At 38.3% G+C, this 114,049-nt stretch carries 149 protein-coding genes, 1 pseudogene and 2 other annotated features (1 of these 152 cut by a window edge); of the genes and pseudogenes, 6 read left to right on the forward strand and 144 right to left on the reverse strand.

All coding sequences use genetic code 11. The annotated features are described in order from the left end of the window. Positions 1-281: 281 nt before the first annotated feature. A complete protein-coding gene (locus ACIP9W_RS16195; RefSeq protein ID WP_400791439.1) occupies positions 282-941 on the forward strand; it encodes a polysaccharide deacetylase family protein in 660 nt (219 codons plus the stop codon). Positions 942-1,001: 60 nt separating this feature from the next. Here the strand turns inward: ACIP9W_RS16195 and ACIP9W_RS16200 are convergent, their stop codons facing one another. Continuing rightward, the gene (locus ACIP9W_RS16200; protein ID WP_400791442.1) at positions 1,002-1,679 is read right to left on the reverse strand and encodes a KinB-signaling pathway activation protein; all 678 of its coding nucleotides are present in this window, start codon (positions 1,677-1,679) and stop codon (positions 1,002-1,004) included. A gap of 136 nt (positions 1,680-1,815) precedes the next feature. On the opposite strand from ACIP9W_RS16200, the gene gerD reads away from it, so the two are divergent. Further along, a complete protein-coding gene (gene gerD, locus ACIP9W_RS16205) occupies positions 1,816-2,415 on the forward strand; it encodes a spore germination lipoprotein GerD (RefSeq protein WP_400791444.1) in 600 nt (199 codons plus the stop codon). A 30-nt stretch (positions 2,416-2,445) separates the two neighbouring features. Here gerD and ACIP9W_RS16210 read toward each other — a convergent pair whose 3' ends face one another. The 6 genes and pseudogenes from ACIP9W_RS16210 to rpsI (ACIP9W_RS16235) all read right to left on the reverse strand — a co-directional run. Then, positions 2,446-3,498 carry an Mrp/NBP35 family ATP-binding protein gene (locus ACIP9W_RS16210; protein WP_400791447.1) on the reverse strand — a complete coding sequence of 351 codons (1,053 nt, stop codon included), beginning with the start codon at positions 3,496-3,498 and terminating at the stop codon, positions 2,446-2,448. Between the two features lie 77 nt (positions 3,499-3,575). Then, entirely contained in the window at positions 3,576-4,289 is a 714-nt protein-coding gene (locus tag ACIP9W_RS16215) for an N-acetylmuramoyl-L-alanine amidase (protein WP_282241696.1), read from the reverse strand. A 64-nt stretch (positions 4,290-4,353) separates the two neighbouring features. Further along, positions 4,354-5,064: a GNAT family N-acetyltransferase gene (locus tag ACIP9W_RS16220; protein WP_400791449.1), complete on the reverse strand. Its 711-nt coding sequence runs from the start codon at positions 5,062-5,064 to the stop codon at positions 4,354-4,356. Further along, on the reverse strand, positions 5,042-6,253 hold the full coding sequence (locus ACIP9W_RS16225) for an MFS transporter (protein ID WP_400791452.1): 1,212 nt from the start codon (positions 6,251-6,253) through the stop codon (positions 5,042-5,044). The genes ACIP9W_RS16220 and ACIP9W_RS16225 overlap by 23 nt, the downstream gene beginning before the upstream one ends. Before the next feature lie 26 nt (positions 6,254-6,279). Continuing rightward, complete coding sequence (locus tag ACIP9W_RS16230) at positions 6,280-6,783, reverse strand: GNAT family N-acetyltransferase (protein ID WP_400791454.1); 504 nt, start codon at positions 6,781-6,783, stop codon at positions 6,280-6,282. Positions 6,784-7,401: 618 nt separating this feature from the next. Continuing rightward, positions 7,402-7,467: pseudogene (rpsI, locus tag ACIP9W_RS16235) on the reverse strand (30S ribosomal protein S9); the annotation flags it as partial. 276 nt (positions 7,468-7,743) lie between these two features. On the opposite strand from rpsI (ACIP9W_RS16235), the gene ACIP9W_RS16240 reads away from it, so the two are divergent. After that, positions 7,744-8,091, forward strand: coding sequence for a hypothetical protein (locus tag ACIP9W_RS16240; protein WP_400791457.1), 348 nt, complete (start codon positions 7,744-7,746; stop codon positions 8,089-8,091). A 51-nt stretch (positions 8,092-8,142) separates the two neighbouring features. Here ACIP9W_RS16240 and ACIP9W_RS16245 read toward each other — a convergent pair whose 3' ends face one another. The 55 genes from ACIP9W_RS16245 to ACIP9W_RS16515 form a co-directional block, all read right to left on the reverse strand. Then, positions 8,143-8,523 carry a YolD-like family protein gene (locus ACIP9W_RS16245; protein WP_400791460.1) on the reverse strand — a complete coding sequence of 127 codons (381 nt, stop codon included), beginning with the start codon at positions 8,521-8,523 and terminating at the stop codon, positions 8,143-8,145. After that, complete coding sequence (locus ACIP9W_RS16250) at positions 8,520-8,741, reverse strand: transcriptional regulator (protein WP_400791462.1); 222 nt, start codon at positions 8,739-8,741, stop codon at positions 8,520-8,522. Before ACIP9W_RS16250 ends, ACIP9W_RS16245 begins: the two co-directional genes overlap by 4 nt. A 149-nt stretch (positions 8,742-8,890) precedes the next feature. Next, entirely contained in the window at positions 8,891-9,571 is a 681-nt protein-coding gene (locus tag ACIP9W_RS16255) for a M15 family metallopeptidase (protein WP_400791465.1), read from the reverse strand. Beyond that, the gene (locus tag ACIP9W_RS16260) at positions 9,571-10,014 is read right to left on the reverse strand and encodes a phage holin family protein (protein ID WP_400791467.1); all 444 of its coding nucleotides are present in this window, start codon (positions 10,012-10,014) and stop codon (positions 9,571-9,573) included. The genes ACIP9W_RS16255 and ACIP9W_RS16260 overlap by 1 nt, the downstream gene beginning before the upstream one ends. Positions 10,015-10,099: 85 nt before the next feature. Then, positions 10,100-10,492: a gas vesicle accessory protein GvpU gene (gvpU, locus tag ACIP9W_RS16265; protein WP_400791470.1), complete on the reverse strand. Its 393-nt coding sequence runs from the start codon at positions 10,490-10,492 to the stop codon at positions 10,100-10,102. A gap of 111 nt (positions 10,493-10,603) precedes the next feature. Beyond that, a complete protein-coding gene (locus tag ACIP9W_RS16270; RefSeq protein WP_400791472.1) occupies positions 10,604-10,879 on the reverse strand; it encodes a hypothetical protein in 276 nt (91 codons plus the stop codon). A gap of 79 nt (positions 10,880-10,958) precedes the next feature. Continuing rightward, positions 10,959-11,114, reverse strand: a complete 156-nt coding sequence (locus ACIP9W_RS16275; protein WP_400791475.1) for a hypothetical protein — start codon at positions 11,112-11,114, stop codon at positions 10,959-10,961. Positions 11,115-11,136: 22 nt separating this feature from the next. After that, positions 11,137-11,334, reverse strand: coding sequence for a hypothetical protein (locus ACIP9W_RS16280; protein WP_400791477.1), 198 nt, complete (start codon positions 11,332-11,334; stop codon positions 11,137-11,139). Further along, positions 11,331-12,380, reverse strand: coding sequence for a tail fiber protein (locus tag ACIP9W_RS16285; RefSeq protein ID WP_400791480.1), 1,050 nt, complete (start codon positions 12,378-12,380; stop codon positions 11,331-11,333). Before ACIP9W_RS16285 ends, ACIP9W_RS16280 begins: the two co-directional genes overlap by 4 nt. Beyond that, positions 12,380-13,192, reverse strand: coding sequence for a putative phage tail protein (locus ACIP9W_RS16290; RefSeq protein ID WP_400791483.1), 813 nt, complete (start codon positions 13,190-13,192; stop codon positions 12,380-12,382). Before ACIP9W_RS16290 ends, ACIP9W_RS16285 begins: the two co-directional genes overlap by 1 nt. 9 nt (positions 13,193-13,201) lie before the next feature. Continuing rightward, positions 13,202-13,540 (reverse strand): phage tail fiber protein, encoded by a 339-nt coding sequence (locus tag ACIP9W_RS16295; RefSeq protein ID WP_483880177.1) that lies wholly within the window; start codon positions 13,538-13,540, stop codon positions 13,202-13,204. A 12-nt stretch (positions 13,541-13,552) separates the two neighbouring features. After that, entirely contained in the window at positions 13,553-13,816 is a 264-nt protein-coding gene (locus tag ACIP9W_RS16300) for a hyaluronate lyase N-terminal domain-containing protein (protein WP_400791488.1), read from the reverse strand. An 11-nt stretch (positions 13,817-13,827) separates the two neighbouring features. Further along, complete coding sequence (locus ACIP9W_RS16305) at positions 13,828-14,832, reverse strand: DUF2793 domain-containing protein (protein WP_400791491.1); 1,005 nt, start codon at positions 14,830-14,832, stop codon at positions 13,828-13,830. Positions 14,833-14,847: 15 nt separating this feature from the next. Beyond that, positions 14,848-15,264, reverse strand: a complete 417-nt coding sequence (locus ACIP9W_RS16310) for a hypothetical protein (RefSeq protein ID WP_400791493.1) — start codon at positions 15,262-15,264, stop codon at positions 14,848-14,850. Positions 15,265-15,278: 14 nt separating this feature from the next. Beyond that, positions 15,279-16,319 carry a baseplate J/gp47 family protein gene (locus tag ACIP9W_RS16315; protein ID WP_400791495.1) on the reverse strand — a complete coding sequence of 347 codons (1,041 nt, stop codon included), beginning with the start codon at positions 16,317-16,319 and terminating at the stop codon, positions 15,279-15,281. After that, positions 16,320-16,751: a DUF2634 domain-containing protein gene (locus tag ACIP9W_RS16320; RefSeq protein ID WP_400791497.1), complete on the reverse strand. Its 432-nt coding sequence runs from the start codon at positions 16,749-16,751 to the stop codon at positions 16,320-16,322. Beyond that, the gene (locus ACIP9W_RS16325; protein ID WP_400791500.1) at positions 16,751-17,161 is read right to left on the reverse strand and encodes a DUF2577 family protein; all 411 of its coding nucleotides are present in this window, start codon (positions 17,159-17,161) and stop codon (positions 16,751-16,753) included. The genes ACIP9W_RS16320 and ACIP9W_RS16325 overlap by 1 nt, the downstream gene beginning before the upstream one ends. After that, the gene (locus ACIP9W_RS16330) at positions 17,162-18,136 is read right to left on the reverse strand and encodes an XkdQ/YqbQ family protein (RefSeq protein WP_400791502.1); all 975 of its coding nucleotides are present in this window, start codon (positions 18,134-18,136) and stop codon (positions 17,162-17,164) included. A gap of 3 nt (positions 18,137-18,139) precedes the next feature. After that, positions 18,140-18,559, reverse strand: a complete 420-nt coding sequence (locus ACIP9W_RS16335; protein WP_400791504.1) for a hypothetical protein — start codon at positions 18,557-18,559, stop codon at positions 18,140-18,142. Positions 18,560-18,571: 12 nt separating this feature from the next. Then, on the reverse strand, positions 18,572-20,605 hold the full coding sequence (locus ACIP9W_RS16340; RefSeq protein WP_400791506.1) for a phage tail tape measure protein: 2,034 nt from the start codon (positions 20,603-20,605) through the stop codon (positions 18,572-18,574). A gap of 190 nt (positions 20,606-20,795) precedes the next feature. After that, the gene (locus tag ACIP9W_RS16345) at positions 20,796-21,191 is read right to left on the reverse strand and encodes a phage tail assembly chaperone (protein ID WP_400791509.1); all 396 of its coding nucleotides are present in this window, start codon (positions 21,189-21,191) and stop codon (positions 20,796-20,798) included. A 17-nt stretch (positions 21,192-21,208) separates the two neighbouring features. Continuing rightward, positions 21,209-21,643: a phage tail tube protein gene (locus ACIP9W_RS16350; RefSeq protein ID WP_400791511.1), complete on the reverse strand. Its 435-nt coding sequence runs from the start codon at positions 21,641-21,643 to the stop codon at positions 21,209-21,211. Positions 21,644-21,656: 13 nt separating this feature from the next. Continuing rightward, entirely contained in the window at positions 21,657-22,715 is a 1,059-nt protein-coding gene (locus tag ACIP9W_RS16355; protein ID WP_400791514.1) for a phage tail sheath subtilisin-like domain-containing protein, read from the reverse strand. 5 nt (positions 22,716-22,720) lie between these two features. Beyond that, the gene (locus tag ACIP9W_RS16360) at positions 22,721-23,227 is read right to left on the reverse strand and encodes a phage tail terminator family protein (RefSeq protein ID WP_400791517.1); all 507 of its coding nucleotides are present in this window, start codon (positions 23,225-23,227) and stop codon (positions 22,721-22,723) included. Continuing rightward, on the reverse strand, positions 23,224-23,649 hold the full coding sequence (locus ACIP9W_RS16365) for an HK97 gp10 family phage protein (protein ID WP_400791520.1): 426 nt from the start codon (positions 23,647-23,649) through the stop codon (positions 23,224-23,226). Before ACIP9W_RS16365 ends, ACIP9W_RS16360 begins: the two co-directional genes overlap by 4 nt. Next, the gene (locus tag ACIP9W_RS16370; RefSeq protein ID WP_400791522.1) at positions 23,649-23,987 is read right to left on the reverse strand and encodes a phage head closure protein; all 339 of its coding nucleotides are present in this window, start codon (positions 23,985-23,987) and stop codon (positions 23,649-23,651) included. The genes ACIP9W_RS16365 and ACIP9W_RS16370 overlap by 1 nt, the downstream gene beginning before the upstream one ends. Beyond that, positions 23,980-24,228, reverse strand: coding sequence for a head-tail connector protein (locus ACIP9W_RS16375; protein WP_400791524.1), 249 nt, complete (start codon positions 24,226-24,228; stop codon positions 23,980-23,982). Before ACIP9W_RS16375 ends, ACIP9W_RS16370 begins: the two co-directional genes overlap by 8 nt. 3 nt (positions 24,229-24,231) lie before the next feature. Further along, a complete protein-coding gene (locus ACIP9W_RS16380; protein ID WP_400791527.1) occupies positions 24,232-25,590 on the reverse strand; it encodes a phage major capsid protein in 1,359 nt (452 codons plus the stop codon). Then, on the reverse strand, positions 25,583-26,161 hold the full coding sequence (locus ACIP9W_RS16385) for an HK97 family phage prohead protease (protein WP_400791530.1): 579 nt from the start codon (positions 26,159-26,161) through the stop codon (positions 25,583-25,585). Before ACIP9W_RS16385 ends, ACIP9W_RS16380 begins: the two co-directional genes overlap by 8 nt. Beyond that, positions 26,130-27,335 (reverse strand): phage portal protein, encoded by a 1,206-nt coding sequence (locus ACIP9W_RS16390; RefSeq protein WP_400791533.1) that lies wholly within the window; start codon positions 27,333-27,335, stop codon positions 26,130-26,132. Before ACIP9W_RS16390 ends, ACIP9W_RS16385 begins: the two co-directional genes overlap by 32 nt. 18 nt (positions 27,336-27,353) lie before the next feature. Next, positions 27,354-28,988, reverse strand: a complete 1,635-nt coding sequence (locus ACIP9W_RS16395; protein WP_400791767.1) for a terminase large subunit — start codon at positions 28,986-28,988, stop codon at positions 27,354-27,356. A 103-nt stretch (positions 28,989-29,091) separates the two neighbouring features. Continuing rightward, positions 29,092-29,523 carry a P27 family phage terminase small subunit gene (locus ACIP9W_RS16400; protein ID WP_400791536.1) on the reverse strand — a complete coding sequence of 144 codons (432 nt, stop codon included), beginning with the start codon at positions 29,521-29,523 and terminating at the stop codon, positions 29,092-29,094. Positions 29,524-29,630: 107 nt separating this feature from the next. Further along, positions 29,631-29,999: an HNH endonuclease gene (locus tag ACIP9W_RS16405; RefSeq protein WP_400791539.1), complete on the reverse strand. Its 369-nt coding sequence runs from the start codon at positions 29,997-29,999 to the stop codon at positions 29,631-29,633. Further along, positions 29,996-30,319 carry a hypothetical protein gene (locus ACIP9W_RS16410; RefSeq protein WP_400791542.1) on the reverse strand — a complete coding sequence of 108 codons (324 nt, stop codon included), beginning with the start codon at positions 30,317-30,319 and terminating at the stop codon, positions 29,996-29,998. Before ACIP9W_RS16410 ends, ACIP9W_RS16405 begins: the two co-directional genes overlap by 4 nt. Positions 30,320-30,730: 411 nt before the next feature. Further along, on the reverse strand, positions 30,731-31,291 hold the full coding sequence (locus ACIP9W_RS16415) for a tyrosine-type recombinase/integrase (protein WP_400791545.1): 561 nt from the start codon (positions 31,289-31,291) through the stop codon (positions 30,731-30,733). Then, the gene (locus ACIP9W_RS16420; protein WP_400791548.1) at positions 31,288-31,827 is read right to left on the reverse strand and encodes a hypothetical protein; all 540 of its coding nucleotides are present in this window, start codon (positions 31,825-31,827) and stop codon (positions 31,288-31,290) included. Before ACIP9W_RS16420 ends, ACIP9W_RS16415 begins: the two co-directional genes overlap by 4 nt. 22 nt (positions 31,828-31,849) lie before the next feature. Then, entirely contained in the window at positions 31,850-32,029 is a 180-nt protein-coding gene (locus ACIP9W_RS16425) for a hypothetical protein (RefSeq protein WP_400791551.1), read from the reverse strand. Between the two features lie 92 nt (positions 32,030-32,121). Then, positions 32,122-32,319, reverse strand: a complete 198-nt coding sequence (locus tag ACIP9W_RS16430) for a hypothetical protein (protein ID WP_400791553.1) — start codon at positions 32,317-32,319, stop codon at positions 32,122-32,124. 71 nt (positions 32,320-32,390) lie between these two features. Next, on the reverse strand, positions 32,391-32,540 hold the full coding sequence (locus ACIP9W_RS16435; RefSeq protein WP_400791555.1) for a hypothetical protein: 150 nt from the start codon (positions 32,538-32,540) through the stop codon (positions 32,391-32,393). A gap of 31 nt (positions 32,541-32,571) precedes the next feature. Then, positions 32,572-32,961, reverse strand: a complete 390-nt coding sequence (locus ACIP9W_RS16440) for a hypothetical protein (RefSeq protein ID WP_400791558.1) — start codon at positions 32,959-32,961, stop codon at positions 32,572-32,574. A 52-nt stretch (positions 32,962-33,013) separates the two neighbouring features. Continuing rightward, on the reverse strand, positions 33,014-33,217 hold the full coding sequence (locus tag ACIP9W_RS16445) for a hypothetical protein (RefSeq protein ID WP_400791560.1): 204 nt from the start codon (positions 33,215-33,217) through the stop codon (positions 33,014-33,016). 24 nt (positions 33,218-33,241) lie between these two features. Next, positions 33,242-33,379, reverse strand: coding sequence for a hypothetical protein (locus tag ACIP9W_RS16450; protein WP_400791563.1), 138 nt, complete (start codon positions 33,377-33,379; stop codon positions 33,242-33,244). 28 nt (positions 33,380-33,407) lie between these two features. Further along, positions 33,408-33,977 (reverse strand): hypothetical protein, encoded by a 570-nt coding sequence (locus ACIP9W_RS16455; RefSeq protein ID WP_400791565.1) that lies wholly within the window; start codon positions 33,975-33,977, stop codon positions 33,408-33,410. A 398-nt stretch (positions 33,978-34,375) separates the two neighbouring features. Further along, a complete protein-coding gene (locus ACIP9W_RS16460; protein ID WP_400791568.1) occupies positions 34,376-34,510 on the reverse strand; it encodes a hypothetical protein in 135 nt (44 codons plus the stop codon). Further along, positions 34,511-34,993, reverse strand: coding sequence for a hypothetical protein (locus ACIP9W_RS16465; RefSeq protein ID WP_400791571.1), 483 nt, complete (start codon positions 34,991-34,993; stop codon positions 34,511-34,513). Further along, positions 34,990-36,279 carry a replicative DNA helicase gene (locus ACIP9W_RS16470; protein ID WP_400791573.1) on the reverse strand — a complete coding sequence of 430 codons (1,290 nt, stop codon included), beginning with the start codon at positions 36,277-36,279 and terminating at the stop codon, positions 34,990-34,992. Before ACIP9W_RS16470 ends, ACIP9W_RS16465 begins: the two co-directional genes overlap by 4 nt. Continuing rightward, positions 36,276-37,079, reverse strand: a complete 804-nt coding sequence (locus ACIP9W_RS16475) for a conserved phage C-terminal domain-containing protein (protein WP_400791576.1) — start codon at positions 37,077-37,079, stop codon at positions 36,276-36,278. Before ACIP9W_RS16475 ends, ACIP9W_RS16470 begins: the two co-directional genes overlap by 4 nt. A 50-nt stretch (positions 37,080-37,129) precedes the next feature. Next, a complete protein-coding gene (locus tag ACIP9W_RS16480; RefSeq protein WP_400791579.1) occupies positions 37,130-37,279 on the reverse strand; it encodes a hypothetical protein in 150 nt (49 codons plus the stop codon). Then, a complete protein-coding gene (locus ACIP9W_RS16485) occupies positions 37,269-37,520 on the reverse strand; it encodes a hypothetical protein (RefSeq protein ID WP_400791581.1) in 252 nt (83 codons plus the stop codon). The genes ACIP9W_RS16480 and ACIP9W_RS16485 overlap by 11 nt, the downstream gene beginning before the upstream one ends. Then, positions 37,520-38,182, reverse strand: coding sequence for an ORF6N domain-containing protein (locus ACIP9W_RS16490; RefSeq protein ID WP_400791583.1), 663 nt, complete (start codon positions 38,180-38,182; stop codon positions 37,520-37,522). Before ACIP9W_RS16490 ends, ACIP9W_RS16485 begins: the two co-directional genes overlap by 1 nt. A gap of 27 nt (positions 38,183-38,209) precedes the next feature. Continuing rightward, positions 38,210-38,431 (reverse strand): hypothetical protein, encoded by a 222-nt coding sequence (locus ACIP9W_RS16495; RefSeq protein ID WP_400791585.1) that lies wholly within the window; start codon positions 38,429-38,431, stop codon positions 38,210-38,212. Between the two features lie 112 nt (positions 38,432-38,543). Then, a complete protein-coding gene (locus ACIP9W_RS16500; protein ID WP_400791587.1) occupies positions 38,544-38,765 on the reverse strand; it encodes a hypothetical protein in 222 nt (73 codons plus the stop codon). Positions 38,766-38,863: 98 nt separating this feature from the next. Continuing rightward, on the reverse strand, positions 38,864-39,415 hold the full coding sequence (locus tag ACIP9W_RS16505) for an XRE family transcriptional regulator (protein WP_400791588.1): 552 nt from the start codon (positions 39,413-39,415) through the stop codon (positions 38,864-38,866). 60 nt (positions 39,416-39,475) lie between these two features. Continuing rightward, complete coding sequence (locus tag ACIP9W_RS16510) at positions 39,476-39,775, reverse strand: helix-turn-helix transcriptional regulator (RefSeq protein WP_400791591.1); 300 nt, start codon at positions 39,773-39,775, stop codon at positions 39,476-39,478. Positions 39,776-39,833: 58 nt separating this feature from the next. Then, complete coding sequence (locus ACIP9W_RS16515) at positions 39,834-40,058, reverse strand: helix-turn-helix transcriptional regulator (RefSeq protein WP_400791594.1); 225 nt, start codon at positions 40,056-40,058, stop codon at positions 39,834-39,836. Between the two features lie 157 nt (positions 40,059-40,215). Between ACIP9W_RS16515 and ACIP9W_RS16520 the strand changes: the two genes are divergently transcribed. Genes ACIP9W_RS16520 through ACIP9W_RS16530 form a run of 3 tightly spaced genes read left to right on the forward strand, consistent with a single transcriptional unit; the run spans position 40,216 to position 42,334 of the window. Further along, a complete protein-coding gene (locus ACIP9W_RS16520; protein WP_400791596.1) occupies positions 40,216-40,635 on the forward strand; it encodes a helix-turn-helix domain-containing protein in 420 nt (139 codons plus the stop codon). A gap of 19 nt (positions 40,636-40,654) precedes the next feature. Next, positions 40,655-41,092 carry an ImmA/IrrE family metallo-endopeptidase gene (locus tag ACIP9W_RS16525; RefSeq protein WP_400791599.1) on the forward strand — a complete coding sequence of 146 codons (438 nt, stop codon included), beginning with the start codon at positions 40,655-40,657 and terminating at the stop codon, positions 41,090-41,092. A 48-nt stretch (positions 41,093-41,140) separates the two neighbouring features. Beyond that, positions 41,141-42,334, forward strand: a complete 1,194-nt coding sequence (locus ACIP9W_RS16530; protein WP_400791602.1) for a tyrosine-type recombinase/integrase — start codon at positions 41,141-41,143, stop codon at positions 42,332-42,334. A 47-nt stretch (positions 42,335-42,381) separates the two neighbouring features. Here ACIP9W_RS16530 and rpsI (ACIP9W_RS16535) read toward each other — a convergent pair whose 3' ends face one another. The 82 genes from rpsI (ACIP9W_RS16535) to ACIP9W_RS16940 all read right to left on the reverse strand — a co-directional run. Beyond that, positions 42,382-42,774 carry a 30S ribosomal protein S9 gene (rpsI, locus tag ACIP9W_RS16535; protein WP_142538213.1) on the reverse strand — a complete coding sequence of 131 codons (393 nt, stop codon included), beginning with the start codon at positions 42,772-42,774 and terminating at the stop codon, positions 42,382-42,384. Between the two features lie 22 nt (positions 42,775-42,796). Then, the gene (gene rplM / locus ACIP9W_RS16540; RefSeq protein ID WP_400791605.1) at positions 42,797-43,234 is read right to left on the reverse strand and encodes a 50S ribosomal protein L13; all 438 of its coding nucleotides are present in this window, start codon (positions 43,232-43,234) and stop codon (positions 42,797-42,799) included. 168 nt (positions 43,235-43,402) lie between these two features. Further along, the gene (gene truA, locus ACIP9W_RS16545) at positions 43,403-44,152 is read right to left on the reverse strand and encodes a tRNA pseudouridine(38-40) synthase TruA (RefSeq protein ID WP_400791607.1); all 750 of its coding nucleotides are present in this window, start codon (positions 44,150-44,152) and stop codon (positions 43,403-43,405) included. A gap of 15 nt (positions 44,153-44,167) precedes the next feature. Then, positions 44,168-44,965, reverse strand: a complete 798-nt coding sequence (locus tag ACIP9W_RS16550) for an energy-coupling factor transporter transmembrane component T family protein (RefSeq protein WP_282241515.1) — start codon at positions 44,963-44,965, stop codon at positions 44,168-44,170. Continuing rightward, positions 44,965-45,834 carry an energy-coupling factor ABC transporter ATP-binding protein gene (locus tag ACIP9W_RS16555; protein ID WP_400791610.1) on the reverse strand — a complete coding sequence of 290 codons (870 nt, stop codon included), beginning with the start codon at positions 45,832-45,834 and terminating at the stop codon, positions 44,965-44,967. The genes ACIP9W_RS16550 and ACIP9W_RS16555 overlap by 1 nt, the downstream gene beginning before the upstream one ends. Next, positions 45,810-46,658, reverse strand: a complete 849-nt coding sequence (locus ACIP9W_RS16560) for an energy-coupling factor ABC transporter ATP-binding protein (protein WP_400791612.1) — start codon at positions 46,656-46,658, stop codon at positions 45,810-45,812. Before ACIP9W_RS16560 ends, ACIP9W_RS16555 begins: the two co-directional genes overlap by 25 nt. 296 nt (positions 46,659-46,954) lie before the next feature. Continuing rightward, positions 46,955-47,335 (reverse strand): 50S ribosomal protein L17, encoded by a 381-nt coding sequence (gene rplQ / locus ACIP9W_RS16565; RefSeq protein WP_282241518.1) that lies wholly within the window; start codon positions 47,333-47,335, stop codon positions 46,955-46,957. Positions 47,336-47,388: 53 nt separating this feature from the next. Beyond that, positions 47,389-48,333, reverse strand: coding sequence for a DNA-directed RNA polymerase subunit alpha (locus ACIP9W_RS16570; RefSeq protein ID WP_142538206.1), 945 nt, complete (start codon positions 48,331-48,333; stop codon positions 47,389-47,391). Positions 48,334-48,469: 136 nt separating this feature from the next. After that, complete coding sequence (rpsK, locus tag ACIP9W_RS16575; RefSeq protein ID WP_053591340.1) at positions 48,470-48,859, reverse strand: 30S ribosomal protein S11; 390 nt, start codon at positions 48,857-48,859, stop codon at positions 48,470-48,472. 25 nt (positions 48,860-48,884) lie between these two features. Then, on the reverse strand, positions 48,885-49,250 hold the full coding sequence (gene rpsM / locus ACIP9W_RS16580) for a 30S ribosomal protein S13 (protein WP_093274701.1): 366 nt from the start codon (positions 49,248-49,250) through the stop codon (positions 48,885-48,887). A 23-nt stretch (positions 49,251-49,273) separates the two neighbouring features. Further along, positions 49,274-49,387: a 50S ribosomal protein L36 gene (gene rpmJ, locus ACIP9W_RS16585; RefSeq protein ID WP_003247619.1), complete on the reverse strand. Its 114-nt coding sequence runs from the start codon at positions 49,385-49,387 to the stop codon at positions 49,274-49,276. Between the two features lie 37 nt (positions 49,388-49,424). Next, on the reverse strand, positions 49,425-49,643 hold the full coding sequence (gene infA, locus ACIP9W_RS16590; RefSeq protein WP_016429904.1) for a translation initiation factor IF-1: 219 nt from the start codon (positions 49,641-49,643) through the stop codon (positions 49,425-49,427). Positions 49,644-50,100: 457 nt separating this feature from the next. Further along, entirely contained in the window at positions 50,101-50,754 is a 654-nt protein-coding gene (locus ACIP9W_RS16595; protein WP_400791623.1) for an adenylate kinase, read from the reverse strand. Positions 50,755-50,819: 65 nt separating this feature from the next. After that, entirely contained in the window at positions 50,820-52,112 is a 1,293-nt protein-coding gene (gene secY, locus ACIP9W_RS16600) for a preprotein translocase subunit SecY (protein WP_400791626.1), read from the reverse strand. Continuing rightward, positions 52,112-52,552 (reverse strand): 50S ribosomal protein L15, encoded by a 441-nt coding sequence (gene rplO / locus ACIP9W_RS16605; protein ID WP_142538202.1) that lies wholly within the window; start codon positions 52,550-52,552, stop codon positions 52,112-52,114. Before rplO ends, secY begins: the two co-directional genes overlap by 1 nt. Before the next feature lie 32 nt (positions 52,553-52,584). After that, a complete protein-coding gene (gene rpmD / locus ACIP9W_RS16610; RefSeq protein WP_142538201.1) occupies positions 52,585-52,767 on the reverse strand; it encodes a 50S ribosomal protein L30 in 183 nt (60 codons plus the stop codon). Positions 52,768-52,782: 15 nt separating this feature from the next. Further along, the gene (gene rpsE / locus ACIP9W_RS16615; protein ID WP_093274720.1) at positions 52,783-53,283 is read right to left on the reverse strand and encodes a 30S ribosomal protein S5; all 501 of its coding nucleotides are present in this window, start codon (positions 53,281-53,283) and stop codon (positions 52,783-52,785) included. A 21-nt stretch (positions 53,284-53,304) separates the two neighbouring features. Further along, positions 53,305-53,664 carry a 50S ribosomal protein L18 gene (gene rplR / locus ACIP9W_RS16620; RefSeq protein WP_142538200.1) on the reverse strand — a complete coding sequence of 120 codons (360 nt, stop codon included), beginning with the start codon at positions 53,662-53,664 and terminating at the stop codon, positions 53,305-53,307. Between the two features lie 30 nt (positions 53,665-53,694). Then, the gene (rplF, locus tag ACIP9W_RS16625; protein WP_142538199.1) at positions 53,695-54,234 is read right to left on the reverse strand and encodes a 50S ribosomal protein L6; all 540 of its coding nucleotides are present in this window, start codon (positions 54,232-54,234) and stop codon (positions 53,695-53,697) included. Positions 54,235-54,264: 30 nt separating this feature from the next. Further along, a complete protein-coding gene (rpsH, locus tag ACIP9W_RS16630) occupies positions 54,265-54,663 on the reverse strand; it encodes a 30S ribosomal protein S8 (protein WP_142538198.1) in 399 nt (132 codons plus the stop codon). Positions 54,664-54,693: 30 nt separating this feature from the next. Continuing rightward, positions 54,694-54,879, reverse strand: coding sequence for a 30S ribosomal protein S14 (gene rpsN / locus ACIP9W_RS16635; protein WP_090567851.1), 186 nt, complete (start codon positions 54,877-54,879; stop codon positions 54,694-54,696). 18 nt (positions 54,880-54,897) lie between these two features. Then, positions 54,898-55,437: a 50S ribosomal protein L5 gene (rplE, locus tag ACIP9W_RS16640; protein WP_142538197.1), complete on the reverse strand. Its 540-nt coding sequence runs from the start codon at positions 55,435-55,437 to the stop codon at positions 54,898-54,900. A 23-nt stretch (positions 55,438-55,460) separates the two neighbouring features. After that, on the reverse strand, positions 55,461-55,769 hold the full coding sequence (rplX, locus tag ACIP9W_RS16645) for a 50S ribosomal protein L24 (protein ID WP_142538196.1): 309 nt from the start codon (positions 55,767-55,769) through the stop codon (positions 55,461-55,463). 36 nt (positions 55,770-55,805) lie between these two features. Continuing rightward, positions 55,806-56,174 carry a 50S ribosomal protein L14 gene (gene rplN, locus ACIP9W_RS16650; protein ID WP_053591327.1) on the reverse strand — a complete coding sequence of 123 codons (369 nt, stop codon included), beginning with the start codon at positions 56,172-56,174 and terminating at the stop codon, positions 55,806-55,808. A 44-nt stretch (positions 56,175-56,218) separates the two neighbouring features. After that, positions 56,219-56,482 (reverse strand): 30S ribosomal protein S17, encoded by a 264-nt coding sequence (gene rpsQ, locus ACIP9W_RS16655; protein ID WP_282241533.1) that lies wholly within the window; start codon positions 56,480-56,482, stop codon positions 56,219-56,221. Positions 56,483-56,500: 18 nt separating this feature from the next. Then, positions 56,501-56,701 carry a 50S ribosomal protein L29 gene (rpmC, locus tag ACIP9W_RS16660; RefSeq protein WP_053591325.1) on the reverse strand — a complete coding sequence of 67 codons (201 nt, stop codon included), beginning with the start codon at positions 56,699-56,701 and terminating at the stop codon, positions 56,501-56,503. Continuing rightward, positions 56,691-57,125, reverse strand: a complete 435-nt coding sequence (rplP, locus tag ACIP9W_RS16665; RefSeq protein WP_053591324.1) for a 50S ribosomal protein L16 — start codon at positions 57,123-57,125, stop codon at positions 56,691-56,693. The genes rpmC and rplP overlap by 11 nt, the downstream gene beginning before the upstream one ends. 1 nt (position 57,126) lies before the next feature. Beyond that, positions 57,127-57,783 carry a 30S ribosomal protein S3 gene (gene rpsC / locus ACIP9W_RS16670; RefSeq protein WP_093274747.1) on the reverse strand — a complete coding sequence of 219 codons (657 nt, stop codon included), beginning with the start codon at positions 57,781-57,783 and terminating at the stop codon, positions 57,127-57,129. A gap of 3 nt (positions 57,784-57,786) precedes the next feature. Beyond that, positions 57,787-58,131: a 50S ribosomal protein L22 gene (gene rplV / locus ACIP9W_RS16675; protein WP_093274750.1), complete on the reverse strand. Its 345-nt coding sequence runs from the start codon at positions 58,129-58,131 to the stop codon at positions 57,787-57,789. A 20-nt stretch (positions 58,132-58,151) separates the two neighbouring features. Then, positions 58,152-58,430, reverse strand: coding sequence for a 30S ribosomal protein S19 (rpsS, locus tag ACIP9W_RS16680; protein WP_090567829.1), 279 nt, complete (start codon positions 58,428-58,430; stop codon positions 58,152-58,154). A 60-nt stretch (positions 58,431-58,490) separates the two neighbouring features. Next, complete coding sequence (gene rplB / locus ACIP9W_RS16685) at positions 58,491-59,321, reverse strand: 50S ribosomal protein L2 (RefSeq protein ID WP_142538193.1); 831 nt, start codon at positions 59,319-59,321, stop codon at positions 58,491-58,493. A gap of 42 nt (positions 59,322-59,363) precedes the next feature. After that, positions 59,364-59,648, reverse strand: a complete 285-nt coding sequence (gene rplW / locus ACIP9W_RS16690) for a 50S ribosomal protein L23 (protein ID WP_282241535.1) — start codon at positions 59,646-59,648, stop codon at positions 59,364-59,366. Further along, the gene (gene rplD, locus ACIP9W_RS16695; protein ID WP_142538191.1) at positions 59,648-60,271 is read right to left on the reverse strand and encodes a 50S ribosomal protein L4; all 624 of its coding nucleotides are present in this window, start codon (positions 60,269-60,271) and stop codon (positions 59,648-59,650) included. Before rplD ends, rplW begins: the two co-directional genes overlap by 1 nt. Positions 60,272-60,297: 26 nt before the next feature. Beyond that, positions 60,298-60,927, reverse strand: coding sequence for a 50S ribosomal protein L3 (gene rplC, locus ACIP9W_RS16700; protein ID WP_142538190.1), 630 nt, complete (start codon positions 60,925-60,927; stop codon positions 60,298-60,300). A 44-nt stretch (positions 60,928-60,971) separates the two neighbouring features. Then, positions 60,972-61,280 (reverse strand): 30S ribosomal protein S10, encoded by a 309-nt coding sequence (rpsJ, locus tag ACIP9W_RS16705; RefSeq protein ID WP_093274779.1) that lies wholly within the window; start codon positions 61,278-61,280, stop codon positions 60,972-60,974. 994 nt (positions 61,281-62,274) lie between these two features. After that, positions 62,275-63,594 carry a Na+/H+ antiporter family protein gene (locus ACIP9W_RS16710; RefSeq protein WP_400791642.1) on the reverse strand — a complete coding sequence of 440 codons (1,320 nt, stop codon included), beginning with the start codon at positions 63,592-63,594 and terminating at the stop codon, positions 62,275-62,277. Positions 63,595-63,717: 123 nt separating this feature from the next. Then, positions 63,718-65,706 carry an FtsX-like permease family protein gene (locus tag ACIP9W_RS16715; protein WP_400791644.1) on the reverse strand — a complete coding sequence of 663 codons (1,989 nt, stop codon included), beginning with the start codon at positions 65,704-65,706 and terminating at the stop codon, positions 63,718-63,720. After that, positions 65,696-66,457 (reverse strand): ABC transporter ATP-binding protein, encoded by a 762-nt coding sequence (locus tag ACIP9W_RS16720; RefSeq protein WP_400791647.1) that lies wholly within the window; start codon positions 66,455-66,457, stop codon positions 65,696-65,698. Before ACIP9W_RS16720 ends, ACIP9W_RS16715 begins: the two co-directional genes overlap by 11 nt. Positions 66,458-66,556: 99 nt before the next feature. Next, the gene (locus ACIP9W_RS16725; protein ID WP_400791649.1) at positions 66,557-67,558 is read right to left on the reverse strand and encodes a sensor histidine kinase; all 1,002 of its coding nucleotides are present in this window, start codon (positions 67,556-67,558) and stop codon (positions 66,557-66,559) included. 6 nt (positions 67,559-67,564) lie between these two features. After that, a complete protein-coding gene (locus tag ACIP9W_RS16730; RefSeq protein ID WP_400791652.1) occupies positions 67,565-68,254 on the reverse strand; it encodes a response regulator transcription factor in 690 nt (229 codons plus the stop codon). A 430-nt stretch (positions 68,255-68,684) separates the two neighbouring features. After that, a complete protein-coding gene (gene tuf / locus ACIP9W_RS16735; RefSeq protein WP_282241541.1) occupies positions 68,685-69,872 on the reverse strand; it encodes an elongation factor Tu in 1,188 nt (395 codons plus the stop codon). A gap of 117 nt (positions 69,873-69,989) precedes the next feature. Then, entirely contained in the window at positions 69,990-72,068 is a 2,079-nt protein-coding gene (gene fusA / locus ACIP9W_RS16740; protein WP_400791654.1) for an elongation factor G, read from the reverse strand. A 50-nt stretch (positions 72,069-72,118) separates the two neighbouring features. After that, a complete protein-coding gene (gene rpsG, locus ACIP9W_RS16745) occupies positions 72,119-72,589 on the reverse strand; it encodes a 30S ribosomal protein S7 (RefSeq protein WP_142538182.1) in 471 nt (156 codons plus the stop codon). Between the two features lie 41 nt (positions 72,590-72,630). Further along, entirely contained in the window at positions 72,631-73,050 is a 420-nt protein-coding gene (gene rpsL, locus ACIP9W_RS16750) for a 30S ribosomal protein S12 (protein ID WP_093274835.1), read from the reverse strand. Between the two features lie 98 nt (positions 73,051-73,148). Continuing rightward, entirely contained in the window at positions 73,149-73,397 is a 249-nt protein-coding gene (locus tag ACIP9W_RS16755; protein WP_400791657.1) for a ribosomal L7Ae/L30e/S12e/Gadd45 family protein, read from the reverse strand. A 129-nt stretch (positions 73,398-73,526) separates the two neighbouring features. Continuing rightward, complete coding sequence (gene rpoC / locus ACIP9W_RS16760; RefSeq protein WP_282241547.1) at positions 73,527-77,129, reverse strand: DNA-directed RNA polymerase subunit beta'; 3,603 nt, start codon at positions 77,127-77,129, stop codon at positions 73,527-73,529. Between the two features lie 112 nt (positions 77,130-77,241). Beyond that, entirely contained in the window at positions 77,242-80,796 is a 3,555-nt protein-coding gene (gene rpoB, locus ACIP9W_RS16765; protein ID WP_282241549.1) for a DNA-directed RNA polymerase subunit beta, read from the reverse strand. A 228-nt stretch (positions 80,797-81,024) separates the two neighbouring features. After that, on the reverse strand, positions 81,025-81,627 hold the full coding sequence (locus tag ACIP9W_RS16770) for a class I SAM-dependent methyltransferase (RefSeq protein WP_282241550.1): 603 nt from the start codon (positions 81,625-81,627) through the stop codon (positions 81,025-81,027). 77 nt (positions 81,628-81,704) lie between these two features. After that, complete coding sequence (gene rplL / locus ACIP9W_RS16775; RefSeq protein WP_400791660.1) at positions 81,705-82,067, reverse strand: 50S ribosomal protein L7/L12; 363 nt, start codon at positions 82,065-82,067, stop codon at positions 81,705-81,707. A 72-nt stretch (positions 82,068-82,139) separates the two neighbouring features. Further along, on the reverse strand, positions 82,140-82,640 hold the full coding sequence (gene rplJ, locus ACIP9W_RS16780; protein WP_142538176.1) for a 50S ribosomal protein L10: 501 nt from the start codon (positions 82,638-82,640) through the stop codon (positions 82,140-82,142). 32 nt (positions 82,641-82,672) lie between these two features. After that, positions 82,673-82,816 (reverse strand) — a sequence feature (ribosomal protein L10 leader region). A 42-nt stretch (positions 82,817-82,858) separates the two neighbouring features. Then, positions 82,859-83,551, reverse strand: a complete 693-nt coding sequence (rplA, locus tag ACIP9W_RS16785; RefSeq protein ID WP_142538175.1) for a 50S ribosomal protein L1 — start codon at positions 83,549-83,551, stop codon at positions 82,859-82,861. Positions 83,552-83,681: 130 nt separating this feature from the next. After that, entirely contained in the window at positions 83,682-84,107 is a 426-nt protein-coding gene (gene rplK / locus ACIP9W_RS16790; RefSeq protein WP_282241552.1) for a 50S ribosomal protein L11, read from the reverse strand. Positions 84,108-84,278: 171 nt separating this feature from the next. Beyond that, on the reverse strand, positions 84,279-84,812 hold the full coding sequence (gene nusG, locus ACIP9W_RS16795) for a transcription termination/antitermination protein NusG (protein WP_282241553.1): 534 nt from the start codon (positions 84,810-84,812) through the stop codon (positions 84,279-84,281). A 108-nt stretch (positions 84,813-84,920) separates the two neighbouring features. Then, entirely contained in the window at positions 84,921-85,103 is a 183-nt protein-coding gene (gene secE, locus ACIP9W_RS16800) for a preprotein translocase subunit SecE (RefSeq protein WP_142538173.1), read from the reverse strand. A gap of 43 nt (positions 85,104-85,146) precedes the next feature. Further along, positions 85,147-85,296: a 50S ribosomal protein L33 gene (gene rpmG, locus ACIP9W_RS16805; protein WP_142538172.1), complete on the reverse strand. Its 150-nt coding sequence runs from the start codon at positions 85,294-85,296 to the stop codon at positions 85,147-85,149. A 77-nt stretch (positions 85,297-85,373) separates the two neighbouring features. Further along, positions 85,374-86,018 (reverse strand): RNA polymerase sporulation sigma factor SigH, encoded by a 645-nt coding sequence (gene sigH / locus ACIP9W_RS16810; RefSeq protein ID WP_142538171.1) that lies wholly within the window; start codon positions 86,016-86,018, stop codon positions 85,374-85,376. Positions 86,019-86,089: 71 nt separating this feature from the next. Then, positions 86,090-86,599 carry an NYN domain-containing protein gene (locus tag ACIP9W_RS16815; RefSeq protein WP_282241554.1) on the reverse strand — a complete coding sequence of 170 codons (510 nt, stop codon included), beginning with the start codon at positions 86,597-86,599 and terminating at the stop codon, positions 86,090-86,092. A 4-nt stretch (positions 86,600-86,603) separates the two neighbouring features. Further along, positions 86,604-87,365, reverse strand: coding sequence for a 23S rRNA (guanosine(2251)-2'-O)-methyltransferase RlmB (gene rlmB, locus ACIP9W_RS16820; protein WP_400791666.1), 762 nt, complete (start codon positions 87,363-87,365; stop codon positions 86,604-86,606). Beyond that, complete coding sequence (locus tag ACIP9W_RS16825) at positions 87,366-87,728, reverse strand: Mini-ribonuclease 3 (protein ID WP_400791769.1); 363 nt, start codon at positions 87,726-87,728, stop codon at positions 87,366-87,368. It lies immediately after the preceding gene. 61 nt (positions 87,729-87,789) lie between these two features. After that, positions 87,790-89,190, reverse strand: a complete 1,401-nt coding sequence (cysS, locus tag ACIP9W_RS16830; RefSeq protein WP_400791669.1) for a cysteine--tRNA ligase — start codon at positions 89,188-89,190, stop codon at positions 87,790-87,792. After that, positions 89,187-89,843: a serine O-acetyltransferase gene (cysE, locus tag ACIP9W_RS16835; RefSeq protein WP_400791672.1), complete on the reverse strand. Its 657-nt coding sequence runs from the start codon at positions 89,841-89,843 to the stop codon at positions 89,187-89,189. The genes cysS and cysE overlap by 4 nt, the downstream gene beginning before the upstream one ends. Before the next feature lie 51 nt (positions 89,844-89,894). Further along, positions 89,895-90,113: a binding site (T-box leader), on the reverse strand. Positions 90,114-90,173: 60 nt separating this feature from the next. Then, positions 90,174-91,637 (reverse strand): glutamate--tRNA ligase, encoded by a 1,464-nt coding sequence (gltX, locus tag ACIP9W_RS16840; protein ID WP_400791675.1) that lies wholly within the window; start codon positions 91,635-91,637, stop codon positions 90,174-90,176. Positions 91,638-91,706: 69 nt separating this feature from the next. Then, positions 91,707-92,186: a 2-C-methyl-D-erythritol 2,4-cyclodiphosphate synthase gene (gene ispF, locus ACIP9W_RS16845; protein ID WP_282241559.1), complete on the reverse strand. Its 480-nt coding sequence runs from the start codon at positions 92,184-92,186 to the stop codon at positions 91,707-91,709. Position 92,187: 1 nt separating this feature from the next. After that, positions 92,188-92,880, reverse strand: a complete 693-nt coding sequence (gene ispD, locus ACIP9W_RS16850) for a 2-C-methyl-D-erythritol 4-phosphate cytidylyltransferase (RefSeq protein ID WP_400791678.1) — start codon at positions 92,878-92,880, stop codon at positions 92,188-92,190. A gap of 67 nt (positions 92,881-92,947) precedes the next feature. After that, complete coding sequence (locus ACIP9W_RS16855) at positions 92,948-94,039, reverse strand: PIN/TRAM domain-containing protein (RefSeq protein ID WP_400791680.1); 1,092 nt, start codon at positions 94,037-94,039, stop codon at positions 92,948-92,950. Positions 94,040-94,128: 89 nt separating this feature from the next. Beyond that, positions 94,129-95,499 carry a DNA repair protein RadA gene (gene radA, locus ACIP9W_RS16860; protein ID WP_400791682.1) on the reverse strand — a complete coding sequence of 457 codons (1,371 nt, stop codon included), beginning with the start codon at positions 95,497-95,499 and terminating at the stop codon, positions 94,129-94,131. Positions 95,500-95,664: 165 nt separating this feature from the next. Then, positions 95,665-98,115 carry an ATP-dependent Clp protease ATP-binding subunit gene (locus tag ACIP9W_RS16865; RefSeq protein WP_282241563.1) on the reverse strand — a complete coding sequence of 817 codons (2,451 nt, stop codon included), beginning with the start codon at positions 98,113-98,115 and terminating at the stop codon, positions 95,665-95,667. Beyond that, entirely contained in the window at positions 98,105-99,205 is a 1,101-nt protein-coding gene (mcsB, locus tag ACIP9W_RS16870; protein WP_400791685.1) for a protein-arginine kinase McsB, read from the reverse strand. The genes ACIP9W_RS16865 and mcsB overlap by 11 nt, the downstream gene beginning before the upstream one ends. After that, entirely contained in the window at positions 99,195-99,740 is a 546-nt protein-coding gene (locus ACIP9W_RS16875) for a UvrB/UvrC motif-containing protein (RefSeq protein ID WP_282241564.1), read from the reverse strand. Before ACIP9W_RS16875 ends, mcsB begins: the two co-directional genes overlap by 11 nt. Before the next feature lie 21 nt (positions 99,741-99,761). After that, positions 99,762-100,229 (reverse strand): CtsR family transcriptional regulator, encoded by a 468-nt coding sequence (locus ACIP9W_RS16880; RefSeq protein ID WP_142538158.1) that lies wholly within the window; start codon positions 100,227-100,229, stop codon positions 99,762-99,764. 998 nt (positions 100,230-101,227) lie between these two features. Continuing rightward, a complete protein-coding gene (rsgA, locus tag ACIP9W_RS16885) occupies positions 101,228-102,283 on the reverse strand; it encodes a ribosome small subunit-dependent GTPase A (RefSeq protein ID WP_400791689.1) in 1,056 nt (351 codons plus the stop codon). A 243-nt stretch (positions 102,284-102,526) separates the two neighbouring features. Continuing rightward, positions 102,527-103,489: an ABC transporter ATP-binding protein gene (locus ACIP9W_RS16890; RefSeq protein WP_282241567.1), complete on the reverse strand. Its 963-nt coding sequence runs from the start codon at positions 103,487-103,489 to the stop codon at positions 102,527-102,529. Positions 103,490-103,500: 11 nt separating this feature from the next. After that, the gene (locus ACIP9W_RS16895; protein ID WP_400791691.1) at positions 103,501-104,424 is read right to left on the reverse strand and encodes a C40 family peptidase; all 924 of its coding nucleotides are present in this window, start codon (positions 104,422-104,424) and stop codon (positions 103,501-103,503) included. Positions 104,425-104,435: 11 nt separating this feature from the next. Then, positions 104,436-105,518 (reverse strand): mandelate racemase/muconate lactonizing enzyme family protein, encoded by a 1,083-nt coding sequence (locus ACIP9W_RS16900; RefSeq protein ID WP_400791693.1) that lies wholly within the window; start codon positions 105,516-105,518, stop codon positions 104,436-104,438. Positions 105,519-105,532: 14 nt separating this feature from the next. Next, positions 105,533-106,456: a S66 peptidase family protein gene (locus tag ACIP9W_RS16905; RefSeq protein WP_400791695.1), complete on the reverse strand. Its 924-nt coding sequence runs from the start codon at positions 106,454-106,456 to the stop codon at positions 105,533-105,535. Between the two features lie 61 nt (positions 106,457-106,517). Further along, positions 106,518-108,173: a peptide ABC transporter substrate-binding protein gene (locus ACIP9W_RS16910; protein ID WP_400791698.1), complete on the reverse strand. Its 1,656-nt coding sequence runs from the start codon at positions 108,171-108,173 to the stop codon at positions 106,518-106,520. Positions 108,174-108,219: 46 nt separating this feature from the next. Next, a complete protein-coding gene (locus ACIP9W_RS16915) occupies positions 108,220-109,233 on the reverse strand; it encodes an ABC transporter ATP-binding protein (protein WP_282241699.1) in 1,014 nt (337 codons plus the stop codon). Between the two features lie 36 nt (positions 109,234-109,269). After that, positions 109,270-110,223, reverse strand: coding sequence for an ABC transporter permease (locus tag ACIP9W_RS16920; protein WP_400791700.1), 954 nt, complete (start codon positions 110,221-110,223; stop codon positions 109,270-109,272). Continuing rightward, a complete protein-coding gene (locus ACIP9W_RS16925) occupies positions 110,223-111,158 on the reverse strand; it encodes an ABC transporter permease (protein WP_282241573.1) in 936 nt (311 codons plus the stop codon). Before ACIP9W_RS16925 ends, ACIP9W_RS16920 begins: the two co-directional genes overlap by 1 nt. Positions 111,159-111,173: 15 nt before the next feature. Beyond that, positions 111,174-111,998: a M55 family metallopeptidase gene (locus tag ACIP9W_RS16930; protein ID WP_400791703.1), complete on the reverse strand. Its 825-nt coding sequence runs from the start codon at positions 111,996-111,998 to the stop codon at positions 111,174-111,176. Between the two features lie 191 nt (positions 111,999-112,189). Then, on the reverse strand, positions 112,190-112,594 hold the full coding sequence (locus ACIP9W_RS16935; RefSeq protein WP_282241575.1) for a hypothetical protein: 405 nt from the start codon (positions 112,592-112,594) through the stop codon (positions 112,190-112,192). A gap of 820 nt (positions 112,595-113,414) precedes the next feature. Then, on the reverse strand, positions 113,415-114,049 hold the 3' portion of the coding sequence (locus tag ACIP9W_RS16940; RefSeq protein WP_400791706.1) for a 5-methyltetrahydropteroyltriglutamate--homocysteine S-methyltransferase. The gene runs 466 nt beyond the window's last position; only the last 635 of its 1,101 coding nucleotides appear in the window; the start codon falls outside the window, past its right edge; it ends in the stop codon at positions 113,415-113,417.

The raw sequence follows: 114,049 nt of genomic DNA on the forward strand, positions 1-114,049 counted from the left end.
TGAGCCAGGATCAAACTCTCCATAATAGAGAACTTAAAAAGCTCATTTTGTTTTGCTGGCATCATCATTAAATGATGTCATAATTGTTTTGCTTTTAGACTAAAATAAATTAGTCTATCAAGCTATATGTCTTAACGTTTTGCATGTTCAGTTTTCAATGTTCATGTTGTTTAATTTGTCGTTTTGTTTTGGCGACCTTTGTATCTTAACATCGTTTTAACATGAATGTCAACACTAAAACATAAAGTTTATTAAAATGATTTGAAAAGGTGCGTGTTACTTTGAAAAAAAAGCTATTGTTGGTCGGTTCATTCGCATTATTAATCACACTGTTGTTCATCGTCCCAAGAAACTATTCCTCTATCCTACCTGTATTTCAATTAACAGAAAAGCCAACCGTAATTTCTAAAGGAACATACGGAAAAACAGTTACAATTGATTTAACCTTTGGAAAAGAAGAAATTGAAACCTTGCTAAAGGATATAGAAGCACCTTATCCACACTTTTTCATAAGCACCGAGTGGATGGAACGATCTGCGCCCATTATAAAGACTATGCAAGATAAACATATTCCGATTGGGCTTTTAGGTCAGAATGGGGCAATTTATATAGAGAATCCCGGTTTATTTCAAAAAGAAGTGGATCAATTCGAAAAGGCTATGGGTGAAAAACCGCTTTGGTTTCGAACGAAGGATTATCAATTTCCAGTGGAGGTTCAAGAAATTGCCTGGGATCAAGAGGTAAATTTGCTAAGTTCCAGTAAGTATTGGGATGGGGAAGTTCCTGTTCTTTCGAAAGGAGATGTCCTTTCCGTACCACTTCACCAAGAGGAACGGGTTGACATAAAGCAACTGACCAAACTTTTAAAGTCTCAATCATTTTTGCCTATAGAACAAAATATATTCGGTTTAAAAATGAATACAAAAACGTTTCCCGAATAAAATTCCATAAGTCTTATTATAAAAACTGCCATGACAATCATTCGTCATGGCAGTTTTTATTTAATTTGTTTTAGCAGCAGCTTCTCTTCTTTCTTTTCTGCGTGCTTCTAATTTCAAACGATCCTCATCTGATTTTGCATTGTATTTCGGCAAAGCCAATAATTGGTAAGCATTTACTGCAAGAATCGGGAATAATAATAATGTTACCCAACTATCCACATTATCAGCTCGTACCATTAATACTGGTAACCATTCCAATGTGGATACAACGATCATAAAAAATAATGCAGAAATAAGGGTATGTTTTTTGGTCATATTCGCTTTAGCAATGGCAACTACTATAGCTGTAATTATTAATATCGCAAGTAAGATAACATATAGCCAAATTTGTCCAGTAGTCTCTGCATTCGGACGGAAACGGAACATAATTAAATCAAAAATGACAATTGCAATAATGAGTAATTGAACCCAATTCCAGAGTGTAAGCGTTCTGAAAATATTAACACCCATTTGATGAATCGTTAAGTAAGCAAAATAACCCATTTGTGCAATTACACTTACGGTAAAGCCCATAACAATCATAAATGCAAAGGCTGCAAAAAACTCTCCCCATTGCCCTGCTTCAAAATATTTTGCGAAAGCATCATCCCATCGTATAAATAAGCCCAAAATACCGGTAATGACTCCACCGATCAACATGGCATTTAGAAAAAATTTAAACCAATTTCGTATAGTCACAGCAAAGTTTCCTCCAACTTTTCTTTTTCTTCTTTTTAAATTGTAACAACCATTTACCCAAAAATCTATTTCTTCCTAGTTACTATACATATTTCTGAAACAAATGTGAACAATAATCGAAAGGACGGTGACGATAATGAAGTATTTTGCACTTATTTTGTTGAGTCTTGGGCTTCTTGCCGGATGTAGCAGCTCTACTGCTCCTCCCTCCTATGAGGAAAATAAAAAAATGCTCATAGATGCGTTACAGACCGAAGACGGAAAAAAAGCCATTCGAACACTTTTAGATGACCCGCAATTTAAAGAACTGTTAGTAATTGATCATGAGCAGGTAAAGAAATCCGTTGAACAAACAATGTTATCGAAGGAAGCCGAAGAATTCTGGAAGGAAGTTTACCAAGACCCTAAATTTTCGGAAACCATGGCCAAAAGTATGGTGAAACAGCAAGAAGAACTCATGAAAGCACTGATGAAGGATCCCACCTATTTAAAAGACTTAGAAAGCTTTTTCGGCTCTGCTGAGATGAAAAAGGAATTAGAAAAGGTGCTACAATCCAGTGATATGCGCAAAGAAATGCAAAAGGTGGTAGAGGAAACGATTCAAAGTCCTCTATTGCAAACAAAGTGGCAAAAACTAGTGGAAGAAGCTGGTTCTGGTTCACAGAAAGAAAGTGGCGGTGGATCCAAAGAGGAATCGGGTGCTTCTGACGAGAAGAAAGAAGAGACTCAAAAATAAGGCCGCTCCCTTAGAGGAAACGGCCTTTTCTTATGCTTTTTCGATTACTTCTTGTGCGATTTCTAAATAGATTTTCCCTGTATCATGTGTTTCAGCATATACAGATGGAGCAAAATCGATATCATTCCAATCTGGCTGTCCTAATGGAAGCTGACCAAGTAATTCTGTACGGAGTTCATCCGCAAGCTTAGGGCCACCGCCTTTACCGAATACAAATTCACGCTCTCCTGTAGATTTCGCTTCATACCAAGACATATTTTCAATGACACCCAGTATTTCATGATCTGTCTGAAGTGCCATTGCACCTGCTCTTGCTGCAACAAAAGCCGCTGTTGGATGAGGTGTTGTTACAACAATCTCTTTAGAAGCCGGCAACATTTGATGAATGTCTAATGCAACATCTCCAGTACCCGGCGGTAAATCTAATAATAGAAAATCTAGTTCTCCCCACTCAACATCTTTGAAAAATTGATCTAATACTTTTCCAAGCATTGGTCCACGCCAAACGACTGGTGTATTATTTTCAACGAAGAACCCCATAGAGATTACTTTTACCCCTTTGCGTTCTACCGGAATGATACGGTCATCTTTTATTTGTGGGATATCTTTTACCCCCATCATATCCGGCACACTAAACCCGTAGATATCTGCATCCACTAGTCCAACTTTTTTGCCTAAACGTGCAAGTGCTACAGCTAAGTTAACCGATACAGTAGATTTACCAACTCCACCCTTACCAGAAGCGATGGAGATGATCTTTACTTTGCTATTAGGGGATAGAATGCTCTCATTATCGCTTTCCTTTGCTTTCCCACGGAACTGTTCTAATACCTCTTTTGGTAATTCTTCAAAGCGGATACCTACTGTTGCTGCTCCCGCTTCTTTTAATACTTCCACTACTTTACTTTGTAGTTGCATTTGCTCTGCTGAATTTATTTTGGCAATCGCTAGTTTCACACTAACATGATTTTTTTCTTCTTTTATGGATACTGTCGATATTCCGTTTGTTTCTTCTAAAGTTCTATGTAAAAATGGATCATTCAATTCGCCAAGTAACGCACGAACTTGTTGTTCATTAATCATCTGTAGACACTCCCCTTTAGTTAACTATTCGCCATATAGTATACCATATACGAGTGTCTACATTCCTAAACATTGGCTCAGTAAATATTGTCTTCTACAAAACGAAGTACACCATCTGAAATGGCATCCACCATTTGATTTTGGTATTTATCCGATTGCAGTAATTCCCGCTCTTCATTGTTACTTATAAAGCCTGTTTCTACTAACACTGCTGGTGCTTTTGCTTTTTTCAAAATATACACCTGTTTAATAGCGAGTGCTTCTCTCTCTGTATTACCTATATTTTCTCTAATAGAACCTTGAATGGACTTAGCTAAAAGTTCTCCACCTTCGTGACCATCCGCATGATAAAATACTTGTGCACCACGCCATCTCTCTTCAGGAACTGCATTCACATGTAAGCTAAGGACAATATCTGCTTCCGAGTTATTCATAATCTCTTCTCGAAGGAGCAAATCTGCCCGCTTTCTAGCACGAGTTGTTGGAAAATCTCCATCCGGATTATGTTCTGCTACTGCATCTCCTTCTTTCGTGCGTGTCATGACGACTGTTGCTCCTTGTGCTTTTAACTTTTTCTCTAGCTTTAGAGACATAGCTAATGTAATATCACGTTCCACTACCTCCCCATGACTAGCACCCCCATCTATCCCCCCATGTCCTGGGTCAATGACTATTTTCACGCCACTTAACGGATTTGGTAGGAAAAAACCAGTATCACTTGCCTTCGTTCCATAAATAACAGCAAGTAAAGAGATGAAAAACAATGCCGAGATGATTATCCACTTTTTCAGGTTCATCGCTCCTTTTTCACTCATTATACGTATGAGGGACAAAGAGTATGATAGCTTCAATGAGTCATTTTTCGATTCGATAAATTCCTTTTTTATCTCTTAATACGCAGCCGTTTTTCTTGAATATCTGCACCATATGCGCGTTACTTTCATCTGTACTTCCAACATAGTATGTAGCTTTTATCTTCTTCATGATTGAAAGTGTAACTTTGTGAATCTCAGCACCTAGACCCATCCCTCGCATTTCTGGAATCACTCCAAAGTAGAACATCCTTCCTTCTTCTCCTGTTCCCATCTCAATATGTGGGATACTTATCCCAACTAATTTCTGACCTTTTAAAAAGTAGTAGCAATGGCTTCTCCAGTCTTCCCCTAACTCTTTACTGATGGAATCCATCACCTGCTCGATTGGCTGAGGTATATTTTTATTTGCAGTTCCTGTCCTACACAATTCATACACCTGTGCAAATTCTGTATCCGTCATCAAACCTTCTGCTAACGAATGGAACAAAAGATCATTGTCCAGATTAATCTCTTCTTCCAATAGCTTTGTGTACTCCACTATAGAAGAAATCTTTCTAAAGTCTCGCTCAAGCAACCATTTTTCAAATGCCTCATCCATTAGTAAAGATAGATAGCCTATTTGTTCTTCGTCGTAAGCTTTTAAGATTTTCTTAAACGCTTCTTTGTAATCCTCCTGCGATTTCCCTTCCATCTTCACTTGATCAACTAACCAATACGCTTTTTCATTTTTAATCAGATTGAATAATTGCATGTCCATTCTTCCTTTCTTTCATCCGGTCACTAAAATAAAACGATGGTATTGCAAGCAATGTAATTCCACCGATAATCGTAAATACAAGTGCTCCACTATTCAAACTGTCTAAAAGAATGCCTCCCATACTTGGTCCAGCAATTCTCCCAACTGATTTCACGCCAGATAATGCAAAATAAGTCCCTTTTTCATGATCCTCACACATACCATCAATATGAATATCGATCATTGTAAAAACTAACACTTCACCGGCTGTAAAAACAACCATCGCTAATATTAATAAAAGAATTCGTTCACTCTGTCCAAAGCAGATGAGACCTAACGATAACAAAGCACTGCCTATAATGAGGGAAGACGTTGTACTAATAACTTCCCCCAATCTATAAACAAAATATTGAATAATAATTACTGTAATAGCATTTGTCGTAATTAGCCATGCAAAATATTGAATAGCTAACCCATGGTTAAATCGTATACCTAAATATTGACTAAACGTCGAGTCGAACTGACTATATCCAAAGCTAATAAAAATTAATGCCAATATGAAAATGCCAAATGCATAATCTTTCTTGAATACATAGAAGGATTGAAAAATAGACGTTTTTTCCTTATATCCAGATACTTGCTTCATTGGGTATTTTCTAAAAATGATTGCAAAGGTCATAATATTAATAAAGAAAATAAAGCCTACTACAAAAAACAAATTCTCCATACCAAACTGCTGAAAATATACAGATGTTAACGGTGCAATAGCAGCAGAAATATTGATGAGGAAATATCGAACATTAAATATGAATCTTCTATTTTCCAGTTCGGTATAAAGGCTTAATAACACCCGGTAAGTCGGTTCAACAACCGCTTGGCTGGCACCAAGCAATGCTGCAAACAATATAAATCCACCATACTGCTCGATAAAAGGAAAATATATATAACAACCCAGGTAACCGATTAACCCGGTTATAATCACTTTATCTTTAGGAAACCTATCGATATATGGCCCTACCAAGAAGCTCATGATTAAATTAGATAAAGCAAGCGTAGAAATAACTGTACCTATTTGTACCGCTGAGAAATGAAACTCATCCAACAAAAACAACGTTAAGTACGGCAAAACTAAAAAAGTCCCAAACCGTGCAATAAAAATACTAACAAGAATCGTTGATGTAACTATATTAAATTTACTTTTCATACATTTCCTCTTTTTCTAAAATTCGACTATCCATTTGAATAGACGTATACATTTCGTCCTTTAACAATAATCTCTGCCTCTACACTCATTCCATTTTTAGCTGCTACTTTTCGAGAAGCATTATTTCCCTGTTGAATTAAAGATATAAACCTATCTACCCCTAACTGATTTTCCCCTCTATGTATTAAGGCTTTCGCTGCTTCAGAAGCATAACCATTTCCCCAATACTTTTTTGCAATCCAATAACCTACCTCCAGTTCATCCTTCCCCTTTACTTTTTGCGGGACAATACCAGCATGTCCGACCGGAACATTATCTTCTTTCCGAACAACCACTTTTAACCCATACTCAGGATTCATCTCATAGTGGCTGTAAATCCAGTCTAAAAATACTTCAGCACCTTTAAAATCTCGCGTCTCTCCATTTCCGATATAGCACACCATATCTGGATCAGAAAGCATGCCATACAAGAAATCAAAGTCATCTTGTGTATACGAACGAAACAATAATCTTTCAGAAGTAAACTCCATTATTCATCATCCCACCCACGTTTTTCTAGTTTTAAAATATTTCACTTAATATACACCTCCAAAAACAACGAAACAACTACTTTTTAAAATTTTGATGTCCGAATACAGGAATCTGTAATGCCTCTTCATTACCGAAGCTATTCTCAACAGGTAGATAGTCCTTTGTACGATAAAATACCAGAAGCTATTTTTACCTAAAGAGGAATAACAATATATTAATGCGTGCCGTAATACCTTTTACTGAAAACGTTAAGGAAATATGGACAATATTTAAAATGAGCCAGTGTGATAGTCGTCTCATATAAGTAACTTGTTATTTCTAGAATTGGTCACTTCCCTTATTTTCGACCATTTACTGGATTCAGACATTCTTACTTTGTTTTAGCTATTCGACTATGAGTTAGCAAGTAGTTTCCAGACATTGATTTTCACTGCAGGCCGCGACACTAGCCAAAGATCAACTTAATAAATCTTTTTATAACGTATTCTCGATAAAAAAGAGCATATATTATGTTGTTGAGAGAAAACTATTTACATGTCATCGATTTTTAATTTCCCAAACTAAAAAAAGCACCTCTCGATATATCTCGAGAAGTGCTTTGAACTGATAATATAAAATTAACGTTTTGAGAACTGAGGTGCACGACGAGCGCCTTTAAGTCCTGGTTTTTTACGTTCTTTCATATATAAACTATATGAGGTTGTATGAGATTATATAATATAATAAAAACAAGGATATTAAAATGTTAATTCTAATAACATGTATATCAGTTTGTATGTGTTTCAAAAATCCATTGGTCAAAAGTGTGGTCAAAAAACTTTTGGAGGTCACTTTATAAATTACTTATTATATAGAAGGAAATGCAAAAGTGTACTTTTTGACAGCCCGAATTTAACTATACAACTACTAGCCTATACCTTACTATGGAATGTGTAAATATTTTCTAGGGGGAAATAAGAATGGCAGCAAAGAACAAAGTAATCGCTGGTGATTATGAAGGTAAACTAATTACACAAGCTTTAGGACAAGTAAGTTTATCAACAAGCATTTTTAAAAGTTTTCTACTCGACAAAACAACTGTCGAAGAGTACGAAGTATTAGACGCAACAAGTCAAAAAAGTGCGGTTAGTGCAGTAGGGAGAGCTTTTGTAGGAGGAGTAATTCTTGGCCCAGTAGGTTGGCTTGCGGGATTATCAGCTAAATCAAAAGGTACTCATACTATCGCTTTACAATTTACTGACGGAAAGAAAAGTTTGATAGAGGTTGATGATAAGATATATCAAACGTTATTGAAAAAGTTATTTTAATAGTAGAAAACCACCTTCCTTTACTTGGTTGGTGGTTTTCACTATGATATCTCATTCTGTTATAGTCACGTCTACTATATCATCTAACGGCAACGTAAAAGCTTTATACACATCTTCTATTTCAATCATCCTTTTCTGTAGATCAATCCAAACTATACTACCCGTGTACGACTCAATAACGCCATCCTCCCACGTCAATATTTTTACCTCTACATCCCTTTTCATCGCTATTTGAATGTTATCTTGAAGGATATCTAAATCAAAACTGTCTAAAGTAGGACGAGGAGTTTTTTTTACTTCTACATAAAAATCTCTGAGCATCGCTACATGCTCCGGTAGCATCATCGATGTCTTCCATTTAATATTTCTTCGAGCGTCCAGTCCGTACTTCGAATCATTGATTACCTCATTTAAAAAGCTATTATGTATCATATAACGTTTCGCTCCTTTTTTATCACAGGAACAAATGCGAGAACATTATCTATTTTAAAAGTCCTTTTCGTATTTCGTAAAAAGCAATAGGCCTTAAACGTCTCATCGTTCACACTCAATACTTTTACTCGCCTTTTCGTCATTTCTCCATTGTTGGATAAGTAAATCATATCTGCCAGTTGACCACGATCCATTACTTTTAAAATATTTATACGCACATTTGTTCCCTCCTTTTTATTTATTATAGGAACATTTGTTTGTTTTTACAACAAGTAATTTTTGGGTAAAAAAAAAGCGACCTACCCATTTTTTGAGTAAGTCGCTTTCTATCTAGGCATTCCTATGCCCTTCATATTTGATTTATATATTACTTTACTTTCTTTTTCAATTCTTCTACTTGTTGAGCCAAACCGACGATAACACTAAATAAATACATGCGATTTACTTCTCCGAACGGTTCTCTTCCATCTGTTAATTTTAACCGTTTAGCCTCATTTAGTAATTTTTCTTGGCTTGCATTCAATTTTTGTTCTGACACTCCAGCCACCTCTTTCTTAACTATTTGTGGAAATGTAGGTAAACTACCAGCTGCTAATTGAGCAATGGATAATCCTCTTGTAAATTGAATATGAGGATAGTCAACGAAGCTTTTCCAGTCTCCACCCCATTCATATCCAAAGCTTTTAGCAATGGCAGCTACACGACGCCATTTATCATTGACTGTCCAAAGTGATTGTTTTCCATCTTCACTTACTAGGAAATAATCTAGTGCTAATCGATAATTGTGTACGGATGTACCGGGTTTTGCATTTGAAACGATAGCGCCAGCCGTTCCATATTTTTTTCCGTTCCAAACATAACTAGGACGACCCTGACCATAAATCCAAGCTTGATCTTCATTACTGCGATAACCGCTGGAGAATTGTACATATATACCTTCTTGATATGCTCTTGTAATAATTTCTATGGCACTTTCTTTAATCCAAGGGTGTACATCTCCAATTCTGTTTACTGAACGTCTAATTAGTTCTTCTAAAGAGATGGCCATTATTTTGCACTCTCCTTCAATTGCTCATCTACTTTTGAGCCTATGAGTTCTTCGCTAATTTCTTTGGGAATACTAGATTTCATTGTTTTTGTTGCCTCAATTACTTTTAACTTTTCAGCAAGGTTTGTGGGAACTAAAATATCCAATTCAGCAAGATTTTCAGTAATTGATAAACCTTCATTCATAATATAAAAAACGACTGTCGCATAGGTTATAGCACCGCCCATACCCAAAATTTGATCGATTACGTTAGCCAAAATAATAGCACCAAAGATAAGCAATTTTCGTGCATAGCCAAATAAACTTTTTCTACTCCATAGATTCCCGTTTTTAATGGCTTTTCCTATGCCAGTTAAAATATCAACAACCATTAACAAAGCTAAAAAATGAAGAAACTTAACTCCTCCAAATAAATACATATGCACTACTTCCAATTGTTCCAACCCAATTCCTCCCATAAGGCTCCACCCCTTATTTATTTTTGTACATAAAAAGAGCATCCGAATGGATGCCCTTAATATTATTTATCTAATTTGTTTGATAATTTCCGATAATAAACCCATCAACACTTGAAATCTTTCCTCGCCAATACTCTAAATTGAATGTATTATTACCATCTATCAGTTTAGCATCTTTTAGATGAATCATACTTGGCGATGGTGCTCCACCAGAGGACTCTTTATATGCTGCATGTTCTTTCGCAATTTTATCGAAAAACCCTGAAATAACATCGGCCATTTTATTATGTCCTTTTAATCGCTCGGAAGTGGCTTTTAAGTAACTTTCATAACTAATCAATAATCCAGTAATTAAATTACCATTAACATTTAATGTTACACCGATTTCTAAAGTTGAATTATTTGTTGCGGCTATTAAAGATGTAAGCAAAACATCTTGATTGCTATTTTTCTCATTCTCCATTTAAATACCTCCCTCCACCTAACACTTCTACTTATATTTCGACAAGTAATGGAGAAATCCTTTTATTTTAAATGAAAATAAACTGCGACGCATTAGGTTCCAAAAGCGGAATTAACGGATGTACTCTAAAGCTTTGTGAATTTCGTTTGCGGTAAATACTCTAAAATTACTCCGAGTAGCACTCATTGATAGATTTCCATTTTTAAGTACTCGATTACAATAATAATTACCTTCCAGATTGCTTTCACTTGTTACTTCCCAATGACCATTTGTTGCTTTCGTATCATGATCGTTTATTATAAATCTCTGTCCTAATTCAAATTTATGAGCATATTTCACTTTTTCAGATGAAGCATCCGATTCATAAAACCTTTTTGATAAACTCATTGAATATATCAATCCCTTTCACCGATAGATTTCGACAAATATGAATTGAAATCCTTCTGACATAAAAAATAACGCTAGCTTATGCTGCGTTTAATCGGTCTGTTAACTCTTCATATTCAGGTTGGGTAATTCGGTCGCCAACCAAGAAAATGTCTAGTTTTTGTTGCATATCCTCTTTTGATAGATAGGATTGGCGCTCAATTTGTGATTTACATGCACGATAAGTTAAATTCATTTTTCATTCTCCATTCTAATTTTTATATTCCTAATTCAATCATAGTTACTCGATAGTCAACATCTACGATATAGTCTGTTAAAAGCTCAGTTTCTGATGGTGGTTGTGGTTCGGGTTCAACTGATGGGTTTTCGTCGAACCATTTTTGAGAAGGTTCTACTAATATTTCGATATTATCCTTAATGAGCCATTTTCCATTATTGTCTATTCTTTCACTCATTTAAGCTCCCCCCAAACTTCTATTTTCCCCTCCGTGAATTTTCCTGTTCCCCCGGCGAATGGATTAACAGATAATTGCATACTATTTAATGATCTTTGAGTATCTCTGGCCAGACTATAAAAAGATAAATTAAAAGAATTGTTAACTTTATTCGAAAGTTTAGTACGAAATAACAATGTACTTTCAAGTTCGGGGCTCAAAGCATCTATCTCTAATTCTCCGTTAAATCCGTTAACACTATTATTACCATTATTAATAGTCAAGTATCCATAACTTTGCGGATTCACTCCTATTTGCCATCTCCCATAATCATATGGGCCTGTAATATTATTATAGGTCAAACGGAAAAGATCAGTTGAACGATCAAGCATTATATCCGTAAAAATTACACGAATCTTTTTGTATAAATTCAAGTTAGTAATGTTGATACTTGTTGCGGGCGTTACTTGCGAAAAATCAATAGATGAGATTTTCTCTAAAACCCCAGGCACGTTTTTCTTAATTGACTGCTTAACTTTTAAAGGAGTCATATATTTCACATCAGAGGTTCCAGCTTCTGCTTCTGCTTGTGTAGCAACTCCATAGTTATTCACATTAGAGACAGATTCTTTCACCTTTTTAACCGCGTTAGCCGTGGCTGCTTTAGTTGTACTATTGCTATCAACAGCATCATCTAACATGACGATCCCTTCAACTGTTGTCGAAGCTTTAGAAACCGACTGCAAAGCAGAATCTGCTTTCCCTAAAGAAGTTTGTACGGCATTGTCTAAATCTGTTTTGGGAATACCTGCAGTTGGTTTAGAATACTTGCCAGTTGCTAAATCCCATACTTTTTTAACCGCATTTGCGGTAGCTGCTAAAATAGTACTTGTACTATTTGTGGCATCACTTAATTGTACATGCCCTTTTTGGGTTGTTGAAGCATCTTTATCCAGGTGCGTTCCCAAAGCTTCATCCAATATATCCATATTTTCATTTAGATCTTCAACGTTCACGTAATCTGTCAAATCTGGTTTCTTGAATTTAAATATTGTAGTTAATTTCATTAGCTCACCTCATCCCATATTCTTAATTCATTCCAATTCTTCCCGGTAGTCTCGCCCCACGTTAATCCATCAACAGAATCCCAAGGGCTAAATGTAAAGGTATATTTGATTCCTAAATGTGCGGGCATTATAATACCTAGTGCTTTTTTTAGACCATCGAGATTGTTGGGAATACCTATGCCGACGAATTTAATCTCAAATATTCCTGCTATATCGGTAGTATTAATTTCTACCTCGCCGTTTCCATAAGCAGAAGCAACCGATTTTATAGTTTCTTCTGTTGTTTGGTCAAAGCTTGCTCTATTTCGGGAAGCTATTTGTTCGCGACGTTGGTTATAGCTCAACGAATCCACTTTTTGAATTCCTAGATCTCGTTCAGAAATAGATAGCGATTCAATTGCAGTATCTAGAAATATATTTCTTTCGACTACTTCAATCTTTTGCTCTATGTTTCGAAATTCTTTGTCGAAAGTACCGAGTGTCTCTTGTAGAACAGAAGATTTTCTTTCGTACAACGGTAAAGACTTAATCATATCCGTCTTATAATCACGCTCAGAAACAACAATGTTCGCAATCATTTCTGTAACACTTCGCATAATTGTAGGGGAATACTTCACTTGCACCCCTTGAGCTTGCATCTCGGGTATTGTCTCCATAACAGAGCCAGTGTGTTTTATTACCACCCCTTGTGCGCTAACTAGTGATTCAGATTCCATTAGTGCTAACCGGAAATCTTCCCACTTATGGAGATTCAAATCTCCCCACTTATGAGTAATTACCTGTACCCATTCGGATTCTTGTATTGCGTTCATTTCTATCACCTACTTCAATCTAACGATTAGATAGTTTTTCGGTATTTTGTATTGACTAGAAATATCTATAGTCTTTACAAATTCAGCGGGAGACTTGAACAGGAGATTACCTTCTGTAGCACTATCGAAAATACCGATATGCGTAATGTCTCCCCAAATTTCCGTTGCAATCGGGAATAATACATCTTCATTATTAGATGTTTGTCCATCTACTGGTTCAACAAATGTACCCACTTGTCTTTTGTAGCTAGCTTTATTTACTTCAACATCATTACTAAAAAGAGCAAGGTAGACTGGAGTAACCCTTAAATTATCCGCTAGTACTTTATTTTTCAAATAAACACTCATGTGATTCAATCATTACACCCCCTTCAATTGTCCCCATGTTACAGGTCCTACTACAGTTTTTGCTCTATCAACAACTCCATCGTTGTTAGTGTCATATATTGATTTAGTCATGTCGCCAGAGGTCTCTGCATTAATTAGCAAGATATTTCCCTCGCTAGATCCGATATATATCTTCTTATTATCCTTATCCGTACAAAATCCAAGTTCTCCATCTGCAAGTATGCCAAGGTCAGCTTCAAGCCCTCTTCGTACCTGTATTAATACCTTCCTAGCCATAAACCCACCACCTAAAAGGTTCCTCCATCAACATTTATCACTTGTAATTGATTATTTAAAAAACCCATACTAGCATTGTCTACGTCTACCAAAACGCCAGTAGAATCCACTTTAATACCTTTCCCCGCTTTTACCGACACGGAAGTTGTACCAACAATAATTCCGTTTCCAGCACCAACAGCAAGACTAACTGTATCGGCTTGCCCTCCACCAGTTAGGCCATTACCTGCAGTAACGGTTTGTAGGCCAGCTCCAGAAATTACCCAAGCCGTACCGTTCCAGCTATATTGTTTGGATTCATCATCAACAAATAAAGTGGTCCCAGTGTTCGGCATTGTAAATAACCAAACGGAACCACTCCATTCTGCAATATTATTATTTTTTCCAACCCAAGCACCTGCGCCTGTTGCTTTTACTAGATAGCGATCTCCTACAACTGGGGATGCCGGGGGAGATGATAAATCTTTGTCTTTAACGCTGTCTTGATACTCCATCCCTTGCTTGGCTATAGCAAGTTCATTTTTAATTTTTTGAGCCGACCATAAATCGGTGGAGCTTGCACCCGTATCATTGATAGTTCTGTGTTTTGCACTATCGTTAATATGAGATTTAATTTCACTTGGAGTAACTGTATTTGTACCATCTGACAACTTATTAACTTGTCCATTAGTAATCTCAGTAGCCTTTACTTTTTTATAAGTAGTACCGTCAGCCAGATCATCTAAATCCCCTTGTAAATCACCTATATTGACCACATTTGCTCGTTGCCAAGTACTCCCATCGTCAACATATAAATAACCAAGGTTTGCGCCACTATTAACAAAGTAAAATCTTCCTTCGTAACCCGCGTTTGGCCTGTTTGCATATGTACCCATCATGACTTTTCCTACAAGTACGTTTGCAGATCCGTCACCGACAAACATTTCTTTAGTATCTGTGCAAAAACCCATTTCTGCAGGTAATAATAAAGGCAAGTTTACCTTTAATCCACGTTTAACCTTAATTGTTTGTGCCAATTATTTCACTCCTTTCTAGATAAAACTACCTCCATCGATAATTGAAATATTCCCACCGTTTTCTTCTATCTTTTTCATGACTTCCTGCTTAGTGAACGTGCTTATCTTGTCTGCTTTTTTTTGTAACTCCATATCCACATAAGCTTTATCTGCTTTTTCATCCTCGGATGCTTTAGGTTGAATAACCTCGGTAGCAACACTTAACATAGGTGGTAGATTTTCACCTAATGCTTCATAAGTGATAAATACTTTTTCGTTGGAACTATAAATTTTAAGGTGATTAGTTCCAGAGATAGCAAAACTAGATATTCTGTTCCCTTTTAATTTCTTTTCTGTATAAATCATTATTGATTTAGGATTTATGTTTTGATTTTTAAGTTGACCTTCCCATATTCCATTCGTTAGGATTACTTCTTCATCTAAAACATACATAATATGCACCAACCTTAGATACTACTGATATTTCCGACTATCGCAATTTCATCTTCTCCAATAGATATATTTGCAGTGCCATTATTAACGAGCAAATTTTGATAATCTAGCACTCCTTCGGAATCGAGAATGTGGCTGCCTGTCTTTGCATAGGAGACGGAACTTGAACTAAAAGCAAGCTCTTTCAGGTAAGACTCCAAATTTGCTTTAATATTTTCTTCTGCAGCATCTTCGGTATATCCATTTACTAGACTTAATGTGACCGTAACATCAATAGGTTTCCCTATGGCGCTTACAACTGTTAAAATTGCGCCAAATGGTCTTTGACTTTCAATATAATCAAATACATTCTGTACTAATTCCTCGCTTGCAGGTTGCTTGTTACTGTCGATAATGACTACTTTAACAGTAAGTGGACCATTCCATAACGGGAAACATCTAGCTCCTCCTACCCCAACCACTTCTTTTGCCCATTCTTCATAATGATATATGTTACCTGCTTTACCGGGACGTTGAAGTTTGTCATAATAACGACCTCTCAATTCTGAATCTGACTCGGCTTCGTACCCGTTTGTTACTTGTTCAGGATTATAAACATCTACTAACCCGGTTATGGTGATGGGAAAGCGATTGATAGAATGTGCTGGGACATTACCTACATTTCCGTATAGTTCACTGGAAACAAACACAATGACTTGACCAGAAGAAGGGATTACCGCATCCTCCAATACAACAAAGTTTAATGTATCTGTGCCAACTAAATCGCCTGCAGAAATGGTAGCACCTTCTGAACCAGAAATAAGAACTGTTGTCACGGCTTTGGTTGCTAGCTTCCGTTTAATGCCTGTGCGCTGATAAACAAAACGGGAGAGATCATCACCGCTAAGATTTTCTATATCCATTTTACTTTCTACTACCTGTATTTCCTTCTGTTGCTTTTCAAATTCCTTTGCACCTGCATTCGTAACATCCCAGATAAATTCTCCTGTACTTTTATCGAAGTCATCGCTAATGTTGTTAATCATGCGATCGTGAATTTCTTTTGTGGTTTCCAACTATCTATCCACCTCCATATCAAATGCTCCTTCAACCGTAATGACGTGAAATTTAATATGCATCCTTTTGCCATCACGCTCGAAAGTCCAATTACTAATAGATTGAATGTGTGTATGCTTTAGTAATGATGCGGTTACTTCTCGCTTAATTTCAGCTTCTATAAAGGCACGCGGAAGATTGGAGCCTATTAGATCTTCTAATGTCACACCATAATCAATACCATCATAAATCCTGAATCGGAATCGTTCCGTTTTTAAAACCTTCATAATCCATTGCTTTAAAACAGCTAAGCCGCGTATCTCTACTAGTTTTCCATTCCTGCGTACAAAATCACCTTTGCCAAAGTCATATAAAAAAGACTTACCGATAGGTGGCAAGTCTTGAGGTGTTTGTTGTGTGTTAATTTCTAATTCGGTTATTTTAGGCAGCATTATTCAAATCTCACCGCCTTGTCAATTACGTAGTATAACTGGTTGTCTACTACAGGCATAATAATTACTTCTTCGCCTTTTTTAATTGTATCTTTCATCGTGATTTTAACGTTTTTAGCTTCGTAGGACGTATCGATGCCAATTGATATAACAGCACCGCCACTTTCAGTAGTACCGCAATTCGAATCAGCAAACTTAATCTGCCCTTCTAATTCTAATTCACGTTGATATTTTTCCAACATATGAGCTGACCAGATTAAATGACGATTGAATAAAAAAGTCCCATCGTTTAAATGAATTTCCGCTTCTGGAGGTGGTGACATAACAATCCCGGTGGTCATAGATCCCGGTGGTTTATTATCGCGTTGCTTGAATAACCGTGCAAATTCTGTTAATTGGTCCTCAGCCAATTATATCGCCTCCAAATTCAGGTCCATCTTGTGAATACCACCAGCAATAGAATGAGTAACGTCCTTAATCAAATAAGTACCTACAATTCCTGTGACTGGTTCTTTTATTTCAAACAGTCTACCTGCGCGCACGTTATCATCGCCAATTAATTCAATACTTGTTTCTTCTAAAACCCTTGATAAAGCCTTTAATTCGTTTTGTGCGACTTGTGCAGCACTTAATTTTTCATTTTGATCTAGCGTAATGACCTTTTGTAATTTACCATATTTATTCATCATCGTTGTATCAGATTTCTCCAACACTACTTTGTCATCGTTTCCAACGACTATGATGGAGTTTACCATGTTCGTTATGCTGCGTTTTCTGCTCGGATTAGAAATAGCAGAGGTCACATCATGTTCAGGTCCATTTTCATAAAGTCTAAACGTACCTTTAATGATTAGATCCGTTTGTTTTTGGATGTACATTTTCCCTTGACGCATTTCCATTAAATACTTTTTTCCTGTAGCTTGTTCGACTATTTCAATGATTTTTTTGATAATTTCACTTGGTTTTTCATTGTTGAATATTTTATCAATTTTAGTAGGCATTGAAACGATATTTCCGATTGGAACATTGAACTTCGCTAATACTTTTCTAATTGCTTGATCTGCAGGAACTTTATTAAATTGAATAACTATATCAGATTTATTTAGATAAAAGGCATAATCAAAACCACTATATGCAATGGGACTTCTACCTGCTTTATTTTCATCCACCAATATAACCCGTGTGATTTCATCACCATTTTTTAAAATGACTAAATCCCCTAAATGGCATGGATTATTCGGAAAGTGTCGAGTATCGTTAAATGCGATATCGAAGCTGACTTCATCGCCCAATTCTTCCTTATTACTTCGCCAAGTAAGAGTCCCAATCAACGGTGTTATATTCGTCATTGTTGCACCTTTGACCAGCCACAATTCATGAGCCACGTTCTACACCATCCTTGTTTGGAGAATGATTTCTCTAAAGTGTGATAACTGCATGGAGTAATAAACATCCCCGGAACCATCTTGTAAACCATACTCAAAGTTATCAATTGTCATTAACATATTAATAGGTGTATTAGTAGCAACCAAACGAACAGGCAACCTTCTATCAATCCAAGACTCAAATATTTCTACATACTCCCATCCTTTGTAAGTGTTATCTCGGTTAAAAGGATATACTTTAGAAGGGAAGAAAGTGTCTATAACAAGCGATTTTAAACCACGTTGACCAATTAGTTTTATATCCCCTTGGCTAATTGTTGTATAGGTTTCATGATTAACAGGACTAGCCACTTTAAATTCTGCTGGAACAATAGGGAGTTGGACTATTTGTTCGCGATTATTAATACTTAAAAATATGTCCATTCATCCAACCCCCTACATGTTTTCTAATCTTAACTTTAATTGTGGTACTAGTTCATTGATGATCTCTTGTGTTGATTTGTTTACCCCATTAATATTGATGTTTATATTATTTGCTTTTCCTTCATTTCTGGCCATCTGAACAGACTTGTCATGAGGATAAACGCGAGATCCATTAGGTAAATCTACTATTTCCCCGCCACGTTCATTTATTTGAGCAAGTCCTCCCGGTGCGTAACTTGTACCCTTAGCGTATTGAGGGATACTGGATTTAGCGGTATCTCCCCAATCTACGTTACCTACTTTGTCAATTTTGACTCCCGGAATTTTGTTTATAAGACCAATAACCCCGTTAACTTTATCGATAACGAAATTTAAACTGTCTCCAGCTGCAGACTTAACTGCTGAAAAAGCATCCGAAAAGCCTTGTTTTATGCCCCCACCTACTGCGATGGTTTTGTCCCAAAGTTGCTGGGCTTTTTCTTTTACTGTGTCCCAGTTTTGCCACAAAAGAACGCCTGCAGCTACTACAGCACCGATAGCAAGCGCAACCCATCCTAACGGGGAAATGGCTAATGTACCATTTAGTATTCCTGTAGCGATCGATGCTGCTGTTGTTACTCCTGCCCATACTTTTGTTGCAGTAGAAACGGCAACAACGCCAACTTTAAATGCTAAAATGGATGCTGCTACACCAGCGACTACAGGAGAAATTGATGACCAATTACCTGATACAAAGTTATATACTTCTGTAGCTCCATCTTTCACCTCTGTTAAATAACCTTTAACTGTACTCAATGTTGAGGAAATTTGCGGCCAGTGACTTTGAACAGCTGTAGCAACACCGACTGCACTTTCTACAATATCTTCAAATATAGGTCCAATTCTTTCTGACTGGGTAGCGATTTTGTCCATAAATTGTTGAGCTACTGGCGTATCAAATGCATTTGTAACGCTTGTTTTTACTCCACGCCACAAACTGGTCATTCTTGCTCCAAAACCTTTGTGCATGGTTTCTTCCGCTTTCTTGGTTGCTCCTTCAAATCCTACGACCGCTTCGGCGCTATCTTGCATAGACAAGATTACATCTTCTCGAACATCTTCCCATTGCGTTCCAAACAATGCGACACCCGCTTGATTTTGTTTAACCTTATCTTTCATAGTGGATAATCCAGCAAGAGTTGCAGCAAATGCACTCTGAGCTGTATCTCCACCCTCAGCAATCTTACTAGTCATCTCTTTTGCATTTAATCCAATGAGCGCAAATCCTTCAGCACTTGACTTGGAACCGTCCATACCTCTAATTCCAAATTCTTTTACCGCATCTCCGACCTTATCCATGTTCCATGCGCCAGCTTCAGCACCTTTAATTAAAAGTCCCATCGAATCTTTAGCGTCTAGACCTAGTTTAGCGAACAATGGAGAGTATTCTTTCATTGTGTCTAGCAAGTCGTTTGAGTAGTCACCAGTCTTTTGGAATCCAACAGTTATCAAATCAAGTGCATCTGTTTGGGATAACCCTTTGAAATTAGAGGTCATATTTTTAACGACCGTACCAACCTCTGTGACCTCTGCTCCCCATAAATCTCCTATTGTATTAGCGCCCATTGCTAAATCGGTTAATTCGTTGTCATTTAAACCTTTAAACATTGCCTTTAGAGTACCGAGGTCATTTGTAACTGTGGTTAAACTATCTCCAAATCCAGTTTTAAAAACTTCATTAGCAATTCCTTTTAAACCCTGTAAATCATCTCCAACAACGCCCGTTTTTGCTGATAATCTATTAAACGCGTCTTCTGTTTCTATAATTGCACTTCCAACCTCATTAAGAGAAGCAATCCCAGCAAATGCTGCTGCCACTCCAAGTGCACCTTTTGCGACCGTTGCGAAGCCAGATACTGCAGATTTACTAAATTGTTTTACGGTGTTTCCCGTATGCTGCACCTTTCTGCCAAGATCTCTAGCATTTCGTGCAGCTTCATCCATACCACTACCAAAGTTTTGATCTCTCAGTCTCAATACGGCAGATATTACGCGGCCATTTGCCATTTCTTCTCACCGCCTTATAAAAAAAGAGAAAACTAAGTAGTTCCCCACTTAGCTTTCTCCTCTTCTAAATATACTTCCATGCTAGCTATCATAAATAACTCTGTGGATGTAGGTAAATTCAACAAATAATCTAGCCTTTCACCCTTTTGTAAATAGTGATGAAGAAAATTAAAATCTCCATCACTTTTTATTAGTTTTTTAGTTCTTGCACCACTGTTACGCCTTTTTTGTATCCAGCTAACTTCATTCCTTCTTGTGCAATAGTGGCAATTTCTCCGTATTCAAATACTTTAGAAACGATATCGGTAGGTTCAACACAACCATATGCTTTATGCAATTCAGGATCTTTTAAGTTCGGCTCACTAACAATATTATATACAAAGAATTCATCTGACTTATCGTCACTATCTTGATCTTTCGCTAAGTCGATAGTATCTAATACAAGTGATCTTTCAGCTCTTCTAATGGTAATTGTTGCTCCTAAGCGATCTATCAATAGTTCTTGTGTAATATTTTGCTTCGGTTGAATTTGTTCCTTTTTTTCGATTAAATCTGTCAGAGTAAGTTTTGTTGTTTGGTTTGACATATAATTTTCTCCTTTTCTTATGCTGAAATTAAATCAATTGGATCATAATCTGCAAAATTGAATGGAAGGTCTTCCGTCATTTTTGTTTTTTGCTCGAATTTCATTAACATAAATTCGTTAAATGTTACTTCTCGAATATCTACTCGTTCTGCACCAAATGCATCTGGATCAGCAAGCTTCCCTACCAAGTTAATATCAGGAAGAATACCTGTTTTGACTGCATTAGCCATTAGATTGGCACCGCGACTGTAAACCTTCTTAACTGTCATGGAACCTTCCCCTGACCAACCTGTCATTTTTTTGTGTGTTGCCAAATCTTCCGACATATTTACGTCTTCGTAGTTAATAGTTACTTTTGCTTCAAAAGATTCGATATCCATCCACTTTTCGCCATTAACCCACAAAGAACCGAATGTGCCGTTAATTTGCTTGTTACCCCGTATTTTAGACATGTTATTCCTCCTTTTAGATTGCGATGTCTAAATCTAAATCTTCCATTGCATCAACAATTTTCACGTTACCTGCCAAGAAAACATTTTTCTTGAAAGACATTTCCTTCACTTTTTGGTCATCCCACTCGGATGTATCTGTTCCGATTGCTTCCCATGCTAATCTCTGTTTTCTTACACTAATGGTCATTTTATTTTCATATTTTGGATCTAAGATTTCTTCATCCGCAAGACCACTGCAGTATGCATTAACGGAACGAATAAATAAAACTTGATTGTCATAGGTGTTATTCACTTTACCAACGTATTCTTTATCATAAGTAGAGCGAATATCATCCTTCATCATGTCTTGTACTTCCATCACTCGAATTGACTTGAAATCCTCCGTTTTAGAAACAGTAGTCGTTGTGAGACTGTTAACCCCTCGACCGATTTTAATATTTTCACCGTCATTGATTAGAATTAATTCACCGTCATCTACCGCTTTGTCTGGATCTTCTATTTCAGTGATAGAATCTACTTCGTTCAACTCAAAATACGTCGCTGAGCGCGTAAATGGTAAACCAGCTAAAATACCGGCAATTCGCCCTGTGTATTCTGCCGTTGAATATTCTTTCTCTCCAACCTTAATACCGGTAGTTGTAAAATTGATAACGCCCTCATGATCTGCAGCTTCATTAGGAAGAACTGCTTTGAACGTCTTCTTTTGATTTTCACGCTTCGTTTTTATCCATGTAGAAATCAATGCAGTAGCATCTTGTTCGATTTCTGGAATTGCTAAATAGTTAAACCGTTTATTATTTAATCGGGTTAATGCTGCATTATAATCAACTGCACCCACATTTAAGCGTTCAATAATAATCTTGCTTGGCGTTCCTGCAAATGTTTTTTGAATATAATCTAGATTGTTCGGTGCCCAATCTTCTGCTTTTACCTGTTCAATACTTTTATAGATAACAGTATCAAATGTTTGCGTATCGTCCTTTAGAATAAGAGCAACAATTCCCAACTGGCTTCGCTTTACCGCTGTGACCGCCTTGCCAACAAACTCTATGTTAATTTCGGGTAAACCCATTCTTATCACTCCTCTTCAATATCTAGGAATTCCATTTTCTCAATTGGATGGTCCTCATAAAAGTCCCTACCTGTTTCTTTTTCATAAGACTCATTGCCGATAATCTCTTCATTAACAAAAATATTTTCTAAGCCGTCGTACTCACGCCCGTCATAAAATTCGATATCAAAAGCAAAGCTTAATACACCATCTGTTGTGTTAGCTCTTGCTTCGTCGATATTGAAATACCTGTCTTTTACTTTCAATTTCAAGTCGAAAAGATTTTCTAGCTGCTCCTGCACGTCCATGATTTCCAACGCATACTCATATCTGTCTGTTGGGAAATAATAAATTTGTATAGTCATGGATTTATGGACTTGATTCTCGTCACCAGAACGAATTGGATTTTCTATTCCAATAAAAAAAGAAGGTCGGTTAAAACCTTCTGTAACGTCTTTACTAATAACTTCAATGTTGAATTTCTTCTTTATTCTGGTGTTAAGAGTTTTTTTGATATCTATATAAGTGATCATAATCTGCCACTATCCAACAAATCATCTAGCCAATCAGCAAGCATATTTTCATACTCGCCACTTGAATTAAATTTATGGATTCCCTGTTCTACAACTTTCTTTCCTGGAACAAACCCAACCTCATCCCCGCTTTTTGTTACCATTCTATGGCCTTCCTCAATTAAATGGGCATGATTGGAAGAGTTGAAAACACGGACAATAATATCACCATCTTGATCTCTGAATACTTTCCCTCGCTTAAACTTTTTATGGTAGTTTCCAGATTTCTTTTTTACCTTGCTTCTTGCTTCTCGGGCGACTACGGTTCTTGCTTTACTGCCTATTTTTCGCATTATTTTAAAACTCTCTTTTGGAAGTCTTTTTTGAGCAACTTCTAATAAATCGTTTTGAAATTCAGTTAAGCCTTCTATGTTAAATTCCATCAGTTCAACAACTCCTGACAAAATATTTCGAGTGTCTCGTTTCTGAAATACGGGTTGAGAATAAATTTAATTTCGAAACGATGCCCGCGGAAAAATACTTGCATATCTTTTGTAATATCTTTCCCAGCACTGTAACGAACAACAATTTTATGGGTTACATTAGTAAGGATCGTATCCGCTTGTTGCTTTTGTAAAGATCCTGTTTGCGGTACAATCTCCGCATAAATAGATTTAATTTTTTCGAATCTATAAGCGGTCTCTTCTAATTCGTTTATATACTTCTTATTTCCATGGATTTCTACTAGATGTTTAAATCTATTAGATTGTCTTTTAGGCATCAAAATACACCTCTTGTACAAAAAATGGTGTCAATGCATCTAATGCTTCTTGCAATTCTTTTTCAGAAACACGATATTCATAAAAAACTCCAGCAACCATAATAATTAAATACTCTGTTTGCTTACCAGTAGCACCTTTCACATATGTTTTAGCCTGCTCCAAATAAAAAGAGAGCATGGAATCATCCATGTCCTCTTCTATGTGTAGGTGTTTTTTAAGTTTTGTTGTTAAGTCATCCATTTATTAGCCCCCTACTGGTGCCGTTGCTCCTACTTCATAACGATAAACTGCAGGTTCAAATGGAGAATAAACTAGTTGACCATCCAACAGGTTATAAATTTGGAATCCAATTTTGTTAGTACCTGAAAATTTTTCAATTAGTTTTTGTAATTCCATCGCTCCAATGACGTCTTGAATATGGAATGCTTTGAAATCGCCAAAATAAAACACAGGTTTTGTAGGATCAGCTCCATCAACAGCATCCGTGAAGTCTAGTTTATGGCCTAGAAGCTTATATCCTACTCCGTCAGATACTTCATGTAATAACGGCTTTCCTGTAGTGTCAGTCATTCCTTCCAGAACAGTTAGTGCTGCTCGGTTAATAATCCACATTGATTTTTTTAGCACTTCTGTTACTGGTTGACCTTTTAACTTAACTAATTGTTGATATAGTTTTTGGGAGTAACCAGCCACCTCGATATCAACAGTTTCTGTTTCGTAGAATTGCACTGCTTTTTTGGAAAGTGCTCCGGGATTTTCATTGCCTGAATCATCACCGTTAAACATATAATTCGTTTCTTTACGTACGTAAGCCTTTTTCAGCTCTTCAATAACGATTTCCTCTACATTTACACCAGACATCTTAATTAACTTTTTAGTGACTGTTGCTAGAGCATCAAATTCTGCTGGATCAAGTAAGATTTCAGCAAATTCAATTCCAGTTTCAGGTATGTCAGTTGTACGTTCTTTCTTACTAACATTTGCAGTTGCTTTCTTAACTAATACCGGGTATTTAACTTCCCCTTTTGTACGATGGGTAGAACCATATTTTCGTAGTAAATTTTCCTCTTGAGCATAGGTAATAATTTCGCTTGCAATAACTTCTGGAATAGTAACAGAGCCATTTCCTGCTTCAATACCAAGAGAACGTGCTTCAGATTCTGAAATATTCCCCACTACAAAATTAGCAAAAGCAGAACGAATTTCTTTTTCCTTTGATTTTGTTGATTTGTGACCACGCGTAGAAAGACCGTTTGCTATGGATGTCATGATGGCAGTACGTTTTTCTGGATTTATTACATTCGTTCGACTTCGTTTTTCAGGATCGTCATCATCTGCACTTCCACCGTCTTCGTCTCCCTCTTCATCATCGTCACTACGGTCTTCGCTATCGCCTGAATCTGCTCCTGCTTCATCGCCATCATCTGATAAGTTAGCTAATGCATCAGCAACCTCTTGTGCTTGGTCAGCTAATTCCTGTACCTCTGCTTGAACCGCATCTAAATCTTCTGCTCTTACTTCATTTCTTTCCAACTGCCCACGTAGCTCTGTTAAGCGTGCGTTAGTACGTTTTTGTAATGCTAATAGTAGTTTTTTATTCATCCTTCAAAACTCCCTTTATTTGATTTATTATTTTCATTCTTTTTTCTATTTCTTTATCTAGTTCTTTGCTACGCACCAATGACACTTCTGTATCTTCATATGCAGGAATTGACACCACCGATATTTCAAATAACTCTACTTCATTAAGTGTTCGCATTGCAGGTTCAACCGAATAGTCCCAATCTTCTCCTGTTGGGAAAAATCCAAATGAACATTGATTAATATCCCCACGTCTCATACTTTCCGCTAGATCCCGGGCTACCGTTGTATTCGGTAGTTCAACTTCAAATTTCAAACCTCGTTCATCTTCTTCGAGACGTAGTGTACCGCTCTTTGTGCGACCAAGTACGTTATTCCAATCGTGATTGAACAATGCCCGTATATCTCCGTTTTCTGAAATAGCCTTACTGAATGCGCCCGGTGCAATAACTTCTTCAAAATATGAACCTATACTAGTTTTCGAATTAAAGACCGCTGCATATCCACTAATTAGGACCGTTTCATTTTCTGAAGAGTCTCTTGTTTGAAGCCCGGTGATGTCAAATGTTCTGGTCTCCTTTTTCTTTGTCATTTTCATCACCTCCCTTCAACGAATCATCAGTAGCCTTTTTCTCTCCGATTTTAGACAAATCGTTTGAGATATAGATTGCTTGTGTTTCAGGTGTATTTTGCTTAGGGAAGCCCAACATCTCTGCAACATTGTCTGGAGAAGTAATTCCTGTTCGTACAATGTTGTAACCGATATTGGTTTTTGTGCTGTAAGGAACAAAATCAAGGATGTTTATTTTGAATTTAATGCGCTTGTTCGATTTTGAACCAAAAAAAAGAAGACTCAAATGGTCCTCAAAGTTTTTCATTATTGGTTTAACAGCTTTATTGTGCAAATACATCATTGCTTTTTCTAAATCGCTCTTGGTTAATGCTGTATATGTATCAACGTTAATACCTAAGAATTTACCAAGGTCTTTTTTGTACACATTTAAATAGGCTAAAATCTTTTCGTCCTCGATTGGACTTTTCATTGTATCAATCGTATACCCTTTACCAAGAGGAATCATTTTAATACTACGGCTCTCATCTATTGCTTCTAGCTGATCTAATATTGCCTTAATAAGTTTTGATTGTGCCCCATTTTGTGGATTAATATGGGCATCCAATTTTAAAAGGAATGCAAGAAGCCCTCCCTTTTTGTATTTATCCGTCAGCACTTTTTCTGCATTCATAACACCCTCTAAAGTGTTTTTGCCGAGTTGCTTTAAACCGATACCACTTAGATGATTTGTACCCATATTTTTAATATGGCGAATCATGAAGGATGGTATCTCGATACCTCCAGTTTTAAAATGTTCTATCAATCTATCATCTAATTCAGAATGAATATTAGCTGCTAAATGAAGTTCATTTACATCTAGTATTGGAAATACTTCACCGTCGAGTAAATATGTGTTAGTCATTAATTTGATGAACTCTGAGCCAGTCAAATAATTGTTTGGTTCTCTCAACACTTTTAACGTTGGATGGTTTTTTATTTCATTCCCTTCATCGTCTTCTACAATAATTTCCGATAACATCATCTGGTTACTAATATCTTGCATCAATTCATATACATCACTAGATTCCAATACATTTTCATCATTTAAAAATAGGCCACTATAACGAATCGAACGGCTCAAATTGTCAGAGGTCCATCCACGCTTTTCAGCTTTTGCTAATAAATAATTAGAAAATTGATCTCGTAAACCCAATTTCTCACCGCCTCTCAATTATCTATAAATTTCACTTATCAAGTCATCCATACTATTTTCGTCAATGTCATCCATCTGCATCATACTCTCTTTATGTGCTACTAAATACGCAACAAAACCATCAATCTTTTTCTTAGATTGACGTTTAGATGGCCCTTTCATTCCATTAATATTTTCTACGACAACCAAATTCAATGCACAGTAAATAAACAGTGGATTATCGGTAAATAAACGTCTCTCATATACTAACCTTTCTGTATCATCTATCATTGCATTCATGACATTCGGGTACTGATTTACAACCAGACATTCAAGCCCTAAATTCTCACATTTCTCAATGAGTTTTTGAGACATTGCCGGGTCATAATTTAATTGTTGGACATCGTAATTGTTCATACATTCGATGATGTAATCAAGTACTTGATCTTGGTCAATCATTTTCCCGTCACAAAACGTTACAAATCCTTTTTCAGCCAAGTCTCTATAAGGAACGTTATCCTCTTTTTCTCTAAAATCTAGATTGTCACTTGGGATGAAGTACATTTGTTTCACTTTTAAAATTGCTCGACCTTCATCATTGAATAATGGGAAGTTCAAACTAACGCAAGTTAAATCGGTAGTCTTAGATAAATCCAGTCCTAAATAACAAGTCTCACCAGTTAAGTCCCCTAAATCATCTACCAGAATATGTTCCACTTGATCTTGCTCAAAAAAGTTTTCTGCTCCATTTACGAACACATTCAAATGCTTTGACAAGAACTCAGCTTTTTTATGTGCAGATCTTGCTGCTGAAATAAATTCAGTTTCCAAAGCGCTCATTGTTACTGATATTCCAATGTTCGGATTAACCATTGCCCAAACTTTTCTATCCGTCCAGTCGTAACCTTTGTCTGGTTCATAGATCATAACGAAACTTGAATCATTATCATCTTTCTTCAAAACTTCTTTTGCTTCGCGATATACCCGCATACCAACAGAGGAAGAACCTTTACCTGCAGTAGAGATATTAAACATAATAGGCTCTTCGCGCGAAATTTGGGCAGATTTAAAGTTGTCGTACTGATCCATGTTCTCTTGAGCATGTAACTCATCATTTAATACAAAATGAGGATTGGAACCCTCAATCGATAAAATGTTTTTGGACATTACGATAAATGTATTTTGATAGGCTAACTCATCGTGAATATAGTTATAAATAACAGAGGAAACAGAACCTTTAGGTCCCTTATAAATTTGAGATGCGTTCATAAGTGCATCATGGTTCAAAATGGTGGATGCAAACGGTTTAGCTGCATATTGTGCTTGATTAAAATCACTCGCACAACAGTAGCAGTCTGCACCCAAAACTCCTTCACCAAACATTGCATATCCTAATGCTCCAACAGCAACTAATGTTTTACCATTCTTTTTAGGAATCTGAATATATGCTTCACGGATAACACGAACAGTCTTACCCTCTTCATTTTTATGAACCCAGCCATATATATTGGAATACGCGAATTTTTCCCAGTCTTCTAAGATAAATGGTTGGCCTGCTAAACTACCTTTCGTGTGACGGACAAATGTTTCAACCCAGTCCATCATTTCATTGGCACGATCAACATCGAACCAAATATCTTTTCGCTTTTTCCACTTATAATATCTGTCCACCATGTCTCTTATGGTTTTTGGATATTTCTTAGGAGTTTTCCTTACCTTTTTTGCGTAAATATCAGCATAGTTTACGTTTTGTTCTATTACCACATACGTCCACCACCTACGTTTTACGCCATTTGTTACGATGTGCGGTTAGTTCATCAACCACTGCTGCAGGTTTTTTCATCTCTTCATCCTGACGTACAGAAGAGCCACCAGTTACTACACGGCCTTTTGATTTATTCGTAAGTCCTAGCAAATCCAAAGCCTTTGTTTTCTTATCTGCCCAAGTTTCTACTTGTTGCGCCAGTGGATGTTTTGAATTATTAGTTGCTCCAGCTTTGTTAGTATGACGCTGTGTTGATGGGAAGCCTTTCTCTTTCCACTGGATATACATCGTTTGATAAATTTCAAAAATGTCTAAGTAAGATTCAATCAGTGGATCAAGAGTAAGTGTGTAAATTTCAGCATCACGCATGATTTTTAAAATACGGTTTTTTTCGGCTTCTGTTTTCTCTGCAACCATTTGCTGCCGTTGCTTTTTGGTGCTCAAATTTACACACCCCCCTTTCTTTTTAAATTTTTTTGTCCAACGAAAGAAATTGGACTGGTAACCGGTCTTCCCAAAATAAAAAAAAATTTATTTTTTATAGGGGGGCTTCAAGAAAAATAATTTGAAAAAACATTTTCTTTTTCATCTAAGTTCTCCTCGATGCTATGACACGGTGGACACAATAGCTTTAGATTCCTTGGCTCTAGCTTCAACAAATGGTTTTTCTTCACTGGAACAATATGATGGACCTGTGCTTGTTTACCGAATACGAACTTACCGCATCTCTGACAACATCCACGTTCTCTTTCATAGATGAACTGTCTCATACTTTTCCATGCAGACGAATTGTAGAATGCCTTGTTGGTATTGTGGTAGATGTTCTTTTTCTTCCTGTCTTTATCAGACCGTCCATGATCTTCACAATAGCGACCACGCTCTATCTTGCTTGTACATCCGTTAAAGTCACAGTACTTCATTCAGCATCAATCCCATTAGCTAACGCATCCTCGATGTACTTTAGAATAGTCTCTGTCTTTTTAACATTGAATGGAATATCTATATTGTTTTGTTTGGCAAAGCTACGTAATTGTTCTGCATTCATTTGATCTAAAACAATTTCTGTATTGTCTACCGTCATATCTTTATCCTTAGCAATATCAACACCTACAAGCATTGTTGTTGGATTCTCAGTAACTTCAAAGTCAGGCTTGCTACCGATAGGAACAAGTACCGTTCTCTTTTCAACACTGTCCCAATACTCTGCACCAGCTGCAGTCTTTCTGATTTCTGTCCTCACTATCTACTCACTCCATACGATTCATATTTTGAATAAACAAGAATCCCAAATACTTTATATTTTGTTACTACATAAGGATACTCGCGATCTACTGTTTTCTTAATCACCGTAACAACTCCTTAATCATTGATTTTTAATTTACTTCTCACTATTAGGTGGCAAGTTCTCCCACCCTTCTCTTCAAACCTCAATAATTTAACATATCTATAGTATTGTTAAATAAATAAATCCTTCACAAATGCCTTTATATCAATGCTTCTTAATTTCTTTTAAAAATAATTTACAACTACTGAATGAGAGTAAAATAATAAGGTATTTTAATCAGCTAAAACAAAATCTATATGTTTATAGGCATAAAAAAAGAGCATGCCCAAGCACACTCTCCACAGGTTATCCACAATGTTTGCATTTTTAATTCCATAAGTTATTTATCTCTCTATCAATGGTCTCTTGGTCTACGCCAATATAAACTAAAGTAATATGCTCTTCTCTATGATTGAATATCTTTTGAAGCCTTGCTAAGTTCTTATACTTTTTATAATAATGATATCCAAATGTTTTACGCATGGTATGGGTTCCTACGTTTCCAGTAAAACCGATTGCTCTTGCAGCATCACGAATAATCATATATGCAGCCTGACGTGATATTGGTTTCTCTGCACCTTTCTTCGTTTTCTTGTTACTTTTAATCAAATACTCATTATCGGCTTTACCCTCGATGAATGGAATAAGTACTTTTTTTAAGGGAAGACTGATTATTACTTTCTTTTTCTTGCCAGTCTTAATTTCCGTAGTAATGATAAATTCAGTGTTACGCACATCAGATACTTTTAATTTTAAAATGTCAGAGATTCGAAGGCCTGTGTTCATCCCAATCATAAACATAACGTAATTACGATAATTTTTGCTTTTAAGATGTTCACATAGATTGTCTAATTGATCTGGGTCTTTAATTGGTTCCACTTCTATCATAAAAAGCTCACGTCCTCATTTTGTATTTTTCTCTCACAACGATTAATAGCTTTGTATACTGTTTTATATGGCATTTCCATGTATTGAGCTATTTCGAATGGTGCTAGGCCATTTATAGACATTTTATAAATCTCACGTTCTTTATCAGTTAGTACGCCTAATACTGCATCTGTAACTTGACTAAAATGCTCTTGCTCTTCGTCAGTCTCTATTGATTCATCCTCACTGTAGATCACTTGGCCACTTTCAATAATTTTTGCTATATCTGTGGCATCCGTTAAGATTTCTTTCTGGTAAACGGATCTTCTTTCGATTCCTCTTGTCGAACCTGGTCGTCTTCCAGTGCTAAGCCATTGAATAGAGTATTGGAGATTAGAAATCCAACTATTAATGATTTTTTTATCTTCTTTCAGTTCTACCAATACATCTGAGAATTTATCAATAGATTCTTCAAGCTTAATTTTCTTTTCTAATGTGCTAAGCATCGAACGTGTTTCTTTCAAAGTTTGTTTGTATTCTACCAATAACTCTTTCAATTCTTATGCACCGCCTTTCCTTTTATCTTCTTCTAAAGGCTCCACCTTTGCCCCTAACAAATCTATCTTTGTTGCAACCCATGAGTTCTTTCCAGTCTCGATCAGTTAGCTTCTCTTTAGTTTTTTTACGTGGAATATTGTGTTTCTTTCCATTTGGCTTTGTATATCCTTTTTCTACAAGCTCTGTTTGAATCGTTCTCATACCAATCTCTCCCTTTTTTGACTACAAAAAGAGCACTAAATAAACGTCTAATGACGTCCATCTAGTGCTCTCGGTCTTTCCGATAAGCTATATTATCCTAAGCGCTTTGAATATTGAGTGTCATAACGCGTAGGTTTATCATTTTCGATTACAATTGTTACTTTTCCAAAACCATGTGGCAGTTTTTCGATTTTCTCTAATCTTCCATCTCTAACTGTATAGATGCCATTCTCTCTTAAATCTATTTCGGCAACTACTTTCTCTATTTTAGCAACCATTTTCCCCTTCAACAGGACTCCTCCTTGTGTTATACTTCTCATGTTGAATGTCGAGACAGGAGAAATCTTGTCTTTTTTTATGTCTATTTGCGTTTTCCTTTTGTCCATTTCAAAGGTTTCGTCATAGCTTCATATCTATCCATGCCTTGACGAATGCGTTGTTTAGCAGTTTCTATTGGCACTTCGTGGTCCATCATGAGATAAATTTCTTCTTGTGTGAAAAATTTCATCATTTCTACCAGTACTCCTAAAAGACATATTAGACTATAACATTACTTTTTTAGTCGGTGGTTTTACTCCGCATGTTTCAAGTGCATGTTTTACCAATCGTTCAACCTCTCGTTCAAAGCGCCCGGGTTCTTTTTTATTTACTTCGTGAATTAACGATACTACTTTCGGAACAATCACTAAACTAATGAAATTCATTACCTCATCGTATGATTGAATACTTGTGGGTACTTTTATATCTATCATTTTTGCGCCAGAATCTAATTCAGATATTCTAAAAAAATCTTGTAACGCCACAACACTAAAATGATAATTATCGATACGGACAGCATGACCTACGACCTTACCCCAACCATTATTAGTAGCCAGACAAAATTCTTCCGCTTGTCCATTTAATTCCACTATTACTTTATTAAAATGTTTCATTTTCTACACCCTTTCATATTGTCACTTCTTCACATTGTTTACGAACTCTGAATTAACATTTGAATGTAATATCAGATAATTTCACTTCTTTAAGTTGTTCATTTAACCTCACTACCGCAATCGGAAATGCAATCGTTCCACCATTATGACCGCCTCTTATTGGAGAAGGGTTTAATACCTCAGAGTGTTGAAAAATCCCTATAAATTCTCCCTTTAGCCAATCAGACTGCACTTTCACATAGCATTCCTTATCCAATTTAATTTCCTCCTTTGATTCGAACTATCTTATAATTTTCGACTCTTTCTTTGGGATCGAAAAAGAAAATCCAAAATCTTCTTCCCATGGCTTTGTACAGATATAATGAGTGTCATTTTCACCAACAACAGGGTAACGTTTTCCTTTATACTCAATAACCATTTGAATCGCTCCTTCTACGAACTGTGTATTAACTTAAAGTGGTTGTGTACTTAGTTTCATAATCCACTTCAACAGCGAAATTGGAATCGCAAACATAACACTTCATGTCTTCACTCGATTCATGTATATCATCACTCGAATTAACGCTTGCACAAACAGGGCATATAATTTTATCTTCACGATAACAGTCCCATTCGTCATGCCCATTTTCTTTCGCAAGTCGTAATGCTTCTTTCTTACGTTCTTCATGTTCTCTTTCGTGGCAAGGTTTGCACTGAAAACCCTCACGATGTCCACAAGGTATATCGGTAAGATCCTTTCTATGGGTTCCACAAGTAATGCATCGGTCATGTTCCTCGCAAACGATATATGAGTACCACTCACCATTTTCTAAACATTTATTGCATCCACACACCCAATACCAACCATCTTCAAATCTTTCCGCATACAATCCATTAGTTGGTGGATATAGCGACATTTCAGGTAATTCAGGATTCGTTGATCCCTCATTCCAGATGTTTCTATGTCCAGATCGAACTCGTCGGATCCATTCTTTAGGTATCTCTGAAATATATATCTTAGTGTTTTCTAAGCTCATGTTTTTCTCTCCTTATTACGCCTTATGTGTCTACTGGTCAGTTGCCAGCATATTCTCTGGAGCGTACTGCGTATTGCTTCAACTCTTCTAAATCTGTGTTTTCGTGATTACAATGACGGCAAAGGATTACTTGGGTTTTTGGTAATAGCTTGGTTTCGACTTCTAACGACAAGATAAGTGGATGACGGCAGTTGTCACATATTACAAATAGATTATTGTGTTTTCCCATTAGACACTCACCACCATTTCTGTTTCAAAAAAGAATGTAAAATCAAAGGAAAGAAATACACAATCACATTCCCAACACTTATTTAGTAATAAGTTGCTGTCCAAGTTCCCTTTTTTCGCAAATTCGGATGTTTCTTTGCCTGCACAATTAGGGCACATGCTAATTCCTCCTAGTCTCTAAATCTTTCATAGGTTTCTAACAATTCACTGTCACTTAGTTTCAATAAATACTCCTCTGAGTAATTTGATAATAATGTAATGGAGAATATGATTTGATCGCGATCTATTGAATCATTCAGTTCCATCTACACCGCAACCCCTTTCTGGGACAAGTGCACGCAAACATTTTCTCCTGCGCTGGCATGTCCAACGTAAACCGGATATTGCACGAAGCGCTTACGGTATTCAAAGAAATTCATGCTCACATTTGATGTTTCAAAAAACATTCTTTTTGGCATTAAACGTGCACCGTTTGAAATACTCGCTCCCTGTTCTCCAAAAAGATTTTGATGTAACGCATTTGCATCCAATGCATTTTCCGCAAAGTAGAAAGAATATAAATTAGGTGTGTTAGTGCGGATAACAAATAATTTAATACGCTCGATTCCAAGTACATTTTTATTAGCGAGTTCCTGTATCTTCTCTTGGTTCAAAGGAATGTCATGGAGCTTATTTGAATCATCCTCAGAACTGACCAACCTTTCGGACATTGCCCAAAAAACTGTATGGGCAACCAGTTTCATATCACACTCGACTGCACCTTCAAATAGTTCTTTAACGGTAATCACTTTTGTCGATGCCCCCAATCAATATTGAGTAGTCTTCCTGTCTCTTTGATATAAGCTGCCATGACTGCACCAGTCGGGCCGTTTCGATGCTTTGCAATATTTATTTCAAGTAAATTTTGATTCTCTGATTCTTTATCGTAATAATCGTCCCTGTATAAAAACGCAATAACATCGGCATCCTGTTCGATGTTCCCTGAGTCACGTAGATCAGACATCATCGGTCGCTTATCTTGCCTGCTCTCTACAGCACGGCTTAGTTGTGATAAACAAACTACTGGGCACTTAAATTCTTTTGCCATCTGCTTTAAATCCCAACTAATTTGACCAACAATTTGCGTTTGGTTATCTCGTGGGTTTTCTCCACGGATGATTTGTAAGTAATCGATAAAGATAATTGGTTTTTGGTTAGGATTTTCTTTTATAAGTTGCCTTGCTTTTGCTCTAATTTCAGCAACGGTTAATCCTGCCCTATCATCAATCTCAATATTGGCTTGGCTTAATCTGGTTAATGTTGGAATCCATTTTTTCTTTTGCTCGTCTGTGAAGTACTCAAACGGTTCACGCATTTTTAACCTGCTATAACTTCCAGTGGATGCGATCAACCTATCTATTTCCGTTTCTTCGCTCATTTCTAAAGAGAACAAAATTGGCAAATATCCTGCCCATCCTGCACTAAGTGCAAAATGATTCATTGTATCTGTTTTTCCCATGGAAGGACGAGCCGCTAATATCGTTAACTCGCTGGGTTGAAACCCATTGAGCATTTTGTCCAAGTCTCTTAATCCGGTGGTTATACCTTTTTGTGACACCGACTTAACGTAAGGTCGCTCTGCCATGCTTACGAGCTTTTCCTTTACGCTTGTGACACCTGAAACATTCTGTTGGTTTTGTAAGTTATCAAGTGCTTTTTGAATAGCTGGCAACTCCCAATTCTCTGCCTGCGCTTGGAACAAGATATTATTTTTCTTTTGTTCTCTCCAATGGTCCGACAAGATCTTCTGGTATTGCTCAAATTTCACTGTGTTTTCAAAATTGATGAGATCAAGTAAGTAGTTAGCTCCTCCAAGCTCGCTAGGCTCTTTAACTGTTAGTAGGGTAATATAATCAGCGGGTTTGTTTGTAGAGACTAACTCTTGCATCCCAAGAAATATATTTTTGTGAATCTGTGTATTAAAATATTCTGCATGTATACCACTGTCTGAGATTAAATAATTCTCTTTCAGCATTGTTCCTAAAATACTTTTTTCGGCAAGTTCTACACTTAGTTCAACAGTTTGTAATGTCACTGTAATTCTTCTCCTTTGCTAAAATCTAAATCCAGCGGGCTAGGAATAAACACATTTGGTTTATCAGTAGTCCCCGGTAACATACTCTTTGGGCTTTCGTTCAAGTAGTTTTCAAAGTTGGTAGGACTAAAAAGTGTACTTGGTCTTAAATAAGCATTCATTTCTGGCTTCTTTGACCACTGCTGCACCTTTACATCAATTACACGTTTGAAATCTTCAAGAACATATCCATCTCGTAATCGGCCGTTAATAAACTTCTTTGCAGAAGATGAGGTTGCTTTGAAGTATTTATTCGCTTTTGTATTTAGATAATCAATAACGTCAGATACGATGTTGAGCTCTAGCTCGACATTATTATTCTTAATACTCTTAATCTCTTTAGGTATTGCTTGGTGCATATTGCCCTCATCACTCGGTATATTTTGCACCTCTCCATCGGTGTCTTCTGCATCGTTGGACGGTGCATTTTGCACCGTCATTAGATAACACTTGGAGTAGTCGATTCTGTACCATTTGGTCTTGTCCATTTTCATGCGGTTATAGGCTGACGTCGAAATTACGTAACCTTCACTTTCAAGTTTGTGCATAGCTCTCTTGACTGTATCGGTAGACCAAAATGGAAACTCCTCGTCTCTCCATTCCTCATACGTTTTGTACACCCATTTGTGCCCATCTCGAATGTTGCTTGATATAAGAGATCGAAAGTGTAATTGTTGTAGCACGATCGCTGCATTTAAACCCACCTGTTTCGCTAAAGATGGTAAGACTTGTAATGGTGGTTCGTTGATTAGTAAATTCACGATTTTTCTCCCTCTTCTTGACTAAAATATTTATTTCAGAGATAATTAAGTTAATAGTATTTTGTAACTTGCTGATCCGCTTTGCCGAGCTGGTCAGTTTTTTTCGTTTCACCTGTAAACTCTCTCCACAAAATCCCTATATAAATGGCCATTGCTAATGTGACTACCGCTACCATCACTTGTTCTGGACTACTGAACACGTCGTTTCACCACCTCTACTGAAACGCCACGTTGATTAAATTCAATTACTTTATTTCTCCTCTCCATCTTTCTTTTTATATTCTCCAGTCTCCTAAATGACCTTTGTACATCACGACAGCGATCGTCTGCTAAATCATAATTACCTTTTCTCATATGAATTTTCATTTGTTCTAAACAATCTTCAATACACGATTGTTCGCTCATCATTTCTGCTAATAAATCTCCAGAAACTTTGTGCATTATTGATTCACCCACTTGTCCACGAATTTTATTGCATCTTGAAGTTGGTGTCGTTTTACATCACGGTAAGATTTAACCGCAAACCGTTCCCTGATAGCTCTATAAATTGCACTAAATACTGCACTTCGTTTAGAAGCATCTTTCTCAAGTTTGAAGGCTCTTTCACCTACAGCTTTTTGTAAACGACGTTGTTCTCCAGAATCTAAAGTGATTTGCTCTTGCATATTTGTTTCGATTGCTAACACCCTCTTTTTTGTTTGTTCTAATTTAGATTCAAGTTCTACAATCTTTTGATTCTGCATAGCTATTAACGAATCAGGAGACTTAATTTTCTCTGTCAGATTGTAGTAGCCTTCAACTAGCGCGCTATACGCTTCTCTAGCCTTTTCGTTGTTTAAAGATTTTGCGTGCAACCATGCGCCTTGCTCTGTCCATAAATACAAAACAGATACGAATTTAAGGCTCACGTCTTCTTGACGCATGGCTTTAAATTGTTTTAAATCATCACCAGTAAGAGAAAAATAATGTTTGTCTTTCTGGAAATGTTCTTGGTTTCGTTGAAAATTACGATTGATGATTTTAGGATTCACGCCAAACGAATCTGCTAGTTGTCCAGTCGTTAACACCCTCATCCCGTTTTGTTCTATTGCTTGTAATTGCACTTATATTCCTCCCTCGACAGGCTTACGTCATTTTGACTCACACCTTATTGTCGGCAATGATTCTAAGTTACGAAAAAAGCCTTCTGACTTTGCTTGTTCAAATTCTTTTAACGTGTACTGCATCGACCAAGCCTTACCGAAGCATCTGAACATTTCTTCCCTAGCTTTCTCTGCAGTTTTGGCTTCAATTACTACATACTTATTCCAAAAAGGATGAGCACTGCCAAATGTGAAAATATGTTTTTCCAAGTTATCTCACCTTCTTTCTGATGGTTGAATCACATCAAGAAATCCATAAGTGAAGGGGGATCAAACAACTTATGGACTTCTTGACGAGAGCCAAACTCTACGTCAAATTAGTCTAATACCAAGTGCCATCGTTCGAATAATGCCACCAATCGCCATTTTTATAATGCACATGCAAGCATTGTTCCTTAGCGTTCCGTTCAACTTTGACGATATCGGACGCGGTATAATCCTTTCTCTTTTCCAATCCCATGCTAGAATTATGCTTTGCATAAACAGACAGAAGTAGTTTATATTCACCGTCAGTTAAGTGCTTTGCAACAGGTAGTTTTTTCATCAATATCACTCCATCAGATTTTATTTTGTCGAATGTTCACGATTTATGTGCTATAATCAAGTTAGATATTTTACAAAGCGCTGGTTAACTTGTCCGAGTTAATCAGCTTTTTTATTTGTTAAAGCCATCCACCCTTTGGCAACCCACCTAGGCATTAGCCCTCCAATACAATCCTTTATAGAAATCCCATAATCTTTTTGTAGTTGAATCAACATATTATCGATGAATACTTTGCCATCTAGGAGCTCTTCCATAAGTGATTTAATTTCTTGCAATTCTTCTTTCGAAATAATTGAAGGTGGTTTCGCTAAACTGACTTCCTTCATTTTCCCTATCGCTTCTTGCAATTCTTGTATCGTATAAGATCCAATTGATAGACGATGTTGTTCGATGCTATGACCTCGGAAGACCGGTGAAGTATAACCCTCACTAAATTCGTACAAAACATCATGAATGTATTCTGGATTGTCATACGTTTGGATCGATTCTTTTGCGATGTCTTGCTGCATCTTTCTTCTATCATTTTTCATGTGATTTCCTAATTGCCTGCTAATATTTAAGTCGATTGCAAGTTGATCGCCGGTTAGTTCTTCCGTCTCCATTAAACGAGAAACAGCGTCTCCTACGTTAACCGCATTTTTTACTACCATTTTTTATTCTCCCTTTTGTAGCAAAACAGCTATTTTTTGATACAGATAAATTCAGTAAGATTAAGCTAGATACTTATCCAGCACAGCAGTATTATTTTCTATCCAAGCAAAAACTGCATCTCTTGGGTAACGTGCTTGTATCGTCTGCAAACGAGGAAATGAAAAGTCTTTAATTAATTTATCTACTGTTGGTTTCTTGATTTGCAGAATCTCAGCCAGATGATCTTTAGTTAGGACTGGAGGATAAGTAAACTTTGTTTGTCCATCCTCTACACCCTTTTGATAGGCTTGTTTAATCAACAACTCAAATTTTTGAATCATGTACTGTTCATCTAGTTCTTGTAACAATGGTGTTTGCATATATCTTCCTCCTGCAACTTATAGTTGATTTTTTACTGAAAAACAACATTTTGTTGTGTTAGTTATCAAAAAAAATATCCGTAGGATTGGTTTCAAAAAGTGAAGATATTGCTAACGCCACGTTTAAAGCTGGAGTCCTAACTCCTTGTTCAATCATACCGTAATAACTCTCTGAAATTTTAAGGTCATACTCTGCGTTAAGATTTTTAACAACATCTTTTTGTAACCATCCTTTTTCTTTACGTAGGTCAATCAATTTCTCTCTGCGTGAATTTAATTCCAATGTTGCACCCCCCAACTTCTTGTTGTCTTAATATTACCCAACAAAAAGTTGGATGTCAATATTATTTCCGACTTTTTATTGTTTTATGTAATATTTATTTTAATAACCCAACTATTAGTTGTATAATTCAATGTAACTTTGAAATTTAGGGGGATTTATGATGCCTACCGTTCCACAAAGATTAAGGGAATTAAGGAAAGAATTTAAATTTACACAAGCACATGTTGCTAAAACTCTAAATATCTCTGAGAGTGCTTATGGATATTATGAACAAGGACGAAATGAAATTTCAATTAGTAGTGTACAAGTTCTTGCTGAGCTATACGACGTTAGTGTCGCTTATATCTTAGGTGAAAGTAATACAAGAAACGCTTTTTCAAAAGATGAAAAAGACATTGCTAAACGGCTCGAAGCATTCAGGGAAGAAATAGAAAATAGTGACGGTTTAGCATTTGATGGTGAACCAATGAGCGAGGAAGCGAAAGAATCTTTAACAGAAGCAATGGAGCATATTTTCCGGCAAACTCAAAGAATCAACAAAAAATATATACCTAAAAAGTATAGAGACACAGATTAATGTGATTTGAGGGATTTAAATGCGCTGGATAAAGGACATCGTAGAAGAACTACATGCCAAGCACACTACTTCAAACCCATTTGAAGTTGCAAGTCTTCTTAAGATCGAAGTTCTATTTTGGGATCTTCATGAAGAAATAAATGGGTTTTACAAATATGATCGACGTACTAAATATATTGTCATTAATAATAATTTATCAGAAGAAATGCAACGTATTGTATGTGCTCACGAATTAGGGCATGCAGTTCTTCATCCACGAGCCAATACAACATTTATGAGGAAAAATACATTGTTATCAGTAGATCGTATAGAGGTTGAAGCAAATATCTTTGCTGCTGAACTATTAATATCTGATGAATCGTTATTTAAATGTACCCATTCAACAATATCCAAAATTGCTTCTTTACATAGCGTCCCAACAGAAATTGCAATGTTGAAATGTAAAGGGCTTTTTTAACACAGTTTAAAGAACATATGTTTTATTTTGAAAGGAGGTGAAAACATAATGGCATCATATCAGAAATACGAGACCAAAAAAGGACAACTATGGCTATTTAAAATTGTTCTTCAAGACCCAGGCACAAAAGAAAAGTATCCTACTACCCGTCGTGGATTTAAAACACAAGGTCAAGCTAAGATTGCTGCTAAGAAGTTAGCGGATGAAAATAAGATTGCAAATACGCTACAAAACTCCAATAAACTTTATAGAGAAGTATATGAGGAATTATACAAGGAACAAGAAAGAGTGCTAAAACCACCAACTATGAAACAAAAAAAGACGAAGTTTAATAAATGGATTCTTCCTCATTTCGGAGATTACATTATCGGGGAGATCGATAAAAAGATATGTCAAGATTTCATTGACTATACAGCGTCCAAAATCACTACTTTTAAGGATCTTGTCATCCAAGCGAAGTTAGTATTCGAATATGCAATTCAGAATGAGTATATCAAAGACTCGCCCTTTAAAAACACAGTTATACCTATCAATGTGGTTGCAAATGATGAAGATGATAAAGATTTTGATGGGTTCTGGGAACGTGACGAAATAAATACATTTTTGGATCTGCTGAAAGAACACGGCACGTTGAAAGAATATGCAATTTATCGAACTCTACTTTATAGCGGATTAAGAAAAGGAGAGCTTGCATCTCTCATGGAGAGCGATTTAAATGACGCTACAAACGAAATAAGCGTTTCTAAGACCTTATACTATGAAAAAGGTGTACACACCCTTCTAAAGCCTAAAACGAAGAATTCGCGTCGTAAAGTGGATGTAGATCAGGAGACGTTTGACACATTGAAACAGTTGGTCCGTGAAAATAGAAAACGTAGACTTGCAGAAAATATTCAAGTGAAAGAAAAGTTTATTTTTGTAAGAGATGATTTTCGACCAATGAGAGTTGCTTATGTGAATGAACGTTTGGAAGCGTTATGTAAGAAGTTCAACCTGAGAGAAATTAAAGTGCACGGTCTACGCCATACACATGCATCGATGTTGTTTGCTGCTGGTGAAGAAATGAAAAAAGTACAAATGCGATTAGGTCACGCGAGATTAGAAACAACCATGAATATCTATACGCATCTTACGAAAGAAGAAACCGGACAGACTCCAAATTTATTGGTCGATTATATGCAAAGTGGTGAAAAGAAAAAATCGGATGGTCAAACGGTGGTCAAAAAGTCAAAAACCAAATAAAAAAGCACCCTCCAAAAATATTGGAGAGTGCCTTGACCATTGATAGATTAACGTTTTGAGAACTGAGGTGCACGACGAGCGCCTTTAAGTCCTGGTTTTTTACGTTCTTTCATACGTGGGTCACGTGTTAAGAATCCAGCTGATTTTAATGCTGAACGGAAATCAGGGTCTACTGTAAGTAGTGCACGTGCAATACCGTGACGGATTGCTCCTGCTTGACCTGTGAATCCTCCACCGTTTACGTTTACGTGTACATCATAGCTACCTAAAGTTTGAGTAGTTACTAATGGTTGTTTAATAACTTCACGTAAAGTTTCGTATGGTACGTAATCTTCTACGTCACGTTTGTTAATAACGATTTTTCCTTCGCCTGGTACTAAACGTACGCGTGCTACTGAACTTTTACGGCGACCAGTGCCGATATATTGAACTTGTGCCAAGTGTATGTCCTCCTCTTAGTTATTATCCGCGAAGCTCATATGCTTCTGGTTTTTGTGCTGCATGTGGATGCTCTGCTCCAGCGTAAACGTTTAGTTTAGAAAACATTTGACGTCCTAAAGTGTTTTTAGGAAGCATTCCTTTGATCGCTAATTCGATCATTTTCGTTGGGTACTTAGTACGCATTTCTAAAGCAGTACGTTGTTTAAGTCCACCAGCAAATTGTGTGTGACGGTAGTAAATTTTATCATTTAACTTGTTCCCAGTTAAATGAATTTTTTCTGCATTGATAATGATCACGTGATCACCTGTATCAACGTTTGGTGTGAATGTTGGTTTGTTTTTACCACGTAAAATAGCTGCAACTTCTGAAGCTAGACGACCAAGAGTTTGGCCTTCAGCGTCTACTACTAACCATTTACGTTCTACTTCGTGACCTTTAGCCATGAATGTTGTACGCATGTATTTTGTCCTCCTAATTCAATCATAATCGATCTATAATTTTCTATATCCTCATACCAATAAGTTTCGGGGCTTATATTGTGGGGTTAATGAAAATACCATACATCATCTTACCCCGAATGCGTCATTTAGTCAAGCATTTTATGAAAAACACCTGGAAAGGTTGCTTCATTGTGGATACACTACTTTTTCTAAGTACAAACCGTGTGCTGGCGCCGTTTTCCCCGCATTTTTTCGGTTGCATGATTGCAAGATTTCAGGCAAGTCCTCTACACTTTTTTTCCCGATTCCAATTTCCCACAAAGTTCCTGCGATAATTCGAACCATATTATATAAAAATCCATTCCCGCTAATCTCCATTTGAAGCTGATTCATCTCTTTATCTACTTCCAAACGAATCGAATGGATTGTTCTCACGAAGTCCTTCACACTCGTGTTAGATGCACAGAAACTTGAAAAATCGTGGGTCCCTAGCAAATGAATAGATGCCTCTTTCATCCTCTTAATATCCGGCTTGTAACGATTTGCATGCACGCTATAGTTGCGTTCAAATGGACTATGCACTTCATTCAATGACCAAATATAACGATACGTTTTTCCAACTGCATTATATCTTGCATGAAAGTCATTCTGCACTTGTTCCACTAATAACACCCGAATATCTCCTGGTAGTTGTACATTTAAAGCCGTTCTCCAGCGATCCATCGGCAATCTAAGCTCACTATCGAAATGGATAACTTGTCCTGTTGCATGTACACCAGCATCCGTTCTCCCACTAGCAACCACTTTTACAATAGACCCTTTGTGCATTGTCTGTAATACTCTTTCTAACTCCAACTGAACGGTTCGTTTTCCCGGCTGCACTTGATAGCCCGAAAACGCACTTCCATCATAACTAATAATTGCCCGTAGCCGCATGACATACACCTCCGATTACGATCTAAAATAAATAAGAACGACCGCTAGTATGAGGAGAGTAACGATGATTACCGTATCTTTTGTTGCCCATTCTAGTTTACGATATCTCGTTCTTCCTTCCCCGCCTTTATAGCCGCGCACCTCCATAGCAGTCGCCAAATCTTCGGCCCTTTTAAATGCACTAACAAACAAAGGAATTAGTAACGGTACGATCGCATTCATTCTTTCTTTCATACTACCCGTTGTCATATCCGAGCCTCTCGCCATTTGCGCCTTCATAATTTTATCCGTTTCATCCATCAAAGTTGGGATAAATCTTAACGAAATGGACATCATAAGCGCTAATTCATGCACAGGAAGCTTCCATTTCTTTAATGGGTTCAATAATGTCTCCAATGCATCTGTAATCGAAATAGGGGTCGTTGTGAGCGTTAAAATAGACGTCAAAATAACAAGGACAAAAAAGCGGATGGAAATGAATATCCCTTGACGTAAACCTTCCTCGTATATCTTTAAAAATTTCCACTCAAATATAACTGCACCTTCTCGTGTAAAAAACAAATGCAATAAAAAAGTAAATATGATTAAAATGACGACCGGCTTCAACCCGTTGATCAAAAAATAAAGCCTAATTCTAGACATTCGGATGATCAAAAATGTAAACACAACTAAAATTGCATAAGTAATCCAGTTATTTGCGATAAACACTACCGCAATAAACAAAAATACAAAGATCAATTTTGCACGTGCATCTAACCTATGAATAAACGAATCTCCAGGTATAAATCGACCAAATATCATTTTCTCTAGCATTACAACTCACGCTCCTTCTTCAAAAATTGCGCAAGTTCCTCTGCTAACATCTCTTCCGTCAAACAAAGTACAGGTAGCTTCTTCTCCATCATCTGTTCTACCTTTTTCTGAAACTTAATGCTTTGAGGAAGTTCTAAACGATAATCCATCAAACGAACTTCATCCGTAAAAATATCTTGCGGTGTTCCAGCTAATACACATTTACCATCATGCATAATAGCAATCCGATCCGCATATCTTGCGGCGTCCTCCATACTATGTGTCACAAGAACCGTCGTTAACCCTTTTTCTTTGTGCAAGTGATAAAACAAATCCATTATTTCTTTTCGCCCTCTTGGATCTAAACCTGCTGTTGGTTCATCTAAGACTAACACCTCTGGATTCATCGCAAGAACCCCTGCAATGGCAACACGTCTCATTTGCCCTCCAGATAAATCAAAGGGTGACTTTTCTAATACCTCGTTCGGTAAGCCCAGTAAGTTTACTAGCTCAATTGCACGGCGTTTTGCTTCTTCTTCCGACACGCCAAAATTCATCGGACCAAACATAATATCTTTTAACACTGTTTCATCAAATAATTGATGTTCAGGAAATTGAAATACTATCCCTACTTTTTGTCTAACTTTTCTAAGTTGCTTATTTTTCTTCTCCGCCTTTACTTCTACATCCCCAATTTTAATCGAACCTTCCGTCGGTTTTAATAATGCATTCAAATGCTGTAAAACCGTTGACTTACCTGAACCAGTATGCCCAATAATCGCTTGATACGACCCAGAAGGGATATGTAAATCTACATCATAGAGTGCTCTTTTTTCAAATGGTGTATTTTTCGCATAGGCGTAACTTACTTGTTGAAGTGTGATGTCCATAAATCATTCACCAATTCTTCTTCTGACATATGTTCTGCTACTAATGTAATTCCTTGTTTCTTTAATAATCTAGAAACGTTCATCGCAAAAGGAAGATCTAATCCTAAATCGACTAACTCCTGTCCACGTTGGAAAATCTCTTCAGGCTTTCCTTCTGCATATTTGGTCCCTTGATTCATCATAATGACCCGATCAGCAAGCAATGCTTCTTCCAAGTCATGTGTAATAGAAATAACGGTCAAATCTGTCTCTGCTCTAAGCTGTTGTACCGTTGAAAGCACTTCATCTCTTCCTTGTGGGTCTAACATAGAGGTCGCCTCATCTAGCAATAATATTTTGGGCTGTAAAGCGATAGCACCCGCAATCGCAACACGTTGTTTTTGCCCACCAGATAAATGATGCGGCTCACTATTCATAAAATCGCTCATTTTCACTTTTAGTAAAGAACGTTTTACTCGTTCTACCATTTCCTCAAAAGGGATCCCGTTATTTTCTAAAGCAAACGCAACATCATCTTGCACAGTTGCCCCTACAAACTGGTTATCCGGATTTTGAAAAACCATTCCCATTTGTGAGCGTGTATCCCATAAGCTTTGTTCATCTAACGGCTCTCCAAAAACTCGTACTTTTCCCGTCTGAGGAAATAGAAGACCATTCATTAAACGTGCAAGCGTCGATTTTCCGGACCCATTATGACCGACAATCGCAACCCATTCTCCTTCGTAAACTGTATATGATACGCTATTTACTGCAGGTCGTATGTTTTCATCTTCTTCTGTATATGTAAAAGTTACTTCTTGTAAAGAAATAATTTCTCGTTTCATCCTTTACCTCCTCTTGCTCGTCTCAGCTAAACTAATACGCTTTACACTATATTACGACAAATTAAAAAAGCGCGCACCTCATTTAGAGAAATGCGCTCTTCTATAACTTATTTCAAGATTGGGTGCTCAAGACCAATCCGAAAATGAGGTGCGTAGAGCTAGACGAGACGCAACTTAATGTTTAAGTCCGCTCATCGTAACACTCTGCTTTTATAATGTCGTATAAATCTGTTTGAAAAAAGAAGAGGGTGGTAGGATACACCAATTGCCCTCTTCAATTTGTAGAATAAATTAAATTAAACTAACTCAATTACTACAACTGGTGCTCCGTCTCCGCGACGAGGTCCAACTTTCATAATACGAGTATAACCGCCTTGACGATCTGCGTAACGTGGTGCTACATCATCAAACAACTTTTGTAATGCAAACACATCTGTTTCATTACCTTCTTCGTCAGTAGAAGTTGCTACTTCACGACGAATGTAAGATGCAGCTAAACGACGTGCATGCAAATCTCCGCGTTTACCTAAAGTGATCATTTTTTCAACGACAGAACGTAATTCCTTCGCGCGTGCTTCAGTAGTTTGAATACGCTCGTTAATGATTAAGTCTGTTGTTAAGTCACGTAACATCGCTTTACGTTGAGAACTTGTACGTCCAAGTTTTCTGTAACCCATGGATGTTTCCCTCCTTTGGTGAATAGTTCAAATCTAGCTATATCAAAAATCGCTTAGTCTTCTTTACGTAATCCTAAGCCAAGCTCATCTAACTTCGCTCTTACTTCTTCTAAGGATTTACGTCCTAGGTTTCTTACTTTCATCATGTCATCTTCTGATTTGTTTGCAAGCTCAAGTACTGTATTAATACCTGCGCGTTTTAAACAATTATAAGAACGAACAGAAAGATCAAGCTCTTCGATAGTCATCTCTAATACTTTCTCTTTTTGATCTTCTTCTTTTTCGACCATGATTTCAGCAGTTTGTGCCTCGTCTGTCATCCCTACGAAAATATTCAAGTGCTCTGTTAAGATTTTTGCTCCAAGCGAAATCGCCTCTTTAGGACCGGTGCTGCCATCTGTCCACACATCAAGAGTTAGTTTATCGTAGTTAGACGATTGCCCAACACGAGTATTCTCCACTTGAAAATTAACGCGTGAAACTGGAGTATAAATAGAGTCGATCGGGATTACGCCGATAGGAAGATCCTCACGTTTGTTTTGATCAGCAGGAGTGTAGCCACGGCCTCGACCTGCGTACATACGCATACGGAAATGACCATTTTTGCCGATTGTTGCAATATAGAGTTCTGGATTTAATATCTCAACATCACTGTCATGTGTAATGTCAGCAGCTGTTATCGTTCCCTCTCCTTTTACATCAATCTCAATGACTTTTTCTTCATCAGAGTAGATTTTTAAAGCTAGCTTTTTCACATTCATAATAATAGATGCAACATCTTCCACTACGCCTTCAATAGTTGAAAACTCGTGTAAAACGCCATCAATCTGAATAGAAGTTACTGCAGCTCCTGGTAAAGAAGACAGAAGGATACGACGTAAAGAATTTCCCAAAGTATTTCCATAGCCACGTTCTAGCGGTTCTACAACAAATTTACCAAACTTGGTATTTTCGCTGATTTCTACACTTTCAATCTTTGGTTTTTCAATTTCGATCATTCCAATTTACCCTCCCTCAAAACATCGAATGTATAGGTTCTTTCCATCATGAATTCGATCGTATAACTGGTTGCTTGTTTGAACAACCTCAGTCTGTACAATAAATGATGTTCTCAAACAATTTGAGTAGCACCTTTTACACGCGACGACGTTTTGGTGGACGACAACCATTATGTGGTACTGGTGTTACGTCTTTAATAGCTGTAACTTCTAGACCTGCAGCTTGAAGTGCGCGGATAGCCGCTTCACGTCCAGCACCAGGACCTTTAACAGTTACTTCTAAAGTTTTAAGACCATGTTCCATAGAAGTTTTTGCAGCTGTTTCTGCAGCCATTTGTGCAGCGAATGGAGTAGATTTACGAGAACCTCTGAATCCAAGAGCTCCAGCACTTGACCAAGAAAGTGCATTACCTTGCATGTCTGTGATAGTCACAATTGTGTTATTAAATGTTGAGCGAATGTGAGCAATACCGGATTCGATATTCTTTTTCACACGACGCTTACGTGTTTGTTGTTTACGTGCCATGTTAAGAAGAAACCTCCTTTACCGATTATTTTTTCTTGTTAGCGACTGTTTTACGTGGACCTTTACGAGTACGTGCATTGTTCTTCGTATTTTGTCCGCGTACAGGTAAGCCGCGACGGTGACGGATACCACGGAAAGATCCGATTTCCATCAAACGTTTAATGTTAAGTGATACTTCACGACGAAGGTCACCTTCTACTTTGTATACACCGATTTGTTCACGGATTTTGTTTAACTCGTCTTCTGTAAGATCACGAACTCGTGTCGATTCAGAAATACCAGCTTCAACTAGTACTTTTTGTGCAGTAGTTTTACCAATTCCGAAAATGTATGTTAATGCAATAACAACGCGTTTGTCGCGTGGAATGTCAACACCAGCAATACGTGCCATATGTGTCGTGCACCTCCTTCTAATTATCCTTGTCTTTGTTTGTGTTTAGGATTTTCACAGATTACCATTACTTTACCGCGTCGGCGAATTACTTTACATTTTTCGCAGATCGGCTTCACAGATGGTCTCACTTTCATCTAACCCAACCTCCTTAGTAGTCCGGAGTGCAAAAGATTATTTAAAACGGTACGTGATACGACCGCGAGTTAAATCGTAAGGAGAAAGTTCAATTGTGACTTTATCTCCAGGTAAAATGCGGATAAAGTGCATACGAATTTTACCCGATACATGCGCAAGTATCGTATGACCGTTTTCTAATTCTACCTTAAACATCGCGTTTGGCAAAGTCTCAACAACTGTTCCTTCGACTTCAATTACATCATCTTTCGCCATCAACCCTGTCTCCCTTCTATATACAAATCAGGTTCTCATCAAAACTCAAACGTAATTTGCTTTTAGTATAGCCTCTAACGGAACGAAACTATTCGTTTCAAGCATATGTTTGGAAATCATGAGAGATGTTCGAAAGACACTCGTAAGGTTTCGCTTTTTGCAATCCACGGAGTAGACTGACTGGTAGAAACCCGTCTCCCTCATGTCAACATGTTCGCACGAATGTGTTGGATGAGTTCCATAGTACCCGTTCGTTACATAGATGCTTCCACGAAACCCATTATACCCTTTCAGAAGTCAAAATGCACGTGGACTAGGGGGTCCTCGTTATAGATGCATCTCCATTCTTCCAGTTCGTATACCGGGCGCAATATGCTTTTGCAGCTCTCGAAAAAAACGTCTTCGTTCTTATGCATAGTGCCCGGGTATTCAGTCGTCTGCGACAGGCACCGGGCTATTAGATGCGGTTGCCCTGTAACAGAGCATCTAGATCAGCAAATACTTTTGTAATATCTTGCTGTCCATCTATATTTGTTAAAACACCTTTGTTGTCGTAAAAGTCAAGCAAAGGTTGTGTTTGCTTCATATTTACTTCCAGACGGTTAGTTACCGTTTCCGGATTATCATCCGCACGTTGATAAAGCTCTCCACCATCTTTGTCACATACCCCGTCCTTAGCAGGTGGGTTAAAGACTAAATGATAAGCAGTGCCGCATACTTTACAAATACGACGGCCAGTTAGACGTTTGATCAATTCATCTTGTTCTACTTGAATATTAAGCACATGCTCAATTGATTTTCCAAGATCCGTGAGTAAAGCATCTAGCGCTTCTGCCTGCGGTACAGTACGTGGAAAACCATCAAGTAGGAATCCTTTTTCACAGTCTGGTTTACTTAATCTATCGCGAACGATACCTATCGTTACTTCATCCGGTACTAATGCACCTTGATCCATAAACGATTTTGCTTTTAAACCAAGCTCCGTGCCATCTTTAATAGCTGCACGAAACATATCGCCTGTAGAAATATGAGGGATTGCGTACTTCTCAACAATTTTATCTGCCTGCGTACCTTTACCAGCACCTGGCAGACCCATTAAAACGATATTCATACGAAAATACCCCCTCAGGACTATTTGTAGATTTTTAGGAACATAAACCGTTCCTAAAAACCATATTATTTCATAAAGCCTTTATAATGACGTTTAACTAATTGCGATTCCAATTGCTTCATGGACTCTAATGCAACCCCAACCACAATAAGTAAGCTGGTACCACCAATTTGCGCTGATTGCGGTAGACCCGCAAACTTAACAAATAGTAACGGCATTATTGCAATTACAGCCAAGAAAATAGAACCAATAAAAGTTAATCGATATAATACGCTAGTCAAATAACTTTGTGTGTTTATACCTGGGCGAATCCCCGGAATATAAGCACCTTGCTTTTTCAAATTGTCCGCTACATTTTCTGGATTCACTTGAATGAATGCATAGAAGTAAGTAAAGGCAACAATTAAAGCAATGTAAATAATCATACCAATAGGTTGTGTATAATCTAATGCTCTTGTTATGAAATCAGTCGTACTATTCTGTCCGAAGAACAGGACAAGTGACTGAGGTGCCATAAGAAAAGCAGAAGCAAAGATTACCGGAATTACTCCCGCAGCATTTACTTTTAAAGGCAAGTGCGTTTGTTGACCACCCGTTTGGGCTGTGCCAGCAACACGTTTTGCATATTGGATTGGAATTTTACGCAAAGCTTGTTGAACATAAATTACTCCAACCGTAACAGCAATAATTGCCAGTAATAATAATAATACAATCACAATATTGATAAATAGTGCTTCTCCAGCACCCTCAATAAATTGTGCATACACTTGGTTCATCGCATTTGGAATAGCAGCTACGATCCCAGCGAAGATAATGATAGAAATACCATTACCAACACCTTTTGATGTAATCTGTTCTCCTAACCACATTAAAAATGCAGTTCCTGCAGTTAATACAATTGCAATTACAACGTAATTTAAGATGCCTTCTTCTCTTATTAAAGAACCGCCATACATACGGTTAAAACCATATGACATAGCAATTGCTTGAATAAAAGCTAACACAATAGTGAAGTAACGAGTGAATTGAGCAAGTTTACGTCTTCCAACTTCTCCTTGCTTAGCCCACTCCGTAAACTTCGGTACAACATCCATTTGTAACAATTGTACGATAATGGATGCTGTGATGTATGGCATGATACCCATTGCTAAAATAGAAAAGTTAGCAAGTGCTCCACCACCAAATGTATTTAAGAAACCAATTAAACCTAATTGATCTGTTTGCTTCAATACATTTGCATCGACGTAAGGTACAGGAACGAATGTTCCTATACGAAAGACGATCAACATCAATAAAGTAAAAATGATTTTATTTCGAATATCTCTCACACGCATAAAGTTGGAGATCGTCTGAAACATTAAACCACCTCAGTTTGTCCGCCAGCATTCTCAATTGCTTCTTTAGCTGAAGCAGAGAATTTATGAGCTTTTACTGTTAACTTCTTATCAAGAGTTCCATTACCTAGAATCTTAATACCAGACTTTTCACTGCTCACAACACCTGTTTCAATCAATAATGCAGGTGTTACTTCTGTGCCTTCTTCGAAACGATTTAATGTGTCAAGGTTCACAATTGCAAACTCTTTACGATTGATGTTCGTAAATCCACGTTTTGGTAAACGACGGAATAATGGGTTCTGACCGCCCTCAAATCCAGGACGAACTCCTCCGCCTGAACGAGCGTTTTGACCTTTATGACCTTTACCTGCAGTTTTACCATTACCAGAACCGGTACCACGACCTACACGGTTACGCGTAGAACGAGATCCTTCTGCTGGTTTTAACTCATGAAGTTTCATTTGGTGGCACCTCCTTATTATTAAGATATACCTTAAATTTCTTTAAGTGTTACCAAGTGAGCTACTTTGCCAACCATCCCACGGATAGCAGCATTGTCTTGATGCTCAACAGTTTGGTGTAATTTACGTAGTCCAAGGGCTTCAGCTGTTTTGCGTTGATTTGGTTTTGTACCAATCAAGCTTTTAGTAAGGGTGATTTCTAATTTAGTTGCCATTGTCAATTTCCCCCCTTATCCTAACAGTTCTTCTACTGATTTACCACGTAATTTAGCAACGTCCTCAGCACGTTTTAGTTCTGTTAAACCTTGGATTGTAGCACGAACCATGTTAATAGGTGTGTTAGAACCAAGTGATTTAGAAAGAATGTCTGTGATACCTGCTAATTCTAGAACCGCACGAACCGGTCCACCAGCGATAACTCCTGTACCAGGTGCAGCTGGTTTAACTAGAACAGATCCAGCACCGAAGCGTCCAATAATTTGGTGAGGAGTAGTTCCTCCAACTCTTGGTACTTCTACTAAGTTTTTCTTCGCATCTTCAACTGCTTTACGGATTGCATCTGGAACCTCTTGAGCTTTACCAGTACCAAATCCAACATGTCCGTCTTTATCTCCAACTACTACTAATGCAGTAAAACGGAAACGACGTCCACCTTTTACAACTTTAGCAACACGGTTAATCGTTACTACGCGTTCTTCAAGTTCAAGTTTGTTTGGGTCAATACCACGCATGAAATATGTCCCTCCTTCTTCTTAAAATTCTAAGCCGTTTTCACGTGCAGCTTCAGCTAACGCTTTAACACGTCCATGATATAAGTAACCGCCACGGTCGAATACAACAGATTTAATGTTCTTTTCAACAGCGCGTTTTGCGATTGTTTCACCGATTAATGTAGCAGCTTCAACATTTCCAGCTGTACCATTAAAGTCTTTATCCATAGTAGACGCACTTACGATTGTTACACCTTGTGAATCATCGATCAGTTGTGCGTAAATATGTTTGTTAGAACGGAATACATTTAAACGAGGACGTTCAGTAGTACCCGTGATTTTTGTACGAACACGTGCATGACGTTTCTTACGAACTTGATTTTTGTCTTGTTTCGTAATCACAGTGGTCACTCCTTTCTAATGCGGGATGCATTATTTACCTGTTTTACCTTCTTTGCGGCGTACAACTTCGCCTTCATAACGAATACCTTTACCTTTGTAAGGCTCTGGTGGACGAACAGCACGGATGTTAGATGCTAATGCACCAACACGTTCTTTGTTAATACCGCGAACGATAACTTTTGTATTAGAAGGAACTTCAACTACTACTCCGTCTTCAGGAGTGAATTCTACTGGGTGAGAGTATCCTACGTTAAGTACAAGTTTAGTTCCTTGTAGTTGCGCACGATAACCAACCCCAACTAATTCAAGACCACGTTCGAATCCTTGTGATACACCAGTGACCATATTTGCTAATAAAGCACGTGTTGTACCGTGGATTGTACGGTGTTCTTTAGACTCTGAAGGACGTACTAAAGTAATGACATTACCTTCTTGTTCAATTTTAATATCTTGGTTAAAAGAATTTGTTAATTCACCTTTTGGTCCTTTTACTACTACTGTATTATCAGCGTTAACTGTAACAGTAACATCTGCAGGAACCTCTATTGGTTTTTTACCTACTCGAGACATTTTGTTGCACCTCCATTCGTTTGTTGATTATTACCAAACGTAAGCTACGATTTCTCCGCCAACTTGTTTAGCGCGAGCTTCTTTATCTGTTAATAAACCATTTGAAGTAGAAACTAAAGCAATTCCTAAACCATTTAGTACTTTAGGCACTTCGTTTGTTTTTGCGTAAACGCGTAGACCAGGTTTTGAAATACGTTTCAAACCAGTAATAACGCGCTCGTCGTTTTGACCGTATTTTAAGAAGATACGGATGATACCTTGTTTGCTATCTTCTACTAATTCTACATCACGTACGAAACCTTCGCGTTTTAGGATTTCTGCGATTTCCTTTTTCATGTTTGAAGCAGGAACTTCCAATTTCTCGTGACGAACCATGTTAGCATTACGAATGCGTGTAAGCATATCTGCAATTGGATCTGACATTGTCATTACATTTACCTCCTTCCCATTTATAGGGGTTTACCAGCTTGCTTTTTTAACGCCAGGAATTTGTCCCTTGTATGCAAGTTCACGGAAACAAATACGGCAAAGCTTAAATTTACGATATACAGAGTGCGGACGTCCACAACGCTCACAGCGTGTGTATTCTTGCACTTTGAACTTTGGCGTACGTTGTTGTTTAACGACCATTGATTTTTTAGCCACGTTTTCGCCTCCCTTAGTTTACTTTTGGAATGGCATACCGAACTGTGTTAATAACTCACGAGCTTCTTCGTCAGAGTTCGCAGTTGTTACAATTACGATGTCCATACCGCGTACTTTCGAAACTTTATCATAATCGATTTCAGGGAAGATTAATTGCTCTTTAACTCCAAGCGTGTAGTTACCGCGACCATCAAATGCTTTTTTAGAAACACCACGGAAGTCACGTACACGTGGAAGAGAGATAGCGATTAATTTATCCAAGAAGTCATACATACGCTCTCCACGTAGTGTAACTTTTGCTCCGATTGGCATTCCTTCACGAAGACGGAAACCAGCGATCGATTTTTTAGCTTTCGTAACTACAGGTTTTTGACCTGAGATAATTTGTAATTCTTCAACAGCAGCATCAAGTGCTTTTGTATTAGATACAGCATCGCCCACACCCATGTTGATAACGATTTTATCAACTTTAGGTACTTGCATTACTGATTTATATTCAAACTTGCTCATTAGAGCAGGAGAAACTTCCTTAAGATACTTTTCTTTTAGGCGGTTCATGTGTGTACCTCCCTTCTCTTTACTTATTTAATAATTTCACCGGATTTTTTCGCAACACGAACTTTTTTGCCATCTTCTACTTTATAACCTACGCGAGTCGGCTCGCCAGTTTTAGGGTCGATTAACATAACATTCGATACGTGAATTGCTGCCTCTTGGCTTACAATTCCACCTTGCGGATTTACTTGATTTGGCTTCATATGTTTTTTGATGATGTTTACACCTTCAACTAACACACGGTCTTTCTTAGGGAAAGCTGCAAGGATAACACCTGTTTTTCCTTTGTCTTTACCTGAGATTACCATTACTTTGTCGCCTTTTTTAACATGCATTCTGTCGCACCTCCTTGATTGGCACTTTCATGTAAATTAAAGAACTTCTGGAGCTAAAGATACGATTTTCATGAAGTTGCTGTCACGTAGTTCACGCGCAACAGGTCCGAAAATACGAGTTCCACGCGGCCCTTTATCATCTTTGATAATAACACATGCGTTTTCATCAAATTTGATATAAGTACCGTCTTTACGGCGTACGCCGCTTTTCGTGCGAACGATTACAGCTTTAACGACGTCACCTTTCTTGACAACGCCACCTGGTGTTGCTTTCTTAACTGTACATACGACGATATCGCCGATATTAGCAGTTTTACGACCAGTACCACCAAGTACTTTGATTGTTAAAACTTCACGTGCACCTGAGTTGTCAGCAACTTTCATACGAGTTTCTTGTTGGATCACTTAGGTAACCTCCCTTCGGAATAAATTAGTTCCGAAATTTATTATTAGATAATAACCGCTTTTTCTACAATTTCCAATAAACGGAAACGTTTTGTAGCTGATAACGGACGAGTTTCCATGATACGCACGATATCACCGATTTGTGCTTCGTTTTGCTCATCATGAGTTTTGAATTTCTTCGAATATTTAACACGTTTACCGTATAACTTATGTTTTTTATGAGTTTCAACTAAAACAGTAATTGTTTTATCCATTTTATCTGAAACAACACGGCCTGTGTATACTTTGCGTTGATTACGCTCAGTCATGCCTGAAAACCTCCTTTATCAGTTGTTTGCACTGATTTCTCTTTCGCGAATCACAGTTTTCATACGCGCAATCGCTTTACGTACTTCACGAATGCGAGCTGTGTTTTCTAATTGACCAGTCGCCAATTGGAAGCGAAGGTTGAAAAGCTCTTCTTTCAGTGATTTTACCTTTTGTTCTATTTCTGCAGTAGTAAGTTCACGGATGTCATTAGCTTTCATTAGATTCACCACCAATTTCTTGACGTTTAACTACTTTACATTTAACAGGAAGCTTATGTGATGCTAAGCGTAACGCTTCACGAGCGATCTCTTCAGATACACCAGCAATTTCAAACATAACTTTTCCTGGTTTTACTACCGCTACCCAACCTTCAGGAGCACCTTTACCAGATCCCATACGAACCTCAAGAGGCTTTTTCGTATATGGTTTATGCGGGAAAATTTTAATCCAAACTTTACCGCCACGTTTCATGTAACGTGTCATTGCAATACGAGCAGATTCGATTTGACGGCTTGTAATCCAGCTTGCTTCAGTTGCTTGTAAACCGAATTCACCGAATGATACTTCTTTACCGCCTTTCGCTTCACCACGCATTTTTCCGCGGTGTTCACGACGATATTTAACGCGTTTAGGCATTAACATATTATTTGCCTCCTTCCTCAGAGTTCTTCTTCACTGGAAGGACTTCCCCACGATAGATCCATACTTTAACGCCTAGCTTACCATAAGTAGTGTCAGCTTCAGCATGTGCATAATCAATGTCAGCACGTAATGTATGAAGTGGTACAGTTCCTTCACTATAGTGTTCAGCACGCGCAATGTCAGCGCCGCCTAGACGTCCAGATACTTGAGTTTTAATACCTTTAGCGCCAGCACGCATTGTGCGTTGAATTGCTTGTTTTTGAGCACGACGGAAAGATACGCGGCCTTCTAATTGACGTGCGATACTTTCTGCTACTAGTTTAGCATCTAAGTCAGCTCTTTTAATCTCAACGATGTTGATGTGTACACGCTTGCCAGTAAGTTCGTTCAAGTGTTTACGAAGTGCTTCGACTTCAGTACCACCTTTACCGATTACCATACCTGGTTTCGCAGTGTGAATTGTAATGTTAACACGTTTAGCAGCACGTTCGATTTCTACAGTAGAAACAGATGCATCGTTTAAACGAGTTTCAATGTGTTTACGAATTTTTAAATCTTCGTGAAGTAGAGTTGCATAGTCTTTACCAGCGTACCATTTTGACTCCCAGTCACGAATAATACCTACTCGTAATCCTATTGGATGTACTTTTTGACCCACGAATTATCCCTCCTTCTTCTCAGATACCACTACAGTAATGTGGCTAGTACGTTTGTTAATCGCACTTGCACGACCTTGTGCACGTGGACGGAAACGTTTTAGTGTTGGACCTTCGTCAACAAAAATTTCAGAAACAACTAGGTTGTTAATATCTAAATCATAATTGTGCTCAGCGTTCGCAACTGCAGATTTCAATACTTTCTCAACAACAGGTGATGCTGTTTTAGGAGTAAGTTGTAAAATTGCAACTGCTTCACCAACTTGCTTACCTCTGATTAAATCAACGACTAATCTTACTTTACGAGGAGCAATGCGCACCGTTTTAGCAATAGCTTTTGCTTGTGACATTTGAATGACCTCCTCTCAAATTAGCGTCTTGTTTTCTTATCATCTGCACCATGGCTTTTATAAGCGCGTGTTGGTGCAAACTCGCCTAGTTTATGACCTACCATATCTTCAGTCACGTATACAGGAACATGTTTACGTCCATCATATACTGCGATTGTTAATCCGATAAAAGTAGGGAAAATTGTCGAACGGCGAGACCAAGTCTTAATCACTTGTTTTTTCTCAGAATCCTTTTGTGCATCGACCTTTTTAAGTAAATGATCGTCTGCGAAAGGTCCTTTTTTCAAGCTACGACCCATGCTGAATCCTCCCTTTCGTGATTACACCACGGTCCGTTCTTTGAACCGTAGTAAACCACATTATTTTTTACGACGACGAATGATAAGCTTGTCGGATTTGTTTTTCTTGCTACGAGTTTTGTATCCAAGAGTTGGTTTACCCCATGGAGACATAGGTGACTTACGACCGATTGGTGTACGTCCTTCACCACCACCGTGTGGGTGATCGTTCGGGTTCATTACAGATCCACGTACAGTTGGGCGTTTACCTAACCAACGAGAACGACCTGCTTTACCAATGTTTACTAGTTCATGTTGTTCGTTTCCTACTTCACCGATAGTTGCACGGCAAACACCTAGGATTAAACGAACTTCACCAGATTGTAAACGTACGATTACGTATTTACCTTCTTTACCAAGTAATTGCGCAGATGTTCCAGCAGAACGTACTAGCTGACCACCTTTACCAGGTTTCATTTCAATATTATGGATTGTAGAACCCATTGGAATGTTTTCTAATGGAAGAGCGTTACCTACTTTAATATCGGCTTCTGGACCTGACACAACTGTCATTCCAACTTGTAAGCCTTTAGGAGCTAGGATATAACGTTTTTCTCCATCCACATAGTTAATCAATGCGATATTCGCAGTGCGGTTTGGATCATATTCAATAGTAGCTACACGACCTTCAATACCATCTTTGTTTCGTTTGAAATCGATGATACGGTATTGACGTTTGTGTCCACCACCATGATGACGAACAGTAATTTTACCTTGATTGTTACGGCCGCCCTTACGTGTCACAGGAGCAAGAAGTGATTTCTCAGGTTTGTCTGTTGTGATCTCAGCGTAATCTAACGATGTCATGTTACGACGTCCGTTTGTCGTTGGTTTATACTTTCTAATCGCCATTGTATTCCCTCCTTCTTGAGTATTGATTTGTTTTTATAAGATTTAGATCTCGAATAATTCGATATCTTTGCTATCTTGAGTTAATGTAATAATCGCTTTACGGCGTTTGTTAGTGTACCCACCAAATTTACCTACACGTTTGAATTTCCCTTTGTAGTTCATGATGTTTACTTTTTCAACATCTACTCCAAAGATTTCTTCAACTGCATATTTAACTTGAGTTTTGTTAGCGCGAGTGTCCACTTCAAAAGTGTACTTTTTATCTGCCATAATTTCAGAAGAACGCTCGGTAATGACCGGACGTTTAATAATATCACGTGCTTCCATTATCCAAGCACCTCCTCAACTTTTTCTACTGCAGATTTAGTTAACACTAATTTATCGTGTCCTACTAAATCTAATACGTTAATGCCTGTTGCAGACACAACTGTGATTCCAGGGATGTTACGTGCAGCTAATGCTACGTTTTCATCTAAATCAGCAGTTACGAATAACGCTTTTTTATCGATTGAAAGGTTAGATAACACTTTCACGAATTCTTTTGTTTTTGGTGCATCAAAAGCTAAACCTTCTAATACTACGATGCTTTCTTCACGCACTTTAGATGAAAGAGCTGAAAGAAGAGCTAAACGACGTACTTTTTTAGGTAATTTATAGCTATAGCTACGTGGAGTTGGACCGAATACAACACCACCGCCGCGCCATTGTGGAGAGCGAATCGACCCTTGACGAGCACGACCTGTTCCTTTTTGACGCCATGGTTTACGACCACCACCAGCTACTTCAGAACGGTTTTTCACTTTGTGATTACCTTGACGAAGTGATGCACGTTGAGCAATGATAGCTTCAAACAAAACTGCTTCGTTTGGTTCAATACCGAAAACTTTATCGTTTAACTCGATTTCACCAACAGAAGATCCTGCTTGATTCAATAAAGATACTTTTGCCATTCCTGTTTCCTCCTTTCTTTAAGAGATTATTTCGATTTAATAGCAGCTTTTACAACTACTAATGATTTACGAGAACCAGGAACATTACCTTTTACAAGTAGTAGGTTGCGTTCAGCATCCACTCTTACGATATGTAAGTTTTGGATTGTCACTACATGCCCACCCATTTGACCAGGTAATTTCTTTTGTTTAAATACACGGTTCGGAGCAACTGGCCCCATTGAACCTGGACGACGGTGGTAACGAGATCCGTGAGCCATTGGTCCACGTGATTGTCCGTGGCGTTTAATAACACCTTGGAAACCTTTACCTTTAGTAACACCTGTTACATCAATTACATCGCCTTCTGCAAAACTTTCTACGTTGACTTCTTGACCAACTTCGTAATTAGCTGTATCCAAGCCGCGGAATTCGCGGATGAAGCGCTTAGGAGCAGTGCTTGCTTTTGCTACGTGCCCTTTAGCAGGTTTGTTAGAAAGCTTTTCACGCTTATCTTCAAATCCTAACTGAATAGCTTCGTAACCGTCTGTTTCAACTGTTTTCTTTTGAAGTACTACGTTTGGAGTAGCTTCAATTACAGTTACAGGGATTAAGTCACCGTTCTCAGCAAATACTTGCGTCATACCGATTTTTCTACCTAAGATTCCTTTGGTCATCCGTCACACCTCCTATAATAATTTGTTGTTTTATTTTTTTACCATTAAAGTTTGATTTCAATATCAACGCCAGATGGTAAATCAAGCTTCATTAACGCATCAACAGTTTGTGGTGTTGGGTTAACGATATCGATCAGACGTTTATGCGTACGCATTTCGAATTGTTCACGAGAATCTTTGTACTTGTGAACAGCACGAAGAATTGTGTACGTCGACTTCTCAGTTGGAAGTGGAATCGGACCTGATACACTTGCACCTGAACGTTTAGCAGTTTCCACAATTTTCTCAGCAGATTGATCAAGGATTCTGTGATCATACGCTTTCAAACGGATACGAATTTTTTGTTTTGCCATTATTTTCCCTCCTTCTCGCCTATTTTCTAGACATTCTCCACGAAAATTTTCCAATCACTCGCCATGGCAAAGCGGCCGGGTGTGTCGGTAACCTCTCGCTTCATCGCAGTCAAAGACCAACTACAACATTATAAACAATAAAAAAAGATTTCGCAAGTGTTTTAGCGAAATTCTTTTAAATTGTTTTAAAAACATATTTTTCAGCTGTACTTGCTTTCTTAAGCCGGGTTTTAGTATATAAAATTCCGCAACAAAATTCAAGTGATATGGTGTTGTGAATTTGTGGAATTATTCATTGGGATAACATTATGGCTAGATGAGTGCATGTTACGGTTTAAGAAACTGCGCGCTAGTGAGTTGAATGAGCTGTCCACTAAGTTCTTCTCGACAGGACAGACGGTTTCCAGGGGATGAGCGATAATCCACGCAGACGCTTACACGTTCGCCTAAGATGTCTCATCTTCTCACAGAAGTACGAAGGTTAAGAATGCCACATCGTGTGGCAACATCTTGATGACCAACATCTAGGAGTCGCCATCCTTCCGCTACAATCTATTAATGATAGCACTAGTTAATTAGTGGCACTCCTTCAAGAGGTATATTCGCTAAAGTGAAATCACAGTAGTTGATGTAGCGTTATATAATTTGCTATGAACGTGGCAAAGACAAATTCAATCAAGCAGAAGCTCTTTTGCATAAGTATGAATGTTTTCGTGCCCTGTATTAGCTTTTTGTAAAGGACCCCAATGCTAAATCCCAGCGGTCACTTTCCTCAAAACCACTTAGTCGAAGTATCCCTATTTGATTTAATAGTTCAATTACATCCATCCAGTAAACAGGCACAAGCAAGCAATCAGCTATCAGAAGTAACTATACTAGCCGATAAGCAACTAATACTTACTTTTCTGAGATGCCCCAATAATTGACTTCCCCTATACAAGAAAAGGATGACCTCATTAAAGATCATCCTTTTCTTTCTATAGAAATTCGTTTATTACGAGAAAAACATAATTGCAATCCATCCGAAAACGATTAACGGAATGTTAAATATAAAAAACGTTGGTATACAAGTGTCACGTATATGGTTATGTTGACCATCTACGTTTAAACCTGCTGTTGGACCTAAAGTAGAATCGGAAGCAGGAGAACCAGCATCACCTAATGCACCCGCAGTTCCAATCAATGTAATAATTGCTGCTGGGCTTAAACCAAATTCTTGAGCAATCGGAACAAAGATAACCGCAATAATAGGAATCGTTGCAAACGAAGAACCAATACCCATATCAACGATCAAACCTATAAGTAACATGATCAGCACTGCAAGACCTTTGTTGTCACCCATTATAGATGTAGATGCCGTTACTAACTTCTCTACGTCACCTGAGTCCGTCACTACTGCAGCAAATCCGCTTGCAGCTATCATAACTAAACCTATGAATGCCATCATACGCATACCATCCGTTAGCAATTCATCTGCTTGTCTCCATTTAAGTGCTCCTGTTATATATAATATAATTACCCCAGCCAGTGCACCTAAAATCATGGACTCCGTCGGTATTTGCACGACAACAGCAGCTATGAGAGAAAAGATAGTAAAAATAACATTTTTCTTCTCAATTGTTACTTCTACCTCTTCTATCTCATTTGTTTCTAACTCTTTATAGTAGCGTGGTTTTCGGAATACTATAAACGCAATAACCAAACCTACTACCATTCCGATAGCCGGAATTAACATCGGTCCATATACATCTGACGTAGAGATTGCTTCTCCCGCAGCTGTTACTTGCTTAGCAACAATCTCTTGATATAATAACCCAAAGCCAAACGGCAAACTCATATACGGAGTTATTAATCCAAATGCCAAGATACAAGCGATTAATCGTCGATCCACATTCATTAAATTTAAAATCTTTAAAATAGGTGGGATTAATAATGGAATAAAAGCGATATGAATCGGTATAAGGTTTTGCGAGAATATAGCCATCAACAGTAGCACAAAGAAAACCAATGCTTTAGCCAAACCAGTTTTTTGTGTATCTCCATTACGTTTTACTAATTTCAAAATGGTCATAACTAGTAACTCAGGAATTCCTGTTTTAGAGATGGCGATCGCAAATCCACCTAACATCCCATAACTTAAAGCAATGGCTGCACCATCACCTAATCCCCCTGTAAATGAAGCCATCGTATCTGTGATGGATAAACCTGCTGTAAGACCGCCTACTATTGCCCCTATTGTTAAAGAAAACACGACATTTATACGAAGTAAACTTAAAACTAACATCACTATTACTGCAATTAAAACAGCATTCATAAAAACACTCACTTTCACGTACTAGATTACTAATAAGTGAAAGTTTAATTCTTCTTAGCCTGAATGTCAATGGAAAATGCCCCCTTGCTTTCAAAACAAAGGGGCATTTTCTTTAATTAATCATCATAGCGATTCATTTACTACTTTTCGGTAGTATCCAATAGAGAGAAATGCAAAGATCGAATATAAAACTACATAAACTCCCATTGTAATTAGTAAAGGTGCTACTAGTTCCGTGCCAAATAGCATCCAACCCGATTTAACCGCAAAGTAGCTATGCGCTAAACCAATAACTAGTGGAACACCGAAGTTAAACAATTGCTTTTTATAAATTCCTTTCATCAACTCATTCGTCGTGAAACCAATTTTTCTAAGTACCGTATAGGAAGCTTTCTCTTCTTCCGCTTCTGTCATTTGTTTAAAGTAAAGAATACTGCCCGTAGTCATTAAAAACGCTAAACCTAAGAATCCTGTTACAAAGATCACTAGTCCAAACATATCTAGCATCGACAATCTATATGCTTCTTGCGTATCCATGTTCACACTATCAATTACACCGTCATCTTTAGACACTTCAAAATGACCATTATTTGTTGTTTCTTCGTATATGGCTTGTACTTCTTTTAGTTGCGCACTATCCGCTAAATCAATACCAACTTGTTTTTGCCATATAGTTTGCTCGCTGATCATCACGTCTGCTTTCAATTTTTCAAATTGATCATCCGTAACGACTATCGACATGCCAGCACCTGTTACATAATATACGAGCAATGAATCGGATTTGATTTCTTTAATGGTAATAGGTTCTTCTCCATTCGATGTTGTTAGCTGTACTGGTTTATTTTCTTCCAGTTTCACTATTTCTGACATCATACTACTATATCCTGTAATATACCCTTCTCCTTCTTTTAAGGAAAGCTCTGGCATTTCTTTTTGCATATCACTTAGCTTTGTGATAACCATGGGACCTTTAGATACCATACTTAATCCCGCAGGCATGTCACTAGCATATATAGCCGACGTATCAACATCTACATTTAATAATTCGATATCTGTTTGTGTGTATTCTATTTTTTTCTCATTTAACTGCTCTATAAATGTCCCGCCTTGGTCATTCATAATAATATAATCAAATGGTATGTTTAGTTTTGCCGTGGAACCTGCTGAATAATAGGAGATATACGACAAACAAAGAATACCTAAAGCAGTTGCGGAGATAACCGTAATGGTTGTTAACGACATAGCATTCGATTTCATGCGATGCATAATTGGCGTTAAAGATAATACATCCTGTATAGACAAATGTCCTCTTTTCTGTTTTCGAATTAAATTCATTATAAATGCAACAGAAAAACGAAAAACAAAAAATGTTCCTCCAATTGTTGAAACTAAAATTGCGATCATTTTATAAAAAAGCATATTAGGATTTTCACTATCAAGTTCGAACAAAGTAGTAGACAAGTAATACCCATAACCAATTAATAAAAGACCAATGAAGCCGAGTAACATTTGAAATCCACTAAATCGTTTCACTTTTACATCCGCTGTCGCATTTGCCGTAAATAATGCAAGTAACGAGACCCGTCTGATACCGATTGCAGTCTGGATCAATACTACGATTAGTAACACTAAAAACACGAAAATCGTCATTTGCAATGCTTCCACCGAAAATATTAACTCAACTAATACATCTTTTTCTAAAATGCGCAGTAAAATCATTCCAAAAACTCTAGAAGTTAAAAAACCAAGTCCGACACCTATCGTCAGTGCACTAACCCATAATATTGTGTTCTCAAGCACTAATAACCTTGTCACAAGCCCTTTAGACATTCCTATTAGCTGATAAAGCCCAATTTCTTTACTTCTTCTTTTCATGAACAACAGATTGGCATATAGAACAAAAAACACTACTACAAATAACAATATATACGACGCGGCCTTTAAACCAGCAGCAACCTTTACCCCTTGCGATACATCTACTACACTAGGATTGTATTGCAATGTAACAAAAGAAAAGTAAAGCGTTACACTGAATATAAGGGCAAAGAAATATAAATAATAATGCTTAATATTTTTCTTCATGCTCCGAAGAACTAATTGACTAAGCGTCATAGCCATCACCACCAAGCACACTTTGCGTACTCATAATCTCTTGGTAAAAACGCATCCGATCTTTTTCACCTTTATACAGTTCCGTATATAATTGTCCATCCTTTAGAAATAACACGCGAGAACAAAAACTTGCGGCAACCGCATCATGCGTAACCATCATAATTGTCACTTTTTTATCTCTATTTATTTTCTCAAGATTACTGAGTAACGCAGTAGCTGCCTTAGAATCTAGAGCCCCTGTTGGTTCATCGGCAAACACTACAGTAGGATTACTGATCAAAGCTCGTGCAGCCGATGTTCTTTGTTTTTGTCCTCCAGATATTTCGTTTGGATATTTATTTGCGAGATCGTCAATTCCCAATGTTTTAGTAAGTTCTTTGAAACGGACCTCCGCTTCTTTTTTAGATATATTACTAATAGAAAGTGGTAACAGTATATTTTCCTTCACCGTTAATGTATCTAAAAGATTGTAGTCTTGGAATATGAAACCTAATTGTTCGCGACGGAAATTAGATAACTCTCGTTCTTTCATCGTTCGTAAATTGTGACCGCTGATCTCAATAACACCCTCAGTAGCTTTATCAATCGAAGCAAGAACATTTAATAACGTTGTCTTTCCGGAACCCGATGGTCCCATAATGCCAACAAATTCCCCTTCTTGTACTTCCATATCTATACCTTTCAACACTTCTTGCGCAGTTGATTTTTTTCCATAAACTTTTCTTATTTTACGTCCACTCAAAATAGTCATGTATTTACCTCCTACATAGTATTAACTCTAGTGTAAGACTTTTTATACGTTTAATCGTTCGATTTACATGACAAACAAACAAAGTAGATGACAATTTTGTCACCTACTCGTTATTTTGCTCATTTCATTTTTTAAAGGAAATTGTAATGAAAATGAAGAGCCTTCATCGATTTTAGAATCTACTATTATTCGTATCCCCAATTTATCAGCAGCTTTTTTCGTTAAATACAGTCCCATTCCAGTGGAAGCAGCGGTATTTCTCCCCGTTTTACCGGTAAATGACTTTTCAAATATACGTGGTAGATCTGCCTTGGTTATCCCACTTCCAAAGTCTTTTACAGTTAAAATAGTATGACCTGATTCGTCTTTTTTAGAAAAAACGTGAATTTCTTTATCTGAATCACTATACTTCACTGCATTTGTTAACAACTGACGAAGGATAAATGCTAACCATTTTTGATCGGTCAGCACATCTTTTTGTAGGAGTTCAATTTCAAAACCAATTCCCTTTTGCATGCACCATGCTTGCAGTTCAATGATTTCTTTATGTATTAATTTTTGAAGTGGAACAGATTCTACTAAATAGTCCTTTTCCAAAGAAGGAAGTCTTGTATGGTGAAGCTGCTGGTCTAATAATAAATGAACTCTTAACCATTCGACCTCGAGCTTCTCCTGCAAAGGTTGTTCTTGTACAGCATCGATTAGGAGCTTCATGCCAGTCAATGGTGTTTTAACTTCATGAATCCAAGATAAAATCCGATCATTCTCTTCTAAATGCTCCACCTTCAATTGATTCAATTCCTCGTTATTTACTAATATTAATTCTTCCATAATGCTTGTAATTTTCTTTTCAAAGCTAGACTCACCTTTTGGAAGAGAATCAAACGTTGCACTTTCTTCTAATTCTTTATAATAAGTTGTCTCTTTCCTATACCTCCACCATATAAAAAGGAGGAAAGTTATAATATACACTAGGTTGATATAAAGAATAGCAACGTCTTGGAAAGCGATATCTAAAGTTAATAGGATGTTCAACCAAATTTGCAAGCCAATAAAAAAGAGAATCCATGCTTTTCTTTCTTTCATGTACGTTAAGAACAAATAACTTTACCCCTCTTTCGTAATTGCCATGTAGCCTAATCCTTTTTTTGTTAGAATAACTTCTTTTAAATCAATTTCCTCTAGTTTTAACCGTAATCTATTCACATTAACAGATAACGTATTATCGTTTACGAATCGTTCATCATCCCAGAGCTGCCGCATTAACTCATCACGTGAAACGATTGTGTCCACAGATTTTAGTAGGATACGCAATATAAAAAGTTCATTTTTCGTAAGCTCGATAGATCTATCCTGCTTCTTCACTTCACTTTTTGCAAAGTCAATGATTGCACCATTCCAATTACTAACGTCTAGTTTTTCTTCCTGGTAATCATATGTTCTCCGTAGCAATGCTTGTACTTTCGCAAGCAGTACATCCATATTAAATGGCTTTTGTACAAAGTCATCTGCCCCCATTTGCATCGCCATAATCATATCCATCGGATGATCTCGGGAGGATAAAAAAATTATCGGAACTTTAGAGATATGACGAATTTCTCTACACCAATGAAAGCCATCATAGGACGGCAATTGTATATCAATAATAACTAATTGTGGCTTTTGATCAATAAAATCTGACATTACTTTTTGAAAGTCATCTGGACGAATTACATCAAATGACCACTGGATAAAGCGTTCTTTAATCATTTCATATATTAGTTGATCATCTTCAATCAATAAGATTTGTGCATTCATTAGACTCCACCTCTTACAATCAGTTTACACTATTTTTATGTATAAAAAAGTTTTGTTCATAATATGAGGATAATGTGTCTTAATAAGTATTGATAAAGTAAGCGCGGGGATATAGTACGTCGGTGATTCGCTTATCGCGGGCATTTCGCCTTACCGCACTAAATCGCATAAATTATGTAGTTTCAGAATAAATATCGCCAATAAATGGCTATGGGCAACCAAGTAACTAGGAAAAGCAACTAAGTTACCATTTAAGACAACTAGTTTACAAGCGAGAACAACTAATTCTTCAAATATATCTCCATATCACGTTCCATCATCCGTTTATATAACGTAAAAATTATCCACACAATGGAGAATTTAAAACTTCTAGAACAAAAAAAAATCCATCTCGTCGTCACGAGATGGATTTAAACAATTAAATTATCAATTACTTAGTGATAGAAGCAACTACACCAGCGCCTACAGTACGTCCACCCTCACGGATAGAGAATTTAGTACCTTCTTCTAGAGCGATAGGAGAGATTAGAGAAACAGTCATTTCGATGTTGTCTCCAGGCATAACCATTTCTACGCCTTCTGGTAAGTTACAAACGCCTGTTACGTCAGTTGTACGGAAGTAGAACTGTGGGCGGTAGTTTGAGAAGAATGGAGTATGACGTCCACCCTCTTCTTTTGAAAGAACATAAACTTCAGCTTTGAAGTCAGTGTGTGGAGTGATTGAGCCTGGTTTAGCTAATACTTGTCCACGTTGGATTTCTTCACGAGCAACCCCACGAAGAAGAGCACCGATGTTGTCACCAGCTTCTGCATAGTCAAGAAGTTTACGGAACATTTCAACACCTGTTACAGTAGTTGATTTAGCATCTTCAACGATACCGATAATGTCTACTACGTCACCAACTTTAACTTGACCACGTTCAACACGTCCAGTTGCAACTGTACCACGACCAGTGATAGAGAATACATCCTCGATTGGCATCATGAATGGTTTGTCAGTTTGACGTTCTGGAGTTGGGATATAGCTATCAACAGCGTCCATTAACTCAACGATTTTTTCTTCCCATTCTGCTTCGCCTTCAAGAGCTTTAAGAGCAGAACCTTTAATTACTGGAATATCATCACCTGGGAATTCGTATTCAGAAAGTAAGTCACGAATTTCCATTTCAACTAATTCTAATAATTCTTCATCGTCAACCATATCACATTTGTTCATGAATACAACTAGGTAAGGAACACCTACTTGACGTGAAAGAAGGATATGCTCACGAGTTTGTGGCATTGGGCCATCAGCAGCAGATACTACTAAGATACCGCCGTCCATTTGAGCTGCACCTGTGATCATGTTTTTAACATAGTCAGCATGTCCTGGGCAGTCTACGTGTGCATAGTGACGAGTTTCAGTTTCATACTCAACGTGTGAAGTATTGATTGTGATTCCACGCTCTTTTTCTTCTGGTGCGTTGTCGATGTCAGCGTATGATTTAGCTGTACCACCCATTTTTTTAGAAAGAACTGTTGCGATAGCAGCAGTTAAAGTCGTTTTACCATGGTCAACGTGTCCGATTGTACCAATATTAGCATGCGTTTTTGAACGGTCAAATTTTTCTTTAGCCATTAGAGAGATCCTCCTCAGTAATTGTATGATTTTTTATGATAAAAGGTAGAGGGCGTACGTCCCCCTAACTTTTATACTCTATAAACTAGTTATACTTTAATTTTGGTGAAATATCAATTATTCACCTTTATGTTTTTTAATAATTTCTTCAGAAATTGATTTTGGAACATCTTCATAGTGATCGAACACCATTGAGAATACTCCACGTCCTTGCGTGTTAGAACGTAAAGACGTTGCATATCCGAACATTTCAGCAAGTGGAACCATTGCACGTACTACTTGTGCGTTACCACGAGCATCCATACCTTCAACGCGACCACGACGAGACGTGATATCACCCATGATGTCTCCTAAATATTCTTCAGGAATAACAACTTCTACTTTCATGATTGGCTCAAGAAGTGCTGGGTTAACTTTAGATACAGCATTTTTCAATGCCATAGATGCAGCAATTTTAAATGCCATTTCATTCGAGTCAACATCATGGTAAGATCCGTCGAATAATCTAGCTTTAATATCGATTAGTGGGAAACCTGCAATTACCCCATTGTCAAGTGCGTCACGAAGACCCGCTTCAACAGCTGGAATATATTCACGTGGTACTACCCCACCTACGATTGCGTTTTCAAACTCAAAACCTTTTCCTTCTTCGTTTGGAGAGAATTCAATCCAAACGTGTCCGAATTGACCACGTCCACCAGATTGGCGTACGAATTTACCTTCAACTTCAGCTGAAGAGCGGAAAGTTTCACGATAAGATACTTGTGGAGCACCTACGTTAGCTTCTACTTTAAATTCACGACGCATACGGTCAACTAAGATATCAAGGTGAAGTTCACCCATACCAGCGATGATTACTTGGCCAGTTTCTTGGTCAGTATGCACGCGGAATGTTGGATCTTCTTCAGAAAGTTTTTGTAAAGCTTGACCCATTTTATCTTGGTCTGCTTTTGTTTTTGGTTCAACTGATAGTGAGATAACTGGCTCTGGGAATTCCATAGATTCTAGAATTACTAAAGCTTTTTCATCACATAGTGTATCACCAGTAGTTGTATCTTTTAACCCTACAGCCGCTGCGATATCTCCAGAGTGCACTTCTGAGATCTCTTCACGAGAGTTAGCATGCATTTGTAGGATACGTCCTACACGCTCACGCTTACCTTTTGTAGAGTTTTGTACATACGAACCTGATTGTAATGTACCAGAATATACGCGGAAGAATGTTAACTTACCAACATAAGGGTCTGTCATTACTTTGAACGCTAATGCAGAGAATGGTTCTGAATCGTCTGAGTGACGTTCTACTTCTTCATCTGTATCAGGATCAATTCCTTTCATAGCAGGAATATCTAGTGGTGATGGAAGGTATGCTACAACTGCGTCAAGAACTTTTTGAACACCTTTGTTTTTAAATGCAGTACCACATACTACTGGATAGAATTCTACGTTTAAAGTACCTTTACGGATACCAGCAACTAGTTCTTCGTTCGTAATTTCTTCTCCACCAAGATATTTTTCCATTAAATCTTCGTCAAGTTCAGCTACCGCTTCAACTAGTTTTTCACGGTATTCTTCAGCTTGCGCTTTATATTCTTCTGGAATTTCTACTTCTTGAATATCTGTTCCTAAGTCGTTACCGTACATAGTAGCTTTCATCGTTACTAGGTCGATAATTCCAGAGAACTGATCTTCAGAACCGATTGGTAACTGAATTGGATGAGCGTTAGCTTGTAAACGGTCATGAAGTGTTCCTACAGAATATAGGAAATCCGCGCCCGTTTTATCCATTTTGTTAACGAAAACAATACGTGGTACACCGTAAGTTGTAGCTTGGCGCCATACTGTTTCAGTTTGTGGTTCAACACCAGATTGAGCATCTAGTACTGTAACCGCACCATCAAGTACACGAAGTGAACGTTCAACTTCAACAGTGAAGTCTACGTGTCCAGGTGTATCGATGATATTTACACGGTGGTTATCCCAAGAAGCTGTTGTAGCAGCAGAAGTGATAGTAATACCACGTTCTTGCTCTTGTTCCATCCAGTCCATTTGAGAGGCACCTTCATGAGTTTCCCCAATCTTGTGGATTTTACCAGTGTAATAAAGAATACGCTCCGTAGTAGTCGTTTTACCAGCATCAATGTGAGCCATGATCCCGATATTACGTGTTTTTTCTAAGGAGAACTCTCTAGCCATATTGTATTTCTCCTTCCAATTTCAGATTAGGTATCATTTTAAAGTAAATCTTACCAACGATAGTGTGCGAATGCTTTGTTAGCTTCCGCCATTTTGTGCATATCTTCACGTTTTTTAACTGAAGCACCAGTGTTGTTAGATGCATCAAGAATTTCGTTAGCTAAACGTTCTTCCATTGTTTTTTCTCCACGAAGACGTGAATAGTTTACTAAATAGCGAAGACCTAAAGTTGAACGGCGATCAGGACGTACTTCAACCGGTACTTGGTAGTTTGCACCACCAACACGACGAGCACGAACTTCTAAAACTGGCATTACATTGTTTAATGCAGCTTCAAATACTTCTAATGCATCTTTACCAGAACGTTCTTTTACAAGATCAAACGCTCCGTATAGGATTTTTTGAGAAGTACCTCTTTTACCATCAACCATCATTTTATTGATTAAACGAGTTACTAGTTTCGAATTATAAATTGGATCTGGTAACACGTCACGTTTGGAAACAGGACCTTTACGAGGCATGTGTTTTCCTCCTTTCGACGAATGTCTAATTATAGATTAAATTATTTCTTTTCTTTCGGGCGTTTTGCACCGTAAAGTGAACGGCTTTGCATACGACCATTAACTGCTGCTGTGTCAAGAGCACCACGTACGATATGATAACGTACCCCTGGTAAATCTTTTACACGTCCTCCGCGAAGAAGAACAACACTGTGTTCTTGAAGGTTGTGACCTTCACCCGGGATATACGCGTTTACCTCTAACGTATTTGTTAAACGTACACGTGCATATTTACGAAGTGCAGAGTTTGGTTTTTTCGGCGTCATAGTACCAACACGAGTACAAACTCCACGCTTTTGAGGTGAGTTCAGATTCGTAGCTGATTTTTTAAAGCTGTTATAGCCTTTTCCTAACGCTGGTGATTTTGATTTCGTGCTTTTGGATTGACGAGGCTTACGGACCAATTGGTTAACTGTAGGCATCGATTATTCCTCCCTTCATTTCATCTTGTTAATACCACACATCCAGGTGGTTCATTTTTTGGGTAAAAACAAAGCTTTTGTGATTTTCACAAAAACTGTTACACAGTAATAGCTACTACCGACGCGCTAACGCGCAGTCCACAAGCTTTACCAAGATCTACTTTAGACTCAACATAGTGAATTAGTACATTGTTTTCTTGTGCTGTTAACCGTACAAGTTCAATGATTTTTTCGTCTACATCAAGCGCAATATAAACTTCTTTGACAAGCCTTTTTTTCATTGCTTTTACTGCTTGCTTTGTACCAATGATTGTTTTTTTCGCTTGCTTGACTTTTTCATAAGACATTTTCATATCCTCCAAAGCTACAAGTCCGATAACTATCAACCTTAAGTATATTATCATTCCTTGAAAAAAGTGTCAACACTTATCATTAAAATTATTAGGGAGAATTAGTTCTCCCTAATAATAATTTCCTTACTCAGCCTTTACTGCTTCTTTTTCCGCATCTGCCTCATTAGGAGAGATTTCAATTTGACGGTAACGTTGCATTCCCGTACCAGCTGGAACTAATTTACCGATAATAACATTCTCTTTCAATCCTAACAATTCATCACGTTTTCCTTTGATCGCCGCATCTGTTAGGACACGAGTCGTTTCTTGGAAGGATGCAGCAGATAAGAACGATTCAGTTTCAAGAGAAGCTTTTGTAATACCAAGGATAACCGGGCGACAAGTTGCTGGTATTTTGCCTTGTAGAACAGCATCTTTGTTTGCTTCAGCAAATTGATGGATATCAAGCAGTGAACCAGGAAGTAGGTCTGTTTCACCTGCTTCAATAATCCTTACTTTACGAAGCATTTGGCGTACCATTACTTCGATATGCTTATCCCCAATTTCTACCCCTTGCATACGATAAACTTTTTGTACTTCTTTTAGTAAGTACTCTTGAACTGTTGAAACGTCTTTTACTTTTAGCAATTCTTTAGGATCTACAGAACCCTCTGTTAATACTTGCCCACGGTTAACAACATCGTTTAATTGAACTTTTAAACGCGCATTATATGGTGCTAAGTATTTACGTGTTTCTACAGTACCTTGAATAGTAATTTCTTTTTGGCCTTCTCTTATTTCATCAATTTCCGTAACAATACCCGTAATTTCTGTAATAACAGCTTGCCCTTTTGGATTTCTCGCTTCGAAAATCTCTTGGATACGTGGAAGACCTTGTGTAATATCGTCTCCCGCAACTCCACCTGTATGGAATGTACGCATCGTTAACTGAGTACCTGGTTCACCGATTGATTGAGCGGCAATAATACCTACTGCTTCCCCAACTTCTACCGTATCACCAGTTGCTAAGTTTAGACCGTAACATTTTTTACATACACCGTGTTTTGTATTACAAGTGAATGCAGAACGAATTGTCAATTCTTCAATTCCTGCTTCTTCGATCACGCGAGCGACGTCTTGTGTAATAAGTCCGTCTCTTTCTAAGATGACTTCATTTGTAGTTGGATGGAAAATTGTTTTCTTCGTATGGCGACCAACAATACGTTCACCAAACTCTTCAATAACTTCCGTTCCTTCCATAAGCGAGCCAATCAGTAAACCGCGGTCTGTTCCACAATCGTCTTCACGAACGATTACGTCTTGCGCAACATCTACTAGACGACGAGTTAAGTAACCTGAATCGGCTGTTTTCAGCGCTGTATCGGCAAGACCTTTACGAGCACCATGTGTAGAAATGAAGTACTCGAGTACCGTTAACCCTTCACGGAACGATGATTTGATCGGAAGTTCGATAATACGTCCTGCCGGGTTGGCCATCAGTCCACGCATACCTGCAAGTTGAGTAAAGTTAGATGCGTTACCACGGGCACCTGAGTCACTCATCATGAAGATTGGGTTCATGTTATCAAGAGTTTTCATCAGCTTATCTTGAATTACTTCTTTCGCTTTACTCCAATGTCCGATTACGCTCGCATAACGCTCGTCTTCCGTGATTAATCCACGGCGGAATTGTTTCATAACTTTATCTACTTTACTTTGTGCCTCTTCTAGAATTTCACCTTTATCAGGAAGTACAACGATATCGGAAATACCAATTGTAATACCTGCTTTAGTAGAATATTTAAATCCAAGTGCTTTCATGCGGTCAAGCATTTTTGAGGTTTCCGTGATATGGAAGTTCTTAAATACTTCTGCAATGATATTACCAAGGATTTTTTTCTTAAATGGCTGTACAAGATCTGTAGATTCAATATGTTTCTTCACATCAGTAGTTGTAGAAACAAAGTATTTTTCTGGAGTTTCAATTTGTAAGTTGAAATCCGTTGGTTCATTAATATACGGGAACGTTTCTGGTAGTATTTCATTGAAAATTACTTTACCAACAGTTGTTAGTAACAACATCTTGTTTTGTTCTTCCGTAAATGTTTGGTTTTTTAAGGACGATGCTGCAATAGCGATACGAGTATGCAAATGTACATGCCCTGTATTATAAGCAATTAGAACTTCTTCTGGACCGAAGAATGTAGAACCTTCTCCTGTTGCCCCTTTACGCTCAAGCGTTAAGTAATAGTTTCCTAAAACCATATCTTGAGAAGGTGTAACAACTGGTTTTCCATCTTTCGGGTTTAGAATGTTTTGTGCTGCAAGCATTAATAGACGTGCCTCTGCTTGTGCCTCTGCTGATAGAGGAACGTGAACGGCCATTTGGTCACCATCGAAGTCAGCGTTATAAGCTGTACATACTAATGGATGAAGACGAATTGCACGACCTTCTACTAATGTTGGTTCGAAAGCTTGAATACCTAAGCGGTGAAGAGTAGGTGCGCGGTTTAGTAAAACCGGATGCTCCTTAATAACATCTTCTAATACATCCCAAACCTCTGCATGCATACGTTCAATTTTACGTTTTGCACTCTTAATGTTATGAGCTAACCCACGTTCAACTAGTTCTTTCATAACAAATGGTTTGAATAACTCAATAGCCATTTCTTTTGGAAGACCACATTGATACATTTTCAAGTTTGGTCCTACTACGATAACCGAACGACCAGAGTAGTCTACACGTTTACCAAGTAAGTTTTGACGGAAACGACCTTGTTTCCCTTTCAGCATATGTGAAAGTGATTTTAATGGACGGTTACCTGGACCAGTAACAGGACGACCACGACGACCATTATCTATTAAAGCATCTACAGCTTCTTGTAACATACGTTTTTCATTTTGAACAATGATGCTTGGAGCACCAAGGTCTAATAAACGTTTTAAACGATTGTTACGGTTAATAACACGACGATACAAATCGTTTAAATCGGATGTAGCAAAACGTCCACCATCTAATTGAACCATTGGACGTAATTCTGGTGGAATTACCGGAAGTACATCTAAGATCATCCAATCTGGTTTGTTTCCTGAATTACGGAATGATTCTACTACTTCTAAACGTTTAATCGCACGTGTGCGGCGTTGGCCTTGTGCTGTTTTTAACTCTTCTTTTAAGCTTTCTGTTTCACTTTCTAAATCAATCTCTTGAAGTAGACGTTTAATAGCCTCTGCACCCATAGCAGCTTGGAATTTAGTTCCAAACTTATCACGGTATGCACGGTATTCTTTTTCAGAAAGTAATTGTTTCTTTTCAAGTGGTGTATCTGCCGGCTCGATTACTACATAAGAAGCAAAATAAATTACTTCTTCTAGTGATCTTGGAGACATATCTAAAAGTAAACCCATACGGCTTGGAATACCTTTGAAATACCAGATATGTGATACCGGTGCAGCTAATTCGATGTGGCCCATACGTTCTCGACGAACTTTCGCACGTGTAACTTCTACTCCACAACGATCACATACAACACCTTTATAACGAACTCGCTTGTATTTACCACAGTGACATTCCCAGTCTTTTGTCGGACCGAAAATACGCTCACAGAATAAACCATCTTTTTCAGGTTTTAAAGTACGATAGTTAATCGTTTCAGGTTTTTTTACTTCTCCATAAGACCATGAACGGATTTTATCAGGTGAAGCTAAACCAATTTTCATATACTCAAAATTATTAACGTCTATCAAGGAGCCTACCTCCCTTTAGTCTTGTGTCTTTTAAAAAGACTTTCCAAGTAGCTCTGCATTATGCAATTTTATACGGAAATACGGACAGGTATCACCTGTCCGATTTTTATTTTTATTCCCCGATTTCAACTGGTTCCTCTTCGCTTGCTTGTGGCAAAATTCCAAGTGCATCAGCTGCTGGGATATCATCATCTTCATCTAAATCACGAAGTTCAATTTCTTCTTCGTCAATCGTTAACATTTTAACGTCCATACCTAAACTTTGTAATTCTTTAATCAATACTTTGAATGATTCTGGAACGCCAGGTTCTGGTACGCTTTCTCCTTTAACAATTGCTTCGTACGTTTTAACACGTCCTACAACGTCATCGGATTTCACAGTTAAAATTTCTTGCAATGTATAAGCTGCACCATATGCTTCTAGTGCCCATACTTCCATCTCACCGAAACGTTGTCCACCAAATTGCGCTTTCCCTCCAAGAGGTTGTTGCGTAACAAGTGAATATGGTCCAGTAGAACGAGCATGTAACTTATCATCTACCATGTGGGCAAGTTTAATCATATACATAATTCCGACAGAAACGCGATTATCAAATGGTTCGCCTGAACGTCCGTCGTATAATGTTGTTTTACCATCTCGGTTTAGACCTGCTTCTTCCATTGTCGTCCACACGTCTTCCTCGTTGGCACCATCAAATACTGGTGAAGCCATATGAACTCCAAGTAGTCTAGAAGCCATACCTAAGTGTAGCTCTAATACTTGCCCAATGTTCATACGAGAAGGTACACCAAGTGGGTTTAACATGATGTCAACTGGTGTTCCATCTGGAAGGAACGGCATATCTTCTTCCGGAAGGATACGCGAGATAACCCCTTTGTTACCATGACGTCCGGCCATTTTATCCCCAACGGAGATTTTACGTTTCTGAACGATATAAGCACGAACTAATTGGTTAACACCTGGAGACAACTCATCGCCATCTTCACGATTGAAGACTTTTACATCTAATACAATCCCACCAGCACCATGAGGTACACGTAGAGATGTATCACGAACTTCACGTGCTTTTTCACCAAAAATAGCATGTAGTAGACGTTCTTCGGCAGTCAGTTCTGTAACTCCCTTAGGTGTTACTTTACCAACTAAAATATCCCCATCACGTACTTCTGCACCGACACGGATAATTCCACGGTCATCTAAGTTGCGAAGTGCATCTTCTCCGACGTTTGGAATATCTCTTGTGATTTCTTCTGGCCCAAGCTTAGTGTCTCGTGATTCTGATTCATATTCTTCAATATGCACAGAAGTATATACATCATCTTTCACAAGGCGTTCGCTCATAATAACAGCATCCTCGTAGTTGTATCCATCCCATGTCATGAAGGCTACTAGCACGTTACGTCCTAGAGCAAGCTCTCCTTGTTCCATAGAAGGACCGTCTGCAAGAATATCAAGTGGTTTTACTCGATCTCCCACTTTAACAATTGGACGTTGGTTGATAGATGTCCCGTGGTTAGATCGTTCAAATTTATGGACTTTATACGAAGTTAAATCACCTTTAACTTCTTTTCCATCTACTTCTTCTATGCGACGAACACGAATTTCTTTCGCTTCAACATGCTCTACGATTCCGTGATACTTCGCAATTACAGCAGCTCCAGAATCACGTGCATTCACATGTTCCATACCAGTTCCAACAAAAGGAGCTTCTGGATTTAACAATGGAACAGCTTGACGTTGCATGTTCGCTCCCATTAGTGCACGGTTCGAGTCATCGTTTTCTAAGAATGGGATACATGCTGTCGCTGCAGAAACAACTTGTTTTGGAGAAACGTCCATGTAATCCACTTGTTCTCTTCTGAATACCGTGTTATCCCCTCGGAAACGCCCAACTACTTCTTCGTTTAAGAACGCGCCTTCATCTGATAATAAAGAGTTTGCTTGTGCTACTACGTAGTTATCCTCTTCATCAGCAGTTAAGTAATCAATGCGCATCGTTACTAAGCCAGTCTCTGGGTCAACTCGGCGATATGGTGTTTCGATAAAACCAAATTTATTCACTTTTGCAAAGCTTGAAAGTGAGTTAATAAGCCCGATGTTCGGACCCTCTGGTGTTTCGATCGGACACATACGACCATAGTGAGAATAGTGAACGTCACGTACTTCGAAACCAGCACGCTCACGCGTTAAACCACCTGGTCCAAGCGCTGACAGACGACGTTTGTGCGTAAGTTCAGCAAGTGGGTTTGTTTGGTCCATGAATTGAGATAATTGCGAGCTACCAAAGAATTCTTTAATAGATGCAATAACTGGTCGAATATTAATAAGTTGTTGAGGCACAATGGACTGTGTGTCGTTAATAGACATACGTTCACGTACCACACGTTCCATACGAGAAAGACCAATACGGAATTGGTTTTGTAATAATTCTCCTACTGAACGTAAACGACGGTTACCAAGATGATCAATATCATCTGTGTTTCCAACATTGAATAATAGATTAAAGAAATAACCAATAGAAGAAACGATATCAGCTGGCGTAATATTTTTTACTTCATTTTCTACATACGCATTACTAATAACATTAATTTCTTTTTGTTCTTCATCGTTTGGAGCAAATATTTTAATCGATTGGATTGTAATGTCGTCTTCTAAAACACCACCAACTTGCGATAACGTTTTGAAGCCAATTCCATTTTCTAAATGAGGAATTAGTTTGTCTAGCACACGACGATCAATAAGTGTACCAGCTTCTACTAATATCTCACCCGTTTCCGGATCCACTAAAGTTTCTGCTACCGTTTGATTGAACAAACGATTTTTTATATGCAGTTTTTTATTCATTTTGTAACGACCAACATTTGCAAGATCATAGCGTTTTGGGTCAAAGAAGCGAGAATATAACAAGCTCTTTGCACTTTCCACTGTTGGTGGTTCACCAGGACGTAAACGCTCATAAATTTCAAGCAACGCTTTTTCAGACGTTTCTGTGTTATCTTTTTCAAGCGTATTACGTAGATATTCATTGTCACCGATTAAATCGATGATTTCTTGATCGGATCCAAAGCCTAAAGCGCGAAGTAAAACAGTCACTGGTAATTTACGAGTGCGATCGATACGAACGTACACTACGTCTTTTGCATCAATTTCATATTCTAGCCATGCACCGCGGTTCGGGATTACTGTTGCCCCAAAGCCTTTTTTACCGTTTTTGTCTGTTTTATCATGGAAGTAAACACTTGGTGAACGGACTAACTGAGATACGATAACGCGCTCAGCACCATTAATTACGAAAGTACCTGTTTCTGTCATAAGCGGGAAATCACCCATGAAGACATCTTGTTCTTTCACTTCGTCCGTTTCTTTGTTGTGGAGACGCACTTTTACGCGCAGTGGTGCCGCATATGTTGCGTCACGTTCTTTCGATTCGTCGACGGAATATTTCGGTTCATTTAAACTATAGTCGACAAATTCAAGTGATAGATTGCCTGTAAAATCCTCGATTGGTGAAATATCTTTAAACATTTCACGCAAACCTTCTTCAAGGAACCATTCGTAAGATGCTGTTTGAATTTCGATTAGATTCGGAAGTTCAAGCACCTCACTAATACGCGCAAAGCTTCTGCGTTGGCGGTGTTGTCCGTACTGAACTAGTTGACCTGTCAACTCATTCACCCCTCAATAAAGCGATAATAGGTCTTTTCGTTATACACATTTTGGTGTATGATAACGAAAGACAAAAAGAAAACGAGTTCTTAATAAGAGCTCATTTTTCGATTAACCAAACTTTTTCTCGGCCAGTATACCCAATTTTATAAGTTTTATTCAAAAGGGCACACGTCCTCAAAATAATATTTTTGCATTTTATTATAATATCATAGCGATTTTGTCAAGTCAATCTTTTGTAGCTTTTATAATCCAATAGCCTTTTGCTTTCTCTACAACTTCTACTTGACCAAAAATCTCTTCTAAATAACTAAAAGTAGATGGTGCCCCTTGTTTCTTTTGAATCACAACCCACAATTCTCCCTTTGAAACCAACTTCTCATAGGACTCTTTGTAAAAACGAAAAATAGTTTCTTTTCCAGCGCGAATCGGTGGATTAGTTATAATAGCCGCAAAGTTTGCAGTAGTAACTGCTGACAACCCATCACTTTCATAGATTCGTACATTTTGTACCCCGTTAGCAGCAGCATTTTTTTCTGCAAGTTGGATTGCACGTGTGTTTACATCTACTAAATGAACTGTTCTCTCTTCATTTGCTTTTGCAATAGAAAGACCTATAGGTCCGTACCCACACCCTACATCTAAAAAGTCACCTTCTTGATCAGGCACTTCAAAAGCATCGATTAATACACGGGAGCCAAAATCTACTTCGCTCTTACTAAATACACCAGTATCTGTTTCAAATCGAAAATTGTGACCGAGCAATGTAAAATTCCAATGACGTGGTTTACTTTCCGTTTGAGGTTTTCTAGAATAATAATGATCAGACACCGAATAACCCTCCACAATACATACGAAGAAAAGCCCGTCGTTTACTGACGAGCTTTTTTCTTCGGAGTGTACAAAAATTACTTAACTTCTACGCCTGCGCCAACTTCTTCAAGTTGAGCTTTGAAAGCTTCTGCTTCATCTTTAGAAACGCCTTCTTTAAGTGGTTTTGGAGCGTTGTCAACTAATTCTTTAGCTTCTTTTAATCCAAGACCAGTGATTTCACGAACCACTTTGATTACTTTGATTTTTTGAGCTCCAGCAGATGCAAGGATTACGTCAAAATCAGTTTTTTCTTCTTCAGCAGCAGCTCCGCCACCTGCAGCAACTGCTACTGGTGCAGCAGCTGTTACACCGAATTCTTCTTCAATTGCTTTTACTAAGTCGTTTAACTCAAGAACTGTCATTGTTTTGATAGCTTCTAAGATTTGCTCGTTGTTCATTATAATTTCCTCCTGTAATTGGATATTTTTTAGGCTGTTAGCCGTTTTTTTCTTATCAAGCCGCGTAATAAATTATGCGCCTTGCTCTTCTTTTTGTTCTGCAACAGCTTTTGTTGCAAGTGCGAAGTTGCGCACTGGAGCTTGAAGTACTGAAAGAAGCATAGAAAGAAGTCCTTCGCGTGATGGAAGTTCTGCTAATGCTTTCACATCTTCAGCAGATGCTACAGTTCCTTCGATGATACCAGCTTTGATCTCAAGCTGATCGTTCTTTTTAGCAAAATCATTAATGATTTTTGCAGGTGCGATTACATCTTCGTTAGAAAATGCAACTGCGTTTGGACCAACAAGATGTTCATTAATCCCGTCAACTCCAACTACTTCAGTAGCACGGCGTGTAAGTGAGTTTTTGTAAACTTTGAATTCCACACCAGCTTCACGAAGTTGTTTACGTAATTCTGTTACTTGCGCAACGTTTAAACCACGGTAATCAACTACTACTACAGAAGCGGCAGCTTTAAACTTTTCTGCAATGTCTTGAACTTGCACTTTTTTTGTTTCAATTGCTTTGCTCATCTTGGCACCTCCTATAAGAATTGGCCATTTATACCGAAAAAAGAAAAGCCTCTGATCTACGGATAGACACAGAGGCAGAAAGTCATCATCTAATAAGAATCTGAATTTGCTTGTCCTCGGTAGGATATTAAGTGACGAGTCACTCCTACTGTCTTCGGTACAAATGTATATTTCACAACAAAAGTCATCTTACCAGATAACTTCTACGTTGTCAATTATTATTTAATCGATTGAGCATCAACTTTTACAGCTGGCCCCATAGTAGTTGTAACATTTACTGACTTCATGTAAACACCTTTTGATGCAGCTGGTTTAGCTTTTTGAATTACTTCAAATACTGCCATGAAGTTTTCTACTAATTTATCGTCTTCGAAAGAAACTTTACCGATTGGAGCGTGGATAATTCCAGCTTTGTCAGCGCGGTATTCAACTTTACCTGCTTTAATTTCTTCGATTGCTTTTGTAACGTCAAATGTAACAGTACCTGTTTTCGGGTTTGGCATTAAACCTTTTGGTCCAAGAACACGACCGATTTTACCAACTTCACCCATCATATCAGGAGTTGCTACGATCACGTCGAAGTCAAACCATCCTTGTTGGATTTTGTTGATGTATTCTGCATCGCCTACGTAGTCTGCACCAGCAGCTTCAGCTTCTTTAAGCTTTTCACCTTTAGCGAATACTAATACGCGTTGTGTTTTACCAGTACCGTTTGGAAGTACAACTGCCCCACGGATTTGTTGATCATTTTTACGAGTGTCAATTCCTAAACGGAATGCAACTTCTACTGTTGCATCGAAATTAACTGTGCTTGTTTTTTTCGCAAGCTCGATCGCTTCTTTAGCTGAGTATAATGTGCTGTTATCAACTAATTTAGCTGCTTCTTGTAACTTTTTACCTTTGTTAGCCATTTAAAATGTCCTCCTTGATAGTGGTTTTAGCGGAATTAAACCTCCCACGTGTAAAGGTTGCAGTTATCCAAATGAACAACTACAACCTTTCAAAAAACAAATGCGTCATATCAAAAATGCACTTTAAGTATTAGTCTTCGATCGTAATACCCATGCTGCGTGCAGTACCTTCTACCATCAACATAGCTGCTTCAACAGATGCTGCATTTAAATCTGGCATTTTTTGTTCAGCGATTTCGCGAACTTTTTCACGTTTCACTTTCGCCACTTTTACGCGGTTCGGTTCACCTGATCCAGATTGAATACCTGCTGCTACTTTAAGTAACACTGCTGCCGGCGGAGTTTTTGTAATGAAAGTAAATGAACGGTCTTCAAATACAGAAATTTCAACCGGAATGATTAGACCTGCTTGATCTGCAGTACGTGCGTTGAACTCCTTACAGAATCCCATGATGTTAACACCTGCTTGTCCTAATGCAGGACCAACTGGCGGTGCTGGGTTTGCTTTTCCAGCAGGAATTTGTAATTTAACAACTTTAATCACTTTTTTAGCCACGAGACACACCTCCTTAAGTCCGTGATGTGGTAATTGGGTTGCCCCTCCCACTCAAATATCTGTCTCTCAGCTCTGCGCTGATAACATTAGAAAATTAATGCAGACGTATTTTCAGTCTGACCTTTGAAATGATACCATTTTTTTGTTACTTCTGCAAGTATCTATACATAATTATATTTTAATCACCTGATCAAAATCTAATTCCATGTTTGTTTCTCGTCCGAACATATCTACGGAAACCGTTACTTTAGCTTTTTCTAAATCGATTGTTTCCACTTTACCTTGGAAGTGAGCAAACGGTCCTTCTAAAACCTCTACCAATTCTCCTATTGTGAAATCAACTTCTACCTTGCGATCATCTGTACCCATTTGTTTCAGCATAGATTGCACTTCTTCCGGCGCTAATGGAGTTGGTTTTGTACCTCCACCTGAAGAACCAAGAAACCCTGTTACCCCTGGCGTATTTCGAACTACATACCAAGCATCATCGGTCATAATTAGTTCCACAAAGACATAACCCGGGAAAGTTTTTCTTAAAACGGCGCGTTTTTTGCCATCTTTAAAATCGATTTCTTCTTGCTCAGGGATATACACGCGAAAAATTTTATCTGACATCCCCATCGTTTCTACACGTTTTTCTAAATTTGCTTTTACTTTATTTTCATACCCAGAATAAGTATGAACTACATACCAATTTTTCTCCATACATGACAGGACCTAACGTCCTTTCCCTCCTTTTCTTTAGACAAATGAAAAAACCCGTTCGTTTTCTAAGACGGGCTATTTCAAAAAATATTTACATGCTACTTGTTATCATCCTAAATACCAGCGGAATAATTCTGAGATCCCTAAGTCTACTATAGCAAAAAACACAGTCATTAATACAACCGTAGCAAGAACAATTATTGTATAGCGAGTTAGTTCTTTGCGTTTTGGCCAACTTACTTTTCTCATTTCAGACATTACATTTTTAAAAAATCCACCTACATTAGCCATTCTAGCTAAACCTCCACATGGAAAATCTATCTTACTTTCAAACTTACAGCGTTTGTTTATGAAGTGTATGTGCGTTACAATGCGCACAGTGTTTTTTTCTTTCTGTACGTATAGATGCACTCTCTTTCGACGCCGGAACTGTATAATTCCGATGTCCACATTGCACACAACTTAAGACAATTTTCTTTGTCAATTTATCACCTTTTTACGCGTATAATTCTTTTTCAAGATTATCATTTTACAGAAACAGTGTCAACCAAACATTAGCATTTATACATAATTACTGTCAATCTCCATATAGCGTTCTAGTTTTCTTTTAACACGCTGTAATGCATTGTCAATTGACTTCACATGACGATTTAGCTCTTCCGAAATTTCCTGATAAGATTGTCCATCCAAATATAACGCGAGTACTTGTTGCTCTAACTCACTTAAGATTTCAGCCATCTTTCCTTCCATGTAATCATAATCTTCTCGATTAATAATTAACTCTTCTGGATCATCTACGACAGAGCCAGCAATCATATCCATTAGCGTACGATCTGATTCTTCATCGTAAATAGGCTTGTCCAAAGAGACATAAGAATTTAGCGGGATATGCTTTTGACGGGTAGCTGTTTTAATCGCAGTTATAATTTGTCTCGTAATACATAACTCTGCAAACGCACGAAAAGAAGCAAGTTTCTCTTCCTTGAAATCTCGTATTGCTTTATATAATCCAATCATTCCTTCTTGGAGAATATCCTCTTTATCGGCACCTATTAAAAAATAGGATCTTCCTTTCATTCGAACAAACGAACGATACTTCGTTATTAAGAAATCTAGCGCTTCAGTGTTTCCTTGATGAACCAGCTCTACAAGTTCCTCATCTAGTAAACTATCCAATTGCTGTAGATTCTGTTCTGTCTTTTCCAATGAAGTCACCTCAGCTAAATTACTAATAGTTACCACAAGTATACAGGATGAAATTTTATAGCGTCAATGAATCATTTCATTCCTCTTCGCCATTTTTCAAAAATTTCTGCAACTTCCTCTGTTAAGGGTATAGTAGAAGTGGGCTTATTTTCTTGTATATGCTTCATTTTTTTCGTAATTTTCGAAGAAATAGCCAGCATTTCAATTTCAAATTCTCTTGCTGATTTTCTTAGCGCTCCTTGTCCAAATATTACCCTTTGTTCTGTCATATCAGAAGTTGCTACATAAATTTGTACCCTTCTGCTGCTTAGTTCTAAAGTAAGTTTTTCGATTCGCTCATCTGCTGTTTCGTTTTTACGCGTATAGATGATTTCCACATCGTATTCTTTCTTTTTGTGTTCAATACCTGGCACTAGATGCGCATCAAAAACAACAATCACTCGAATACCTGTAAATGCCTTATATTCTGCCATTAGCTCGATCAATCTGTCTCTAGCGTCTAGTAATTTATCATTTTTTAACTTCCTTAACTCGCTCCATGCGCCGATGATGTTATAACCATCGACAAGTAGAATTTGCATGCTATTATCCTTGAAGCGGATTTCGGACGCGCAATACTTCGTATAAAAGTATTGACGCAGCTACTGACGCATTCAAACTAGTTACATGACCGACCATTGGCAAATGATAAAGAAAATCACATTTTTCCTTCAACAAACGACTCATCCCTTTACCTTCACTACCGATGATCAGGGCAAGGGGAAGTGTTGCATCCATATTACGATAATCTGTTGACTTTTGAGCATCTGTTCCAGCAATCCACACACCACGTTCTTTTAACTCGTCTACCGTTTGAGACAAATTGCCAGCTCGATATACCGGGATATGCTCAATTGCCCCGGTAGATGCTTTTGCAACAACTGCCGTCAGTCCAACAGCACGTCTTTTCGGAATGATAATGCCATGAGCACCTACTGCATCAGCCGTTCGCATAATGGAACCAAGATTATGCGGATCCTCAATTTCATCTAAAATAACAAAAAGTGGATCCTCCTGCTTACTTGCTGCTAAAGCAAATAGATCGTCTAATTCTGCATAGCGATATGCGGCAACGGATGCAACAATCCCTTGGTGGTTTGCATCTGTCAAACCGTCTAATTTCTTTTTGGGAACAAATTGAACAATGATTCCTGCCTCTTTTGCTAATTGCATGATTTCAGAAACTCCACTTTTTTGGATTCCTTCTGCGAGCCATACCTTATTCATATCTCTACCTGAGCGCAGTGCTTCCACCACTGGATTTTTACCGGCAATAATTTCTCCCGTTTGCTCTGTTTGTTCTGCCATTTACTTTTTCTCCCCTTTCTGTTTATCTATAAAGTCGATTGAAAATTGTAATACCTCGTGTAAACGTACTTCTTGTTCACTTAAGTATAGACTTCCCACAACTGCTTCAAACGCAGTACTATAGTGATATGTTTGGACATCTGTATTTTTCGGAACTGTACCAGACTTCGCATTACGGCCTCTTCGAAGTACAGCTTCCTCCTCTTCTGTTAGAAACCCGGTATTTAACATCTCTCGTACAATTGTCGCTTGTGCTTTAGCAGATACATACTTTGTCGCCTCTTTATGCAAAGTATTGGGCTTAACGCGTCCGGAAAAGATGAGATGCTTTCGAACTACTTGTTCGAATACAGCATCTCCCATATACGCTAACGCTAAAGCATTTAGTTGTTTCACATCGGATAATTTAAAGTTTTCCACAAGTTTATCCTCGTTTCCATCGGATACCTTGCGCAGTATCTTCCAAAATAATATTCATCTCTTTTAATTGATCTCTTATTTCATCTGCTCTTGCGAAATTACGATCTTTTCTCGCTTGGTTACGCTCTTCAATTAACGCATCAATTTCCTCATCGAGCACTTCATTTTCTTTTTGCAATGTTAAACCTAGTACTGCCGTTAATTTATCGAATATAGCTATAAACTGTTTCAACACTTTTTCTGCTGTTTGTTTTTCTAGCAAATACGTATTAGCAAGCTTGGATAATTCAAAGATTGCCGCAATGCCATTTGCAGTATTAAAATCATCATCCATCGCGGTTTCAAATTGTGTTTGTACTTCTGCGATTTTATGCAGCCAAATATCATGTTGGTCCCCTAAGTCAGCCGTTGCATTCAATCGATGCAACACGTTTGCATATGCGGTACGAATACGATCAAGACCAGCTTCTGCTTGCTCTACTAGGTCGACTGAATAGTTGATCGGATGGCGGTAATGGACGCTTAACATAAATAGACGTAGTACTTGCGGGTCAATTTGCTGACGAATGTCATTCACTAGGACAAAGTTACCAAGTGATTTAGACATTTTTTCATTGTCAATATTAATATACCCATTATGCATCCAATATCGCGCAAATGTTTTACCTGTTCTAGCTTCCGACTGCGCAATTTCATTTTCATGGTGAGGGAAGGTTAAATCTTGGCCGCCCGCGTGAATATCAATCGTATCCCCTAGTATTTCTCGTGCCATTACAGAACATTCGATATGCCAGCCAGGACGCCCTTGCCCCCAAGGACTTTCCCAGAAAATCTCACCTGGTTTCGCTGCTTTCCATAGAGCAAAATCTAAAGCATCTTCTTTCTTTTCTCCAGTTTCAATACGTGCTCCAACCTTCAAATCATCTACTGATTGATGGGATAGCTTCCCATAGCCATCAAACTTTCTCGTACGGTAGTATACATCTCCTTGAGATTCGTAAGCGTAGCCTTTTTCTTCTAATACTCGAATAAAATCTATAATTTCATCCATATGATCCGTAACGCGAGGGTGTGAATCTGCTCTACTGCAGCCAAGCGCTTCCACATCAGCAAAATATGCTTTAATAAAACGAGCAGTTAACTCAGATACGTCTTCTCCTAGCTCATTTGCTGCTTTAATAATTTTGTCGTCGACATCTGTAAAGTTCGATACAAACGTCACATCATATCCACGATATTGCAGATATTTTCTTACCGTATCGTACACAATAACAGGGCGTGCATTTCCGATATGAATGTAGTTGTAGACTGTTGGACCACAAACGTACATTTTTACTTTTCCTTCTTCCATTGGCACAAATGGTTCTTTCTCACGCTTTAATGTATTAAAAATTTGGATTGTCATAGTAAATGTTTCTCCCTTTCCTTTGCCAGTCGTCTAATTTCCTCTTGAAGTGCCGCAATTTCTTCTTCCATCCTTTTGCAACGATCAGCAATTGGATCCGGCAAGTCTTGATGATCTAAGTCCCGTTTTAGTTTTACTCCGTCTTGAATAACGACAACTCCCGGTATTCCAACAACCGTTGAGTTCATTGGTACGTCTTTCAGAACAACGGAACCTGCACCCACTTTACTATTTTCCCCAATAGTAATAGATCCTAATACTTTCGCTCCCGTTGCAACGAGTACATTATCTGCAAGAGTTGGATGTCTCTTTCCTTTTTCTTTTCCCGTTCCACCTAGAGTGACACCTTGATAAATCGTACAGTCATTTCCGATTTCACAAGTCTCTCCAATTACAACTCCTGAACCATGATCTATAAAAAAACGTCTACCAATGGTAGCTCCTGGATGAATCTCAATACCAGTGAAGAAGCGACTTATTTGAGAGATTGCTCGTGCAAGGAAAAAAAACTGTTTTTTGTATAAAGCATGCGCAATTCGATGACTCCAAACGGCATGTAAACCTGCGTATGTTAATATTACTTCTAACTTACTCGTCGCTGCAGGATCTTGTTCAAAAACAACAGCTATGTCCTCTTTGATACGTTCCAACATTTTGGTACCTCCTCCTTTTTTTGCACAAAAAAACGCCTCTGCCTAATACTAGACAGAGACGCAAAAGCGCGGTTCCACTCTGATTGGAAAAAATCTCTCTTTTTCCCACTCGACATCCTTAACGCAGATGATACGTCCAGCCTACTAAACATGTTCGGCATGGCGCTCTGAGGTGCATTTCGGTAACCCACTCGTTCAGACCACTTTCAGCCGGTGATGGTCCTCTCTAAAGAACATGCGTTACTTACTTCTCCTCTTCTTCGCTTTTCTTATTTTTCCGTTCTCTTATTTGTACACTCATTTTCACACCTTAGGAGCGGAAAGTCAATCTTATTGTTTTGCGTACTTAGCAACGCGTTCAATTACTTTTTCTTTTCCTATTAAGCTAATGGCATCCGCTAATTCAGGGCCATGTGTTTGACCAGTCGTTACGACACGAATTGGCATAAATAAGTTTTTCCCTTTATGTCCTGTTTCCTTTTGTACAGCTTTAATCGCAGCTTTAATCTCTGCTGCTTCAAAAGTTTCTAGGCTTTCTAATTGTACTTTAAATGCAGCCATTACTTCTGGAACTTGTTCTCCCACTAATACTTCTGTCGCTTCTTCATTATATGCAAGTTCATCGTTAAAGAACAAAGAAGATAATTCTACAATCTCTGCACCGTAACTCATTTGGTCTTGGTAAAGTGCGATTAAATTATTTGCCCAGACACGTTGATCTTCTGATAATTCAGCCGGAAGAAGATCCGCTTTTTGTAAATGTGGTAGTGCAAGTTCTATTACTTTTTCTATTGGCAACTGTTTAATGTATTGATTGTTCATCCATGTTAGTTTTTGCTTATCAAACATAGACGGTGATTTAGATAAGCGGTTTACATCAAATATTTTAATGAGCTCATCCTTAGAGAAAATTTCTTCTTCTCCTTCTGGAGACCAACCTAGTAATGCAAAGAAGTTGAACATTGCTTCCGGTAAGTAGCCAAGGTCTTTATATTGAGCAACGAATTGAATAATGGATTCGTCACGTTTAGATAGTTTTTTACGGCTTTCATTAATGATCAATGTCATATGGCCGTACTTCGGATATTCCCATCCGAACACATCGAATACCATCAATTGTTTAGGTGTATTGGATAAATGCTCTTCTCCTCGAAATACATGGGAGATTTTCATGAAATGATCATCTAACACAACTGCGTAGTTATAAGTTGGGATGCCATTTGCTTTCACAAGAACCCAATCACCAACATCTTTTGATTCGAACGTAACTGATCCACGTACTAAATCTTCAAATGTATAAGTCACATTTTCCGGAACGCGCATGCGAATAGTATAAGGAAGACCTTCTGCTTCTTTTGCTTGTACTTCTTCAACTGATAAATGACGGCATTTACCATTATACATAGGAGCAGCTACCCCATTTGCTTTTTGTACTTCACGGTCAGCTTCTAATTCTTCTGATGTACAGAAGCATTTATAAGCATGGCCTTTTTCTACCATTTCTTCTGCATGTTTTGTATAAACATCTAGTCGCTCCATTTGACGATAAGGTGCATAAGGTCCTCCGATATCAACAGACTCATCATACTCGATACCTAACCATTTTAAGTTATCCAGTTGTGATAATTCGCCACCTTCGATATTACGTTCGATATCCGTGTCCTCTATACGAACGATAAATTTTCCGTTATGATGACGTGCATATAAATAGTTAAATAATGCTGTACGTGCTCCTCCAATATGTAAGTTCCCTGTTGGACTTGGCGCGTAGCGTACGCGAACTTCTTGTGTCATTGATTTTCCTCCTAGTTTTCGTGCATCTAAACTTTTTTTATTTTACCACTGCTAACCTGTTTTTAAAAGTTAGTCTTTCTTTAGAAGCAATATAGTTGCCATGGAAGCAATTCCTTCTTCACGTCCTGTAAAACCTAATTTTTCAGTTGTTGTTGCTTTCACATTTACCTGACTAACGTCTGCCTGTAGAAGTTCTGCGACACGTGCGCGAATCGTTTCTATATGTGGTGCCATTTTTGGTTTTTGGGCAATAATCGTACAATCGATATTCCCTAGTTTATATCCTCTTTCATCTACTAACTTCCAAATATGCTCTAAAAGTTTTGCTGAATCTGCATCTTTAAAATCAGGATCAGTGTCTGGGAAATGTCTTCCTATATCTCCCTCTCCAATTGCTCCAAGGGCTGCGTCTGTAACTGTGTGAAGTAGCACGTCTGCATCAGAATGCCCGATAAGACCTCTTTCGTAAGGAATCGTTACCCCTCCTATTATTAACGGGCGATTATCCGCAAACTCATGCACATCAAATCCTTGACCAATTCGCATCATTCTATTTTTCCTCCTGCTCTCGTTTAGTTAAAATTACTTCTCCAAAAAGAAGATCTTCTTGTGTTGTCATCTTCAGATTATCATAGGTACTTTCTATAATATGGACCTGCTCACCTTGTCGTTCTACAAGCATTGCTTCGTCTGTACCTAAAAAACCTTCTTTTTCTGCTACTCTTTCTGCTGTTTCCAGTACATCATACCGGAATGCTTGCGGTGTTTGAATAATCCAGAGGCTTTCTCGATCAACTGTTTCCTGGATTATACCATTTTCTACTTTTTTCATCGTGTCCTTTGCACGAACCGCCGCTACCGCCGCTCCAAATTCTTCTGCAGCTTGTACTAATCGATGGATAACCTCTTGTCTTATAAATGGTCTTGCAGCATCATGTACGAGCACAATACCCTTAGACGGCGAAGCCTTTAAGCAAGCATATACACTATGTTGCCGTTCTGCTCCTCCTTCGGTAATGGCGGCAACCTTGGAAATCCGATGTTTTACTAGCAGCTCTTCGATAAAAGCTTGTTCTTCTTTTTTCACTGCCAATACAATTTGATGACACTTCGGATCTTGTTCAAAAGCGCGTAAAGTATGTATTAAAATTGGAATCTTTCTTAATTCTAAAAAAAGTTTATTTTGGCCTGCTCCCATCCTTTTACCACTTCCAGCAGCAGGTAACAATACCGTATACAACAATAGCATACCCTCCTACACTACATAGAAAAAGGGCTTTTCCTAATAAAACAGGAAATAACCCCTCCCCTTATTTAGATTCTTGTGGTTTCGCAAAAATCATCCGACCTGCAGAGGTTTGCAATACACTTGTCACTTCCACATTTATCGCCTGACCGATATATGCTTTTCCGCCTTCCACAACAATCATCGTTCCATCATCTAAGTAAGCAACACCTTGATTATGTTCTTTTCCGTCTTTAATGACAACTACATGCATTATTTCCCCAGGAATAACGACTGGCTTCACTGCATTTGCTAAGTCATTAATATTCAAAACACGTACTTGATGTAGATCACATACTTTGTTCAAGTTAAAATCATTAGTTACAACGATTCCATTCATCTTTTTAGCTAGACGGACTAGCTTTAAATCTACTTCTTGTATGTCTTCAAAGTCTTCCTCTACTATTAAGACTGCAGAAGCACGTTCGGTTTGTAGTTTTTTCAACACATCTAACCCACGCCGTCCTCTTGTTCTTTTAAGCGTGTCAGAAGAATCAGCTATATGTTGCAGCTCTGTTAGCACGAACTGTGGAACTACCAATACTCCCTCGATAAACCCTGTTTCTGATATATCCGTAATACGTCCGTCGATGATCACACTCGTATCTAGCAACTTATACGTTCCCAGACCTAAACCTTGTGCACCTTCTTCATCTGCAGCTTTCTTTTTGCTAGTTTGTTGCTTAGTAGAAGTAAAAACATGAATTAATTCATCTCGTTTTTTAAACCCTACCTGGAAACCTAAGTATCCAAGTACGATTGATAATAATACTGGTACAATAGAGTCAATGCCCAAAAAGGCAATATTATTAATAGCTGATCCAAGTAAAAATGCAACGATCAATCCAATAACTAAACCAAGTGTACCGAAAAGTAAATCTCCAATCGGCGCCCGCAACAACCGTTCTTCCATCCACTTAATAAAGTTTATTAAGTAATCCGTTAAAAACAAGGCTGCAACGTAAAGTAATATTGCTCCAATTAAAATAGATACGTAAGGATTGTGGATCCAAGGGTTATTGGATAAATTAATTAATTCGTATAAATGCGGTAATAATATTAAACCCAATGTACCACCAATTAAAACAAATGCGATTTGTATAATCCATTTCAACAAAATGCCACCTCCATTAATTATTTATTATACTTCTTGCGGTCTTACTACGTCTATTAAGACCACAAGGAGTATGTCTTTAAGTCTTAAACTTAAGAAAATGCTTCTTTCATTGCTTCATTTACAGATTCTATACCTATAACCTGAATTCCTTTTGGATAATCCCATCCACCTATATTAGACGCCGGAACTATCGCTCGTTTGAACCCTAACTTTGCCGCTTCCTGCACACGTTGTTCAATTCTAGAGACTCTTCGGACTTCTCCTGTTAACCCTACTTCTCCTATAAAACAATCGGTAGGAGTTACACCTGTATCCCGAAAACTGGATACGATACTTACTAGGACGGATAAATCGATCGCAGGTTCGTCTAGTTTTACTCCACCCGCAACTTTTATATATGCATCTTGTGTTTGAAGCAACAATCCCATACGTTTTTCTAGCACCGCCATAAGTAATGACACGCGGTTCTGATCAATTCCGGTTGCCATTCGTTTCGGGTAGTTAAAACTGGATTGTGTTACAAGCGCTTGTATCTCAACTAAAATCGGCCTTGTCCCTTCCATCGAGGCAACAATTGCCGAACCTGCAGCACCATGCGAACGTTCTTGTAGGAATAATTCAGAGGGATTTAACACTTCTTTTAATCCTTGCTGCACCATTTCGAAGATTGCTATTTCGTTAGTGGAACCGAAGCGATTTTTTTGAGACCTTAAAATTCTATACGTATGATGGCGTTCTCCTTCAAAATATAAAACGGTATCTACCATATGTTCAAGTATACGGGGACCTGCAATTTGTCCTTCTTTCGTTACATGTCCAACTAAAAAGATAGCGACGTTTTTAGTCTTGGCAATACGCATTAGTTCAGCTGTACATTCTCGTACCTGAGAGACACTTCCTGGAGCACTTGTTACTTCCGGGTGGTGCACCGTCTGAATAGAATCCACAATCACAAACTTGGGTTCTACACTATCGATTGTTTCGTTGATCAATTCTAAATTCGTTTCCGAATAAATATATAGTTCCGCCGAGGTAACCCCTAAACGTTCTGCACGAAGTTTTGTTTGGCGGATAGATTCTTCACCAGAGATATATAAAACTCGCTCTCCTTTATTCGCAAGTAAGGCTGAAACTTGCAAAAGAAGTGTCGACTTCCCAATACCCGGATCTCCACCTATTAACACAAGGGAGCCAGGTACTATACCACCACCAAGCACACGATTTAACTCACCAAAGTCGGTTGCTACTCGAGGTTCCTCCACAGTTTCCACTGCAATAATCGGTGTTGCTTTTTGCACTACGCCTGTAGAATGCTGAAAAGTCCGTTTAGGACCTTTCGATACGATTTCCACTTCTTCCACCATCGTATTCCATTCACCGCATCCTGGACATCTTCCCATCCATTTAGCAGCCTCATAACCGCAAGCATTGCACATAAATTTCGTTTTTTTCTTCGCCATGGTACCTCCTATGTAAAAAGCACAAGCGCCTAGTTGTCTCCGACAGGTAAATGAGAATGTGATAGGTCTGCAAAATACGCCATATCCTGGAGCAAAGCGCTGGCGCTAGATTGATACTGAGTAAAAAAAGGGCATTCCGTCCTTAGGGTTGGAATGCCCGCAATATTATTTTTCTGCTGCTACCGCCGCTTTTGTACGTACAACAAATTCATCATTTTCTACATCAAACACGACATGTTGCCCTGCTAAGACTTCCCCTTTTAATAACTCTTCAGAAAGTCGGTCTTCTACGTGTTTTTGTAGTGCTCTACGCAATGGACGTGCACCGTAAGCCGGATCGAATCCTTCTGTTGTAATTTTCTCTTGAGCTGCTTCTGTAAGCTCAAGTTCTATTCCTTGTTCTTTTAAGCGTTTAGCTAATTGTTCCGTCATTAGTGAAACAATTTGTTTTAAATGTTCTTTTTCTAGAGAGTGGAAGACAATCATTTCATCTAAACGGTTTAAGAATTCAGGACGGAATGCTTTTTTCAATTCTTCTAGCATTTTGCCCTTCATGTCTTTATAATCCGTTTTTCCAGCTTCTTGTAGGTTAAATCCAACATGTTTATTGTATTTAAGTGCATCCGCTCCTACGTTAGAGGTCATAATGACAACTGTGTTGCGGAAATCTACTGTACGTCCTTTAGAATCAGTTAGTCGACCATCTTCTAAAACTTGCAAGAGAATATTAAACACATCTGGATGTGCTTTCTCTATTTCATCTAACAAGATAACTGAATAAGGTTTACGACGTACTTTTTCTGTTAACTGTCCGCCATCATCAAATCCAACATAACCTGGAGGAGACCCTACTAGACGTGAAGTCGAGTGTTTTTCCATATACTCGGACATATCTACACGAATCATCGCGTCTTCATCGCCAAACATTACTTCAGCAAGCGCACGTGCAAGTTCTGTTTTACCTACACCAGTAGGTCCAAGAAAAATAAAGGAACCAATTGGTCGTTTAGGGTCTTTTAAACCTGCACGAGCTCGGCGAATTGCTCGAGAAATCGCATCTACAGCTTCCGCTTGACCGATTACTCGTTCATGCAGTTTTTCTTCTAGCTTTAATAACTTTTCAGATTCAGTTTGCGCTAGCTTAGAAACAGGTACTCCCGTCCACATAGAAACAACTGCCGCAATATCTTCTACCGTTACTTCTGACTCTTCTTTTCCTTGTTTTTCTTTCCAGTCATTCTTCATTTTTTCTAGCTCGTCTTTAAGCTTTTGTTCTTTGTCGCGGAATGATGCAGCTTTTTCAAATTCTTGGCTTTGAACAGCAGCGTTTTTCTCTGAACGAATTGCTTCTAACTTTGCCTCCAATTCTTTTAAATTAGGAGGTGTTGTGTAAGAACGTAGTCTTACTTTTGAACCTGCCTCATCGATTAAATCGATTGCTTTATCTGGTAAGAAACGATCCGAGATATAACGGTCGGACATTTTAACTGCCGCTTCTACCGCTTCGTCTGTAATTTTCACACGGTGATGGGCTTCATAACGATCACGTAAGCCGTATATAATTTGAATCGCTTCAGCGACTGATGGTTCATCCACTTGGATCGGTTGGAAACGACGCTCTAACGCAGCGTCTTTCTCAATGTATTTTCGATATTCATCTAATGTTGTCGCACCAATACATTGAATTTCCCCACGTGCAAGTGCTGGTTTTAAAATGTTCGATGCATCTATTGCACCTTCTGCTCCACCTGCCCCAATTAATGTATGAAGCTCATCTATGAATAGAATCACATTTCCAGCCTGGCGAATTTCATCCATTACTTTTTTCAAGCGATCCTCAAATTCACCGCGATATTTAGTTCCAGCAACCACTGTTCCCATATCAAGTGTCATTACTCGCTTATCTCGCAAGATTTCCGGGACTTCATTTTGGATAATTTGCTGAGCAAGACCTTCTGCGATTGCTGTTTTACCAACACCAGGTTCTCCTATTAAAACAGGGTTATTTTTTGTTCGGCGCGCTAGGATCTCAATAACACGTGTAATTTCTTTACTACGCCCCACTACCGGATCTAGTGTACCTTCTCTAGCAATTTGAGTTAAATCACGTGCTAATCCATCGAGCGTAGGAGTACTTGCCGGAGCAGCACTATTATTCGCATTACCATGAGATTGATCGTTACTACCTAGTAATTGAAGAACTTGTTGGCGAGCTTTGTTTAGACTAACACCTGCATTATTTAAAACTCTTGCCGCCACTCCTTCTCCTTCTCGGATCAATGCTAACAATAAATGCTCTGTACCTATATAGGAGTGTCCCAGTTTGCGAGACTCGTCTACGGAAAGCTCAATTACTTTTTTCGCACGTGGTGTGTAGTTGACGATTGGACCAACTTCTTCTGCGCCAGTTCCAACTAGCTCTTCAATTCCCACTTCAATCACTTTTGTATCTACTTCAATCGCTTCTAATGCTTTTGCAGCTATACCACTGCCTTCACGGATTAAACCAAGCAATATATGTTCTGTGCCGATAGATTCGTGCTTTAAGCGAATTGCTTCTTCTTGCGCTAATTGTAAAACTTTTTGCGACCTTTGTGTGAATCGATTAAACATCATATGAGTTCTCTCCTTTTGTTTTCGTTTTTTCTCCCTTTTGCAACCTTTCCCTTAGCAACTTTGCTCGAAACAAATCTCGTTCAGAAGTATTTAAAGTCGTTCCGGCATATTGTTGTAAAAATCCTGGTTGCATAAAGACCATACATTCATTCAAGATAGTCTCATCTACATCTTCAATAAGTCCCATATCTATCCCTAAACGCACATCGGACAGACACTTTGCTGCCTCTTCCGTGGTCATAATACGTGCGTACGATAAGGTTCCTAAAGAACGATATAACCGATCCTCTAGTGTATTGGCTGAATGCTTTAAAAGTGCATTTCTTGCTTCTCTTTCTTTTTGAATAATTTGTTCGGCAATGCTTTGAAGATCGGCAATTATGTCTTCCTCCGTTTTACCAAGAGTTGTTTGATTGGATACTTGGTATACATTCCCGAGCGCTTCACTGCCTTCCCCGTAAATACCCCTTACAACCATTCCTAATCTAGAGATAATTGTTACGATTCGGTTCATTTGTTTAGTTATCGTTAATGCTGGTAAATGCATCATAACGGATGCACGTAAACCAGTACCTGTATTAGTAGGACAGCTTGTTAAATAACCGAATTGCTCATCAAACGCATAAGATAGCTCTTTTTCTAAAACTCGATCAATCGTGTCTGCTTGCTTGTATGCTTCTTGAATTTGAAGACCTGGAAATAAGCATTGAATACGAATGTGGTCTTCCTCATTGACCATTACGCTAACAGCCTCATCATCAGATATAAGGGCTGAACCAGTCATCGGCGAATTTGCTAGCTTAGGACTGATTAAATGCTTTTCTACAAGGACTTGACGACTCAATTCAGACAAATCCTTTATTTGAATGGAGGAGAAGTTCATCTGTAGATCCTCATTCGCATCTAATAACGTAGCCGAAACGGATTGGTCAATTTTATGCGCTTCATCTTCTGTAAATGCAAGAGGAAATCGATATCCGTTTAAGTTTCTTGCTAGTCGAATTCTTGTACTCATGACAATATCGGAATGTTCTCCATCTCCTGCCATCCAACTAGAAATCGAGTTATCTAAAAAACGTTCAATCGACATGCGTTTCTTCACCTCCAGCGGCAAGTTTATCTTCTAGTTCCCTTACCTCATCCCTTAGCAAGGCGGCCTCTTCAAACTTTTCTGTTTCAATTGCTTCTTTCATTTGCAACCTTATTTCTTCAATTCGTTTTTTCACCGCTAATTTTTCGCCGAATGCACCAGGTGCTTTCCCGACATGTGTCACGTTTCCGTTATGTAAACGTTTAAATACGGTAGGTAATTGTTCTCGAAAACTGTTGTAACAAGAGGCGCAACCAAATTTCCCTTCATCTAAAAATCGTTGAATAGACCAACCACATGCTTCACATTCTAATGGAAGTTTTTTCTGCACTTGTTGCATTGGTTGTTGATCTGTATGATTGAACCAATTTGTTAATAATTGATGGAGAGATAATGGATCATGTTTATATTCCACATAAAACGGGTGGAGACTATTTGCACAGACCTCACAATAATGTCTTTCAAAGTGTTCACCGTTATGCACTTGCGTAACCGTTACTTTTGCAGGTCTTTGCTTACAATTTTCACAAATCACTTTTCAACACCCCGTTCATCTTCACTTTTTTTCATATTTTAAAGTAAGTAGCATTGCACATAGTATACGCGCTCTTAGCTCATCTCTTGCTGGCAGTGGAATAGCAAGTGTCGTTCGATTAAGGGCAGCTAAGATAAGTTTTGCTTCTCGATTAGAAATAACTTCTTCATCGATCAATCGGAATACAATATCTTCTGTTACCGTCTCAGATGCCCCTTTTTCTAGTCCTTGTATTATATGCTCAATCAAATCAGCTTTCGTATGCGCCCGCACGCGGAGGATTCGAATATATCCACCGCCACCACGTTTACTTTCCACTAAGTATCCGCGATCTTGGGTAAATCGAGTATTTATCACATAATTTATCTGAGATGGAACACACTGAAATTTTTCAGCAATTTCACTTCTTTTTATTTCAATTTGTCCCTTACTCTCTTCTTCTATAATGGACTTCAAATACCCTTCAATAATGTCAGATATATTTTTCACCTTCTCACCTCTTCTCGCAAACTGACTTTGACTAACTTTGACTATATTATAACGAGAAAATTATAGTTGTGCAATTGATACGATTCTTCCATCAGTGTTCCCGAATTTCTGAATAAAAAAACATGCATTGTCTTTAAATATGTCTTGTTTTTTCGACAGCTCTTTGTCGTACAGTATAGGGAAACTGCGAAGTAGGGAGTGGAAGAAAGTGACCACTTGGATTTAGCACGGCGGCGCTTCGCTTTCCGCGGGCGAGCGCCGAGCCGCTTCGTCGCGAGTGACTACAGGAGTCTCGTCTGCCCCGCTTTCCCGCAGGAGTCTCGGGCAGCCGCACTAAATCCCTCCAATTATGTAGTGACAGAATACGTTTATCCAAAAAATGGCTAAGGGCAATCAAAATCTGTTGAAAGCAACCAGTTGTAGTCTGAGAGCAACCAAACGAATGTTAAGAGCAACTAGTTGCCGTCTTACAGCAACCAAATTACCCCTGAGAGCAACCAATTTTTCATAAAACAAGTTAACTTGGAGTGAGACACCGATAATAATGGCGCATTATTGGGGACTTAACAAAAAGCATCGATTTTGTCGGCTTTGTCGTGTTCAAGGGCTAGTTTATCGCAGTCACAGTGGATATTGTCGCACTCCACCATTTATTGGATTTACCCAGTTTAGAAACTGTTTAATAGTTGGTTTTAGCAAGCCGATAATGAATAAACAAGCAGTTATTATAGATTTTCGCTGCTGGCGTCGACTCCTGCCGGATGAGGGAGCAAAATGAGACATTCCAACGACGCCCTAAGCGGAGGGAATGGCTCATCGCTCACCCGGCGGAAAGCGTACGACTGCAGTGAAAATCTAGCGGACAACTTCATCAACTAACTACGTCGCAATATCCCTAAACAACCACCTAACAGCAATTTCATAACTCTTAAAAGATAAAAAAACTACTAATCAAATGAATTAGTAGTCGGGTAATTTTAATTTATTCGTTGCAAGATTTATTTTTTCTTTTTGTAATTACTTCTTTGGGTTTTCGTAATTTGTTTCCACTTATCTCGCTCTACTTTTCGAGCGGCCACATCATTTTTTCGTTCAATGTGGGCAAGTTCTCTCATTAATTTTACATAGCTTTTATATCGTTCTTCTTTAATGGTCCCAGTGTATATAGCTTCTTGTATTGCACAACCTGGTTCTTTTTCATGCTTGCAATCTCGGAAACGACATCCTTCTGCTAGTTCCTCAATGTCTTTGAAACTTGCACTTACGCCCTCACTTGTGTCCCAAAGTTGAAATTCTCGCATCCCTGGGGTATCGATTAGTAACCCTCCACCCGGTAATAGGGTTAGCTCTCTATGCGTCGTTGTATGCCGGCCTTTGCTATCGTCTTCCCGAATACCATTAACAGCCATTACTTCTTCACCAGACAATGCATTGATCAAGGAAGACTTCCCTACTCCGGAAGATCCTAGTAGTGCACCTGTTTTACCTGCCGACAAAAGGTTCGCCAAGCTATCGATTCCTTCTCCTGTTACACTACTGACCGCGAATATATCAACACCAAAAGCAACAGATTCTACTTCACTTATATAGTATGCCAAGTCATCACATGCATCTTTTTTTGTCAATACAACTACAGGTGTTGCTCCAGAATCCCATGCTGCTAACAAGTAGCGCTCCAACCTGCGTACATTAAAGTCATTATTAAGGGACATGACAAGAAAGACGTAATCGACATTTACAGCGACTAACTGTATTTCAATTGTTGAACCGGCCACTTTTCTTGAGAACTGTGAGCTACGAGGAAGCACCTCATGGATAATCCCTTTTTCCTCTCCTGGCATTTGTTCTAGTTCAACCCAATCTCCAACGGCAGGAAATGCCTCCCGCCCATGATCAAATTTAAACTTTCCGGAAAGAGAACATAACCATTCTCCTTCGTTTGTTATTACTCGATATAAATGTTTATGCTCTAGTAGGACGCGCCCTGCGATACCACTACCTTGCTTTTTTTCTTCCCATTTATCATTCCAACCATATTGTTCGATTAAATTCAAATTTACTTCCTCCTAATTTTAGACAATAAAAAACCATGATTGCACGAATCAGCAATCATGGTTTCCCGGTCATTAGAAAAGAAGCATATCAAATAGAAAAGTATAAAAAACTATACTTTTTTAGATATATCTAGAGTGGGACATCATGATCTTACTGATTCGTGTACTAAAAATTAAATTTGCCATAATGCCTCACTCCTTTTCTTTAAGTTATTTTCAGAATACAATAAATTCTACTATATGTCAATTATACAAATGACATGCAACAAAATGTCCTGTCGCTTGTTCTTTCCATACAGGCTTTTTTTCTGCACAAATGGACATTGCATGTTCACAGCGTGTTCTAAAAACACAACCGGACGGTGGATTGATTGGACTAGGCAGCTCGCCATGCAATAGAATACGTTCACGTGATTCCTCGATATCTGGATCTGGAATCGGAATAGCGGATAATAATGCCTGTGTGTATGGATGTAATGGCTCCTCATATAACTGATTGCTCGTTGTAAGCTCTACCATGTGTCCTAGATACATTACTCCGATACGGTCAGAAATGTATTTCACCATTGATAGATCATGTGCAATAAATAAATACGTTAATCCTTTTTCTTTTTGCAATCGTTGCAAGAGCTTTACTACTTGCGCTTGAACGGAGACATCTAAAGCCGAGATTGGCTCATCCGCTATGATGAATTCAGGATCTAACGCGAGTGCACGAGCAATCCCTATGCGCTGTCTTTGCCCTCCTGAAAATTCATGGGGATAGCGGTTAGCATGATCTCTGTTGAGACCCACATCTTCCAATAACTCGTAAACTCTATTTTTCAATGCCTCTTTGGATTTATATAGTTTATGTACTTCCATTGGTTCCGCAATTATTTCGAGCACAGTTGAACGTGGATTTAGGGATGCATACGGATCTTGGAAAATCATTTGCATCTTTTTGAGATATTCTTTCCGCTCTTTATCATTCATTTCGTGTACATTTTTATCTTCAAATATAACGTTGCCTTGTGTTCTATTATACAATCCTAAAATTGTTCGTCCTGCAGTAGACTTCCCACAACCAGACTCTCCAACTAGACCAAACGTTTCCCCTTTTACAATGTCAAAACTGATGCCATCCACAGCTTTTAACGTTTCGCCATGCCCCAGTTCAAAATGTCGTCTTAAATCTTGTACGGATAAAAGAACCTTTTCTGCCATGTAAATCCCCCCTAAACGGCATATCTTCTTACTGCACAGATTTCTTTCTCAAGCTTAGAACCTTCTAACTCCATAATTTCAATCGTTTTTCCCGTAGAAGGAGAATGCAATAGTTGTCCATTTCCATAATAGAAGCCAACATGGCGAACTGGACCTGTCCCCTCATCATTAGCGAAAAATAGTAAATCCCCTTTTCTCCATGAAGCCATATCGTGTATTGAAATTTCTTCTCCACTTTTCGCCTGGTCACTAGCATCACGAGGAATCAAATATCCGCCTGCCTTTAGCATATTGTATGAAAATCCAGAACAATCATAGCCATAGGGAGACATTCCACCCCATAAATAAGGAAGATCTAAATATTGTTCTCCTAAAGCTACGACCTCTTCCGCTGATCTCTTTGAAAATTGTTCCATAGACATAGAAACATCTGCATATTTTTTTGGCAGTAATGCTTCTCCATGGGGAGTGTGAACGTAAAAGTAGAATGCATCTTCTGAAATAACCGGAAGTGTTGTATTAAATGGAACGATAAGTAACGGTTTCTTTTCTTTATCCCACAACTGCGCTTTCACAGCTGCTACACGCGCAATGCCAATTGGATTCAAACATTTTGACTTCTTTAATTGTTTTACTGGAACCCAGCCAGGATATCCACGAGAATCCTTTTTAGAAGGCTGCCATACCGCAATAATTTTCGCCCAATCCCCTTCTATTTTTTCTACCAGTACTGGCTCTCCGTAAAGAAGTTGCGTTTGTACTCGATTTTCATCACATAGAGCAAGTCGCTCATTATACGGCAGTGCCTCCAGCCAGTCAGCTAATAACACTGGGTTTGAAATCCCAGGCGCATCCAATTCTCTGGCCGAAGCCGGCTCCGTCCAAACAGTTGCTACTTTTACACAACAAACCCACTCATGCACTCCTGTTGTCATTTATAGACCCCCTATACGATCTCCAATCGTGAAATACCAAGTCCATGCTCTTTTGAAAACGTCATCTTACTTCCTTCGTAACAAACCCCACCAACAACTAGATCCTTTGCAAGCATAAGCGGTGCATCAAAATCAAAGAATTGAATATTTGGTTGACTAGCAGCGAAGTGAGCCGCCGCAGTAATTCCTATCTTTGTTTCAATCATACTTCCAACCATACATGCCACGCCATTTGCTTCAGCAAGCGCATTTATCTTTTTAGCATGATGAATACCACCGGATTTCATTAACTTAATATTAATCAAATCTGCAGCCCGCATTTCCAAAATCCTTTTAGCATCTATAACCGAAAATACACTTTCATCCGCCATAATTGGTGTATCTGTACGCTCTGTAACATATTTTAAGCCTTCTAGATCATGAGCAGGAACAGGTTGCTCGACAAACTCAATCCCTAGCCCAGCATCTTCCATTGCTCGAATTGCTTTAACTGCTTCTTTTGCATTCCACCCCTGGTTTGCATCAAGCCTTAGCTTCGGCTCGTTTCCAACTCGTTCTCTGATAGCCTGAATACGTGCAATATCTTCTTTCATATCACCTATACCAACTTTTACTTTTAAAACATGAAACCCATTCTTCACGTACCGCTCCGCGTCCTCAGCCATTTCATCTGGTGCATTCACACTTACCGTAAAATCGGTTTCCAATGTATCGCGATATCCTCCCAAATATTGATATAGAGGAAGTCCTGCTTGACGAGCGATTAGATCTTGTATAGCCATATCGACTGCCGCTTTAGCACTTGTATTTCTGACAAGCGATGCATTTATTTTTTGAAAAATATGTTCACTTTCGCAAAGGTTAAGCCCGATTAACTGTGGTGCTATTATGTCGTTAATCGCATACCGAATACTAGCCATGGAGTCTCCAGTAATTACATGAGTCGGAGGAGCTTCCCCATAACCTACCACTCCTTCACTACTCGTGATTTTCACATAAACGGAGTAAGCAGTAGTTACTGTCCGAAGAGCCGTTTTAAAAGGCTTAGTAAGCGGAATTGCTACGTCAAACGTTTCAATCGATTGAATATTCAATTGGTTAGCCTCCCTTATTCAACTCCCGGTAAGATAGTAAGTGTTAAGTTATCTGCATCGAGTACTGCTTCTGTTCCGAGCGGAACCGCAAAATGTGGTTCACAATGGCCTATTTTGAAGCCTTTTACTGCTGGTTTACCTAATTGACCTATATAGTGATCGAGCACTTCCTCTAATGACAATGAAATGGGACGTTTCTTTGGTTCTGCGTCTTTAAAATCTCCAATAACAAAACCAGCTGCTTCTTCTAGTTTTCCCGCTTGCCTTAGCTGGTTGAGCATTCCATCTACTCGGTAAGGCTCTTCCCCAATGTCTTCGATTAATAACAACTTACCTTTTGTATCCACTTCATACCTCGTTCCGATACCACTTGCAAGTAGAGATAGATTCCCTCCCGTTAACTCGCCTCTCGCGACACCTGTCGAAAGACTTTCTAAAGGGGTAATCGTTGCCGTATAGTGAAGTTCCATTGGTTCAAATAACTGCTGAAACATTTTCTTCGATAGATCAGAAAAAGTATCTTTTCCAACATCAGATGCCAGCATTGGTCCGTGGAAAGTAACGATTTCCGAGTAAATATTCATGCTTGTATGTAAAAAAGTAATATCGGAATAACCCCAAAAAATCTTTGGGCATTCATTCATTAATTGAAAATCTATTTTATCTGTATACCTAGCAGAACCATATCCTCCGCCTGCGCAAATAATCCCTGCTATATCAGGGTCTGCAAACATTTCATGCAAATCTTCTAAACGTTCTTCATCCGTGCCTGCTAGATAGCCATACACGTTTTCTACACTTTTCCCTATTTTATAAGACAATCCTAACTCCTCTAAAAAAGTTAAAGAACGCTTTAACTGTTCTAAGTTTGGTGGACTGGAGGGAGCAATAATTCCAATCGTGTCTCCTTGTCGTAATCGTTTAGGACGAATTTTCATAGTTATTTTCTCCTTTTTAATAAACAAAAGGGGCGGCACCTAAATAGGCACCGCTTCTTTTTTAGTTTTTATCAGCCCATTTTAAATCTAAGTAGCCTACTGGATGTCTTACAATGTCTGATACGGACGGTTTCTCTAATGCCACTTGGTTATAATAGTGAATTGGGAATACTGGCATCTCTTCCATTAACAATGCATCTGCTTCTATTAACATTTCCCAACGTTTTGATTGGTCAGTTTCGTTTTTAATATCTGTTATTAATTTATCATACTCCGCATTTGACCAAGTTGTACGGTTCATCGATGAACCAGTAATGAAACTTTCAAGTGCATTTACCGGATCCGCGTAGTCAAACAAGAAAGAAGAACGTGACAACTGGTACTTAAATTCTTTTTGCTCTGTCGCAAATACACTTGCTTCTACATTTTGAAGTGCTACATCTACATCTAACACTTCTTTAAATTTACTTTGTAATGCTTCTGCAATTTTCTTATGAGTATCACTTGTAGAATAAGTTAATGTTACTTCAGGTAATACCGTATACCCTTCTTCTTTCATACCTTCTGCTAATAATGCTTTTGCTTTATCTGCATCAAAACCAACAAGCTTTCCAGCAGTTTCTCTAAACTCTTTTCCATCAGGACCAATAAATCCATAAGGAACAAAGCCTTCTGCTGGTTTCTCACCATTTTTCGTTACGAAATCGACCATTTCCTGCTGGTTAACAGCATATGCAAACGCTTGACGGATTTTTTTGTTTGTAAATGGTTCCATAGAGACGTTGAATCGATAGAAATATAAACCTGCTTGGTCTTCATTCTTTAGTTCCGGGCTGTTCATCAAGCTTTCAGCAAGTTCAGATGGCACTGCCGATGTGTCTAACTCGCCTGTTTGATACATTTGATATTCTGTATTGGAGTCATTGATCATCGCCCACTCTACTTTGTCTAGCTTTACAGTTGACGCATCCCAATAATTCTCATTTTTTGCAAACGTAAAACTTACATCATGTTTCCAGTCAACTAATTTAAACGGACCATTTCCTACGAAAGTTTCTGCATCTGCGAACCAAGCAGAATTTTCTGTTGCTACTTTTTCATTAACCGGGAAGAAGCTTGGGTTCGTAATAATGTTTAAAAATGCTTCTGTTGGTGTATTTAGTTTCACTTCAAACACTTTATCTTGAACCGCTTTAATCGCTACAGCATCAGCTGTACCAGTCCCACTGTTGTATGCTTCTGCTCCTTCAATGAAATATGCTAGAAATGCTGCTGGAGATGCCGTTTCAGGATTTAACATGTGTAGCCATCCATACACAAAATCACTTGCTAATACTGGGTCTCCATTAGACCATTTTGCATCCTCACGAATAGTAAAGGTATACGTTAAACCATCATCGGATACGTCTATTTTCTCCGCTGTAGCGGGTTCTGCTAAATGATCTTTTGAAAGTCTAACTAACCCTTCCATAAGATTGTTCAATGCATTCCAAGACACAGCATCAAATCCTACGGATGGATCGAATGAGGTTGGTTCATTCCCATTATTTAAATATAGTACTTTTTCAGTTGGCGTTGCTTCTGTTTCCGTTCCCGTTTCCCCTTTGTCACCCTCTTTTTCTGTACTTGGTGCTTCTCCCGCATCTTTTGTAGCTGTACAAGCACTTAACACAAGTACAAATAACGCGACTACAAATAATGATAACCACTTTTTCATCTCAGTTCCCCCTTTGTATTGTCTATGTGAATGCACTATCGCGCGCTCATCCAACCCTATCGCTATTCTTGATGACTTTCGCACGCTCATCTTGTAGCCAGCAGTCTACTCTATGAGCTTCAGATAACTTATTTGTAAATGGGTATACATGATCACAAACTTCCATCGCATAATCACAACGTGCTGTGAATGGACAACCTTTCGGAGGTGAAAATAAATCCGGTGGAGTTCCCTCGATCGGTTGCAATTCCTCGTCCTCTAAGTCTAGGCGAGGAACAGAGTTTAATAGTCCCCGTGTATATGGATGCTCTGGAGTATAGAAGATTTCTCGCTTATTGCCAATCTCTACAATTTTACCCGCATACATTACTGCAATGCGGTCTGCAATTTTTGCCACCACTCCAAGATCATGCGTGATTAATATAATTGATATCTTTTTCTTACGTTGTATTTCTTCAAACAACTCCAAAATTTGCGCTTGAATTGTTACATCCAGTGCGGTTGTCGGTTCATCCGCGATAAGTAATTCTGGATCACAAATAAGCGCTATCGCTATTACAATACGTTGACGCATACCTCCGGAAAATTGATGAGGAAATTGTTTTAAACGCTCCTCAGGGTTTGGAATTCCTACAAGCTTTAACATGTCGATAGCTCGTTTCTTTGCCTCCTGCTTTCCTATTTTTTTGTGGGTACGGAGACCTTCCGTTAACTGCTCCCCTATCGTTAATGTCGGGTTTAACGCAGTCATTGGGTCTTGAAAGATCATCGAAATATCCACGCCTTGGATTTTGCGCAGCTCTCCCTTTGTCAATTTCGTCAAATCTTTTCCTTTAAATAGAATATGGCCATTTTTAATAATTCCAGGTGGTTGAGGAATCAGCCCCATGATCGCATTTGAAGTCACACTTTTACCGCAACCCGATTCTCCAACGATGGCAAGTGTTTCTCCTTTATACAAGTCAAAGTCAACACCTCTAACAGCTTCGACTTCTCCTCCGTATGTTCGAAAGGAAACTTGTAAGTTATTAACTTGTAATACTTTCTCATCTGATATCATTTTCTTCTCTTTTTTCTTACGTTCATTCACCTATTCTCACCTCCTAAGCTTCGGATCCAGTGCATCTTGTAGTCCATCTCCTAGTACGTTAAAAGCAAACATTGTTAAGGAAATAAAAAATGCTGGGAAGAATAATCGCCACCAATGGCCAGATAGGATAACTGGCAAGGCATCGTTTGTCATCACACCCCAACTTGCAAAGGGTGCTGCAACTCCTAAACCTAAAAAGCTAAGAAATGCCTCTGCAAAAATTGCACCAGGTACAGTAAGTGTCATCTGTACAATAATAGGCCCCATCGTGTTAGGAAGTAAGTTTTTCCCAATGATTCGCGATGTTTTTGCACCAAATGATTTGGAAGCTGTGACAAACTCATAGTTTTTTATTTGCAAAACCTGCCCCCGAACAATTCGTGCCATTCCGACCCATCCAGTTACGGTTAGGGCCACAATTATTGTCGTTAAGCTTGGTCCCATTACAACCATTAGCAATATGACCACCAACAAATGTGGCAATCCATAAAGTACTTCGATGACGCGCATCATTATTGCGTCTGTTCTGCCACCCTTATACCCACTAAAGCCGCCATAGATAATACCAATAAAAAAGTCAATAAGCGCTGCCATCACACCTACAAACAAGGAAATTCGTGCTCCATACCATGTTCTAGTAAATACATCTCTTCCAGCTTCATCCGTACCGAACCAATGGGCTAAAGAAGGAGCTTTGTTTTGGTTGGGATAATCTGTTCCTGTAACGGAATAAGGAGATAAAATAGGTCCGAAAATAGCCATAAACAATAGGAAAATAAGGAAAACTAGTCCAACCATTGCTAGCTTGTTCTTTCTTAACCTCCTCCAAGCATCTTTCCAGTAGGATAAAGAAGGTCTGACAACAGATTCTGCTCTTCCTTGTTCTTTTTGTTTAGGTCGAAACCATTCGTCTTTTACACTTTGTGGGGATACTATTTTAGTTGTAGTTGAATTAGTCATTACGCATCCCCTTCTTTTCGATGTAGTTTTATACGTGGATCTAAGAAACCGTATACGATATCCACAAGGAATAGCATGAATACTAGAAATGCACTATAAAATACGGTCGATCCCATTATGACTGGATAATCACGGTTGTTAATGCTCTCTACGAAATATTTTCCCATTCCCGGGATAGCGAAGATCCTTTCAATAACAAACGTTCCCGTTAAAATTCCTGCGAGCATCGTTCCCATAATGGTGACTACAGGCATAAGTGCATTTCTTAATGCATGCCTAACAACTATTCTTACCGGTGAAAGTCCTTTTGCACGAGCCATTTTAATGTAATCCTGCGTTAACACCTCAAGCATACTTGATCTCGTTAAGCGCGCAATGATAGCCGTTGGTCCAGTTGCAAGAGCAAGGGTAGGTAATATCATATGTAATGGACTACTCCATGTGGCAGGAGGAAGCCATTCTAAATTTACTGCAATTTGCTGAATAAGTAAGGTCGCCAAAACAAAGTTAGGAACAGAAATCCCCACAACAGCAAAAGTCATTGCTGTATAATCTATAATCCCGTTATGCCGAAGAGCCGCGAAAGTCCCTAAAGTGACCCCCGACAACAAAGCGACTAAAATGGTGACCATTCCAAGCTCAAAGGAAATTGGAAATCCTCTTGCAAGTAATTCATTTACAGATTCATTGGGCTTTTTAATGGAAGGTCCAAAATCAAAAGTAACGATAGACTTCAAATAATATAAATATTGAATATGCATTGGTTCATCTAATTTATAAAACTTTTCTAAATTTGCTTGAATAGTAGGATTAGAAGTACGCTCATCATCGAATGGAGAACCTGGAATGGTATGCATCAATGCGAAAGTTAACGTAGCAATGATAAGAATCGTTGCTATCATCATTAAAAAGCGTTTAATAATATACTTCGCCATAAGCAAACTTCCCCCTTAACAAAATTTCGTTTGCATTGCTAGCTCTACCATTACAAGCATTGCACGGTAGGCCTCTAATATATCTTTCGCCTCGAACTTAACTATTGTTGTTCCTTCTATAATTTCACAACCGGGCATAAGAGCTGCCCATTCCGCCTGTCCATAGTTAGCAAACTCAATTCTTAACGTAGGATTTTTTGGTGGTACGAGAGGTTTTATTTGATCACTTTTGCTAATCGCTTCTTCCACCTTTTCTTTCAACAATGCATGTGCCTTTTGCGGATGCAATGTTTTAACGGCAGATCTAGAGATCGATTCTTTCACAACTGCAGTAACCACTCCAGGAATCAGCGCCTCTGCTTCCCTACACGCTCCATCATCCCCAGCAACCATAATAACCGGTACACCAAAGTGACCTGCTACATATGCATTTAATCCCAATTCCCCTATTTCCACATCGTTTATATACATATTTCTTACTCCAAATATCATAGAGTGACTCATAACCCCTGGTTGTCCTGCTCTTGAATGATAGCCAGCAAATACTGCACCTATGTACGATTCATCTAATGAGTGCACCATTGAAAACGGTTTCACATCACCTGTTATTAATGTCGCTTCTGGATGCAATTCCTCTATTAAAATATTATTCATCTTCGAATGACTATCATTCACTAAAACTTCTTTTACTCCACTTGTTAAAGCTCCATCCACAATCGCATTTGCTTCTTGCGTCATTATACGTCGTGCACGTTCATAATTATGTTTTCCCGAGTCTACAAATGTATGATCTGGTAAGCCTGTAATTCCTTCCATGTCAATTGAAAGAAAAATTTTCATATCCTATTCCCCACCCCTTTACTTTTTGCATACAAATTCCAAATCTAGAATAAGTTCTACTTTATCAAAAAATATAGAATATTACAATATTTTTTGAATTTTGAAATATATTAGATTTTCTACAATATAAAAAGCAAATGCGCTTTAATATAAAGGCATTTGCTCATCTAAACTAAAAGTCTTTCATTCTATTATCTCGGTTGCCCTGGGAAAAATTGTTGTTGACCCATTGGTTGACCGAATTGTTGACCCATTTGTTGGCCCATTGGTTGACCGAATTGTTGGCCAAAAGGCTGTTGGAATCCGCCTTGTTGCATCGGGAAAGCTTGCTGAGGTGGATTAACTACTACATTTCGATTTGTTTCAGTCCAGAAATGTTGTGGGACATTGACGATATGCTCTCTGTTCACATTCACAATCGGGTGAATCACCGGTTGCATTCTTGGTAAAAATGAATCCCGCACTCGATATTGTGGAGGACATACTATCGGCTGAGCAGCTGGTTGTTGCCACGGCGATACTTGCCCGCAACCACATTGGTTACCCCATTGTGGCATTTGTCCGCATGAACTACATGAATGACGATTTTGGTTCATGATTAAATCACCTCCTTCTTGCACTTATAGTAGTAAATGCAAAAGCCCCCCCGATAAACTAGACAAACATCTCAGTTCCATGCAAATAAAAAAACTTCCTTTTTTAAGAAGAGTTTGCACTGTACAGGAAAACGGCGTGTGAGTGAGATGAATGAAGCGTCCGCTGGGTGAGCGATGCGAGGAATCATTTGCCTACTAAGGAATAAAGGCTAAAGCGCCACTGTTTAATATTGAATGTTAGGAGATATTTGCAACTGATAAATACCAGTAAATGGTGGAACATGACGAAATGTGGTGCGAACGCGACAAAGCTAACAAAGCAGATGCTTTTTGGAAAGAAACCCTGAATAATGCACCATTATTATTAGCATCTCCCTCCAAGTAAACTTGCTTTATGAAAATTGGTTGCTCTCAGGAGTAATTTGGTTGCTTTCAGACTGAAACTTGTTGCTCTCAGACTGGAACTTGTTGCTTTCGACAGTTGTTCGGTTGCCCTTAGCCATTTATTAGGAATACCCATTCTGCAGCTAAATCCAAGCGATCACTTCATTCAACTCACTACCCAGAAGAGAGCAACCTGTACGATGAGATGACTGTAGCTGTGGTCTTTAAATTGCACTTAATATAGAAAAAAAGAACGTCTCCGAAGAATACGCTCTTTTCGATACTTCCCATATTTATGTGTGTGGTGTTTGTCATGCCATTTGTAACTTTCTTTCCCAACAATCAAATGGGACCTTCAGGAAAGAAAGCATTTTATATTTACTCGTTTTAGCCTATACAAATGGGTAATTGGCGTACGACGAGGTATTACCTTTTGTTATTTCCAGATTTCTTTTGAGATGTCCACGATGTATTTTAGTTTCTCCCACTGTTGCTCTTCAGTAAGTTTGTTGCCATGATGGGTAGAAGCAAAGCCACATTGGGGGCTAATACTTAGTTGATCGAGTGGTACATATTCAGATGCTTCTTTTACACGTGCGATAATATTTTCTTTGTTTTCTAGTTCTCCATTTTTAGAAGTGAATACACCTAATACTACCTTTGCCCCGCCGTTTGGAATATGTGCAAGTGGCTTGAAATCGCCTGAACGATCGTCATCATATTCTAAGAAAAATCCATCTACTTTTTCTTTAGCGAAAAAGGTTGGAGCGATTAGTGCGTAACTTCCTCCGAATGCCCAAGTTGATTGGTAATTTCCACGGCATAAATGAGTCGTCACCACTAAATCTTCCGGCTTATTTTCCAATACACCATTCATGACACGTAGTGCAAGGTCAATTAAAAACGCTCTTTCCTCTTCCTTATAAGGAATATCTGGTGAAGAAAGTCCAGCAATGTACACATCATCTATTTGTAAATATCTTACTCCCGCTTGATAAAATGCTTGAATTGCACCCTGGTATGCTTTAATAATGTCTTTTGCAAAGTCCTCTACATCTGGATAAATATTTT

This window comes from Psychrobacillus sp. NPDC093180, from assembly GCF_044754065.1.
Taxonomy (GTDB): Bacteria; Bacillota; Bacilli; order Bacillales_A; family Planococcaceae; genus Psychrobacillus.

Coding starts and splice junctions, on each gene's coding strand:
- ACIP9W_RS16825 (WP_400791769.1), bottom strand. CDS start 87,728: ATGGGAGATGCTGTATTCGAACAAGTAGTTCGAAAGCATCTCATCTTT.
- ACIP9W_RS16310 (WP_400791493.1), bottom strand. CDS start 15,264: ATGTATGTTTTAGATGAAGAAGTAATCCTAACGAATGGAATATGGGAA.
- radA (WP_400791682.1), bottom strand. CDS start 95,499: ATGGCGAAGAAAAAAACGAAATTTATGTGCAATGCTTGCGGTTATGAG.
- rplV (WP_093274750.1), bottom strand. CDS start 58,131: ATGTCACAAGCAAAAGCTATTGCTAAAACGGTGCGCATTGCTCCTCGT.
- ACIP9W_RS16350 (WP_400791511.1), bottom strand. CDS start 21,643: ATGTCTAAAATACGGGGTAACAAGCAAATTAACGGCACATTCGGTTCT.
- rplM (WP_400791605.1), bottom strand. CDS start 43,234: ATGCGTACAACATTCATGGCTAAAGGTCACGAAGTAGAACGTAAATGG.
- rpsL (WP_093274835.1), bottom strand. CDS start 73,050: ATGCCTACAGTTAACCAATTGGTCCGTAAGCCTCGTCAATCCAAAAGC.
- ACIP9W_RS16340 (WP_400791506.1), bottom strand. CDS start 20,605: ATGGCAAATGGCCGCGTAATATCTGCCGTATTGAGACTGAGAGATCAA.
- ACIP9W_RS16570 (WP_142538206.1), bottom strand. CDS start 48,333: ATGATCGAAATTGAAAAACCAAAGATTGAAAGTGTAGAAATCAGCGAA.
- ACIP9W_RS16285 (WP_400791480.1), bottom strand. CDS start 12,380: ATGAAATTAACTACAATATTTAAATTCAAGAAACCAGATTTGACAGAT.
- ACIP9W_RS16275 (WP_400791475.1), bottom strand. CDS start 11,114: ATGAATTTAACTTATCGTGCATGTAAATCACAAATTGAGCGCCAATCC.
- ACIP9W_RS16380 (WP_400791527.1), bottom strand. CDS start 25,590: ATGAATAAAAAACTACTATTAGCATTACAAAAACGTACTAACGCACGC.
- ACIP9W_RS16720 (WP_400791647.1), bottom strand. CDS start 66,457: ATGACTATTTTGAGTGGACGTAAAATAAGAAAAGTTTATGGAAAAAAA.
- rplW (WP_282241535.1), bottom strand. CDS start 59,648: ATGGAAGCACGTGATATTATTAAACGTCCGGTCATTACCGAGCGTTCT.
- infA (WP_016429904.1), bottom strand. CDS start 49,643: ATGGCGAAAGATGATGTAATTGAAGTCGAAGGAACAGTTGTTGAGACT.
- ACIP9W_RS16210 (WP_400791447.1), bottom strand. CDS start 3,498: ATGATTAATGAACAACAAGTTCGTGCGTTACTTGGCGAATTGAATGAT.
- ACIP9W_RS16910 (WP_400791698.1), bottom strand. CDS start 108,173: ATGAAAAAGTGGTTATCATTATTTGTAGTCGCGTTATTTGTACTTGTG.
- ACIP9W_RS16520 (WP_400791596.1), top strand. CDS start 40,216: ATGATGCCTACCGTTCCACAAAGATTAAGGGAATTAAGGAAAGAATTT.
- ACIP9W_RS16290 (WP_400791483.1), bottom strand. CDS start 13,192: ATGAACGCAATACAAGAATCCGAATGGGTACAGGTAATTACTCATAAG.
- ACIP9W_RS16560 (WP_400791612.1), bottom strand. CDS start 46,658: ATGAAACGAGAAATTATTTCTTTACAAGAAGTAACTTTTACATATACA.
- ACIP9W_RS16895 (WP_400791691.1), bottom strand. CDS start 104,424: ATGACAACAGGAGTGCATGAGTGGGTTTGTTGTGTAAAAGTAGCAACT.
- ACIP9W_RS16435 (WP_400791555.1), bottom strand. CDS start 32,540: ATGATGAAATTTTTCACACAAGAAGAAATTTATCTCATGATGGACCAC.
- rpmD (WP_142538201.1), bottom strand. CDS start 52,767: ATGGCAACTAAATTAGAAATCACCCTTACTAAAAGCTTGATTGGTACA.
- ACIP9W_RS16595 (WP_400791623.1), bottom strand. CDS start 50,754: ATGAATATCGTTTTAATGGGTCTGCCAGGTGCTGGTAAAGGTACGCAG.
- fusA (WP_400791654.1), bottom strand. CDS start 72,068: ATGGCTAGAGAGTTCTCCTTAGAAAAAACACGTAATATCGGGATCATG.
- secY (WP_400791626.1), bottom strand. CDS start 52,112: ATGTTTCAGACGATCTCCAACTTTATGCGTGTGAGAGATATTCGAAAT.
- ACIP9W_RS16360 (WP_400791517.1), bottom strand. CDS start 23,227: ATGATCACTTATATAGATATCAAAAAAACTCTTAACACCAGAATAAAG.
- ACIP9W_RS16375 (WP_400791524.1), bottom strand. CDS start 24,228: ATGGATGACTTAACAACAAAACTTAAAAAACACCTACACATAGAAGAG.
- rpsE (WP_093274720.1), bottom strand. CDS start 53,283: ATGCGTGGTATTGACCCAAACAAACTTGAACTTGAAGAACGCGTAGTA.
- ACIP9W_RS16240 (WP_400791457.1), top strand. CDS start 7,744: ATGGCAGCAAAGAACAAAGTAATCGCTGGTGATTATGAAGGTAAACTA.
- rpsS (WP_090567829.1), bottom strand. CDS start 58,430: ATGGGTCGTAGCTTGAAAAAAGGACCTTTCGCAGACGATCATTTACTT.
- ACIP9W_RS16865 (WP_282241563.1), bottom strand. CDS start 98,115: ATGATGTTTAATCGATTCACACAAAGGTCGCAAAAAGTTTTACAATTA.
- ACIP9W_RS16300 (WP_400791488.1), bottom strand. CDS start 13,816: ATGGCTAGGAAGGTATTAATACAGGTACGAAGAGGGCTTGAAGCTGAC.
- secE (WP_142538173.1), bottom strand. CDS start 85,103: ATGGCTAATGTAGGTGGATTTTTTAAAAATGTAATGTCTGAAATGAGA.
- ACIP9W_RS16280 (WP_400791477.1), bottom strand. CDS start 11,334: ATGAGTGAAAGAATAGACAATAATGGAAAATGGCTCATTAAGGATAAT.
- rpsM (WP_093274701.1), bottom strand. CDS start 49,250: ATGGCACGTATTGCTGGTGTTGACATTCCACGCGACAAACGCGTTGTT.
- ACIP9W_RS16425 (WP_400791551.1), bottom strand. CDS start 32,029: ATGAGAACGATTCAAACAGAGCTTGTAGAAAAAGGATATACAAAGCCA.
- gerD (WP_400791444.1), top strand. CDS start 1,816: ATGAAGTATTTTGCACTTATTTTGTTGAGTCTTGGGCTTCTTGCCGGA.
- ACIP9W_RS16505 (WP_400791588.1), bottom strand. CDS start 39,415: ATGGTAGTAAAAAATGCGGTTAACGTAGGAGACGCTGTTTCTCGTTTA.
- ACIP9W_RS16395 (WP_400791767.1), bottom strand. CDS start 28,988: ATGGTGGACAGATATTATAAGTGGAAAAAGCGAAAAGATATTTGGTTC.
- tuf (WP_282241541.1), bottom strand. CDS start 69,872: ATGGCTAAAGAAAAATTTGACCGTTCAAAAACGCATGCTAATATTGGT.
- ACIP9W_RS16920 (WP_400791700.1), bottom strand. CDS start 110,223: ATGACTAATTCAACTACAACTAAAATAGTATCCCCACAAAGTGTAAAA.
- ACIP9W_RS16225 (WP_400791452.1), bottom strand. CDS start 6,253: ATGAAAAGTAAATTTAATATAGTTACATCAACGATTCTTGTTAGTATT.
- ACIP9W_RS16335 (WP_400791504.1), bottom strand. CDS start 18,559: ATGGACATATTTTTAAGTATTAATAATCGCGAACAAATAGTCCAACTC.
- ACIP9W_RS16550 (WP_282241515.1), bottom strand. CDS start 44,965: ATGCTAGAGAAAATGATATTTGGTCGATTTATACCTGGAGATTCGTTT.
- ACIP9W_RS16415 (WP_400791545.1), bottom strand. CDS start 31,291: ATGATAGAAGTGGAACCAATTAAAGACCCAGATCAATTAGACAATCTA.
- ACIP9W_RS16245 (WP_400791460.1), bottom strand. CDS start 8,523: ATGATACATAATAGCTTTTTAAATGAGGTAATCAATGATTCGAAGTAC.
- ACIP9W_RS16525 (WP_400791599.1), top strand. CDS start 40,655: ATGCGCTGGATAAAGGACATCGTAGAAGAACTACATGCCAAGCACACT.
- rplA (WP_142538175.1), bottom strand. CDS start 83,551: ATGGCTAACAAAGGTAAAAAGTTACAAGAAGCAGCTAAATTAGTTGAT.
- ACIP9W_RS16220 (WP_400791449.1), bottom strand. CDS start 5,064: ATGCAATTATTCAATCTGATTAAAAATGAAAAAGCGTATTGGTTAGTT.
- ACIP9W_RS16710 (WP_400791642.1), bottom strand. CDS start 63,594: ATGAATGCTGTTTTAATTGCAGTAATAGTGATGTTAGTTTTAAGTTTA.
- ACIP9W_RS16440 (WP_400791558.1), bottom strand. CDS start 32,961: ATGAAACATTTTAATAAAGTAATAGTGGAATTAAATGGACAAGCGGAA.
- cysS (WP_400791669.1), bottom strand. CDS start 89,190: ATGACAATCCAAATTTTTAATACATTAAAGCGTGAGAAAGAACCATTT.
- rplC (WP_142538190.1), bottom strand. CDS start 60,927: ATGACCAAAGGAATCTTAGGTAGAAAAATCGGTATGACGCAAGTATTT.
- ACIP9W_RS16730 (WP_400791652.1), bottom strand. CDS start 68,254: ATGAATGCACAAATCTTATTGATTGAAGATGATCAACTAATATATGAA.
- ACIP9W_RS16500 (WP_400791587.1), bottom strand. CDS start 38,765: ATGAAAAAACTACCTGTTGCAAAGCACTTAACTGACGGTGAATATAAA.
- ACIP9W_RS16815 (WP_282241554.1), bottom strand. CDS start 86,599: ATGCAAATTCTACTTGTCGATGGTTATAACATCATCGGCGCATGGAGC.
- ACIP9W_RS16450 (WP_400791563.1), bottom strand. CDS start 33,379: ATGGTTATTGAGTATAAAGGAAAACGTTACCCTGTTGTTGGTGAAAAT.
- ACIP9W_RS16905 (WP_400791695.1), bottom strand. CDS start 106,456: ATGAAAATTCGTCCTAAACGATTACGACAAGGAGACACGATTGGAATT.
- ACIP9W_RS16755 (WP_400791657.1), bottom strand. CDS start 73,397: ATGTCTTATGAAAAAGTCAAGCAAGCGAAAAAAACAATCATTGGTACA.
- ACIP9W_RS16295 (WP_483880177.1), bottom strand. CDS start 13,540: ATGAGTGTTTATTTGAAAAATAAAGTACTAGCGGATAATTTAAGGGTT.
- ACIP9W_RS16930 (WP_400791703.1), bottom strand. CDS start 111,998: ATGAAAATTTTTCTTTCAATTGACATGGAAGGAATTACAGGCTTACCA.
- rplX (WP_142538196.1), bottom strand. CDS start 55,769: ATGCATGTTAAAAAAGGCGACAAAGTAATGGTAATCTCAGGTAAAGAC.
- rplJ (WP_142538176.1), bottom strand. CDS start 82,640: ATGAGCAAAGCAATTGAAACAAAAAAAGTGCAAGTTCAAGACATTGCA.
- rplP (WP_053591324.1), bottom strand. CDS start 57,125: ATGTTAATGCCTAAACGCGTTAAATATCGTCGTGAACACCGCGGAAAA.
- rlmB (WP_400791666.1), bottom strand. CDS start 87,365: ATGGCAGAACAAACAGAGCAAACGGGAGAAATTATTGCCGGTAAAAAT.
- rpmC (WP_053591325.1), bottom strand. CDS start 56,701: ATGAAAGCTAATGACATCCGTGAACTTACTACTGCAGAAATAGAACAA.
- ACIP9W_RS16485 (WP_400791581.1), bottom strand. CDS start 37,520: ATGCACAAAGTTTCTGGAGATTTATTAGCAGAAATGATGAGCGAACAA.
- ACIP9W_RS16530 (WP_400791602.1), top strand. CDS start 41,141: ATGGCATCATATCAGAAATACGAGACCAAAAAAGGACAACTATGGCTA.
- gvpU (WP_400791470.1), bottom strand. CDS start 10,492: ATGGAGAATGAGAAAAATAGCAATCAAGATGTTTTGCTTACATCTTTA.
- gltX (WP_400791675.1), bottom strand. CDS start 91,637: ATGACACAAGAAGTTCGCGTACGCTACGCGCCAAGTCCAACAGGGAAC.
- ACIP9W_RS16370 (WP_400791522.1), bottom strand. CDS start 23,987: ATGCCTAAAAGACAATCTAATAGATTTAAACATCTAGTAGAAATCCAT.
- ACIP9W_RS16270 (WP_400791472.1), bottom strand. CDS start 10,879: ATGAGTTTATCAAAAAGGTTTTATGAATCGGATGCTTCATCTGAAAAA.
- rplB (WP_142538193.1), bottom strand. CDS start 59,321: ATGGCGATTAGAAAGTATAAACCAACGACAAACGGACGTCGTAACATG.
- rplE (WP_142538197.1), bottom strand. CDS start 55,437: ATGAACCGCCTAAAAGAAAAGTATCTTAAGGAAGTTTCTCCTGCTCTA.
- ACIP9W_RS16555 (WP_400791610.1), bottom strand. CDS start 45,834: ATGGACATCACACTTCAACAAGTAAGTTACGCCTATGCGAAAAATACA.
- ACIP9W_RS16925 (WP_282241573.1), bottom strand. CDS start 111,158: ATGGCGAAGTATATTATTAAACGCTTTTTAATGATGATAGCAACGATT.
- ispF (WP_282241559.1), bottom strand. CDS start 92,186: ATGATGCGAATTGGTCAAGGATTTGATGTGCATGAGTTTGCGGATAAT.
- rplD (WP_142538191.1), bottom strand. CDS start 60,271: ATGGCAAAAGTATCTTTATTGAATCAAGCAGGATCTTCTGTTGGTGAA.
- rplO (WP_142538202.1), bottom strand. CDS start 52,552: ATGAAACTTCATGAGTTAAAACCAGCAGAAGGATCTCGTTCTACGCGT.
- rpsK (WP_053591340.1), bottom strand. CDS start 48,859: ATGGCACGTAAACAACAAACACGTAAGCGTCGTGTGAAAAAGAATATC.
- cysE (WP_400791672.1), bottom strand. CDS start 89,843: ATGTTGGAACGTATCAAAGAGGACATAGCTGTTGTTTTTGAACAAGAT.
- ACIP9W_RS16320 (WP_400791497.1), bottom strand. CDS start 16,751: ATGCTGCCTAAAATAACCGAATTAGAAATTAACACACAACAAACACCT.
- ACIP9W_RS16510 (WP_400791591.1), bottom strand. CDS start 39,775: ATGCAAACACCATTGTTACAAGAACTAGATGAACAGTACATGATTCAA.
- ACIP9W_RS16365 (WP_400791520.1), bottom strand. CDS start 23,649: ATGGAATTTAACATAGAAGGCTTAACTGAATTTCAAAACGATTTATTA.
- rpsH (WP_142538198.1), bottom strand. CDS start 54,663: ATGACAATGTCAGATCCAATTGCAGATATGCTTACACGCATTCGTAAT.
- ACIP9W_RS16255 (WP_400791465.1), bottom strand. CDS start 9,571: ATGGCCATCTCTTTAGAAGAACTAATTAGACGTTCAGTAAACAGAATT.
- ACIP9W_RS16230 (WP_400791454.1), bottom strand. CDS start 6,783: ATGGAGTTTACTTCTGAAAGATTATTGTTTCGTTCGTATACACAAGAT.
- ACIP9W_RS16890 (WP_282241567.1), bottom strand. CDS start 103,489: ATGGCAGAAAAGGTTCTTTTATCCGTACAAGATTTAAGACGACATTTT.
- rpsQ (WP_282241533.1), bottom strand. CDS start 56,482: ATGACTGAGCGTAATCAACGCAAAGTATACACAGGCCGTGTTGTTTCA.
- ACIP9W_RS16355 (WP_400791514.1), bottom strand. CDS start 22,715: ATGGGTTTACCCGAAATTAACATAGAGTTTGTTGGCAAGGCGGTCACA.
- ACIP9W_RS16935 (WP_282241575.1), bottom strand. CDS start 112,594: ATGAACCAAAATCGTCATTCATGTAGTTCATGCGGACAAATGCCACAA.
- rpmJ (WP_003247619.1), bottom strand. CDS start 49,387: ATGAAAGTGAGACCATCTGTGAAGCCGATCTGCGAAAAATGTAAAGTA.
- ACIP9W_RS16715 (WP_400791644.1), bottom strand. CDS start 65,706: ATGACGCTTAGTCAATTAGTTCTTCGGAGCATGAAGAAAAATATTAAG.
- ACIP9W_RS16345 (WP_400791509.1), bottom strand. CDS start 21,191: ATGTCAAACCAAACAACAAAACTTACTCTGACAGATTTAATCGAAAAA.
- rplF (WP_142538199.1), bottom strand. CDS start 54,234: ATGTCTCGAGTAGGTAAAAAACCAATAGAGGTTCCTGCAGATGTTACT.
- mcsB (WP_400791685.1), bottom strand. CDS start 99,205: ATGTCGATTGAACGTTTTTTAGATAACTCGATTTCTAGTTGGATGGCA.
- rpsJ (WP_093274779.1), bottom strand. CDS start 61,280: ATGGCAAAACAAAAAATTCGTATCCGTTTGAAAGCGTATGATCACAGA.
- rplL (WP_400791660.1), bottom strand. CDS start 82,067: ATGAACAACGAGCAAATCTTAGAAGCTATCAAAACAATGACAGTTCTT.
- ACIP9W_RS16915 (WP_282241699.1), bottom strand. CDS start 109,233: ATGATATCAGATGAGAAAGTATTACAAGTTAATAACTTACAAGTTTCC.
- rpsG (WP_142538182.1), bottom strand. CDS start 72,589: ATGCCTCGTAAAGGTCCTGTTTCCAAACGTGACGTGTTACCAGATCCA.
- ACIP9W_RS16460 (WP_400791568.1), bottom strand. CDS start 34,510: ATGGAACTGAATGATTCAATAGATCGCGATCAAATCATATTCTCCATT.
- ACIP9W_RS16455 (WP_400791565.1), bottom strand. CDS start 33,977: ATGAGCTTAGAAAACACTAAGATATATATTTCAGAGATACCTAAAGAA.
- ACIP9W_RS16385 (WP_400791530.1), bottom strand. CDS start 26,161: ATGACAAAGAAAAAGGAGACCAGAACATTTGACATCACCGGGCTTCAA.
- rplQ (WP_282241518.1), bottom strand. CDS start 47,335: ATGGGTTACAGAAAACTTGGACGTACAAGTTCTCAACGTAAAGCGATG.
- nusG (WP_282241553.1), bottom strand. CDS start 84,812: ATGGAGAAAAATTGGTATGTAGTTCATACTTATTCTGGGTATGAAAAT.
- ACIP9W_RS16405 (WP_400791539.1), bottom strand. CDS start 29,999: ATGAAGTACTGTGACTTTAACGGATGTACAAGCAAGATAGAGCGTGGT.
- truA (WP_400791607.1), bottom strand. CDS start 44,152: ATGCGGCTACGGGCAATTATTAGTTATGATGGAAGTGCGTTTTCGGGC.